Raw genomic sequence first — 115343 nt, 5'->3', positions numbered from 1 at the left:
ACAAAAGACGGTCCTTAATGGCTGGAAACGGAAGAGGAGGTGGCGGCAGGCTTGGCCGGTGCCGCAGGCAGGAAGAACATCACCAGGGCCACTACCAGGTAAATCAGGTAGGCGCCCAGTGTGCTGATAGTCGGTGCTTCCTGATAGCCGAACATCCCGGCCAGCACCGAGCCCAGCGGGCTGTCCATCGGCAGCACGGCGCTGAAATCGAACAAGACGGTCTGCCAGTGGTTCCACACGCCGGCTTCGTGCAGGGCCTGCACCGAGTTGGCCAGGATGCCGGCAGCCACCACCAGGATGAACAGGCCGGTCCAGCGGAAGAACGCGCCGAGGTTCAGGCGCATGCTGCCGGAGTAGATCAGGAAGCCGACGACAATCGCCAGGATCAGGCCGAGCAGGGCGCCAATCGGAGCGCCCGGGCCCTCGCTCTGCTGGAACACCGCCAGCAGGAAAAACACGGTTTCCAGGCCTTCACGGGCCACGGCAAAAAACACCATCAGGATCAGCGCCGTGACCTGGTGCTTGGAGCCGGCCAGCGCGTGATCGAGAGATTCATGCAGGGCGTGCTTGATCGAGCGCGCGACCTTGCGCATCCAGAACACCATGGAGCTGAGGATGCCCACGGCGACCAGGCCGACGATGCCTTCGAACAATTCCTGCTGTTTTTGCGGGAATTCGGCGCTGACCAGTTCCAGGCCACCACCCACCAGCAACGCGAGCGCGGCGGCGAGGAAGACGCCGATCCAGACGGCGGGCATCCACTGGCCGCGGCCGGTCTGCTGCAGGTAACTGGCGATGATGCCGACGATCAGCGCGGCTTCAATGCCTTCGCGCAGCATGATGAGAAAAGGAACAAGCATTCGGCACCGCATCATAACTAGATAGGATGCTAAGTTGTAACATAATGATACTCATTACTAAACAAGGAATATTGACGTTTGCTGAACAGCGGCTGAACGGTGGTGGCGAAGCGCAACCGCCCTTATGATGCAGGCCATCTTGTGCGCGATCGGATTGCCCAACCTCCCATGTCGGAAAAAGACACCATTTCCATCCACCTCGTGCGCGAAGCCTTGTTGCAGAGCTGCGCGCCGGGTGCGGCCAGCGTTGAAGTGCTGAACAAAGTCGGCATCGACCCGGCACTGCTCGACCAGCCCGCTGCACGGGTGTCGGCCACCACCTACGCACGTTTGTGGCGCCTGCTGGCGCGGCGCCTGGACGATGAGTTCTTCGGCATGGACCCACGCAAGCTCAAATCCGGCAGCCTGGCGTTCCTGTGTCGCGCAGCCATGGCGCAAACGAGCCTGGACGCCAGCCTGGAAACCGGACTGGGGTTTTTATCCTTGATGTTCGAGCAACTGCCCGCCCAGTTGGTGCGTCAGCAAAGCCTGGCCGAGATCGTGCTGTTGGAGCCTGAGGTCGAGCCCAAGCGGGCGTTTACCTACTTCACCTACTGGATGATAGTCCATGGCGTGGCCTGTTGGCTGGCAGGGCGACGCATCCCGATCCTGGCCATCGAACTGCGCTGCCCCCGGCCGGATTTCTGCGATGACTATCAGGTGATGTTTTCCGACAACCTACGGTTTGATCGGCCACGCACCCGCATGATCTTTTCGGCCGACTGCCTGGACCTGCCAATCAAGCGCAGCGCAGAGGAACTCAAACGCTTCCTGGCCCATGCGCCGGCCAACATCCTGGTCAAATACCGCGACCCCGACAGCCTGGCCAACCGCATCAAGCACGACCTGCGCCGAATGCCCCCCCACACCTGGCCGGAAACCGAGGGCCTCGCTACCAGCCTGTGTATCTCTGCATCAACCCTGCGCCGGCGCCTGGCGGAAGAGGGGCAGACCTACCAAGGCCTCAAGGACAGCGTGCGCAAAGAGCTGGCGATTGTCTGGCTGGCAGAACCGCAGATCAGCTTCGCGCAGATTGCCGAGCGGTTGGGGTTTGCCGATACCAGTTCGTTTTACAAGGCGTTTCGTAAATGGAGCGGATCGAATCCGGGGCATTATCGGAGTTTGATTTTGAATGAGGCTACGTAAGGCATCAGCTTTGCGCTGACGCTTGGAAGGGTGGAATTCGTGCGCCACGTTTCAACAGCCAGCCCAGGACGATTCAAGTGTGCAACATTCCAGGACCCTCCAAACAAAAAAAGCCCCGTGACCGAATGGACCACGGGGCTAAAAATTGGCTGGATGCGACCAACCAAAGGAGCGCTTAAATTACTTGGCGGTTGCTACCACCGTATCCGGCTGCCAGCCACCACCCAATGCTTTGTAGATCGCCACGATGCCGCGATACAGGTCTACTTCGGCCTGGGCCTGGGAGTCTTCGGCGGCCAGGCGTTCGCGTTGTGCGTCGAGCAGCACCAGGAAGTCCACGGTGCCTTCGCGGTAGCGGATTGCCGCGAGGTCGGCGGCGGCGCGGCTGGATTCGCTTTGACGGATCAGCGAGACCAGGCGTTGCTGGCGTTTGCCGTAGTCGCTGAAGGCGTTTTCGGACTCTTCCAGTGCGAGCAGGACTTGCTGCTCGTAGGTCGCCAGGGCGCCATCGGCCTGTGCATCGGCACCGCGCAAACGTGCGCGCACGCTGCCCAGGTCAAATGCGGCCCAGGTGATGCTCGGGCCAAGGGCCCAGGCGTTGGCGGCCGATGAGCCGATCTGCGAACCCCGCCCGGCGGTAAAGCCGAGGAAACCGCTGAGGCTGACCCGTGGGAACAGGTCGGCCTTGGCCACGCCGATACGCGCGGTGGCGGCGGCCAGTTTGCGTTCGGCGCTGAGGATGTCCGGGCGCCGTTGTAGCAGTTGCCCCGGGTCGCCGATCGGCAACGCCTTGGCAATCGCCGGCAGGTCTTTGGGGCTCAGGTCGACGGTGAGCTTGTCGGGGCGCTGGCCGAGGAGGGTGGCGATGCGGTTGCGCTCGCGCACTTGTTCGGCCTGCAATTGCGGCACGCTGGCTTCCACCGCCGCGAGGCGTGCGTCGGCACGCTCGACGTCGAGTTGGTCGCCGACCCCGGCATCGCGCAGGCTGACGGTGATGGTGCGCGAATCCTGCTGGTTCTTCAGGTTGTCCAGGGCAATGCGTTCACGCAATTGTGCGCCGCGCAGTTGACCGTAGGCGTCCACCAGTTCGGCAATCATGGTGACTTGCAGTTGGTACAGGTCGGCTTCGGCAGCCTGCTGGTCGGCGTCGGTGGCTTCCAGGTTGCGCTGGATGCGACCGAACAGGTCCAGTTCCCAGGCCATGTCCAGGCCCAGGTCGTAACGCTCGCTGTTGACGCGCTTGGTGGTCTGGCCAGGGATCTGCCCTTTGCCCAGGTCACTGCTGGCGCGGCTGGTAATTACCGGCATGGCGTCGTTGCTGGCGTCATCGCGAATCGCACGGGCAGCACGCAGGCGGGCAAAGGCGACGCGCAGGTCACGGTTACCTTGCAGCGACTGAGTCACCAACTGGTTGAGGGTCGGGTCTTCGAATTGCTGCCACCAGATGCCTTCGAACTTGGCGTGGTCGTAGTTCTTGGCGTCCACGGCGGCGGTGATATTGGCCGCCTCCGGGGTCTGGGTCTTGTAGTCCGGGCCCACGGCACAGGCGGCAAGCGCCAGTACCAGGAGGCTCGGCAGGAATATTTTCACGCTCATTGCTGTGTCTCCAGCTTCAAGGCCTTGGCCGCTTTGCGCGCGTCCTGGCGCTCCACATAACGTCGGATCAGTACGTAGAACACTGGCGTCAGCAACAGACCGAAGAAGGTCACCCCGATCATCCCGGAGAACACCGCCACACCCATGGCATGACGCATCTCGGCACCGGCGCCGCTGGACAACACCAGGGGCACTACACCCATGATGAAGGCGAACGAGGTCATCAGGATCGGCCGCAGACGCAGACGGCACGCTTCGAGTACCGCCGCCAGTGGGTCGAGACCCTCGGCCTGTTTATCCTTGGCAAACTCGACGATCAGAATCGCGTTCTTACACGCCAGGCCCACCAGTACGATCAGGCCGATCTGGGTGAAGATGTTGTTGTCGCCGCCCGAGATAATCACCCCGGTGATGGCCGACAGCAGCGTCATCGGTACGATCAGGATCACCGCCAACGGCAGGCTCCAGCTTTCGTATTGAGCGGCCAGTACCAGGAACGCCAGCAGTACGCAGAGCGGGAACACGAACAGCGCGGTGTTGCCCGAGAGGATTTGCTGATACGTCAGGTCGGTCCACTCGTAGGTCATGCCGTTGGGCAGTTCATCCTTCAACAGTTTTTCAATCGCTGCCTGGGCCTGGCCGGAGCTGTAGCCCGGTGCGGCGTTGCCGTTGATTTCTGCAGTGATGAAGCCGTTGTAGTGCATCACGCGGTCCGGGCCCGAGGTGTCGCTGACCTTGATAAAGGTCGCCAGCGGGATCATCTCGCCTTTGTTGTTACGCACTTTCAGCTGGCCGATCTGGTCTTCATCCTGGCGGAACTGCTGCTCAGCCTGCACGTTGACCTGGTAAGTACGGCCGAAGCGGTTGAAGTCGTTGGCATACAACGAACCCAGGTAGATCTGCAGGGTGTCGAAGATGTCGCTGATCGCCACGCCGTGGGTCTTGGCCTTTTCACGGTCGATGGCAGCATCGACCTGCGGCACGTTGACCGTATAGCTGGTGAACAGGCCGAACAACTCAGGTACGCCACGGCTCTTGGTGATGATGTTCTGCACTTCTTTGTACAGCTCGTCATAACCCAGGTTGCCACGGTCTTCGACCTGCAGGCGGAAGCCGCCAATCGTCCCAAGGCCCTGTACCGGCGGCGGCGGGAAGATCGCCATGTAGGCTTCTTCGATACTGCCGTATTTGCCGTTCAGTGCACCGGCAATCGCACCTGCGGACAGGCTCGGGTCTTTACGCTCCTCGAATGGCTTCAAGGTCACGAACACGATGCCGTTGTTCGGGCTGTTGGTGAAACCGTTGATCGACAGGCCGGGGAAGGCGATAGCGCTTTCCACGCCGGGCTGTTTCATGGCGATGTCAGACATGCGCTTGATCACGTCTTCGGTGCGGTCCAGGCTCGCGGCGTCCGGCAATTGCGCGAAGGCCACCAGGTATTGCTTATCCTGGGCCGGAACGAAACCGGTCGGCGTGTGGGCGAAGCCCAACCAGGTCAGCACCATCAGGCCGGCGTACAGGAACAGCGCAATGCCGCTGCCGCGAATCACCCGGCGCACGGTGCCGACGTAACCATGGCTGGCCTTGTCGAAGAAGCGGTTGAACGGTTTGAACAACCAGCCGCCGAGCAACTTGTCGAGGAACTTGGAGAAGCGGTCCTTCGGTGCGTCGTGACCTTTAAGCAATACCGCTGCCAGCGCGGGCGACAGGGTCAGCGAGTTGAACGCCGAAATCACCGTCGAGATAGCAATGGTCAAGGCGAACTGCTTATAGAACTGTCCGGTCAAGCCGCTGATGAAGGCCGCTGGAACGAACACCGCACACAGTACCAACGCGGTGGCGATGATCGGGCCGGTCACTTCGCTCATGGCCTTTTCAGTGGCCGGGAACGGTTCGAGTCCCAATTCGATGTTCCGCTCGACGTTCTCCACCACCACGATGGCGTCGTCCACCACGATACCGATGGCCAATACCAGGCCGAACAGTGACAGCGCGTTGAGTGAGAAGCCGAACAGGTGCATCACCGCAAACGTACCGATCAACGATACCGGCACCGCCACTAATGGAATGATCGAGGCGCGCCAGGTCTGCAGGAACAGGATCACCACCAGCACCACCAGGATCAGTGCTTCGAACAAGGTGTGGACCACTGCCTCGATGGAGCCGCGCACGAAGACGGTCGGGTCATAGGCGATGCGGTAATCCATGCCTTCCGGGAAGCTCTGCTTGAGCTCCGCCATCTTCGCCCGCACTTCATTGGAGATGTCGATGGCGTTGGAGCCAGGGCGCTGGAAGATCGGAATCGCCACGGCCGGCTGGTTATCGATCAACGAGCGAAGGGCGTATTGGCTGGAGCCTAACTCCACCCGCGCGATGTCTTTCAGACGGGTGATTTCGCCGTTGGCACCGGCACGGATGACGATATTCTCGAACTCTTCCTCAGTGACCAGGCGGCCCTGGGTGTTGACCGAGAGTTGGAAGCTGGTGTCATTCGGTGCAGGCTGCGCGCCCAATGCACCGGCGGCCACCTGGCGGTTCTGTTCACGAATGGCCGTCACCACATCGGTGGCGGTCAGGTTGCGCGAGGCGGTCTTGTTCGGGTCCAGCCACACACGCAGGGAGTAATCGCCCATGCCGAACAACTGCACATCACCCACGCCGCCCAGGCGTGCCAACTCATCCTTGATATTGAGGATGGCGTAGTTGGACAGGTAGAGCATGTTGTAGCGTTGGTCCGGGGAGGTGATGTGCACCACCATGGTCAGGTCGGGAGAGGCCTTGTCCACGGTAATACCGATGCGCGTCACTTCCTCAGGCAGTTTCGGCTGGGTCCGCGTCACCCGGTTCTGTACCTGCACCTGCGCGTTGTCCAGGTCGGTGCCCAGGGCGAAGGTGATGGTCAGGGTCAGCTTGCCGTCGGCGGTCGACTGCGAGGACATGTACAGCATGTTCTCGACGCCGGTGATGGCTTGCTCGAGCGGAGCGGCCACGGTTTCACCGATGACTTTGGGGTTGGCGCCCGGGAAGTTGGCGCGCACCACCACGGTCGGCGGCACGACTTCGGGGTATTCGCTGATCGGCAATTGGAACAGCGAGATCGCGCCGGCGATCAGGATCAACAGCGAGAGCACCGCTGCGAAGATCGGCCGCGAAATGAAGAACTTGGAAAAATTCATCTTGAGTCGTATCCCTTAACCGCGTGGAGTCGCAACGGCTGCGAGCTTGGGCGCGGTTTTTTCCGGCGCCACTTGCTCCAGGTTGCTGGCTTCAAGCGCTTGTCGTTGTTGTGCCAAGGCCGCGAGGGTTTCCTTGCTGGCCATCGGGATGGTTTCCGGAGCGACCGGCGACCCAGGGCGCACGCGCTGCAGGCCCTTGACAATAATGGTGTCGTCCTTGTTCAGGCCGCTGCGTACGATGCGCAAACCTTCAATCTTCGGCCCCAGTTCCACCGAGCGATACGCCGGCTTGTCGCCGTCCATCACCAGCACGAACTTCTTGCCCAGGTCAGTGCCCACGGCCTCGTCGTTGATCAGCACGGCGGAGTAGGTGCCGCTGCCGACCAGTTTCAGGCGCGCATACAGGCCAGGGGTGTATTCGCCCTTGCTGTTGTCGAACACGGCGCGACCCCGGATGGTGCCGGTGGCCGGGTTGACCTGGTTGTCGACGAAGTTCATCTGGCCCAGGTGCGGGTTGCCGGATTCGTTGGACAGGCCCAGGTAGACAGGGGTGGTAGCACCACGGCGGCCTTGGCGAGCCAGCTCGGTGTACTTGAGGAATACGCGCTCATCGGCGTCGAAGTAGGCATAGACCTTGTCGGTGGAGACCACGCTGGTGAGCGCGGTGACGTCGGCGGTCACCAGGTTGCCGGCGGTGATTTCGGCACGGCTGACGCGGCCGCTGATCGGCGAGGTCACGCGGGTGAAGCTCAGGTTCAGCTTGGCCAGGTCCAACTGCGCCTGGATCCCGGCGACGGCGGCGCGCGATTCCTGGGCGGCGGTGGTGCGCGAGTCGGCCAGTTCGGCGGAGATCGCATTGCTCTGGCGCAGGCGTTCGCCGCGCTGGGCTTCATTGTCGCTGCGCGAGGCGGCGGCTTTGGTTTGGGCCAGCTGGGCTTCGAGGCGGCGCACTTCAGCCTGGAACGGGCGCGGGTCGATCTGGAACAGCAGGTCGCCTTTCTTCACCAGGGCGCCTTCGATGAAGGCCACCTGATCGATCTGGCCCGAGACGCGTGGACGAATCTGCACGGTTTCCGGTGCTTCCAGGCGACCGGTGAATTCGTCCCACTCGTTGACCGGTTGCTCCAGCACCTTCGCCACGCTGACTTTTGCAGCTGGCATGGCGGCCGCTTGTTCCGGGGTCTTGCCGCATGCGCTCATCACCACCACGGCCAAAATCGCCAGGGGAAAGCGCAAATGTTTGAGTGACTGTTCCATGAGGTGCATCCGCCAATGTATTTGAGATGGGCGGATCATGCGCGGCGCTGTGCTATGTCACGAATCGAATGAAGCAAAGGTAACTATCATTCGGAATGATATAAGCGCGAGATTAGCCCTCTAGCATGGGGGTTTCGTTAGGGGGCTATCAATGGGCTTGATGACAAAACACTATTGCGTGCGGTGCAACTCAGGATTTCCAGGGGGGGTTTAGGTCTCGGTGTTCCGTGCAGCGTGCGCATGGAAGCGCTAAATAGGTGGCCCCACAGCGGCTGGGCGAATAGGCCTGTGATGCCCATTGGAAGTCGAGTGGCACCAGATTGATCGACGCCAAACCCGCCGAGTATGCCGGGAGCGGGCATAGCAGCGGGTGATGAATCGCCCGAGTGAGCGGCTGGCCCTATTGGAAATACACCGGCTTGTAGGAAATTGTCTTGGTCACGTAGCGTGGCTCTTCGCCTAAACCTGCCACATTTAACTCTTGCTTCACGCCATGCGTTTTGGTGACTTTTGGGGTGATCTTGTTAATCAGGTCATTTTTGAGCTTATCGTTCGCCCATCTTTCGGCACCTTCGGCAGAAAGGCCAGGTAACTTATCTTGACGGCCGATTGCCAGCTCGTTTCGCCTCTGGGTCATATAGGTGGAACCATAGTTCATGGTCACCGTGCCCTCGAAAGCCTTGACGGGGCGCTTGGTCTCTTGCTGCAGCAATCGAGCAAACGAATGACTTCCGCCCTCACCGGAGTGGCAAATCAACAACCTGATGTTGTCGTAACTCGAGGGGTCAACACCCTTGCTTTTTAATAACGCAACCAACTCTTTAGCGGAGTAGTGCGTTTGGTCGATAACCACATGGGTGCCTTGTCTCAGCAACTTGTCAACGAAATCGCGCCCATGCCCGTGGGCCACGATGTTAAGACGCTGCGGACCCTTGTAGTTGTCAACATAGGTATGCACTTCGTTGGCGATCATTTTGAGGTCTTGCATGTGATTCGGCTTAATGGCTTTGTCTTTGGCCAGGCTTTTCTGGAAGTTATTGCCCGGGGACGCAGACGCGGAAGCGGTGGCCGAGACCGGGTCATTTGCCTGAGCGGCGAAGTGCTCTATCTTTGCCCCGTAGGCACGGTTCCTGGCAGCGTCGTAGTGAAACCAATCACCGGTTTTCTCATCCTGTATGGCAGTCGTTTTGATCCGTTCAGTGCGCGTGCCGACTTTATAGGTACCTTCAGCAATATCCGCTCTTTTGACGAACTCATTGAACTGCGCATTGTTCATCCCGCTTTGTTGCAACTTGCGCAGAGTGGGGAATTTTCCGGTTGCGGCATTTGGCACTTGGCTGGCTGGCAGGCCGGGTGCCTTCCCCAGTACACCGCGACCAAATGGCCTGCTTGCCGCTCCGGCCCGTCCAACCCCTCGGGCAGCCCCGGCCGGCACACTTCGTCCTGCCCCACGCAGCGCCCCCGCGCCTTTGCCGAATGCCGCACCTGTCATGTACATGACACCATCGAATATCACATCGCTAAGCGCGGCCAGCCAATCACCGTTGACAAGGTTCATGGCGGCGGATCCACCGGGTGCCAGGCCAGTGATGAATTTGAGCCTGGCCTTGTCCTTGGCCGCCTCGTCCTCGAATGTGCTGGTTGTCTTGGTCAACTCGAACAGCTTATCGAAGCTGAAGGAGGGGAGGGAATGGCTGGAAACCCGCTCGGCAATATAGTTGCTGCGCGCGCTGGTGAAGGACGCCGGGATGGTGACGGGTAATGGGCTGGCTGCTTGCCTGGCGGCTTGATCCTTCGAAGGGGTCAGCTCTTGGATCGCCGAGCTTTCCCAGGCTTGGCCAACATCAGTGGGGGTTTCGACCCATTCGCCTTGAAGGCCTTCCTTGAAGTTTTCTTTCAGGTCGTCGCGCTTGGTTATTTGGCCTTTCTGCGATGACATTTCATAGAATTCCGGGTTGCCGTCACGCAGGGTATGGACAATCAGCCTGCGGTTGTCCATGGGTTGCGCCGGCGTGAGATCTTCATCTTCTTGTCTGCCTGCGCGAGTGAACACCGTTGTCTTACTGACTTGGCCTTCGACGAACACTCGAATTTTCCCGAACTCGAGATTTTTTCGATCTTCCAGGGGCAGCCTGGATATCTGGTTTTTTATAACGGTGGCGTGTGCGCCGATGAGGTTGTTTTTGTAGGCAGTAAACTTGTTTTTATGCTCGAGTATTGGGTCGGGTCGGTCTGCCAGTTGAGTGAGCATGCTGGTGGGGAACCGGCGGTCTTCGGAAATCCAGCGTGAAAAGACATTTGACTCAGGATTTGAAAGATAGAAATCCACCAATGAGTATCTGATTGGGGTGAGATAGGCGTGAGCACCGTGGGCTCGCCCTGCAGGCCCGTTATCCCGGAAACACTTGAGTTCGTAAGGCAATTCGACACCGAATTTTTTCTTCAGCGCCTCCAAGGCAAGCTCTCGTTGGGTCGGCACCTTGGCGGCAAGGTATCCGAGGGTTGTTTCCAGCGTCGACGTTTTGTCCTTGAATGCTTGTTTCGTCTGATCGATCTGCGCTTGCGGATAGTCGCCGTCCTCCCGGGGCGGGAGCGTACCGTGCAGTTTTCCCCATTCGATCAACGCCAGGCGGGATGTCCCCTCCTGTATGGCTTGGCCGAAATCGGTAATCGGGTCCTTGGCATCCTGCGCAAACACCTGGGCAAAAGTCATATCTGCGGTGGCGCCAGGGCTGTAGGTTTCAATGCGCGCCACCGCGGCCTTGAACGCGACCCAGGCAGTCGAGCCGTAACTCACGTCATTGGGAATGTTCTGGACCAGCAGCTCCGGCGCCGCCCGCGCCAGCAGCAGGTGCGCGGCCACGGGTGCCAACTCGGGCGATACCCGGTTGAGCTGGACGAGATGGTCGGCGAGGCCCTGTTTGATCGTCACCAGGGGCGTTCCACTGAAACGGTCGTCTGCCAGGTTGTATCCCGCCACATGGTTTGGCTTTGGATGAAACAGGCTTTCCTTGTCCAGGGTGGTCGCAATGGCGGTCAGGACCCAGTCATGGGGGGTGCTGGTTTTCCAGGTGTCGCCCATCTTGGCCTTCAGGGCGGATTCGAGTTCGCGGGCCTTGGGCGTATTGACTATTTTTTCTATGACTTGCAGAGGATTACGCAATTCGCTGGTGGAAAATTGCATGTTTTTCGCCAGGTAGCCCAGCGCACCGCGTCGATCCGGACGTGACGTCCCATCGTTGCTCAGGGTCGGCAGGTTAAGGTTGTAGTTGAAGTGGCTGTAGACGGTTTTTTGTTCGTAATTCTCCAGCGGCACGGGCCAGGACAAGGCTCCGCCGAGGCTGCCGAGTTTCGAGACCGGCAGCGGTGCGCTGCTGATGACGTTCCTGACGTTCTCGAGTTCTGCCACGGTTTTTGGCAGGATCCAATTGTTCGCAAGCATAAACTGCTCGAGGGTCGGCGCCGTGGTGTCACCCAATTGTCTCTGCTGGCTGAACGACGAGTCGGGATCCACCGCCATCGTGGTGTTCTTCAAGGCCTCTTCGACCTGGCGAGACCCACTGTTCACCAGGTGCGTCAATTTGGCGGACAACCCATGCATATCGGCGAGATCACCTCGCGCAGTTTTTTCGTCGTCAAGTATGCCCAGGTCGGCTGCAGGTGCCATTTGACTGTCTGGATCGTTAGCCGCGTTTTTCCGGAACACTTGGGTCTGCGCCAACTCATTGGCTCGCGCCGCATTGCCATTGGCGTCTTCTCCATAGAAATTCGCCACGACAAACAGAGGCGCGGATGAGTGACTGCCGGGGGTGACGATCAAGGGGTTGTTGCCTGCCGCCACAACGCCTGCCGCGCGCAGCACGGGGGCAACGAGCGTGTCCCATAACGGGTCTTTATCCGCGGCCCTGAACGTCTCGCGACGGCCACTGGCAGTCGCGGTGAGATGGCCGAAGGAACTGATCGACAGCGGCTTGGACAGATCAATATGTTTGGCGCTCGCCCATTCCACGAACTGGGGGTTTTCAAGCAGTTTGTGCAGGTGGCCCCACCACTGGCCGAATGTCGATTGCGGCGGTATGCCGTTGATAGTGTCCGTACCGTCAAATGAAGGCCCGTTCCGGGCGATGTTCTGCGCGGCCGTGGCAAATAACAGCGCGAGGTCTTTGTCGCCCTTGGCTTCGGGGCGGGCGTCCGGGGCTTGATCGGCGGTGTGTGCCGCGTTGCCGGTGCCGGCTGTCGGGAGAGGGGGGATGGCGGTTGTTGGCGGAAGAGGGCGTGCTGGCGTGACAGTCGGCTGGGTGACGGTCGCTGATAGGCTCATGCAGTGTTATCTCGCGGTCTGGTTCAGGCAGAGTCACCCAGCGCGGGTTTTATCGACTGGGCTCGTAGCGTGAGTGAGTCACCGTGAGGTTTGATTCCAAATTTCCGACAGCGGAATGTTATCAATTGCTACCTGCCGGACTGTGCGAGGCGGTCATCCCCAGGCGCGCCTGTTGCCGTAGTCCACTTGGGGGCGTCGTGCGTCATCGTGCGTCACCTGGGCCGTCAGTGCGAAATTGTGGACAGGGCCGTGCAGCCCGGAAAATCGACTCCAGTTGCCAGGTATCTGTCGAGCACGCCCGTGCTTCGAGGCTTGGCTGACGACGCGTACCTAAACTGGAGCAAGACATGATTCAATACCTCAAGACTGCCAAACCGGTGGCTGCACAGGCCGAGATCGCGAGCCAGGTTCGCGATGTGGTGGCTGACATCATTGCCAACGTCGGTCGCCAGGGGGACGCCGCGGTCCGTGAGTATTCCCGGCAGTTCGATCAGTGGGACCCGGTCAGCTTTCGTCTGACCGATGAGGAAATTGCCGCCTGCGTCGCCAGCCTCTCGGCGCAAGAGATCGGCGATATCACCTTTGCCCAGGAGCAGGTGCGCCGCTTTGCGCAGGTGCAAAAGGCTGCGCTGGTGGATGTCGAGGTCGAGACCCTGCCGGGCGTGATCCTGGGGCACAAGAACATTCCGGTGAACTCGGTGGGCTGCTATATCCCCGGCGGCAAATACCCGCTGTTGGCGTCGGCGCATATGAGTGTGTTGACCGCCAAGGTCGCGGGCGTCAAGCGCGTGGTGGCCGTGGCGCCGCCGTTCGATGGCCGCCCGCATCCGGCCATCGTCACGGCGATGCACCTGGCGGGCGCTGACGAGATCTACTGCCTCGGCGGGGTGCAGGCCATTGCCGCGCTTGCCTTGGGCACCGACACGTTTGCGCCGGTCGACATGGTCGTGGGCCCCGGTAACGCGTATGTGGCAGAAGCCAAGCGCCAGTTGTACGGCAAGATCGGTATCGACCTGATTGCCGGCCCCACCGAAACCCTGGTTATCGCTGACGAAACCTCGGATGCAGAACTGGTGGTCGCCGACCTGCTGGGGCAAGCAGAGCATGGCGTGAACTCTCCGGCGGTGTTCCTGACCAACTGCCGTGCACTCGCCGAGGCGATTCCAGCCGAGATCGAGCGCCAACTGGCGGTCCTGCCGACGGCCGGGGTGGCTGCCATCGCCTGGCGTGACTACGGTGAAATCATCCTCTGTGACAGTGTTGAGGAACTGGTGGAGGAGGCCGATCGCATCGCCTCCGAGCATGTCCAGGTCATGACCCGTGATCCGTTGTATTTCCTCGAGCACATGACCAATTACGGCGCGCTCTTCCTCGGGGAGCGCACCAACGTCTCGTATGGCGATAAAGTCATCGGCACCAACCACACCCTGCCGACCACCAAAGCCGCGCGGTACACCGGCGGGTTGTGGGTGGGCAAGTTCATCAAGACCTGTACGTACCAGCGCGTGCTGACGGATGAGGCCTCGGTGCTGGTGGGCGAATACTGCTCGCGACTCTGCGCGATGGAAGGGTTTGCCGGCCACAAGGAGCAGGCGGATATCCGCATCCGTCGCTACAAGACCACCGCTTGAGTCACGCCCTGCTGCCCGCAATGGGCAGCAGGGCGGCGTTGCTTCTAGTCCTGCCCACCCCAGACAATCGCCGCATTGTCTCCCGTCATGTACTCGCGCACCTCCACCGGCAGTGACAGGTCGGCGGGCAGCAGCACTGTCGCCGCGCGCAAGTGCCGTTTGCGAATCAGGCCTTTTTCCACATAGTTCAACGTCAGCCGGGTGGAGAAGGGCTGGCGGTAGGACGATGACGCCACCCCGGTGACCAGCCCATGCAGAAAGCGTATGGGCCGCCGGTGCTGCGGCGTGAGGATCGAGAAAGTGATTTCGTTGCGCTGCTTGCCCTCGAAATCCACCATGAACAATCGGTCGCCCAGCAACAGGCAGAAACCGTGATAGGTGAACGAGTAGCCGGTCTTGCCGCTGCCATCCTGCAATGGGAAGCGCTCGACGGTCACGTACTGCACCATCGTGTCCGCGCGGTAGAGGCACGTCACCGAGCGCAGGATCCGGCCTTTATAGATCGACGAGTTGTGGTAGCGGTAATACACGCCCAGGTAGTCGTCCAGCGCGTGCGCCGAAGCCTTGGCCAGTGGCAGGAAATGATTGAACTGCGCGGAGGCACGCAGCCCGATCGGCAGCTCGTTTTCAAACCCTTCGTAGAACTGCTTGAAGTCGGCCGGGGGACGAAACAGGTCCTCGGCTTCCATCATGAAATACCGCGCGATTTTCTGCAGGATCTTCTGCGACGGCACATGCTGGCCGGCCAGGTACTTGTTGAACTGCTGGCGGTTCACATCGATCTTGCGGCACATGTCAGCGACTGACCGGCACGACTCCACCAGCGTGGCGAGGTTTCTCTGCACGTTGCCTTGCAGGTCATTGCGCACTTGATGGCGCTCTCCATGGGAGGGGGCGATTACAACTGACATGGGGGCGTGGATCTCCTCGCAAGCGGCTTTTTTAGTTTTTTTTTCGGGCAGCGGATCAGGCGTGAGCTGCATGCCGAGCATGCTAGATAGTCTGCAACCGAGCGTCCAGCACGCACTTGCCGGACTGTCGCTGCTGCACATGTGCGTCGGTCTGCGTCACACCACAGCCATCTGCGAAATTGAGCCGCGCGCACGATCTCTCGATACTCGAAACGTCCACGTGGCCTGCTCGCCGGCAGTCCATGAGCGCGTGCATGTCAGCCATCAAGAGCGACCTTCCACGTGGGGCACCTTGCAACATCACTGTCTAAATACTGATGGCCAGCGGCCATTAATTCCAATAACGAAGGGGCCTCAGCCCCTCGACAGGTGATCCATGTTATCGAGCAAACGCGACAACTCCCTGGTTACGCCCAGAATCAAGAAAGCGCGAATGGCCACGTTCGCGGGCTTCATGATCATGGGGGCGCTGTTTTACACCTGGTCGGTCGGGGTGAGCGCGTTTCGAAACCATTTAGGCATGGAGGGAAGCCTCGGCGACCTGAACTTCGGCATGGTCGCCCTGGGGATTGCCATCGGCGGCACCTTCGGTGCATTCATCGTCGGGTATTTCGTCGACCGGTTCGGCCCACGGACCGTGATCCGCACCACCTTGCTGGCCTATCCACTCTCGCTCATCGCCCTGGGGTTCGCCTCGCAATACACCTTCGCGCTGATGTTCGGATGCCTGTTGGGCGCCTTGCGCGGGTCGGTCGATACCGCCCTGAATGCGCACGGTGTGCAGGTCGAACGGTTCTATCAACGCTCCATCATGTCGGCGTTTCATGCGTACTTTTCGTTGGGCGGCTTTCTGTTTGGAATCCTGGCCAGCTACCTCGCCGGCTTTTCTTCCGACAGCGCGATTATTCCCTTCACGGTGGCCGGGGTTTCGCTGGCGCTGCTGAGCCTGCTGACCAGCCAGTTCATGCTCGGCAAGGACGAGCTGCTGCCGGTCAACCACGAACCGACCCGCAGCGCCGCCGCGCCCACCGCGCGTAACTGGAAAGTGCTGATGCTGATGGTGGCTTTCGGCGCGCTGCTGATTGCCGGGATGATCAGTGAAAGCTCGGTCAGCGACTGGGGCCAGGAGTTCCTGGTGCGCGAGACCGGCATGACCATCTCGACCGCTGGCCTGGCCATCAGCTTCTTTACCGGCGCCGGGTTTATCGCGCGCATGACCGGTGACTGGCTGGCCGAGCGTATCGGTGCGGCGGCGATGGTGTTCTGCTGCGGCGCGATCTCGATTGTCGGCATCTTCCTGGCAACCCTGAGCCACGCCCCGGTGATGGGCATGGCCGGCTTTGCCCTGCTGGGGCTCGGGCTCGCCTGTATCGCGCCGCTCATGCTGTCGGCGGCGGGGCGCAAGGACCCGGCCAACTCGGGCCGCAATGTCGGCATTGTCAACGGCATCGGGTTTGGCGGCATGCTCGGTGGCCCGGCGGTCTATTCGTACCTGGTGAGCACCTACGGCATCGGCGCGCTGTTCTACATGCCGCTGGTGCTCATGAGCCTGATCGCGATCTTCGGCCCGCTGTTGATGCGGGTCAAACCCGGCGCCTCGGCGGCCCATCCAGCTGCATCCGCAGCTGCCAACAACAGCGAGGCGAAGATTTAAATGCAAGCCACTCCTGAAGTCATCGTGATCGGCAGCGGTGTCGGCGGCGCCATGACCGCCCGCCGCCTGGCCGAACACGGGGTGACCGTGCTGATGCTCGAGCGTGGCGACTGGGTGCCGAAGGAAGCGGACAACTGGCGTGTGGCCTCGGTGTTCTTCGACAAGAAATACACCGCCCACGACACCTGGCTGGATGCCCAAGGCAAGCCGTTTCGCCCGAGCATCTACTACAACGTCGGCGGCTGTACCAAGTTCTATGGCGGCTCGATGATCCGCTACCGCGAGCGGGATTTCGAGGTGCTGCAGCACGAGGAGGGTGTGTCGCCGGCGTGGCCGGTCAGTTACGCCGAGTTCGAACCGTATTACACCCAGGCCGAGCAGATTTTCAAAGTGCACGGTGACGACCGCGACGATCCGTCGGCGCCGTGGCGCAGCAAGCCGTATCCGTACCCTGCGGTGGCGTCGGCGCCTATCGTCGAGCACATGTGCAAGGGCATGCGGGCGGCGGGCGCGCGCACCTCGGCGATGCCGTTGGCGGTCGATTATTCGGCTGACGGCCACTGCACTCTGTGCAAGACCTGCGACGGCTTTCCTTGCCGGATTTCGGCAAAAATGGAGGCAGAGACCGCACTGGTGCAGCCTGCGCTGGCAACGGGCAATGTGACCCTGCGCACCAATACGTTGGTCAAGCGGTTGCTGCTCAGCCAGGACGGCAAGCAAGTGACCGGGGTCGTGGTGGAAAGTGACGGCCAGACTGAAGTACTGACCGCCCGGCTCATCGTGGTCTCCTGTGGCGCCGTCAACAGTGCGGCCTTGCTGCTGCGGTCGGCGTGCGAAGCCGCGCCGAATGGCGTCGCGAACAGCTCGGACGTGGTTGGCCGTTACTACATGGCACACAACCAGACCGCATTGATGGGGTTGTCGCCGCGCCCCAACGACACGGTGTTCCAGAAAACCGTGTCGATGAACGAGTTCTACTTCGGCGCGCCGGATTATCCCTTCCCACTGGGCCATGCGCAGATGCTCGGCAAACTCCAGGGCGGGATGCTTTCGGCCAATGTGCCGTTCATGCCCAAGGTGGTCGGCGCCACCATGGCCAAGCACAGCATGGACTGGATTGCCTTCTCGGAGGACCTGCCGGACCCCGACAGCCGCATCCTGATCAAGGACGGCCAGATCCAGATGGCGATCCGCCGCAACAACCTGCGCCCCCACCGTCGGTTCATCAAGAAGATGGTGGCGCTGCTGCGTGCCAGCGGGTACCCGATCGTATTGACCAAGCCGTTGCTCAAGCACTCCACCTCTCACCAGTGCGGCACCGTACGATTTGGTCGCGACCCGACGACCTCGGCCCTGGACATCTATTGCCGCAGCCATGACCACACGAACCTGTTCGTGATCGATGCGTCATTCATGCCGTCGTCCGCCGCGGTCAACCCGGCCTTGACCATCGCCGCCCAGGCGCTGCGGGCTGCGGAACATATTCTCGCGACGGAATTCGGCATCACCTCTATCCGGCGGCCTGATGAACAGCAGGCCGCGACACTCTCTCTTTACGCCATAGCAGGAGCGCAGCATGACTGATACGAAAACAAAAAAAATGACCGGTGGGCAAATCGTGGTCGAGTACCTTATCCGCGAGAAAGTGCCCTATGTCTTCGGGATCCCGGGGCATGGCAATACCGCGCTGCTGGACGCCTTTGTCGACCGCAAGGATGAGATCACCCTGGTGCCGGCCATGCACGAGCAAGGTGCGTCACACATGGCTGACGGCTTCTACCGCTCCAGCGGGCAAATCGCGGCCGTCTGCGCCTCCATCGGTCCGGGGGCGACCAATACCCTGACGGGGATCGCCACCGCGTTCGCCGACTCGCTGCCGCAACTGGTGATCAGCGGCGGCGTGCACACCTACATGCTGGGCAAAGGCGTGCTGCAGGAACTCGACCGTCCCCACGGCGATAACTTCCCGCGCATGGCGGAACCCGTGGTGAAGCGCTGGTGGCAACCGGGCACGGTGGCGCAGTTGCCCGGGGTGATGACCCAAGCGTTCAACGTGATGCTCGAAGGGCGCCGTGGTCCTACCTTGATCAACCTGCCGCAGGATCTGCAGGCCGAATGTGCGGAAATCGAGTTGCCAGCGCCGCAGACGCACCGTGGCCACGGCCGCCTGCACGGCGACCCGGCCGACATCGCGCGTGCCGTGCACCTGCTGATGTCGGCTGAACGCCCGGTGATCATGGCGGGCGGCGGCGTGATCGCCGCGAACGCCAGTGACGACCTGGTCGCCATCGCCGAACACCTGGGCGCCGCGGTGACCACCTCGTTCATGGGCAAAGGCTCGATTCCCGAGGACCATCCGCTGTATGCCTGGCCGTGCGGCGACCTCGGCTCGATCCCCGGCAATGCGATGACCCGCGAGGCCGATGTGATCCTCGCCGTCGGTTGCCGCTTCAGTGATCGAATCACGTCCTCCTACCGGCCCGGCGTGACCTTCGATATTCCGAACAAGACCCAACTGATCCAGATCGATATCGATGGCTTCGAGCTGGGCAAGAACTACCCGGTGGAAGTCGGCATCGTCGGCGATGCCGGGCCGATCCTGCAGGCGCTGCTGGCCGCATTGCGTGACAGCGGGGCGGCGCGTGACTACAGCACCTCGCCGATGTTCCAGCGCCTGCAGCACCTGAAGGCCAAGTGGGAGGAACACCTGGCGCCGCTGCGTACCTGCAATCAGTCGCCGATGACGGTGTCCCAGGTGTTGTTCGAAGCGCGCAAGATCCTGCCGCGCAACACCATTGTCGTGACCGACTCCAGCAACCCGCAGAACCAGGTGTTCAACGAGTTTCCGGTGTATGGCCCCAAGCAGCACATCACGCCGGGTGGTTTCTCCGGGATCGGGTTTGCGCTGCCAGCCGCCATTGGCGCGAAGATGGGCGCGCCGAATCAGCCGGTGGTTGCCATTTGCGGGGACGGCGCGTTCCTGCAAACCGGCCAGGAGCTGGCGACGGCGGTGATGATGGGCGTACCGGCGATTTTCCTGATCATCAACAACGGTGGCTGGGGTGCGATCCGCAACCTGCAACTGAACATGTTCGGCGAGGACCGCGAAATCATCACCGACTTCCGCACACCGGACGGCGCGTCCTGGTCGGCCAACATTGCCGATTTCGCCAAGTCGCTGGGTGCCGCCGCCGAGCGGGTGACCGACCCGCTGCAGATCGGCGCCGCGGTGGACCGCGCACTTGCGTCCAATCAGCCCTACGTGATCGAGGCGATCTGCTCGATCGAGCGCCCCTGGAGCAACATGCACCCCACCGGCTGGTGGGACATCACCGTGCCTGACTACCTGGGCGAGTACCGCGACGAGTATGTGAAGAACCGCGGTTTCTGATGCGCTGATGCCAACTCCCTGCGCTCATGGACGAGCGCGGGGCTTTATTCCAGAACCGATAGGGCCTGCGAAGTGACACCATTCAATCAACAGCGAGCGCTGCAATTCAGTGACCAGTTCGTCGAGTGTTACCTGGTCGAGAACGTAAAAGACTTTACCGTCGAGGCGGGCGTGGTGGTCAACCTCGATCACCGCCCCATGAGCATCGGCGGCCCGGTACCGAGTGTGGTGCCTGCGTGGAAATCCACCATGCTGTTCAACGCCGTGGTCGCCGAGGCCGCACGCATGGCGGTGTTCCGCGTGCGCAGCGAGGTCGACCTGGGCGGCATCGTGCTGGGGGAGTGGGACTGGTTTGGCAACCGCTTTGCCAAGTTTCCGCGCACCACGCCGTTGTACATCTCGCGCTACGACGAGATTGGTGCCGTGCGCCTGGACCCGTTTGCCTTCGCCAACCAGCGCGAGGCGGTGGTGGATGCACGCGAGTACACGATTCGCCTCAACCTGTGGTGGGCGCCGACCAACACCGACTGTTACTTGCACAATGAACACCCGTTTGTGGAAATTCATACCCAGATCCACGGGGCAGGGCGCATCCAGTTATTCCGCGAGCGCGACGCAAGCACGCTGTACCGGCAGATCAGCATGGCACCGGGCTACACGCACGACCCCTTCACCCTTGTGGATAGCGAGGGCAGTCCTACCTATCCGTGGCATCGCTACTGGTCGGATTCGGATGCGATCTGGCTGGCCATCGAGTTTCATCCAAAAGGCTGAGAGGATGTCTATGAAACTGGCTGTAGTGACCTGGACACTCGGGCTCAGCGAGCCGCAAGCGGTGCTGGCCAAGGCGCTCGCGCTGGGGCTGGACGGCATCCAGTACTCAGGTGATCACCGCGACGCCTGCCCGGTAGACCTGCGCGAGCAGGCACGTCGGGCAGGCATCACGATTCTCGCGGTCGACCCGATCAATGCCGGGCCGCAGCACCGCGCCGACGCCACGCAGGACCTGGCCGTGGATTACTACCGGAAGGTCATCGATTTCGCAGCCGAGCTGGGCAACGTGCCCGTGACCTTGCAAGGCCTGTCGCTATGGACACGTAATTGCCCGGATCCTGCCTCGGCGTACGCGCGACTGCTGGCGTGCTGCAAGGTCATCGACGCCTATGCCCAACGCCGCGGCGTGCCCACCTTGTACGAGCCGTGCAACCATTTTGAATTGCCGTTGATCAATACGGCGCAGCAATGCCGGGAGCTGATCCGCGCGGTCGGCAGTGACAACCTGCGCATGGTGCTGGACAGCTTCCACATGAACATCAATGAGCCCGACCCGGTGCAGACACTGCGTGACTGCGCGCACCTCACCGCGATCTATCACATCTCGGATTCCGGACGAGGCGCTATCGGCACCGGGCACATCGACTTCGCCGCCCAGTACCAGGCATTGGTGGCCAACGGTTTCAGCGGCGATGTGTCCATCGAGCTGGTATTGCCGCATCTGCTTCCAGGGCAGCCGCCGGGCAGCGAGTCCGACTGCCAGGCGCTGGATGTGCAGATACGTGCAAGTGCCCGCCAGTGGCGCGCTTACCGACCGGCAGCCGCTCAAGCCGTTGCGGCGGGCGGGAGAGGCTACCGGCAATATCGGCATGCGAGCTGCGTCAGCCTATCAACGGTTGATTGGGCCTTGAAGGCTTCGGCTGCCGACGGCCCACGGTAAGGACGCCAGGTCGAGACTGTTTGCGGTGCAGCGCTTTGTGGATTAAAACAGCCCCCCGGGATGGTTTACTTCAAGGAGATCTGATGTCCGCAGCGACCGCTTCAACGTTCCAGGTATTTTTTCGCAGAGGGTTCAAGCACCTGCTTGAGCACTGGACACCGTTTACGGTGACGGTGATTTTTCTGGGCACGGGCTTTGGCATGCTCAGCCTCTACATCTACACCAAGGCCATTGGCCGCGCGGATATTTTCATGTCCACGCTGGATGCCAAGTCGGCCCTGCTGGTGTGGGTGCTCGTCGTGATGTTCATGATGACCCTGCAGCTGGCGGTGCTGATGGTGTCGGCGTGGTTGTATGGCATGTCGGTTTCACTGCTTTATAGCCGCCGCGACAGCACCCGATGCATCGCGTTGTGCCTGTTGGTGCCGTTGGTGGTCGGGTTCTCCACCTTCATGGCGTTGGCGTTTTACTGGAACGAAGACGTCGGCGCCGGGCAGGCCCTGCTGATTGTTTCGGGCATGACCTTGCTGGCGCTGTTCGGCCTGAATCGGATCAGGCGGGTGCGGGTGCTGATCGCGCAAGGGGCGCCCCGTGGTCATCGGAAGTGGGTGTACGTGCCCCTTGCCATCATGCTGCTGTTTACCGTGGTCTCCGGGACATTGCCGACACTGTTGATCCTCGACAGCTATGTCGGCCAGGACGATGCCGCGGCGGTCAGGTTTGTCGCGCTGTTCTCGATTGGTTCCTTTGTGTTCAGCCTGATCCCGGCGCTGTTGTTTTTCGTCGTCAAGGGCAGCCTGTTGCGCCGGGTATCCACAGTGGCCGCATCGGTGGTGATGTTCTTCGTCCTGTTCCTGCTGTCCGCGCGCGGGCCGATGTCGAGCATTACTTACATCGTCGCGGGCACGTTGGAAATCCGCCAGAACCACGCCGCCCGATTCATCCTGGAAGACCAGGTCAAATTGGGCGATCTGGATTCACTGCAATGGCACACACACCTGCGCGACGACGCACGCGTGCAGGTGGACGCGTACCAGCTGTTTGCATTCGGCGACCTGTTGTTGATCTGCCCGGTGGCTGTGCACGCGGCCAAACTTCATGAACTGCCGCGCTACACCAGACTCTGCTGGTTCACCCGCGCCAGCCGGGTCCATCGCATGCCGCCGCAGATGAGCCTGCATGCGCCGCCGACGGCAAGGTCGATCTGGGCCGGCAAGGCGGCTCAATTCGTCGACTGGCAGCGGGTGCGGATCAACCTCACACCCAGGGTCAGTTTGCTGCGTGAGCGGTCAGACGGCTGATCACGCCGCCGTCGCCGTGACCTGCCGCCCTGGGATGGCGGCAATCAATTCACGCGTGTAGTCACTGGTCGGCGTGTTGAAAATCTGCTCCACCGAGCCTTGTTCAATCACCCGGCCGTTGCGCAACACCAGCACCTGATGGGCAAAGTTGGCCACTACCGACAGGTCATGGGACACCAGCACGTAGGCAATGCCCATCTCCCGCTGCAGCTCTTCGAGCAGGTCGAGGATATGCGCCTGCACCGACACATCCAGCGCGCTGACCGGCTCATCCAGCAGCAACAGGTCGGGTTTCAGCGCCAGCGACCGCGCAATGGCCACCCGCTGGCACTGGCCGCCGGATAGCTCGCGGGGCAGGCGATCCAGGTAACTGACCGGCAGGTGCACACGGCTGATCAACTCGCGCGCGGCTTGTTCCAGGGCCGGGCCCTTGAGCAGACCGAACGACACCAGCGGCTCGACGATGCTGTCGAACACGGTGAAGCGCGGGTCCAGCGCGGCGAACGGGTTTTGTTGCACCAGCTGCAGGCGCTGGCGCAGCGGGCGGAAGTCGCGCCAACTGAGGTCGGTCACGTCCTGTTGCTCGAACAAGACCCGGCCACGGCTGGGCTTCTCCAGCCCCAGGGCGATGCGCAGCGCGGTGCTCTTGCCCGAGCCCGACTCACCGACGATGGCCAGGGTTTGTCCGGGGTAGACCTGCAGGCTCAGGTCTTCCAGCGCTACAAACGCTGGGTCTTCACCCTTGACCTTGGGCAGCACGAACGTCTTGCCGACGTTTTGCAGGCGCAGGATCGGCTGCCGGGTGGGATCAATATGGATAGGCGGCTCACGGCGCCTGGCGAACGCCGGCGCTGCGGCGATCAGCGCGCGGGTGTAGTCGTGCTGGGGGGCGACGAGGATCTGCCGGGGTGGGCCTTGCTCGACCACTTCGCCTTGCTGCATCACCAGGACGCGGTCGGCGCGGTCAAGCGCCACGCCCAGGTCATGGGTGATGATCAGCAGCGAAATCCCGCGCTCACTGACCAGGCGCTGCAAGTGGTCGAGGATTTTGCGCTGCACGGTGACGTCGAGTGCGCTGGTCGGCTCGTCGGCGATGATCAGCCGCGGGTTGCCGGCCAGGGCGATGGCAATCAGCACGCGCTGGCGCATGCCGCCGGAAAGCTCATGGGGATACTGGCGTGCGCGCAGCACCGGCTTGTCGATACCGACCTGTTGCAGCAACTCGACGATGTCGGCGTCAACCCCAGGGTAGCGCTTGCCCTTGGCCAACACCAGCGCTTCGCCGATCTGCTGGCCGACGCGCAGGGTCGGGTTGAGGCTGACCATCGGGTCCTGGGGCACCAGGCCGATGGTACGCCCGCGCAGGTGGCGTTTTTGGCGCTCGTTGGCGTGGGTGAGATCGGTGCCGTCGATCCACAGTTCGCCGGCGCTGATCTGCGCGTTGTCCGGCAACAGGCCGAGGATTGCATTGGCCAGGGTGGTCTTGCCCGAGCCGGACTCGCCGACAATCGCCAGTGTCTCGCCCTGGGCGAGGCTCAGCGACAGGCGATTGACCGCCGTCTGGCCGTGTCGGTAGCTGACACTCAGTTGGCGCACATCGACTAACGGGGGAAGGGCGCTCATCGCTGGATCTCCTCGAAGGTGCGGGCGATATGGTTAAGGCTGAACACCACCGCGACCAGGAACAGGCCGGGCAGCAGCGAGACCCACGGTGCGGTGATCAGGAAGTGCCGGCCGTTGGCGATCAGCGTGCCCCATTCCGCCGCAGGTGGTGCGGCGCCGAAACCGAGAAAGCTCAAGCCGGCGGTGGCCAGGATGGCCGCGCCGAAATCCAGGGTGGCCAACACTGCCACCGGGCCCCAGGCGTTGGGCAGGATGTGCCGCAGCAAGGTCCGTCGCCAACTGGCGCCGCCCAGGCGTGCGGCTTCGACGTAGGGCAGGGTCTTGACCCGCAGCACCTCGGCGCGGGTCGTACGGGCGAAGCCGGGGATAATCCCCACGCCCACCGCGATGGCCACCGGCACCGTGCCGAAGCCGATCGCAGTAACGATCGCCAACGCCAGCAACAGCCCCGGCAGGGCCAGCAGTACGTCGACAAAGCGCATGATCACTGCGTCGATGCGGCCACCGGCAAAGCCGGAGACAATCCCCAGGCCCAGCCCGCCCAGCAACGCGATCCCCACCGCGAGGAAGGCCGCCAGCACCGACAGGCTGGAGCCGTAGACCACGCGGGTATACAGGTCACGCCCCAGCTCATCGGTGCCGAACCAGTGCGTCGGGTTCGGCGCGCTGAGCTTGACCGCCGGCGCGGTGGCGTAAGGGTCGAAGTGGGTCAGCCAATGCGGCGCGACGGCCGCGACCAGCGCGAACAGCACGATCAGCACCGCCAGGCTGAAACCCGGCCGGCGCAACAACGGCAACACGCTGGCTTGTGCACGCTGCAGGCGGCTGCGACGACGCCATACGGGGCTGGCCGCGAGGGTTTTGCGGCCAAGATTCTGCTCGAGGATGGTCATGGTCTACGACACCTTTGGCGTGTGGGAGATTCGCGGGTCAAGCCAGGGGTAGAGCAGGTCGACCAACAGGTTGACCAGTACAAACGCCGCCGCCGAGACGGCGACAATTGCCAGCACCACCGGAATGTCCTGGCGCAGTACAGCTTCCTGGGCCAGGCGGCCGATGCCTGAGCGCGCGAAGATGGTTTCCACCAGCACCGCACCGGACACCGTGTTGCCGACTTGCAGGCCGATCAGGGTGAGGATCGGCAGGGCGGCGTTCTTGAATCCGTGCCGTGCCTGCACCTGGCCACGGGTGAGGCCCTTGGCGTAGGCGGTGACGATGTACGACTGTTGCCACACCCCTTGGAAACTGCGCTGCAGCACCTGGGCGTACACCGCCGCACTCGGAATCGCCAGGGTGATCGCCGGCAGCACCAGGCTTTCAACGCCCCGGCTGCCGGTGGCGGGGAACCAGCCCAGGCCGAACGCGAACACCTGGATCAGCAGCAGGCCCATCCAGAACACCGGCACCGAGAAACCCAGGGACGGCAGGCGCGCCAGGGCTTTTTTCAACGGCGCCCACCGGATGTAGGCGGTCAGGTAGGCCAGGCCCACCCCGCCGATCAGCGACAGCACAATCGCCAGGCCGGCCAGGGACAGCGTCTGCGGCAGGCGCTCGGCAAGCAACTCGGCTACCGGGCGGTTAAGCGAAAGGGATTGGCCGAAATCGCCACGCAGCGCGCCCAGCAGCAGGTCGAAATATTGCTCGAACACGCCCTTGTCGAGCCCGTAGTAGGCGCGCGCCTTGGCCAGGTCCGCCACCGACAGCGAATCGGCTTCCATGCCCGAGGCGCTGAGCATGATCGACAGGGTGTCACCCGGCAGCAGGTACAAAATGAAATAGGTGATGCTGTAGGCTCCCCACAGCACCAGCAGGGCCTGGCCGACGCGGCCGATCAGGTAGCGGCTCATGGCGTGCCGACCTCGATATCACCCAGCAGCGCAAAGCCCTCGGCGGTCCAGCGGAAGTTCTTCACCTTGGCCGAGGTCGCCGCTTGCCACACGCGCTCATACATCGGGAACGCCGAGCTTTGATCAATCAGCAAGTCCTGCAGGTCACCGTAGGCCGTGGCGCGTTGTGGGCCTTGGGTCGCGGTGATGCCGGCATCGAACAGGTCCTTGGCCTTTTCCAGGACTGCCGGTTCATAGGTGTTGGTGGCCACGGTCGAGCTGTTGGCGCTGCGCGGGTCGAGGATGGTTTGCAGGATGATCGGGTCGGCGCGGGTCATGTAGTTGATCGTCAGGTCATAGTTGCCTGCGGAGTTGTTGGCGACCCATTCGGCGCGGGTGACCACGCTGAGTTTCAACTCGATGCCGACCTTGCGCAGTTGATCCTGGATCAGCACGTCACCGGCGGTTTCGGCCGGGCTGATGTTGTAGCTCAGGGTCAGGCGCTTGCCGTTTTTCTGCCGGTAGCCATCGGCGCCTTTGGCCCAGCCGGCCTGGTCCAGCAGTTGCTCGGCGCCCTGCGGGTCGTAGGCCAGCTTGTTGCCCTGGCTTTTGAAGTAGGGCGTGGTCACATCGAAAATGCCGTCGACCACCGGGAATTCAGCGTTGTAGACCGTGCTCGCGTAGCTCTTGCGGTCCAGGGACTTCTGCACGGCCAGGCGCACGTGCTGGTCCGCGAGGATGCGTTCGCCACGGGTGTTGGGGTACAGGTTCAGCGCCGGGCCCGGCAGGGAACGGCTCTGGATGGTCGCGCCCTTGGACTGGAACAGCTTCAGGTCGACTTCCGAGAACGGATTGCGCGGCCACAGGATATCGGCCTTGCCCTGCAGGAACAGGCCGTTGCGCACGCTCTCTTCGGGGATGTAGCTGATGTCCACGGTCTCCAGGTGCGCCTCGCCGGGGTTTTTCATATTGGCCGACGGCCACGCGTAGCCCTTGCGCTTGGTCAGGTGCGCGCCGACTTCCGGCGTGTAGCTGGCGAGCACGAACGGCCCGGTGCCGATGATTTTGCCCAGGGAGCGCTCCTTGGCCGTCAGCGCGTAGGAGGCGGGCGCGAGGATCGCCAGGTTAGTGGTGGACGTCGCTTGCAGGAACCCTGCGTTGGGCTTGGCGAGCACCAGCTTGACGGTGAAGTCATCGACCACTTCGGCGTGATCGAACCCGGCGAGGTAGGTGGCGCCGAAGGTGGCCGGCAGCTCGGTGGCCAGCGCCTTGTCGCTGTCGAATGCGGTTTTCACCGCCTTGGCATCGAAGCGCTCGCCGTTGCTGAAGGTCACGTCATTGCGCAGGTGGAAGGTGTAGGTCAGCGCGTCGTCACTGATCTCCCAGCTTTTGGCCAGCCAGGGGATGATCTTGCCGGTTTCCGGATCCTGGTCGGTGAGGGACTCGGCGACATTGCGCAGCAGCACGCGGTGTTCCAGCCAGTAGACCTGGAATGGATCGACGCTGACCAGGGTGGTGTTATCGCCGAAGAACGCAATGTTCAGGGTTTTGCCCGCCTGGGTGTCATTCCCTGGCGAGCAGGCGGCGAGGCTCAGCGCCAGGGCGCACGGGGCCAGCAGACGGCTCATCAAGTTGGAGGTATTCAATGGGTTGCCCTCATGTGGCGATGCGTGTGCATGCAAGGTGTGGATCAGAAGTCGTAGGCGAGCTTGGTGTACCAGTAGCCACCGCCGGGGTAGAACGGCGGGTTGCCGTAGGGCGCCAGGCCCAGGTTGCTGTAGACGGCATGCTTGTCCGGGCGCACGTCGAAGATATTGGTGCCGCCGATGCTGACGGTGATGCTGTCGACGAAGGTGTAGCTGACGTCGAGGTCGGTGATCCATTTGGCGCCGAAGCTGCGGTCGCCGGTGGGGTTGACTGCCAGGGTCTTGACCGCGCCATAGCGGGCGGTTTGCAGGTTGACCGCGAGGTCGTCGACCTTCCAGTTGGCGCCCAGGATCCACTTGGTCTTGGGCGTGGCATCGGTGAGGTCGCCCTGGCGATCACGGCCGACCAGGGTCACGCCGGAATTGGCCAGCGCCGCCGGCGTGTCCGGGGTGCCTTCGATGGTGGTCTTGTTCCAGTTGAAGCCCAGGCTCCAGCGCACGTCGCCCCAGGCATCCAGCGGCGTGGTGTGGTCCGCCACCACATCCAGGCCTTTGGTGCGGGTATCGAACGCGTTGGTGTAATAGTTGACCCAGGTGCCGGTGGGCACACCTTGTGCGGCGAGGATCGCGTTGATCGCGCCGTTGCCGCGGTCGTAGATGTTGCTGGTCAGTGCGATGCGGTCATCGATGTCGATCAGGTAGGCGTCGGCGGTAATGCTGGTGCGCGGCGCCGGTTGCCAGGTCAGGCCGAGGCCGAGGTTGCGCGATTTTTCCGGCTTGAGATCATCGCCCCCCAGCGCCTTGGCCAGGTTGCTGCCGGACGGCGTCAGGCGCGTCACGGCGGGCACCACGTTGCCGTTCACATCGGTCGCCACGCGGTTGTCGGCCACGGTATAGCCGATCTGCGTCAGCGACGGCGCGCGGAAACCGGTGCCAACCGTGCCTCGTACCGCCACGGTGTCGGTCAGTTCGTAGCGTGAGTTGAGCTTCAGGCCGAAGGTGTTGCCCGAGTCATCGTCGTAGTGCTCGACCCGACCGGCGAGGTCGAGGAACCAGCGCTCGGTCAGGTCAAAACCCAGGTCCAGGTAGCCGGCGTAGTTGTTGCGGATCAGGCTGACTTCATCTTCAGGACGGATCGTCACCGCCGCCTGCGCGCCAGAGGCCGCCGGGTAAGTCCCGGTGATGTAGGCTTCGCGGTCGCCGGCAAAGGTACTGAAATGCTCCCAGCGGTGTTCCAGGCCGGCCGAGACTTGCACCGGCGACGTCAGGTTGAACAGGCTGTCATAGCGGCGCGTGAAGTCGAGGTTGTTGACCCATTGCTCGAAGCGGAAGGTGGCAAGGTTGTCGAATTTGGTCGGCGAGGCGGTGCCCAGCGACGGGTTGATATTGAGGTCGCTGGAATGGTGGACGTTGTTGCGCCCGTAGGTGGTGCTCAGGTCCCAGTTCCAGTCGGCCACCTGGCCCTTGCCGCCGAACAGCAGCTGGTAGTCACGGTCCTTGATGTTGTTGAGTGGGAAATAACCGTCGGGGAACACCTCGGGCACGGCGGCCGTGCCGGTTGGCAGGCGGAAATAGTTGGCAGCCTCGGCATCGCGCTCGCCGTAGGTGGAGAACGAATACAGGGTCAGGTCTTCGAGTGGCAACTCGGCGTTGTAGGCGAGGTTGAAGGCCTTGAGATCGGGGTCGCCGTTCTTGATCGCCACGCGATCCCACGCCGCTTCTTTTGCCGGGTCGGCAAATGCGCGCACGCTGTTGTCGGCCTTGTCGTTCCATGAGGCTTCACCGCGTTTGCGCGCATCTGCCGAGAAGTGGAAAAACCCGCCATCACCGAGCTTGAAGCCCTGGTCGCCGGCGACCTTGATAGTTTCGCCCTGGCCCGAATACAGCTGCCCGTAACTGGTTTCCAGGTGCCCACCGTTGTTGGTGGACTTGAGGATGATATTGATCACGCCGGCTACCGCGTCCGAGCCGTACTGCGCGGCAGCGCTGTCTTTGAGTACTTCGATATGGTCCACCGCGCTGACCGGGATCAGGTCGATGTCCACCGCATTCGCGCCGCTGTTGTCGATCGAACCGCGCTGGCCGGTGGCACCGTTGTGCCGGCGTTTACCGTTGACCAGCACCAGCGTGTAGGCCGGGCCGAGGCTGCGGTTGCTCAGGGGGCGCGTCACCGAGTTGTAGCCGGCGATATTGGTGCCGAAGTTGAACGACGGCAGCAGCTTGGCGATGGCCTCGGACAACTCGGCGCGACCGGTCTTGAGCAACTGGTCGCTGTTGATCACATCAATCGGCGCCGGGCTGTCGGCCACGGTGCGCTCCTGGCCGCGCAGGCCGGTGGAGATCACCGTGACGGTACCGAGCTTGGCATCCTCCTTGGTGGTGTCGGCGAAGGAGGGCGCGGTGGCCAGCAGCAGGGAGCTGGTCACCAATGACCAATGGAGTTTTTTCAGCGGTTTAGGGAATTGAATATCTGGCATATCGAGAAGGATCCATTCAGCCTGCGAGAGGCTCCTGGTGGTCGGGGTACGTCCTCCGCCAGGCATGGGGTCGGTCTGTGATACGAAGATATTCCTATAAAAAACCTGAGTGAAAGTCTTTTTTGGAATAAGCTAATTATTAGACATTGTTATTTTATGAATTAATAAGATCATCTATTTTTATTATGTCGTGTGCATCAACCTTGTCCGCGGGCGGCGAAGACCTCCTTGAGCACCGGCACCGCCGACATCGCCTTCGGCCAGCCCACGTAGAACGCCAGGTGCGTCACCCCCTCGGCGGCCTGGGCCTGGCTCAGGCCGTTGTCCAGCGCGCGGTTGAGGTGGAAGGGCAGTTGCGCCGCCTGGCCCTGGGCGATCAACGCGGCGACGGTGACCAGGCTGCGGTCGCGGGCGCTGAGAGTGCTTTGGCGCCACAGGTCCGCGAACAACACTTCATTGGTGTAGCGCGCGAGCTGCGGGGCCACACCGCCGACACCGGCGTCGACAGCGGCGCGGCGCTTGGCTTCACTGTCGGGGTCCAGCGTCAGGGCGGCGCCTGCCGGCGGCGAGATCTGCTCGTCCGGGATGTTTCGTTCGATGAACACCTGCTTGGCGACTGCGGCAGCGGACATCGCGTTCGGCCAGCCTGAATAGAATGCGAGATGCGTGATCAGCGCGCTGATCTCGCTGGGGGTGAGGCCATTGTCGAGGCCCAGCTTGAGGTGGTCCGCGAGTGCCGACACCTGCCCGTTGGCGATCAGCGCCGACACGGTGATCAGGCTGCGATCACGCGGGGCCAGCTCGGTACGTTTCCACACCTCACCGAATAACAGGTCGGTGGTGTAGGCATACAGTTGCGGCGTGACTTCCAGCACCGCAGAGGAGGGCTTTGGGTCCGGACGCGGCTGGGCTTGATCGGCATCTACGACAGCCGCGTAGAGCAGGGTGGCGAAGGTGGTGGCGGTCAACAGTTTCATCGGGCGCTCCTTAAGCAGGGGAGCCCCATGGTAGGCAGCTGGCTTGCATTGATTAAGCCGCATAACCGGCATGCGCTTATGAGTCCGGCTCATCAATTCATCGCGGGGTCGGATTGATCTGCGATACGCTGCACCGTCATCACCCTATGAATGAGGTTCATCAATGGCACGCGAAGGCTACGGCGACCTGTTGGCTTTTGTGGCGGTCGCGCGTGAACGCAGCTTCACCCGTGCGGCCGCTCAGCTGGGCGTTTCGCAATCAGCCCTGAGCCATACCGTGCGGGCGCTCGAAGCCCGACTGGGGGTGCGACTGCTGACGCGAACGACCCGCAGCGTGTCGCCGACCGAGGCCGGCGAGCAGCTGTACAACAAGTTGGCGCCACGCTTTGACGAGATCGAGTCGGACCTGGCCGAAGTCCTCGAACTGCGCGATTCGCCGCGCGGCACGGTGCGTATCTCGGCCACCGACTACGCAGCGAATGCGCTGCTGTGGCCGCGCCTGTCAGCGTTCATGCCGCGCTATCCCGACATCAAGGTCGAAATCATCACCGACTATGGCCTGACCGATATCGTCGCCGAGCGCTATGACATTGGCGTGCGCCTGGGCAACCAGGTGGCCCAGGACATGATCGCCGTGCGTATCGGCCCCGACCTGCGCATGGCCATGGTCGCGTCGCCGGCCTACCTGCAAGCCCACCCGGCGCCGCAGACCCCGGACGAACTGGCCGCGCACAACTGCATCAACCTGCGCCTGCCGACCCACGGCGGCTGCTATGCATGGGAATTGGCCAGCGGCGACCGCGAAGTGCAGGTGCGGGTGCAGGGCCAACTGACGTTCAACGGCACCTACCCGATGCTGGCGGCGGCGCTGGACGGCTGCGGCGTGGCGTACCTGCCCGAAGACCTGGCCAAAGAGCACGTGGCGGCGGGTCGCCTGTGCTGGGTGCTTGAAGAATGGTTTCCGACTTTTCCCGGCCTGCACATCTACTACCCGAGTCGACGCCAATCTTCGCGGGCGTTGAACCTGGTGGTGGAGGCGCTGCGCTATAACACTTGATCACTCATGAGGCAGGCTCATGGGCGTATCCTTCTTTAGCGCCTTAATCATCAATGCGCATTGGCCTAGGATCCGTCTACGTTTCCAACGCCGTTGAGGGTGAGCCATGAATTACCGTTACCTGGGCCGCAGTGCCTTGAAAGTGTCGCCCCTGTGCCTGGGGGCCATGATGTTCGGCGGCGAGGCCGATGAAGCCAGCGCCAAACGCGTCATCGACAAAGCCGGCGCCGCTGGCGTCAACTTTATCGATACCGCCGATGCCTATCACGCCGGGCGCTCCGAAGCCGTGGTCGGCCGCGCCATTGCCGCCCAGCGTGACCAATGGGTGGTGGCAACCAAGTTCGGTTATCCGGCGTCGGCCGAGGCCGGCCCGAACCAGCAGGGCCAGTCGCGCAAGTGGATCATGCAGGCGGTCGACGCCAGCCTGCAACGCCTGGGCAGCGACTACATCGACATCGTGTATTTCCACCGGACCTTGAGCGATGCGCCACTGGAAGAGGGCCTGCGCGCCATCGACGACCTGATTCGCCAAGGCAAGATCCGCTATTACGGGGTGTCGAATTTTCACGGCTGGAAAATCGCCGAGATGGTGCGCATCGCCGACGCGCTGGGCATCCAGCGCCCGACCGTCAGCCAGCCGCTGTACAACATCGTCAACCGTGTCGCCGAGGTCGAGCAGTTGCCGGTGGCGGGCCACTACGGCATTGGCGTCGTGCCCTACAGCCCACTGGCCCGTGGCGTGCTCAGCGGTAAATACGCGGTGGACGCGCCGCCACCGGCGGACACCCGCGCCGGGCGCGGTGACAAACGGATCCAGCAGACCGAATGGCGCCCCGAGTCGTTGAAGATCGCCAAGGCCATTGCCTAGCATGCGGCGACGCGGGGTACCACTTCGGTGGCCTTCGCAATTGCCTGGGTCTTGAAGAATCGCTTGATCAGCGCAGCGATCGCCGGCCCGCGCACCGAAGCGCAGTGGGACAGCTACCTGGAGGCGCTGGGCCTGGAACTGGGGCCGGAGGACGAAGCGCTGGTCGACAGCCTGGTCGTGCCCGGCCATGCCTCGACCCATGGTTTTACTGATCCGGGTTACCCGGTGGAAGGGCGCAAGGTCAGCTAGACCACGCGGTATCACTGGTCATCGCCGTACCAATAGTGCGCGGTGACCCCGCCGTCCATCAGGAAGTCGCTGCCCGTGATGAAGGTGCCTTCCGGGCCCATCAACAAGGCCGCGACGGCCGCGACTTCATCGGGTGTTCCGCCGCGCTTGGCGGCGCTGGATTCGATCATGCGACGGTAACCGTCCCCGCGTGGGCCGCTCAGCTCATCGCGGGCCAACGGGGTGAAGATAATGCCCGGGCTGATCGTGTTCACACGCGCACCGCGCTTGCCCCAGCGCACGGCCTGCGCTGCGACGCGCAGCGCGTTGCCACGCTTGGACAGCTGGTAGGCGTGCAGCGAGTCGGTCACTTGCGCAGGCTGCAACATCGGCAGGGCCAGCAACGCTTCAGTCGCGGTCAGCGCCAACGCCTTGTTCTGCTCGGCACTCAGCGCGGGCAGACGGTGCCCGGACTGCGAGGCGATGACGATGGCCGAACCGCCCTTGGCAATCACTTCGCCAAACAGCTCCAGCACCAGCGCCGTGCCGTACAGGTCGACCCGCAGGATGGTCGCCGGCGATGCCTGGGACGGTGACACACCGGCGGCATGGATCACCTTGGTGATCTCGCCAAGGCCGGGAGCCAGTGCGACGAGCGCTACGACCGACTCTCGCGACGCGACATCCACCTGGGCGGTGGTCACCTCGAAACCGGCATCACTCAAGACCTTTGCTGCCGCTTCGGCGGTGTCCTGGCGCAGGTCGGCAAGCACGACGTGCTGGCCGGCACTGACGCGCCGCGCGATGGCCTGGCCGATCGAGCCGGCGCCTATGACTACGGTGACTTCCTTCATGGGATTTCCTCAAAGCGGGGGGTGCCCACTTTAGAGGCAGCAGCTCCTGATGATTAGTCGTGCAAAACCGCGAGGTCTCATGAGCTGATCTCATGAGTCGGCTAATAGGTATCAAGACGTTTCGCCGCCCGTGCGCCGGTGCGCGGGCTTATGCGTATTATCCTCGACCATACCTGCAGGGTATTCATTCAGACCTTATCCATATTGGACGGTCGCAACACCAGGCGTCAGCCTGAGGCCAATAACTATAAAGAGGCGCAACCATGACCGTGCTATTGAGTGAGCGCAGCCAGATTTTCCAGGGTGCCGACGCCTATGCGGTGTCGGACTACGTCAACCAGCATGTCGGCAGCCACTGCATTCGCCTGCCCCCCAAGGGCCGGCCGCAGGCGAGCATCAGCCACCGCACTTTTTCCAGCCTGGACCTGTGCCGCATCAGTTACGGCGCGCCGGTGCGGGTCACGTCGGTGGCGCTGGAAACCATCTACCACTTGCAGATCCTGCTGAGCGGGCATTGCCGCTCGCATTCGCGAGGCGTGGAGCATGTGTTCGGACCTGGCGAGATCCTGCTGATCAACCCGGATGATCCGGTGGACCTGACGTATTCCGCCGACTGCGAAAAATTCATCATCAAATTACCCGTACGCCTGCTCGAAAACGCTTGCCTGGAGCAGCAATGGGCGCTGCCGCAGCCGGGTATCCGCTTTGCGACCGCGCGCCATGCGCTCAGCGAAATGGGTGGGTTCCTGCCGCTGCTGGGGCTGATCTGCCACGAGGCGGAAAACGCTGCCGAACCGCATATGCAGAGCCTGTACGAGCGCATCGTGGCGACCAAGTTGCTGGCCCTGCTGGGCAGCAATGTACTGCGAGTGATCCCCCAGCCTGCACAGGGTGGCGGCTTCGAGGCGGTGCGTGAGTTTGTCGAGCAACACCTCACCGACGACATCAGCCTCGAACAACTGATGGCAGTGGCCAAGGTCAGCGAGCGCTCGCTGTACAGCCTGTTCGAGCGCCAGGTCGGCCTGTCCCCGCGTGACTACGTACGGCGGCGCAAGCTTGAACGGGTGCATGCCCGCCTGCAGCTGAGCAGCGCGCGCAGCGTGACCGAGGTGGCACTGGACCACGGTTTCACGCACCTGGGACGGTTCTCCGAGGCTTATCGCCAACGCTTTGGCGAGCTGCCCTCGCAGACCTGGAAGCGCCACCGCTGAGCGGCGTGCGCTCGGCGGATAGTGATCTGCAGAAAAGGGATATTGGACAACATGTCGGACACGTACGGTGAGGGCGCCTGATACAAGAACAACGGAGGGCTCGCCCCATGACCAGTACACTCGACCGACTCGCCCGACAACTGCGCGAGTCCGTGCAGGAAGATCCCGCCAACGGCGTGTTCCGCTGCCGCCGCGACATTTTTACCGACCCTGACCTGTTCGCTCTGGAGATGAAGCACATCTTCGAAGGCGGTTGGCTCTACCTGGCCCATGAGAGCCAGGTGCCCGAGATCAACGACTATTTCACCACCTGGATCGGGCGCCAGCCGGTGGTCATCACCCGCGACAAGCACGGCAGCCTGCATGGCCTGGTCAACGCTTGTGCGCATCGCGGCGCCATGTTGTGCCGGCGCAAGCAAGGCAACAAGGGCTCGTTCACGTGCCCGTTCCACGGCTGGACATTCAGCAATGCGGGCAAGCTGCTCAAGGTCAAGGACGCCAAGACCGGGGCCTACCCCGACAGCTTTGACTGTGACGGCTCGCATGACCTCAAGCGCCTGGCGCGGTTTGAAAACTATCGCGGCTTTCTGTTCGGCAGCCTCGGCGAGGACGTGCCTGAACTGAGCGACTACCTCGGCGAAACCCGCGTGATCATCGACCAGATGGTCGACCAGGCGCCCTTGGGCCTGGAGGTGCTGCGCGGCAGCTCGACGTATGTCTATGACGGCAACTGGAAGCTGCAGATCGAGAACGGCGCCGACGGTTACCACGTCAGCTCGGTGCACTGGAATTACTCGGCGACCATGGGCCGGCGCAACTATGAGGCCGAGGGCACGCGCACCGTCGACGCCAATGGCTGGTCGAAAAGCCTCGGCGGCGTCTACGCCTTCGATCACGGGCATATCCTGCTGTGGACACGCCTGCTCAACCCGGACGTGCGCCCGGTGCATGCCCATCGCGAGGCGCTGGCCGAACGCCTCGGCCAGGCGCGTGCCGACTTTATCGTCGACCAGACCCGCAACCTGTGCCTCTACCCGAATGTGTACCTGATGGACCAGTTCTCGACGCAGATCCGGGTGGTGCGGCCGCTCGCGGTGGACAAGACCGAAGTGACGATTTATTGCATGGCGCCCATCGGCGAAAGTGCCCAGGAGCGCGCCACGCGTATCCGCCAGTACGAAGATTTCTTCAACGTCAGCGGCATGGGCACACCGGACGACCTGGAGGAATTCCGCGCCTGCCAGACCGGCTACCAGGGCGCGAGCACCTTGTGGAACGACCTCAGCCGTGGCGCCAAGCAATGGGTCGAAGGCGCCGATGAAAACGCCAGGGCCATGGGCATGCACCCGCAACTCAGCGGGGTCAAAACCGAAGATGAAGGGCTGTTCGTGCGCCAGCACGCGCATTGGGCCGCGAGCCTGCAGCGCGCGATCGAACGTGAGCAGCAAGGCCTGATTGCCAGCGACCGGGAGGCGGTGTGATGAGCCTGTCCCGTGACCGCCTGCTCGACTTTCTCTACCGCGAAGCGCGCTTGCTCGATGACCGCCAGTGGGATGAATGGCTGGCGTGCTATTCACCCAAGGCGGAGTTCTGGATGCCGGCCTGGGACGACCACGACACCCTCGTCGAAGACCCGCAACGCGAGATCTCGTTGATCTACTACCCCAGCCGCGACGGCCTCGAAGACCGCATCTTCCGGATCAAGACCGAGCGCTCCAGCGCCAGTACGCCGGAACCGCGCACCGTGCACCTGCTCAGCAACCTCGAAGTGCTGGCCGACGACGGCGCGCAGGTCGAACTGCGCTTCAACTGGCACACCCTCAGCCATCGCTACAAGACCACCGACAGTTACTTCGGCACCTCGTTCTACCACCTCGATACCCGCGCCGAGCAGCCGTTGATCACACGCAAGAAGGTCGTGCTGAAAAACGATTACATCCACCAGGTCATCGACATCTACCACATCTGAGGACACCGCCATGACGTATGCCATTGCCCTGAACTTCGAAGATGGGGTCACGCGTTTCATCGACTGCAAGGCGGGTGAGAAGGTGCTCGATGCTGCCTTCCGCCAACGCATCAACCTGCCCATGGACTGCTCGGACGGCGTGTGCGGCACCTGTAAATGCCACTGCGAAACCGGCGCCTATGACTTGGGCGACGACTACATCGACGACGCCCTGAGCGAAGACGAGGCGCAGCAGCGCCAGGTGCTGACCTGCCAGATGGTGCCGCAGTCCGATTGCGTGATTGCCGTGCCGCTGCCGTCCAGCGCCTGCAAGACCGGCACCACCGCATTTGCCGCGACGCTGACCGGCATTACCCGCCACGCCGATGCGGCGCTGGAGGTGCGTTTCGAACTGGACCAGGCCCCGGTGTTCCTGCCCGGCCAGTACGTGAACATCGGCGTGCCCGACAGCGGCCAGACGCGTGCGTATTCGTTCAGCAGCCGCCCCGGTGAGACCGGCGCGAGTTTTCTGATCAAGCACGTGCCGGGCGGATTGATGAGCGGCTGGCTGCAGCGCGCGCAACCGGGCGACAGCGTGACCATGACCGGCCCGCTGGGCAGTTTCTACCTGCGCGAAGTGGCGCGGCCGTTGCTGTTGCTGGCCGGCGGCACCGGCCTGGCGCCGTTCCTGTCGATGCTCGAAGTGCTTGCGCAGCGCCAGGAAACCCGCCCGATCACACTGATCTACGGGGTCACACGCGACCAGGATCTCGTCATGGTCGAGGCACTGCAGGCGTTTGCCGCACGGCTGCCGAGCTTCAACTTCATCACCTGCGTGGCCGACCCGCAGACCGCGCATCCACGCCAGGGCTATGTCACCCAGCACATGGCCAGCGAAGTACTCAACGACGGTGATGTCGACGTGTACCTGTGCGGGCCGCCGCCGATGGTTGATGCCGTGCGCCAGCACTTCAAGACGCAGGGCGTGAACCCTGCGAGCTTCCACTACGAAAAATTCACCCCCAACGTCAGCGCCAGCTGCGATGCCGCCTGAGGACATACGCATGACTTCACGTTTCACTGACAAAGTCGCGCTGGTCACCGGCGCGGCCCAGGGCATTGGCCGCCGTGTTGCCGAGCGTTTGCTGGAGGAGGGCGCCTGGCTGGTGGCGGTGGATCGCTCGGAACTCGTGCATGAGTTGCAGCATGAGCGCGCGCTGCTGCTCACCGCCGACCTCGAACAGCACGCCGAATGCGCGCGGGTGATGGCCGCCGCCAAGGCGCGGTTCGGGCGCCTCGACATTCTGGTCAACAACGTCGGCGGGACCATCTGGGCCAAGCCGTTCGAGCACTACGCCGAGAGCGAAATCGAAGCCGAAGTGCGCCGTTCATTGTTCCCGACGCTGTGGTGCTGCCATTGCGTGCTGCCCTACATGTTGGAGCAGGGCAGCGGCGCCATCGTCAATGTGTCTTCGGTGGCCACCCGTGGGCTCAATCGCGTGCCGTACGGCGCGGCCAAGGGCGGGGTGAATGCACTGACTGCCTGCCTGGCCCTGGAAACCGCCGGCAGCGGCATCCGCGTCAATGCCACCGCGCCCGGCGGCACCGAGGCGCCGCCACGGCGTATCCCGCGCAACAGCCAGCCACAGAGCGAGCAGGAGCGCCTGTGGTATCAGCAGATCGTCGACCAGACCCTCGACAGCAGCCCGATGAAGCGCTACGGCAGCATCGACGAACAGGCCGGCGCGATTCTGTTCCTGGCCTCCGACGAGGCGTCCTACATCACCGGCGTAACCCTGCCGGTAGGGGGTGGCGACCTCGGCTGACCGCCCGCTTTCACCTGCGTGTTCCACCTGCAGACATTGACTCACAACAACAATAAAGAGAGCACTGCCATGCGTACCCATGATGTCCATTCGATAATTGATAATGCCCCGTTCAACCGCTTTCACTGGCTGATCGTGAGCCTGTGTGCGGTGCTGTTGATCTTTGACGGCTATGACCTGTTTATCTACGGTGTGGTCCTGCCGTCGATCATGCGTGAGTGGGGGCTCACCCCCTTGCAGGCCGGCGCCCTGGGCAGCTATGCGCTGTTCGGCATGATGTTCGGCGCGTTGATCTTCGGCACCCTGGCGGATCGCTTCGGCCGCAAGAAAGGCATCGTGTTCTGCTTTGCGTTGTTCAGCATCGCCACCGTGATCAACGGCTTCGCCAGCAGCCCGACCGAGTTCGGGATCTGCCGGTTTATCGCCGGGCTCGGTTGTGGCGGGCTGATGCCCAATGCCGCCGCGCTGATCAACGAATATGCACCGAAAAAAGTCCGCAGTACCTTGATGGCCTTCATGTTCAGCGGCTACTCCCTGGGCGGCATGCTCGCGGCGAGCGTGGGGATTTTCATGCTGCCGGCCTATGGCTGGTCGTCGATGTTTTTTGTCGCGGTCATCCCGCTGCTGTTGCTGCCATTGGTGGTGTACTGGCTGCCGGAATCGATTGGTTTCCTGATCCGCCAGGGCCGCACGGACCAGGCACGGGCACTGCTCGCGCGGCTGTCGCCGGGCACGCCGATCAATGCCGACGACGAGTTGGTCATCGCGGACATCAAGGGCAAGGGCGCCTCGGTGGTGGAGTTGTTCCGCCACGGCCTGGCGGTGCGCACGGCAATGATCTGGACCGCGTTTTTCTGCTGCCTGCTGATGGTCTATGCATTGAGTTCATGGCTGCCCAAACTGATGGCCGGCGCCGGCTACAGCCTCGGGTCGAGCCTGTCGTTCCTGGTGGCGCTGAACCTGGGTGGCATGGCGGGCGCGTTGATCGGCGGGCGCCTGGGTGATCGCCTCAACCTGGTGACCGTGACCATCGGTTTCTTTATCGCCGGGGTCTTCTCGATCAGCCTGCTGGGCATCAACAGCCCGATGCCGGTGCTCTACTTGCTGATCTTCATCGCGGGCGCGACCACCATCGGCACGCAAATCCTGCTGTATGCCGGGGCGGCGCAATTGTATGGCTTGTCTATCCGCGCGACTGGCCTGGGCTGGGCGTCCGGCATCGGCCGCAATGGTGCCATCGTCGGCCCGCTGCTGGGCGGTGCGCTGATGGCGATTGAACTGCCGCTGCAGCTGAACTTCATGGCCTTTGCGATTCCCGGTGCCATCGCCGCATTGGCGATGACCGTCTTTGCCCTGAATGAGCGGCGCACCCGTGTCGTCTTGCCGACCGCCCAGGCGCTGTGACCTGCCGAACCGTCGATAACAACAATAACGAAGAGCAACGACATGCACACACAACGTATCTGGCTCGCCCTGTTGGGCGTGCCCCTTGCGGCGACGGCTGACGAGGGTGGTTTTCTCAAGGACTCGACGGCCACCCTGCAGGCCCGCAACTATTACTTCAGCCGCGACTTCTCTGACATCGTCGGGGCCAATCGGCAATCGCGGGCCGAGGAGTGGGGCCAGGGCTTCATCCTCACTTACAAGTCCGGCTACACCCCAGGCCCCGTGGGCTTCGGCCTGGATGCGCTGGGCACCCTGGGCCTCAAGCTCGACAGCAGCCCGGACCGGGTCAATACCGGCTTGCTGCCGGTCAAGGACGATGGCCGCGCCGCCGACGAGTACAGCCGCCTGGGGCTGACCTTCAAGGCGCGGCTGTCCAACACCGAATTGAAGGTCGGCGAGCTGCAGCCCAACCTGCCAGTGCTGGCCTTCAGCGACATCCGCCTGCTGCCTCCGAGTTACCAGGGCGTGGGCATCAGCTCCAGCGAGATCAACGGCCTGGCGTTGCAGGCCGGGCACTTGAGCACCACAAGCCTGCGCAACGAGGCGGGTGACGAAAAGATGATCGCCATGCTCGGCCATGTACCGCAGCGCGGGGCCGAGAGTGATGCCTTCAACTACGTGGGCGGCGACTATGCATTCAACAGCAAGCGCACCAGCGTCAGTTATTGGCACGGGCAGTTGAAGGACATCTACGCCCAGGATTTCATCGGCCTCAAGCACAGCCAGCCGCTTGGCACCTGGGTACTGGGCGCCAATCTTGGCTATTACACTGCGCGCGAAGACGGCGACCGGTTGCTCGGCAAGATCGACAACCAGGCGTTTTTCTCGCTGTTGTCGGCCAAGCGCGGCGCGCACACGGTCTATGTGGGTTACCAAGCGATGTACGGCGACAGCGCTTTTCCGCGCGTCTTCGCCAACATCAGCCCGCTGGGCAACGAGGTGCCGACCTATGAGTTCGCCTACACCGACGAGCGCTCGTGGCAAGTGCGCTACGACTACGATTTTGCCGCGCTGGGCCTGCCGGGACTGACCACCACCGTGCGCTACATCACCGGCGACAACGTAAAGACCGGTGCCGGCTACGAGGGCAAGGACCGCGAGCGCGACCTCGACATCGGGTACGCCGTGCAAAGTGGCGTGCTGAGCGGCCTGGGCATCCGCATCCGCAATGTGATGGCGCGCTCCAACTACCGCAGCGACATCGATGAGAACCGGCTGATCCTCAGTTACACCTGGAAGCTGCTCTAGACGCCGCCCTGGCAGGTGCCCATCACGCTGTAGTTGAGCGTGTGGCTGACGCCCTGGCTGTCGAGATACACCAGGGTCGCGGGCTCGACCTGGCAACTGCCGGGCACCGCCGTGACGGAAACAATCTGCTGGATATCCAGCCCCTGGCTGTCATTGCCGCCGGCGGCGAAAGCGCCGGTGGCGGTGAGCAGCAAAGCAACGCCGAGCAATCGAATTTTCATGGTGTCGTCCTCTATCAACAGGCTCCAGTGTAGTGGCAGCAGCGCCGTATTAAAGACAGGAACCGGTAAATGACCCGTACGTATTGCGTAGCAATCAAGGCCCGACGCTGATGGACGTGTTCAATGGCATGCGGGTGTTTGTGCAGGTGGTCGACAGCGGTAGCTTCGCGGCGGCGGCAGAGGTGTTGAGCCTCTCCGGCGCGCACGTCTCACGGTTGATCGCCGACCTGGAGCAGCACCTGCAGACGCGCCTGCTGCAGCGCACCACCCGACGCCTGAGCCTGACCGAGTCGGGCGAGCGTTTCCTGCTGCGCTGTCGCGGCATCCTCGACGACATCCGGGACGCCAGCGCCGAAGCCAGCGGTGCCCACCTCAACCCGCGCGGACGCCTGCGCGTGCACTGCATGAGCGGGCTGGGCGTGCTGATCACCCCGCTGATTGCACGCTACAGCGAGCTTCACCCGCAGGTGTCGATGGAGCTGAGCTTGTCCCAGCACACCCCTGATCCGCTTGAGGAGGGGCATGATGTGGTGATCTCCATCGCCCATGCGCTGCCGGATTCGGCCCTCGTCAGCCAGACCATCGGCCAGTTGTTCAGCGTGCCGTGCGCAGCGCCCCGTTACCTGGCAAACCATGGCGTGCCCGACCATCCCGGGCAACTGCTGCAACACCGGCGCCTGCACCTGCAGGATTTTCAGGAAGATGAGTGGCGCTTCCAGGGCGAGGCGGGAGACCTCAGCGTGCCCCCCGGCACGGCCTTCCGGACCAACGTGGCCGACGCAATGGTCAAGGCGACGCAAGAGGGCATGGGCATCAGCCTGTTGCCGTTCTTCAGCGCTGCCCCGGCCTTGCAGGACGGCTCGCTGCTACGCCTGCTGCCGGAATATCGGCTGCGTGAGCGCACTATCTTCGCGGTGTACCCCTCGCGGCGCTTTCTGGACGCCAAGGTGCGCACGTGGGTGACGTTTTTGCAGGCCAGCCTGCCGGCGTTGTTGGCCGAGTACGTCGGGGTGGTGGAACAACCGGGGCATTGGGCGCCGCGTTGATCTCGCGGGCTGAGCAAACCCTGCGATCATCGCTGGGTGTCCCGATCACCATGGAACCTGGGAATGCGACCATTGAGGGAGGGCAGATACCGCCAGCGAAAAGCACCCACGGACGCGGCTGGCTGTCGGCGCAGCCATGCCGAGACCGCCTCGGCGGCGATCGCCAAGGCAAGCGGCTGGCCTGGACATTGATGTCTTCCCGCGCCAAAGCTGAAGGTTCGTCGCTGGGTTCGTTCGAGCAAGCAGCGATCGGGGTCCGGGTTCGCACCGGGATCCCGGTTGGCTGAGGCGAGCAATAGGAGAACGGTATCGCCTGGCGCCAGTCCGTTGCCCTCGATATTGCATTGCTGGGTGACGAATCGCCGGGTGTTTTGCACCGGTGAGTCGTAGCGCGCCACTTCTGCCACCAGGTCTGCAACCTGCTGCCCGCCTTCAAGCAGTCCAGGCTCACGATGCAGCGCCACGAGGCTGTTGCCGATCAAGCCTGCGCTGGCTTCGCAGGTCTGCGACAACAGGCCGATCAGGTTGGCGATCAATGCCTCGCGGTCTCTCCAGGCGGTGGCTGCGCAAGCGCTTTGGACGTGGCTCAAGAAGCGGCTACTGTCATTGGCGTCGCTCAGCAGCGCGCTGAATAATTGCCTGAGTCGAGTCGCCGCGCCATGGGCGCTGTCGAGTTGAATGTCGTCGCTCAGGGGCGACAGGCAGGCAACAAAATCCCGCGTCAGCCTTGCGACGTCCTGTAGCTGGCAGGGTGGGAAGCCTATGAGCGCTGCAATGACGCACACCGGTACGGTGAACATCAATTCATCCAGGTGCTCGACGGGGAGGGTCTCGACCAGGCGTGCCACGAGGCCTGCGATGCGTTCTGTCTCGACAGCGGCCAACGCCGGTTCGATGGCCATCCTCGGGCACATGTGCTGCGGGCCCTCGTTCATGCGCATCAAGCGAGCGAAAATCATCCCCGCGGCGCCTTGCGCAATGGCCGCGGGAACCGGCTCGTCCGGCGGACGCACCCGACAGTCGGGGTGCCCCAGGAGGGCGTCGACCGCGCTGGCACTACTTGCAATCCATAACCGAAGGTCGGTATCGAAGTACAGCCCACCTTGTCGCCTGAGGTAGGCGTAATAAGGGTAGGGATCGGCATGGGTTGCGGCTTCAAAAGGCGTCATTCCTGGAGTCCTGTTCACAAAGAACGGCTACTATCGAACACCTTTCATGCCGACGATTCGCTCAGGAACGAAATATGGATGCCCAAGGCAATGACAGCGCGATTTCTCGGGTAGCCGGTGCCATTGCCGAGCCTGCGAGGACTAAAATGCTGTGTGCGCTGATGGATGGCCACGCACGTACCAGTACCGAAATGGCGGTTATCGCCGACGTGAGTGCATCCACGGCGAGTGCGCATCTGGTACGGCTCAAAGACGCCGGCTTGGTAAGGCTGCATACGCAGGGTCGGCATCGCTACTACAGCCTGGCGGACGTGCAGGTGGCCCAGGCGATCGAGGCCCTCATGGTGATCAGCCAAAACGTGGACACGCGCTACGTTTCCACGACGCCGAGCCGATTGCAGTTTGCGCGTACCTGTTATGACCACATGGCAGGATCATTGGCCGTGCAGCTGCACGACCACTTCATCGCGTCAGGCTGGCTGACCGTGGCGGATGCCGGAGATGTCCTGTATCAGCTCACGCCGAGCGGCGAAACAGCCATGACGGGGTTGGGTATCGAGGTGGAAAAGGCCAGGGCCCAGCGACGTCGTTTCGCGTGTTCATGCCTGGACTGGAGCATGCGCCGCCCTCATCTGGCGGGGGCGCTCGGCGCGGCCTTCCTGCAGATGCTCCTGAGCCGCCAGTGGGTTATTCAAGACCTCGACAGTCGCGCACTTGGGTTGACAGTCAAGGGGCGGGAAGCGCTGTCTGGCCGGTTCGGGATCACGCTTGAAAGCCCACAGGTGCAGGGATCAGTGCAGCGAAAGATCAACCGATCCGCCGAACTGGCCTGTGACGGCTGACGGATCCGTGTCTGGCAAAGCAGCCTCTGCGTGTTCGCGGAGCATTGGCACGTTGCCGGTGACTTCGGCGCGTGGCTGGTTGTTCGTGCCGTGTCCATGGTCGCCACCTCAAAGATGCTCGATCACCATCACCGCAGTCGTGTCGGCCTCAAGCGCTTCGAACACGTGAGGCGCATTCGCCAGGTAGCTTATGTAGTCGCCCGCGTTCAGCAACACCGGTCCGTCCGCCGGGCCGATGCGGGCACTGCCACTGCACAGCACCACGTGCTCTACGGTGCCTGCCGGGTGAGGCTGGGACAGGCGAACTTCGCCAGGCTGTACCTTCAACCGGTAGAGGTCGCGCCGCACTCCGGCCGGGCAGTCGGCAAGCAGTGTCGCGGCATAATTGGCCGTCTCGGCATACGTCGTCATGCCCTCGTTGGCGCGGATCACCCGCAGGGTTTGCTGGGGTTGCTCGAAGAAGCGAGTGACTTGCAGGCCCATCGCCATCGCCAACGACCACAAGGTTTCGATGCTGGGGTTACCGATTCCCGACTCCAATTGAGACAAGGTCGATTTCGCCACCCCGGCGCGCTTCGCCAATTCGGTCAAGGACAGCCCGGCGGCCAGGCGTTCGCGCTTGATTGAAAGCGCCAGCAGATCGATTCGGCTGGGATTATGGCTCGTGAGGCTGTTCGTTATGTTGGTCATTTGTTCTTCAAATCATCCGATTGAGAATTGACGCTCTGGGTTAGCGTGTTCATTATAGTGGTCGTTAGTTCATTATAAAGTTCTATTTGTCGGACCAATCCGCGAACGGCGGCCTGGGTCACGGCAATGTCGACAGCAAGGAAGCCGAGAGTGATGAAGGCGCAAACCCGTGGAACGTTAGAAATGATTTCGGCCATGCTGATCTCCGGCACGGTGGGCTGGTTCGTCATCATGTCGGGGCAGAGCCCGCAGGCCGTGGTCTTCTGGCGTTGCGTGTTCGGCGCGTTGGCGATGTTGGCCGCGTGCCTGATGCTGGGGGGGCTGCGTCGCCCGCTGATCACTGCCCGGCAGTTCATTTGGGTGTGCCTGGGCGGGGTGGCGCTGATGCTCAATTGGGTGCTGCTGTTCAGTGCCTACCAACACGCCTCAATCGCCATTGCCACGGTGGTTTACCATGTCCAGCCGTTCATGCTGGTCGGTCTGGGTGCGCTGTTTTACGCCGAACGCCTCAGTGTTGCCAAGCTCGGCTGGCTGCTGGTGGCCTTCGCCGGCCTGATGCTGATCGTGTTCGCCAAGGGCGGCGGGCAGGCCAGCGGCGCCGACTACCTGCTGGGCGTCTGCTTGGCGCTGTCTTCCGCCTTCTTCTACGCGGTGGCAGCAGCGATCACTAAGCGCCTCAAGGAGGTGCCCGCGCACCTGATCGTGCTGATCCAGATGGTGGTCGGCGTGCTGGTGCTGGCCCCATTCGTGGACTTTGGCAGGGGCGACACGGTCGGGGATGCCTGGATTTACTTGATCATTATCGGCGTGGTTCATACCGGGCTGATGTCGACGCTGCTCTACAGCGCCATCCAGAAAATCCCCACGGCCCTGGTCGGGGCTCTGTCATTCATCTACCCGATCGCCGCCATCCTGGTCGACTGGGTGGCCTTCGCGCATCCGCTCACCAGCCTGCAAGTGATTGGCGCGAGCGCCATTCTGCTGGCGGCGGCGGGCATGAACTTCGGTTGGTCACTGCGCCGTCCCGGGCCGCAGATAATCGCGCTGACTGACCGCCGTGGTCGCCAGGATTGACCTGGGCGGTGTTTCAACTCGGTCACCTGTGGCTGGTGTGGCAGGCGCTGTCATATGACGTTGAGGGTTGGCATACGCTGCTGGTCGCCACTCCGGGCAGATCTGTACGATGGAACCGGACCCCGCCAAGATTTGAGCTGCCATGGTTCACGCTGCAGCGCAGGAGGAAGGTAGTCATAGCGGAGCGGGTGACGCCCGGCAGCCTTGCCCAGAGCCCAACTGCCAGTGCAGATAGCAGCACCTAACCTGCGCTCGAGCGGGCCTGTGGAGGGTGCTGCGATACGCTGACTGCACAATGGTCGCGTCAGCCTCGGTGGAACGGTTCACCCCTCGATCTTTGCACTGGCCTGCTGTAACTCCCGAGCGTCCCCCCCCAGCGCACCGGTGGCTTGGGCTGCCAGTTTCAACAGCATCTTGCGCGCACTCGTAATGGCGTCTTCGTTGAAACGCTCGGAGGGCCCCGAGAGGGTCAGGGCGCCTTTGAGTTCGTTATTCATGCCGAACACAGGTACCGACACCGCTGCGGTATCGGGATCGCGTTCGCCAAAAGAACTCGCCCAGAGTTGCTCGCGAACATTGGCAAGCGCATCAGCAACAGACGGGCCGAAAGTCCGCAGAATCTTTCCCGAAGCCCCGGCGTTAAGTGGAAAACGATCACCCTCGTGAATGGAAACCCGCACGGAACGCTTGGGTTCGACGCGGAAAAGCACCACCCGACTGTCGTTTTCGATGACGTAGAACGAAGAAGTTTCCCCGCTCTCTTGCGAGAGCGTTTCGAGTATTGGGTAGATGATGTCGCGCAGGCTAAATGAACTTTGGTAAAGCGGTGCCAGCCGAAGGGGTTCGTGGCCGATAGCGAATTGTCCGTCCGGCAATCGACGAATGTAACCGGCTCTTTCCAGGGAGATCATTAAGCGCAGGATGGTACTTTTGTAGAGACCGGTGCGGCGCGCCAATTCCGCCAGCGGCAACACGCTGCACTGCGTGTCGAAGGCGCCGAGTATGGCAAAGGCGCGGTCCACCGCGGCAACGCCGCCGTCAGCGGGATCTTTCTCAGGTTTTTCGTTACTGTTCATGGTCATTTCGGCCAGTGATTGGGCTGCAAATCCATCATCGTGAGTAAGCCCACCCTTGCGACGGGTGAGCAATTTGACGATACCTTACCCGCAGCGCCTACTCGCCGACTAGTCTGTCTGGCAGCACATCATTCTGGCCCTGAGCATTCGCTGCTCAAGCGTCACGCATGAAGAAACGCAGCGACACGGCCATCAGCGCGGCAAACAACAGTACGCAACCCATGACCATCAGGCCCGCGGTGAACGACTGCGTGGCGTCTTTCAGATAGCCCATCAGGTAGGGGCCGACGAAGCCTCCGAACGCGCCAAAGGTATTGATCAGCGCAATCCCTCCCGCGGCGGCCCGGCCCGAAAGGAACTTGGCCGGCAAGGTATAGAAGATGGTTTTCGCAGAAATCGTCCCGACCAGGGCCAGGGTGATGCCTATCAGCGCCGGGGCCAGTGCGTTCATGTTCAGTGCGAACATCAACGCCAGGCCCGCCAGCACCAGCGCAATCACCAGGTTAAGGATGCCTCTGCCCGTGCGGTCGACATACTTGGCCCAGAACAGCAGGCCTAGGGTGGAGAAAAAGTACGGAATGGCGGCGACCCAGCCGATCATGCTGATTTCCACGCCATGCGCCTTGAGCATCTGTGGAAGCCAGATGCCAATGCCGTACGTGCCGATGGTGAAGCTGAAGGTGATCGAGCTGAGGATCCACACGCGTGGATCCTTGAGTACAACACCGAAGTCATGGCGTTTCTGATCCTTGCCGGCTTCCTTTTCCACCATGTCGTTCAGGGCATCACGTTCTTCCTGCGTCAGCCATTTGGCTTCGCTGGGGCGGTTTGCCAGGACCTTCAATGTGATCAACCCCAGCACACACGCCGGAATGCCCTCGATCAGGAACATCCATTGCCAGCCGGCCAGGCCCCAGATGCCGTGCATCTGTAGCAACCAGATTGACAGCGGGCCGCCGACCAGAAAGGAAATAGGGGTAGCCACGGTGAACCACGCCAATACCCGTGTACGGTATTGCGCGGGGAACCACAGGGTCAGGAAGAAAATCACGCCAGGAAAAAAGCCCGCTTCCGCCACACCCAGGATGAAGCGCACGGCATAGAAACTATAAGGGCCGATAACCCAGGCTGTGGCCGCTGCGGCCAGGCCCCAGCTAATCATGATGCGGGCCATCCACACCCGGGCCCCGAAACGGTACATCGCCAGGTTGCTGGGCACTTCGCAGAGGCAGTAGCCGACGAACATAATGCCGGCGCCCAGTCCGAACTGGGCCGCAGTAAGACCGAGCTGATCGGTCATCTGCAGCGCGGCATAACCCACACTGGTGCGGTCCAGATAGTTGAAGAAATAGGCCAGTGCAAGCAGTGGAATCAAGCGCCAGGCGGCTTTTTTCATCGCTCGGCGTTGAAGTCCCGAATGCACTTCAGGCTGGGACTGGGGCAAGTGGGAAGTCGTGGTCGTGACGTTAGCCATGACTGTATCCTCGGTATTGTTGTTATGGATACCGTGGCGGGATACGCCGACGGTTCTGGCAGGATTTCGTGCGGTTCCGGCACTCCGTTCTGCGGTTCACGCCGAGCCTCCCTCGGCGCGTCAGATTTATCGGCAGCCGCAACGGGCCCAGGTTGGCCCGCCGTAGCGCCGGTCAGGCGCTCTTGATCGTGCCTGTGGCCTCAAGGGCGTCGATCGCCTCGGCGGTATAACCGAGTTGTTCCAACAGTTCCCGAGAGTGGCTACCCATTTGCGGAACATTCAGGCGTGCGCCAAAACGCTGGCCGTCCATCTCGAAAGGGAGCATCGGCACTTTCACGGACTCGCCGTTGGGCAGCGCCAGTTCTGTCATGCCGCCGGATTCGTTGAGGTGGTGATCGTCGAACAGGTCATCCGGGCGTTGAATCGGGGAGAAGGGCAGGCCGGCCTGTTCACACAGCTTCATCACCGCCTGCTTGCTCATGCCGGCAACGCGTTCACGTACCAATGGCATAATCTGCTCGCGAGCAATCACACGCTGGTTATTGCGCGCAAGAGCCGGGTCGTTGCCCAGTTCCTGGAAGTCGAAGGCGGTGCAGAACGCTTGCCATTGGCTATCGCTCACCACGCCGATAAAGACCTGTTCGTTTTCTTGATCCGTATCAAACACGTCATAGATCGCCCAGGCAGAAATGCGGCTGGGCATGGGGGCGGCGGAGGCGCCCGTGACCACTTTCTGCATCATGTGCTGGGCTACCAGGAACGCCGAGTTCTCGAAGAGCCCGGTCTGGACGAATTGACCGCGTCCGGTTTCCTTGCGCTGGAGCAGGGCCGCCAGGATGGAGACGGCGCTGAACATGCCGCCCATCACATCGTTGACCGACGCACCGGCACGCAGTGGGCGCCCGACAGGGCCTGTCATGTAGGCTAACCCGGTCATCATCTGCACGACTTCGTCGAGGGCGGTACGGTTTTCGTAGGGACCCGGCAAGAAGCCTTTCATCGAGCTGTAGATGATGTCCGGCTTGATGGCTTTAACCTGTTCATAGCCCAGTTCCAGTTTTTCCATGGCTCCGAGGCGGAAGTTCTCGATGACCACATCGGCGGTGGCGATGAGTTTTCGCACCGCTTCCTTGCCTTCGTCGGATTTGATATCCACCGCAAAACTCTTCTTGTTGCGGTTGTAGGTCATCCAGTAGCCCGCGCCGGAGCCCATCAGGCGGCGGGTGTTGTCGCCCTCTGGCACGGGCTCAACCTTGATCACCTCGGCACCAAGATCGGCGAGCAGCAGGCCGCAGGTTGGGCCCATCACCATGTGGACGAACTCGATCACGCGGATCCCGGCCAGTGGCAGCTGTTTTTCTTCTGGCTGGTTCATACGCGCTCCTTGGCATAGGTGAAGTTCTTGCCCACGCCGGCATCGGGGATGAAGCCATACAGCGGTTCACCTGGCAGCCCTTTAACCAGCCAATCCCGTGCATGAACCAGGCGGTCAAGGTCAACGCCAGTGCGCAGGCCCATCGATTCGAGCAGGTAAACGAGGTCTTCGGTAACGATATTTCCCGAGGCGCCAGGCGCGTAGGGGCAGCCGCCAATACCGCCTTGGGAACCATCGAACGTAGTGACGCCAGCTTCCAGTGCCGCCACGACATTGGCCAGGCCCTGCCCGCGGGTATTGTGAAAATGCGCACTGCCGCTGAGTGCGCCTATTTCGTTGCGTAGCCGGATGAATAGGCGGCGCACTTGAGTGGGGTTGGCATAGCCGACGGTGTCGGACAGGCCGACCTCATCGACACCGAGTTCGGCCATTTTCACGGCAATGGCGAGGGTCTCGTCATCCGTGACCACGCCTTGAAGCGTGCAGCCAAAAGCCGTGGAGACGCCTGCTTCTATCTGGATGCCGGGGAAGTGTTCGTTGCGCAACGCAACCACGGCTTTCACCTCTTCGAACACCTGCGCGTGAGTCTTGCGGATGTTGGAGATCGAGTGCTGCTCACTGACAGAGATGGGCAGGGTGATCTTGTGTACACCGGCGTGAAAGGCCGCTTCAGCCCCACGAAGATTAGGCACCAGGGCGGTCACGTGCAGGTTCGGCAGTGTCAGCGCATGGGCCACGACGAGCGCACAGTCCGCCATTTGCGGCAGCAGCTTGGGAGGCACAAACGACCCCACTTCGATCTCGCGTAGGCCTGCTGTTGCCAGTGCCGTTATCCATTCCAGTTTGAGCTCGGTAGACATGATGGCGTTGACGCTTTGCAGGCCATCGCGCGGCCCCACTTCACTTACCAGGATGTCGATTTCAGTGGCGTCTTTCACAGTAGGTTCTCCTCATCTGCGGGACAGCCTGTTGAACATTCACGCAATGCGGCGGTTAGGAAAAGCACGTATTGTTATGTCTGTTCTGTCAGGCAGAATATTGTTCTATTCCTAGTATTGGCCTTGAAAATACCTGCTGTCAACGGCTGTCTTGATGCACTCACACCCCCATGCCTCTGGCGCTTTCAAAGGGTTTCTGGTTATCCCGCGGAATAATTTTTGCTCTGCGCGCGCAACGCCCCAGCGAAATCCCGCGCTTGACAGGCAATCAAAATGCTTGGAAAGTTATTCCGCTAGAAGGAATGTTGTTCTATCAGATAGAACAAATAAAAACAAAAACCTCTGTGCATCTGGACGGCAAGGCGTTACCTGAAGCAATTAGGTTCGCCTTCCTTGTCACGATGCCAGTTGATACGCGGAGTGCTGCCATGAGCCTGTATCCCCCACCTCAGGAGAGGACCACCGAGGTCTTCACCCGGCTGCCCGAGAAGTTCTGGCGCAACGGCGACTCGGATTGGGTTCGTGCCAACAAACCGGGCCAGAAGGTTGCCAGTTTTCTGGAAGGACCCTCCTTCGACCGGGCCGGCAATCTTTACGTGACCGATATCCCCTACGGCCGCATCTTTCGCATTTCACCGCAGGGGGAGTGGGAGTTGGTCGTGGAGTACGACGGCTGGCCCAATGGCCTGAAAATTCATGGTGATGGCAGAATTTTCATTGCCGACTACAAGCGCGGCATCCTGGTCCTGGACCCGCTAAGCAAGCGCATTGAGCCTTTCCTTACCCACCGCCGCAGCGAGGGCTTCAAGGGCGTCAATGACCTGTTTTTCGATCATGAAGGGCGTCTCTACTTCACCGACCAGGGCCAGACCGGCATGCACGACCCCAGTGGCCGTGTGTTTCGCTATGACCTGCAAAGCCAACGTCTGGATTGTCTGTTGGATAACGGACCGAGCCCCAATGGCCTGGTCATGGACCTGCACGAGCAAGCATTGCTTGTGGCCATGACCCGGGGCAATTCGATCTGGCGCCTGCCCATTCAATCGGACGGCACGACGTCCAAGGTCGGAGTGTTCACGGCCATGGCAGGCGGGGTGAGCGGCGCGGACGGCATTGCACTGGATGACCAGGGCAACCTGTTCGTTTGCGATGCGGGTAATGGCTGCGTATGGGTCTTCGATCGCCATGCGGTGCCTCTCTATCGCCTGCGGTCCTGCACCGAAGGACGGACCTTGACCAACCTGGCGTTTGGCGGTGAAGGCAACCGGCACCTGTTCGTCACCGACTCTTCAACCGGCCACATCCTCAAGATAGCCATGGAGCATCCTGGCAAGCCGATGTTCTCGCACGCCACTACGTAACTACAGATACGCAAGCCCAAGGCGCGTGGATTCGATTCGCCTCGAACCGCGCTAATGGCTGCGCTTTGCCCAAACAAAACCAATAAGAAGAGGGACACATGCTTACGATCCTCAGCTACACAATGATCGCCTGCTTCATGTACCTGATCATGAGCAAGCGACTGTCACCACTGGTTGCACTCGTGCTGGTGCCTATCGTGTTCGGCTGCCTCGCCGGGTTTTCCACCGCCCTGGGCCCGATGATGCTCGACGGCATGAAAATGCTCGCCCCGACGGGGATCATGCTCACCTTCGCCATCCTGTATTTCTGCATGATGACGGACGCAGGTCTGTTCAACCCGCTGATCAAGTTGATCCTGCAGCTGGTCAAGGGCGACCCGCTGAAAATCGTGGTGGGCACCGCGATCCTGGGCATTTGCGTGGGCCTCGACGGGGATGGTGCAACGATGTACATCATCACCACAGCAGCGATGCTCCCGCTCTACCGCCGTACGGGTATAAGTCTGCAAGTCATGGCGACAGTGCTGATCCTGACCATTGGTGTGATGAACATCCTGCCGTGGGCCGGCCCGTTCTCCCGCGCGGCCAGTGCTATGCACGTCGACATTACCGACCTGTTTATCGAGATGATCCCAATCATGATCGCGGGGCTTGGCTGGGTGATCTTCAGTGCATTCTGGCTTGGCTTGAAAGAACGACGCCGCCTCGGGATCTTGACGCTCGACAACGATGAGCTCATGGATCAGTTCACAGAGTTTCGCCTGGGTGACTGGCGCTTTCTGTTCAACGCCGCGCTGACCATCACCCTGATCGCGCTGATGATGCTTAACCTGATGCCACTGCCGGTGCTGTTCACCATCGCCTTTGCCCTGGGCCTGATGGTCAACTTTCCCACGCTCAAGGCGCAGAAAGCGGTGATCGGCAAGCACGCCGACAACGTCATGGCCGTCACCTCGCTGATTTTTGCGGCAGGTATTTTTGTCGGCATCATGTCCGGTACCGGCATGGTCAAAGCTATCTCCGAAAGCCTGATCATGGTCATCCCGGATTCCGCCGGGCATTTCATGTCGGTGTTCACCGCCTTCATCAGCATGCCATTCACCTATGTCCTGACCAACGACGCCTTCTATTTCGGCATTCTGCCGATCCTGGCCGAGACCGCCAGCCATTACGGCATCGAAGCTCAGGAGATGGCGATTGCGAGCCTGATCGGTCAGCCGGTGCACCTTCTCAGCCCACTGGTAGCCTCTACTTATCTGCTGTGCGGCCTCCTGGATGTGGACTACGGCGACAACCAGCGCGCCTCCATTTTCTGGTGCATCGGTACCTGCCTGGTGATGTTTGTAGCCGCTGTCGTGCTGGGTTCTATCGATATTTATAACTGAGGGTCTACGCCGTTACGCGGGGCGGTTGGGGCGTCCACCATTATTTTGCCGCAATGGGTCTAATCAGCCCATTGTCGAGCCGCCTTCTGGCTCTGCACTAGGAGTTGCGCGCATAAACTGCCTCGATCGCACCTGGCATTTGGTGAAACAACGGATCTATGCAAATGCTCGTCGAGGTAGAGGTCCGGTAGGTGGCGCGAAAGGCGTGGGCAGTGATGTCGTACTCTGGCCAGATACGCTGAAAGGACGTGAGCATGGAGGTCGGGTTTATGGGAGGTCCCGGATAGACCGGCGAGACGAACACCCAGCCTTTGCCTTCTACCAATGGCAGGCAATATGTGGTTGTTCAGCGCTCCGCTAAACCCTCCATTACAAGCTATCGGGATCGCCAAAAAACATTTTGACTAGGCTCTAGGACGATATTTTCAGGCAGAAAAATATCAAATATGCCCCCAATTTTGCCCCCAGTTGCATGCGATGCACTCGCAATTGCGAGTGCACGCCCTGGCGGTGATGCTACGTGGGGCTTGATGGCTTTCGGTGGCGCAGCCCTTTTGAAATTGGCTGGTTCGCCCGCCTTACACATGCTCACTGGCTGCGAGTCTGCCGGTATCTACTGATGCATCTCCGTCACGGACATGGTGAACACCAACTTGGATCTGCCAGCGTTGGAATAGGAATGAGGTACATCGGTTTTCGCCACTGCCGAACTCCCCGCAGGGATGACCAACTCTGTTTCCCCTACCACGCATTTCAGCGTGCCTTTCTCCACATGAAACAGTTCAAGCGTGCCCTGAGGATGCCCCTGTGAAGCGAAAGATTCGCCTGGATGCATTTCCCAACGCCACAGCTCGATCATATTAGGGCCGGACGTTCCCGCCAGGAGGCGCGCCGTTCCTCCCAGGTCACCGGTCCAGAGCGTGGGGATGTCTTGGCTGTCGATGATATGGGCGGATGGGGCTTCGGTCACATTGACGATGTCTGCAACAGACAGTCCAAGCGCGGCGGCGATTTTGCAAAGGATGCCGATACTGGGGTTCGCCGTACATTTCTCTATTTCGACAACCATTCCTTTGCTCACGCCAGCACGGCGGGAAAGTTCATCCAGCGTGATCTTCTGTGTTTTGCGTGCCTGTTTAAGTGTGCGCGCAACGGCCAGGCTGACGGCATGAGCATCAGCGCCAGGGGTAGTCGACAGGCTGGTATTGGTGGTCATTGATGAAGGTCATGAGAAAAATGTGCTGGGATTCTCGGCCTTTATAAGTAGCTCCGTCAATCGGCTCAGCCGTTATAGTAGATGATAATGGTCATTATATTGACTTTATTGGTCGTCGCTGACTAGCATGAAATGACATTTAGGTTCCTGGAGGTTTTTGATGCTGTCCGTACTGCCGTTAATCGATCAAGCCGTTGCCGAGCTGGCGCCGGAGTTCAGGGCCCTGAGTATCGTGGTGGAAGCTGCACCACTGGCTCATCCTGAGGTGGCCCAGGCTGCGCTGGACCGTGCTTGCAAGGCTGTGCAGGAAGGTGGGCCAAGCTGGGGAGAAGGCCATCTGGCTGCATGGGCTGAGACCTTTCGAAAGTTTGGGGCCAAGCCGCAGCGCACACCTTGTTCAGCTGAAGCGCTGCGTAAACGAGTTTTACGTGACGGCAGCTTGCCTAGCCTGGATCCCATCGTCGATCTCTACAACGCAATCAGCATTGAGTACGCCATCCCGGTTGGCGGGGAAAACATTGAAGCCTATGTGGGCTCCCCACGGCTCGTAGTCGCTGATGGCACTGAGGCTTTTGACACGATGAAAGAGGGGGCTGCTGCCTTCGAGTATCCGGATGCCGGCGAGGTTGTCTGGCGCGATGACAAAGGCGTGACCTGCCGTCGCTGGAATTGGCGGCAAGGTGTCAGGACCCGTCTCGGTGCTGACGCGAGGAGCATGTGGTTCATTCTGGAGAGTCTGCCGGCGATGCCGCTTGAAGCCCTGACGGAAGCGGGGGACAAACTCATCGAAGGGTTGCAGCAAATGATGCCAGGCGTCCAGATCGAAAGCTCACTGATTGGTCCTGGGGCCAAATAGTCCATAGACCACTGCAAGGAGTGATGACGATGTTTACCGGTCTTAGTGCATTTCCTCTGACCCCTATGGATGAGCAGGGTGTGGACGAAAATGCTTTTACTTGTCTTGTGCAGCAATTGGTAGCAGCTAAAGTAGATTCCATCGGGGCTCTAGGATCCACCGGAAGCTACGCGTATCTTTCTCGAGCCGAACGTTCTCGAGTTGCTCAGTTGGCAGTAGAGGCCGCGGAGGACGTGCCTGTGATGGTGAGCATCGGCGCGCTGCGTACACGCGACGTTTTGCTGCTGGCTGAGGATGCGCAAGCCGTGGGGGTCAAAGCCTTGCTGCTGCCACCCGTGTCATATCAAAAACTGACTCAGGACGATGTGTTCTCGATGTACGAAATGGTTTCGGCCAACGTCTCAATCCCGCTATGTGTCTATGACAATCCTGGTACCACTCATTTCGAATTTACCGATGAGTTACACGGGCGTATTGCAGAGCTACCCAATGTCAGCTCAATCAAAATCCCTGGCGTCCCCGAGGCGCCACATCTGGCCAGGGAGCGTGTGGAGCGCCTGCGGAAATTGATTCCGAGTCACGTGACTATTGGAATAAGCGGCGATGCGTTTGCCGCTGTTGGAATGAATGCCGGCTGCGATGCCTGGTATTCGGTCATGGGCGGTTTGTTCCCCAATACGGCGCTCGCCATCACACGAGCAGCATTGTCAGGTGACGCCTTTGAGGCTATGCGCCTCTCCGAATCCTTGAAGCCGCTTTGGGCATTGTTCAGCCAATTTGGCGGTAGCTTTCGCGTGATAGCCACGGCAGCGGAGCTACGCGGCATTACTCACTCTCCGAGCGTGCCTTTGCCGCTTAGAACCATCGAAGGGGAAGGACGCAAGCAAATTGCAGCGGTGATAGACGCGCTCGAATTGAGCTGAGCACTGCGGTGAACACTCTGCCTCATCATGGTTGAGGAGGCAGAAATCCAACTGCCTACAGTTTCAAAAACGTTGTGAAATGATCTTGGTGTCCCTCCAGGATTTCCCTGGGTAGGATCGTGCTAACACTTCCTCGATGCTGCAGGCCATGAGAAAGCACATGAGCAAGGATTTGTTCTTTGGTCATGTTGCCGGGTTTGCCATCCTTGAAAATAAATTCCACCGGTTCAGACAGCTCCTTTGCAGTGACTGATTTCGTGTAATCGACAAACCATTGATTTGCCGCTGTGAAAGCCTCTTCCAACTGACGAATGTCTTGCCGCTGCTCAGTGACGACGTCGTCAAATTCCTCCGGTTTTCCCTGCAGTCTGGCGATGAATAGTTGGTCCACAATATTGATGTGCCTGAGCCAATAACAGGCCTTCTCCATTTCCACAGGAAACGACTGCGAAATGGGCGCTTTCAAGCACCTGAATAACACATCCTCAGACCATGCCTTGTACTGATAAAGCGAGTGCAGCAGATTCTTGGCACACATGGTGTTCTCCCATTTCTAAGCATTGTCGGCCCTCGCACATCCCATGGGCTTGGACAAAAGGGGGGTTCGTGTAACGGGAACGGAATACCGTTAGCGAGATATAATAGTCGATATATTGACTTTTATGGTCATTGGTATGAAGCTGGATCAAAGGCGATTAACGCTACCGCATTGAATTCCGCAGAAGCCCCAGCTTGCAGGCGGCCGGCTCGGAAATGGCTTGAGGGTGTCTTGGATCATGAAATACGTCAGCACACGGACCCCTGGTAGAACGTACGAATTCAGCGAGGTGCTGATGGGGGCGTACGCGCCTGACGGTGGTTTGTACGTGCCGCACAAGGTTCCCCGCTTCAAAAAGGAGGAGCTCTCAAAGCTCGAATGGTTGCCCTTCCATGAATTGGCTCGCTACGTAATCGAGCCCTTTCTGGGGGGATGGATCGAGCAGGATCTGTTGTCTCGGATGCTTGAGGAGATTTTTGATTGTTTTAAAAGCAACGCAGTGACACCGCTGTACCAGACCGCAAGTAACGAGTGGATACTCGAATTGTTTCATGGGCCGTCAGGCGTCTACCAAGACGTTGGCCTTCAGTTGATGTCTCGCTTTATCGATCATGATTTACTCAGGTCTGGTAAGAAGGCGCTGATTATAGGTTGTACAGGTGGAGATACTGGCGCCGCAGCAATAAAAGCATTTTCGGGAATGAAGGGCGTTACGTTGTTGGTATTGCATCCTTCCATGGGGTTAACGGCGGAGGATCGCATACGCTTACTGAGTACGCACGAAGATGATGTTGTGAATGTTGCGGTCGACGGAGACTATTCTGATTGTCATCGTTTGTGTGAGCAGTTCCTGAAACAAAGTAATAATGCACGGCATCATCTTATTTCGTTCAACTCAGTGCATTGGGTTCGCGTACTTGCGCACCTCTCCTTCTATTTCTATTCTGCTCTTCAGCTCGGTGCGCCTAAAAGAGAGATTGCTTTCAGTGTCCCGACTGGAAATTTTGGCGCCCTGTACGCTGGTTATATTGCCAAGCAAATGGGACTGCCGATTCGACAGCTTATCGTTGCCACGAATACTAACGCCGGACTGCATAACTTTCTCCAATCAAATCTGTACAGTCGAAATGAAATTCGTGCTACCAAAATTCCCACGATGAATGTTTCATTAGCCTCTAATTTTGAGCGCCTACAGTGGAGCATTTTAAATCGATGCGGAGAAAAAGTAGCTCGTAATATGCAGTTGCTAGAAGGCGAGGGAACTATTCAGTTAGCGCAGGATGAATGGTTGGAGGCACGCAAACTGTTTGACTCACTGGCTGTGGACGATGCAGACGCATTCAGTTGTATTCATGAGGTCTTTGCAGAGAGTGGATATCTGGTCAGTCCCAATACCGCCATCGGCTTGCGCGCTGCACGTGTAAGCAGACGCAGCTTGATGATCCCCATGATTTGCCTGGCAACCACACATCCGTCGAAAGTTGGCACTGTAACCCAAAAGTCAGAGATTGTTGGCCACCTAAATACAATTGGTGTTCCTGTAGTTGCTGAACAAGACTGTACTTCAATTCCCAACGACGTCAGGTCGCTGATCTCACTGGTCAGGGCATTATCAAAAGACACGGAGTCTCACTCGTTATAAGTCCGGAGCCAGAGATGAAACGTGTTTTAGATAAAGTTGATGAAAAGATTTTGGAGGAGCTAACTCGCAATGCACGGTTGGCCCACAACGATATTGCCCTAAAAGTCAATTTGTCCAGGAACGCAGTCAGGCTGCGGATTGAGCGATTGGAGCGCGATGGGTATGTCCGAGGCTACACAATTATTAAAGGTATGCCTTCAGCTGATGCAGGACCCATTAATGCATTAATCTTCGTTTATCGTAAGGATCGTATGCGAGATTCAGAAGTTGTTCGTTCCGTTGGTGCAATGCCTGAAGTTATTTCCTGCAATGTGATGAGTGGCGACCTCGATATTGTACTGACGGTTCAGGCGATGAATGCAGATCGTATCCACAGGGTATGGAGTGAGATCTCGACGCTGCCGGGAGTCCTGAATACCGTAACGTCTTTTGTTCTGTCGAGCACAAAATAGCAAGTTGCGCTGTTGTACGAGCATTTTGCTCGCAACAACGTTCTGTTTGCCATATTCGTAAAGTTAAGTTGGCGGCTTACTATCTCAGCACCACAACATAACAATGAGAACCCTGTCGTGACTGAATACAAAATTGCGTTGCTTGGATTTGGTGGCGTTAACCGCGCGCTGACCCAGCTTATTGCCGATAAGAATTCGCGTTGGGCCGATGAATTAGGTTTTACCTTGAAGATTGTCGGTGTCAGTGACCTTTACCTCGGTTCGATCATTAACAAAGACGGCCTGGACGCTCGTGAATTGGCAGCAGTGCCTGCTGCTAAAGGCAGTTTCAGGACCCTGGCCGGCGGGACTGCTGAGCCGGCAAACGAAACCGTTATCCGCTTCTCTGGCGCCGATATTGTCGCTGAGGCAACGTTCACCAATCCTGTGGATGGTGAACCGGCTACGACCTTCTGCCGCTGGGCTCTGGAAAAGGGCGTCAGTGTCGTGACCACGAACAAAGGGCCCGTGGCGCTGCATGCACAAAGCTTGAAGACGCTGGCCGATAGCACCGGCGCCCGCTTTGAATTTGAAGGTTCTGTCATGAGCGGGACCCCGGTTATCCGTTTGGCCAAGGAGTCACTGGCAGGCTCGGAAATCACCGGCTTCAAGGGGATCCTCAACGGTACTTCAAACTTTGTCCTCTCCAGCATGGAGACGGGGTTGGACTTCTCCAGTGCCGTCGCAAAAGCGCAGGAATTGGGGTATGCCGAAGCTGACCCAACAGCGGATGTAGAAGGGCACGATGTGCGCTTGAAGGTTGTCATCCTCGCCAATGAACTGCTAGGCGCAAAACTCAAACCAAGCGACGTCCTGTGCAAAGGGATTTCTCAAATCACGGCCAAGGATATTGCCGAGGCGACGAAAGCAAATGCCCGCTGGAAGCTGATTGGCAGCGCAGAGAAACGGAGCGATGGTTCGATTTCAGCATCAGTGAGTCCGAAGCTCTTGCCGGCGAGCGACGCGCTCTCAGCCGTGAGCGGAGCCACCAACGCAATTACCTTCAGCACGGCCATTCTCGGTCCCGTCACTGTAGTGGGTGCGGGGGCAGGTCGTTTTGAAACCGCATTTGCCTTGCTCGCCGACATCGTAAGCATCCACAACCACAAAACCACGTCAGGTAAGTAATCATGAATAGCTTGAGTCTCTCGCTCGCTGCTGATTATAAGGCCATTACGGTGCTCAGCCCGTTTGACGGCAGCAAAGTGGGTGAAGTGGCAGACATACCCGCATCATCCGCTACCACGATAGTTGACACCGCCATTTTAGGTGCCTTGATTGCCAAGGATCTGCCGCGCCATGAGCGTGCGCGTATCTTGGAAAAGGCCGCAAGCTCAGTCGAGCGTGACAAGGACTCCTTTGCCAAACTGATCGTCGCGGAGTCAGGAAAAACGCTGAAGCAGGCGCGAAAGGAGGTGTTGCGATGCGTCAATACCTTGAAGTTGTCCGCCGAAGAAGCCAAGCGCAATGCCGGTGAAGTCATTCCTTTTGACGCCTATGTCGGGTCTGAATCTCGTCAGGGCTGGTTCACCCGTGAACCGTTGGGCGTCATCGTTGCCATCACCCCTTACAACGACCCGCTTAACCTGGTCGCGCATAAATTGGGGCCTGCCATTGCAGGAGGAAATGCAGTTGTTCTCAAGCCGTCTGAGCTCACACCGCTATCAGCGATCAAGCTGGTGGAGTGCTTGATCGACGCGGGTCTGCCTCCGGTTGTTGCCACCGTCGCAACAGGCGGCGCCGCCCTGGGCAAGGCTCTTGTGGCCCACCGTGCGGTGCGCATGGTGTCTTTCACCGGCGGCTTTGTCACGGGTGAGCAGATCGCTCGTACAGCTGGCCTCAAGAAGCTAGCGATGGACCTTGGCGGTAATGCGCCGGTCATCGTGATGGCTGATTGTGATTTGGATGAAACCGTTGATTCATGCGTGTCGGGGGCTTTCTGGGCGGCCGGACAAAACTGCATCGGTACCCAACGGATCCTCATCGAGGCCTCACTCTATGAAGCCTTCAAAACGCGCTTTGTTGAACAGACCTCTAAGTTGATCGTCGGCAACCCTGCTGATGAGCAGACGGACGTAGGGCCGATGATTACCGAGGCGTCAGCCAAGCGTACCGAGGAAGTGGTCAATGACGCCATTGCCAAAGGCGCCACGTTGTTGTTTGGCAACACACGCAACGGCTCGCTCTATTCACCGACCGTGCTGGAACGTGTCGACCGCCATTGCAAGTTGTGGTGCGAAGAAGTGTTCAGTCCGGTAGTCATCCTCCAGCGCGTCGGCTCCCTGGATGAAGCATTGGCGCTGGCTAACGAACCTGAATACAGCCTGCATGCCGGGATCTTCACCAGCAATCTGAAGGTTGCATTGACCGCCGCTAAACGACTGGAGGCGGGCGGGGTGATGATCAACGACTCTTCCGACTACCGCTTTGATGCAATGCCTTTCGGCGGTTTCAAGTACGGGAGCATGGGCCGTGAGGGCGTACGTTTCGCTTACGAAGACATGACCCAACCCAAGGTCGTTTGCATTAACGGTGTGAGTGGAAGCTAAGCAACTCGCTCAACTCAAGAATGAAACACACAACAATAAAGAGGAAACGACATGCGCCCCGACAAGCACAATCTTTCGACATTATCTGCAGCGACGCTGGCTGTTCATGGCGGCAATGTCGCGGATGTCACCAGTGGCGCCGTCCGTACGCCATTGGTTATGGCGAACTCCTATCTCTTGCCGGAAGACCCCGCGACCATGGACTGGTCGAGTCCGGATGGGCTCGTGTACACACGCAATCAAGGTCACAACCAGGTCTGCCTTGAGAAAAAACTCGCGGCCCTTGAAGGGTGTGAAGATGCGGTGGTATTCGCGACCGGTGTCGCGGCGTTGCACTCAGTGTTTTTTTCATTCCTGAAAAGTGGCGACCATGTCATTGTCAGTGACATCACCTACCAGGCGGTCTGGCGGCTTTTCGCCGAACTCCTGCCTGAGCGTTACGGCATTGAAGCCACCTTCGTGGATGTCGGTGACCTCGAATCGGTGCGTAATGCCATTCGGCCCAATACCAAACTGATCCACACTGAAACGATCGCCAACCCCACCACGAAAGTTGCAGACATTGCCGCATTGGCTGAAATTGCACACGCCCATGGCGCGCTGATCTCTGTAGATGCCACGTTCACGCCCCCTCCATTTTTCCGTGCAAGTCAACACGGCGTCGACTTTGTCATTCACTCATTGACCAAGTACATCAATGGTCATGGTGATGCCATGGGTGGGGTGGTGATCGGCTCCAACCAGTTGATCAACAAGATCAAGAACGATGCCTTGGTTGACCTCGGTGCGACCATTTCTCCGTTCAATGCATGGATGATAATGCGCGGATCGGTCACGTTGCCTCTGCGTTTAAAGCAATTGCTGAACTCGGCCGAGAAGTTGGCTCACTTTCTGGACAACGACGATCGGATTGCCTACGTCTACTACCCCGGTTTGTCCTCCCATCCACAGCACGAGTTGGCGCGCCGGCAATTTGCGGGCAAGGGCTATGGTGCAGTGATGGCGTTTGCCGTAGAGGGTGATCCTGATGCCCAGAACCGCTTTGTATCGAACCTGCGCATCATCACGTCGGCCGTTTCATTAGGGCACGACGAATCACTGATCGTGCACGTAGGTGCAGAGGGTCGAGGTGGCTTTGACAAGTACCCCGAAGAGTTCCGCCAGTACGGTCATTTGCGCTTTTCAGTCGGATTGGAAGATCCAGATGACTTGATCAAGGATATTGCGTTCGCGCTGGACGCAACATTCAAGTGATTGAGTTGAAAACATCACGAAACTAGGGTTTGGTCAACCCGTCTTTACCCCCGTCCTCGCGGGGGTCTTTTTAATAACGTTGACGTTTTAATTGCGTCTGGCGCGAACAGTCTATGCGTTTTTTATCGTTTAGGAGTTGCTCATGGCTTGGGTGAGTTTGATCATTGCAGGAGTATTTGAAGTGGTGTGGGCTTTTTCGATGAAGCAATCTGAAGGGTTTACGCGATTAGTGCCCACGGTCATTACATTTGTAACCGTGATTGCCAGTTTTGCGCTGTTGTCCTTCTCGATGAAGAGCTTGCCGCTGGGTACGGCATACACCATCTGGACGGGGATCGGCGCTGTGGGAGCTTTTGCTGCAGGTATTTTCTTCATGGGTGAACCCGCCACGCTGTTGCGTATCGTGGCCGCCGTATTGATTGTCAGTGGACTGTTAATGATGAAATTGGTGTCTGCTTGAAAGGCGAGCATTTTGCTCGTGATAACGTTCAATTTGCCATATTCGTAAAGTCGCCGTACTCAGGTAACGTTCAAGTCCAGACGCAGGTCTCGCTAAATAATAACGAGCGTCATGGTTAATGCTGTCGGATGTTTACTGCCCTTAATCCAACTACAATATCTAGGGATGTAATTATGATTTCGCTAAAGAAGCTATGTTTAGTAATGGGCTTGGCGTTGTGCACAAGTGCAGTGTCTGCCAAAGAATACTCCACCTTGCGTTTCGGCGTAGATGCCAATTACGCGCCGTTTGAGTCCAAGGCCGCCGATGGCAGCCTCAAGGGATTTGATATTGACTTGGGCAACGCGATTTGCGCCAAGCTTTCAGTCAAATGCATCTGGGTGGAAAGCGATTTTGATGGCCTGATTCCAGGCCTCAGGGCCGGCAAGTTCGACGGTATCCTGTCATCCATGACCGTGACGGCCACTCGTGAAAAAGCCATTGATTTTTCAAGCGAGCTTTTCTCCGGATTCACGTCCTATGTGTTCAAGAAGGGGTCGGACCTGAGCACGGATGTGGCATCACTCAAAGGCAAAACGGTTGGCTATTTTCAAGGCAGTATCCAGGAAGCTTACGCCAAGGCCGTGCTGGACAAAGCCGGGATAAAAATCCAGTCCTATCAGAACCAGGATCAGGTGTATTACGACCTGGTAGCGGGGCGGCTGGATGCATCCCTTCAGGATGCGCTTCAAGCCCAACTGGGTTTTATCAACTCCCCCCAGGGCGCTGACTACGAAATGAGCCCGTCGGTCGAGAGCCCTTATCTTCCCTCCAAAACAGCCATCGGCATCGCCAAGGGCAATACAGAGCTCAAGGCCTTGCTGGATAAAGCGATCCAGGCTCTTCACGACGATGGCACCTATGATTCGATCCAGAAGCAGCATTTTGGCGATCTGAATCTTTACCGCGGCAAATAACCACCCGGCGCTCGTCCGCTGGATGGGCGTTTTCGCTATAGGTTGTTGATCATGTTTGAACCATTATTAGGCGCATTGGGGCTCTCTGCATTCAGCTTGCAAGGCTTCGGCCCGCTGCTGCTCGAAGGCACCTGGATGACCGTCAAGCTGTCCCTGTGCTCTCTTTTGCTTAGCGTATTGCTCGGGTTGATGGGCGCCAGCGCTAAACTGTCCAGTCTCAAGCTGCTGCGTATGCCCGCGCAGCTCTACACCACACTGATTCGTGGGGTGCCGGATCTGGTGCTGATGCTGTTGATTTTCTACAGTCTGCAAACCTGGCTGACGGTCATCACAGTGGCATTGGGCTGGCAGTACATCGAAATCAATCCCTTCGTCGCAGGAATCATCACCCTTGGTTTTATCTACGGCGCCTATTTCACCGAAACTTTCCGCGGCGCCATGCTGGCCGTACCCCGTGGACAGGTCGAAGCCGCTACTGCCTATGGGTTAAGTCGCGCCCAGCGTTTTCGCTTTGTGGTATTCCCGCAAATGATGCGGTTTGCCCTCCCGGGGCTGGGTAATAACTGGATGGTAATTCTTAAAGCCACCGCATTGGTGTCGATCATCGGCCTGGCTGATTTGGTAAAGGCTGCCCAGGACGCAGGAAAAAGTACCTATCAATTGTTCTTTTTCCTGGTACTGGCTGCACTGACCTATCTGATCATCACCAGCATCTCCAACTTCGTCCTGCGCTGTCTGGAAAAACACTACGCCGCGGGTTTACGGGAGGCAGTGCGATGATCGAACTACTGCAGGAGTACTGGAGGTCATTCGTCTACAGCGATGGCCAGCAAATCACTGGTCTGGCCATGACACTATGGTTGCTCAGCGCATCGCTTTTCATCGGCTTTATCGTATCTATTCCATTGTCCATCGCACGCGTGTCCCCCAGGTTTTACGTGCGCTGGCCAGTGCAGTTTTATACCTACCTGTTCAGGGGGACACCGCTCTACATCCAACTGCTGATCTGCTACACCGGAATCTACAGCCTCGCCGCAATACGCGCTCAGCCTGTGTTGGACGCATTCTTTCGCGATGCAATGAACTGCACCATTCTTGCCTTCGCTCTGAACACGTGCGCTTACACCACCGAGATATTTGCCGGGGCCATTCGCAACATCGCTCATGGCGAAGTCGAGGCGGCAAAAGCGTATGGCCTCTCGGGATGGAAACTCTATGCGTTTGTGATCATGCCGTCAGCCTTGCGTCGCTCGCTGCCGTATTACAGCAACGAAGTGATCTTGATGCTGCACTCAACCACGGTGGCATTCACCGCCACGGTGCCGGACATTCTCAAAGTTGCCCGTGACGCGAACTCAGCGACCTTTTTAACCTTTCAATCGTTTGGGATTGCGGCACTGATTTACCTGGCGGTCACCTTTGCGTTGGTCGGAGTGTTCCGAATTGCCGAACGTCATTGGCTGGCCTTTTTAGGGCCGACTCACTGAGCCCTGTATCTGACAGGGCCGCTCCCAACCCGCTTAGAGGATGATTGCGAACATGTACAAATTGACGGTTGACGGACTACATAAGAGTTACGGTACCCATGAAGTACTCAAGGGTGTTTCCCTGCAGGCCAAAACGGGCGATGTCATTAGCCTGATCGGCGCGAGCGGTTCGGGAAAGAGTACGTTCCTGCGCTGTATCAATTTTCTCGAAACACCCAACGACGGTGCCATGAGTTTGGATGGCAAACCAATTTGCATGGTTAAAAATCATGCAGGATTACGTGTGGCGGATGACCGTGAGCTGCAACGGCTGCGTACCCGCTTGGCCATGGTCTTCCAGCATTTCAACCTGTGGGGACACATGACCGTGTTGGAAAACATCACCATTGCCCCGCGGCGGGTGCTAGGCGTCAGCAAAAAAGACGCAGAAGATCGTGCCCGGCGGTACTTGGATAAAGTCGGCTTGCCTGCCCGTGTTGCCGATCAGTTCCCTGCGTTTCTTTCCGGAGGTCAACAGCAGCGGGTAGCGATCGCCCGCGCCCTCGCCATGGAGCCCGAAGTCATGCTGTTCGACGAACCCACCTCGGCGCTTGACCCTGAGGTGGTGGGCGAGGTGCTCAAAGTCATCCAGGGGCTTGCTGAAGAGGGGCGCACCATGATCATGGTGACTCATGAAATGGGGTTTGCACGCAGAGTGTCGAACCAACTGCTGTTTCTTCATCAGGGACTGGTCGAAGAGCAGGGCGGACCTGAGATCCTGGATAATCCCAGAAGTGAACGCCTGCAGCAGTTTCTCTCCAACGGGCTGAAGTGAAATACCTTGGCTATGACCAGCGGAAGGAAGATCCACGGGCCCCCGGAGTGTTTGGGACGCATCGACGAGGCCATCGTCGATGTACTGCGCCGTAACGGGCGTATTACCTATAAAAAACTTGCCTCGCTGGTGCACTTGAGCGAGAGCCCTTGTCAGCAACGCGTTCGCAGGCTGGAAAGGCTGGGCGTCATCCGCGGCTACGGGGCATTCATTGACGAGCATAAGCTATCGCCCGGTTTGTCACTGGTGGTTCTAGTGACACTGGCAGACGGCAGAGCATGCAGCACGCAAAAGATGTTTGAGGCGCTTGTCAGTGCTTGCCCGCAAGTCATTGAGTGTCACCTGGTGAGTGGTGCGCTTGATTACTGCCTGCGGATACGCTGCCGGGATATGGAGCATTTCCGATCAGTCACTGAGTCCTGGCTGGAGAGCACTGAACTGCACATCGAGAAACTGGTGGCCTATCCACAGTTGGCCGTCATCAAGCCGTCATCGACGCACCTTGGTATCGCATAACAATTACAACACTCCACGCCTAGAGATAAACCATGATGATTGCGAACCTGAAGTTCAGTCATAAGGTATTGCTTGCGGCATCATTCGTTGTTGTCGCAGCGTTTTCGCTTTTTACGCTTTACAACGACTCGATTCAGCGCAAAACCATCCGCTCGAACCTTGAAAACCACCTAGAAGAAATGAGCAAGATCACGGCTGCAAGCGTTCAGTTCTGGCTCTCTGGGCGGGTACTTCTAATAGATCATGTTGCCCAGGAGGTTGCCAATGATCCCGCGTCGCAAAACATCACGCGGCTGCTGGAGCAGAGGTCGTTGCTATCGACGTTTACCTTCACTTATCTAGGCAGTCGTAACGGTAGTTTCGTCATCCGGCCAAAGGACGATCTACCTGCTGATTACGATCCTCGCACCCGGCCTTGGTATACCGACGCAATGGCTGCAGGAGGGACAACGCTGACTGAGCCTTACCTCGATGTGACGACATGGCAACTGATGATGACCATTGCAACGCCGGTCAGTCAGGACGGCCAGCCGCTTGGAGTGGTAGGCGGGGATCTTACACTGGAGACGCTGGCGACCATTGTCAGCTCGCTCGACCTAGGTGGAATTGGCTATGCCTTTCTGGTCAACGCAGATGGCAGGGTGTTGGTTCATCCAGAAAAAGAACGGGTGATGAAGCAATTGAGCGATATTTACCCCCTGAACACGCCATCACTTAGCTCCCATATCAGCGAGACGGAGCAGGACGGAAAACCTCAAATTTTGATGTTCTCGCCGATCAAGGGACTGCCTTCGGTGAACTGGTATATCGGTTTGTCCATCGACAAAAGCAAAGCTTATGCGGCACTTGATGACTTTCGCACTTCCGCCATTTTGTCGATGGTTATTGCCGTTGCGACCACGCTGCTTTTGCTGGGCTTGCTTATTCGCGTACTGATGCGGCCCCTGAGGTTGATAGGTACAACCATGCGGGATATCGCCCAGGGAGAGGGCGACCTTACCCGCCGCTTGAGTGCGCATTCGAAAGATGAGTTCGGAGAACTGGCCGCAGACTTCAACCTTTTCGTGGAACGCATTCAGCACTCAATACGTGAAGTGTCATCTGCTACCGAGCATGTCAATGAAGTGGCCAGGCGTGTAACGCAGACCTCTAGTGCGTCAATGTCAAACTCGGACGACCAGGCCAATCGCACCAACAGTATTGCGGCCGCGATTAACGAACTCGGCGCGGCGGCCCAGGAAATCGCGCGTAACGCGGGTGACGCTTCCCTTCAGGCGTCGGATGCCCGGTGCCAGGCTGAAGATGGCCGCGAGGTGGTGACCCAAACGATAAATGCCATGGGCGCGCTCTCTGGGAAAATCCGCACGTCATGCAGCAACATAGAGGCGCTGAATGGTAAGACCGAAAATATCGGTCGAATTCTTGAAGTCATCAAGGGCATTTCCGAACAGACCAACCTGCTGGCACTCAATGCCGCGATCGAGGCCGCGCGGGCGGGTGAAGCCGGGCGTGGGTTTGCTGTTGTAGCTGACGAAGTTCGCAGCCTGGCTTACCGCACGCAGACGTCAGCCCAAGAGATCCATACAATGATTGCAGAGCTTCAGATGGGCGCACGTGAGGCGGTACTCACCATGAACGAAAGCGAGCGCTACAGTAAGGACGGCGTGATTATCGCCAACCAGGCCGGTGAGCGGCTGGGCAGCGTCAGTCAGCGCATCGGCGAGATTGACGGAATCAACCAGTCGGTGGCGACAGCAACTGAAGAGCAAACTTCGGTCATCGGTTCACTGAACATCGACATCACCGAGATCAAAAACCTCAACCAGGAAGGGGTGGAAAACCTGCAGGCCACACTGCTTGCTTGTGACGATCTTGAACGACAAGCCACACGACTCAAGCAGCTGGTGGATGGCTTTCGAACTTAGGCCATCCCTACAAGAGCAGGCATTGAATCACGCGCGCGAGAACAGCAGCTTAAAACCTGCTGCGCCAAAGACCAACGCAAGGGTGCCTTCAATCCATCGGCGCGCCCTGCGATAACCCCGAATCATCGGTGCCGTGGAGAAAACGATCGCATAACCGCAGAAAATAGAAATGCTCAACACGGCACAGCCAGCCAGGATGATCATAACTGTTACAGGTGTCGCTTGTGGTCCCAGGCCGAGCGTCATCGTGGCGATCCAACCCAGTAATGCCTTTGGGTTGGTCAGGTGCATAAGCAAGCCCCGCCGGTAGAGGCCAAAACCCGAGATAGGCGGTGCTGCGCCCAGCGCTTTCTCAATTTTCTCGTCAGGTGTCAGGGCAGAACGTCCCGCTTTCAGGGCTAGGAACAGCAAGTATGCTCCGCCGACGATCTTGAGCACGAAGAGTGCCTCTGCGAACTGAAGCAGAATGGCCGAGACGCCTGTGGCGGCCATCGATCCCCAAAAAAAAGAACCACTGATCACTCCGGCTGCAAGCATCAGCGCAGGTTTTCTGCCTTGGTGCATGGCAACGCCCATGATCCGCATATTGCTGGGCCCCGGGCTTGCCGCTCCAACAATGTAGGCGGTAAAAACGAGTAGAAGGTGGTGGAAATCAAATGACATCAGTCGACCCTCGAGCTGCTTGTAATAGCTCGCAGCTTAAGTGTTCATAAGCTATTCGTCATTGGGTTCTTTAGCTGAATTTTCTGGCTTATTTGATTCTCATCTCGTGGGACTGGATCGCGCTCAATGGGATGTTTTCCATCGCCAACTTCCTGTAGTCCTACGCCGAGTTTGCCCCTGCCAATCCCGTCATCAGCGTGTGATTTTTCGAGATTTGGGCTGCTGGACCTTAGACTGGGGGCATCCTTTTCGAACCATCCAAAGCATGCCCTCAGATATGCCCCCAATGTAGCAATGCACTGGAGGTGGATGGATCTCCATGGTCCTTGAAAAGGCAGAAGTGATCGGATAAACAGCCCGCGATCCGGCCCCTAGAGACTCTCAGGGTCGCCAAAGAACATCTGAATCCGCGACCGCAACCACCGCTCCCCCGGATCATTATCCTGCGACCCTCGCCACGCCATGTGCAGTTCAAACGAGCGCACCGGCAACGGCGGCTCTTCGGCGCGCAGGCCGCCGGCGGCGGTCAGGGCTTCGGCGGCGTAGTCGGGGACGATGGCGACGATGTCGGTGCCTGAGAGCAAGGTGCCCAGGCCGTTGAACTGCGGCACGGCGAGCACTACGTGGCGCTTGCGGTCGAGCTTTTCCAGTTCTTCGTCGATGAACCCGCTCAAGTCGCCGGCAAACGACACCAGCGCGTGGGGGCGGGCGCAGAAGTCGTCCAGGCTCAGGGAGCCCGGCACGCTGTCGGCGCGCAGCAGTTTCGGCAGGCTGCGGCGCAGGACTTTGCGCTTGGCGTTGGCCGGCAGGTCGGCGGTGTAGCTGACGCCAATCGAGATTTCGCCGGAAGCGAGCAGGCCGGGCATCAGGATGTAGTTGACGCGGCGAACCACCAGCACGATGCCGGGGGCTTCGGCGCGCAGGCGCTTGAGCAGTTGGGGCAGCAGGGCGAATTCGACGTCATCGGACAGGCCGATACGGAAAACGGCGGTGCTGGTCGCCGGGTCGAACTCGGCGGCGCGGCTGACGGCGGTGGAAATCGAGTCCAGGGCCGGGGAGAGCAGGGCGAAGATTTCGACCGCGCGGGCCGACGGTTCCATGCTGCGGCCGGTGCGTACGAACAACGGGTCATCGAACAGCCCACGCAGGCGCGACAATGCCGCGCTGATCGCCGGCTGGCCCAGGAACAATTTCTCGGCAGCGCGGGTCACACTGCGCTCATGCATCAAGGTTTCGAATACGATCAAGAGGTTAAGGTCGACACGACGCAGGTCGTTACGGTTCATCTTGTGTCCTGGAAGAGTCAGCAAACTTGACGAGAGCGGCCACATAGGAACAATGACCGGCATGAATCTTACGGGGAAAGGCTGGTACTCTGCACAGGATAATTGAGTTTTCCTACGATACTTGAGGTCAATTCCTCAGTTGCGGAATCAATAACAGACATGTCGACTATTAACGGCGACCGGTGGTCTTACCTGGAAAGCCCAGATAGAGTTCATGGCATTAGAGGTTACTTTGACGAGGTTTGCGATGTCCCGCACGATCCGTTTTCACAAGTTTGGTCCGGCCGAGGTGCTCAAATGCGAAGAGCATGCAGCCGCGCAGCCCGCACCGGGCGAAGTGCAGGTGCGTGTCGAAGCGATTGGCATCAGCTGGTATGACATTCTGTGGCGCCAGAACCTGGCGTCCTCCCATGCACGCCTGCCGTCCGGCCTTGGTCATGAGATGGCCGGTGTCGTGGTTGCCGTAGGCGATGGCGTGGATGACTTGGCCGTCGGCGATAAAGTCGCCAGTTTTCCGGCCGAGAGCCCCAATGATTACCCGGTGTATGGCGAACAGATCGTCCTGCCCCGTTCGGCCCTGACCCGCTACCCGGATGTCTTGAGCCCTATTGAAGCGAGCGTGCACTACACGCCGCTGCTGATCGCCTACTTTGCGTATGTGGACCTGGCACGCGTCAAGCCCGGCCAATTTGCCCTGGTGACGGACGCCAGCCACTGCGCTGGCCCTTCCTTTGTGCAACTGGGCAAAGCCCTGGGTGTGCGGGTGATTGCCGCGACCAAGGACAGCGAAGAGCGCGAATACCTGCTGTCCCTCGGTGCGGAGAAAGTCATCGTCACCGAAGAACAGGACCTGCTGATGCAGATCAACAAGTTCACCGACAACCGCGGCGTGGACGTGGTGTTCGATGGCTTGGGCGGGCCGCAGATGTCGCTGCTCGGTGATGTGCTGGCGCCACGTGGCAGCCTGGTGCTCTATGGCCTGCAAGGTGGCAACCAGACGCCATTCCCGGCCTGCGCGGCGTTCCAGAAGAACATTCAGTTCTTTGTGCATTGCATCGGTAACTTCACCGGCAAGCCTGAGCTGGGCATCATCCAGGACCAGGTCGCCTTGCAGCGGGCCCTGCGGGATATCAACCAGCTGACTGCTGACCGCGTGCTGGTACCGCTGAAAACCACGGTGTTTCCATTCAATCAGTTCGTGGAAGCACACCGCTACATGGACGAATGCCCGTGCCGCGAGCGTGTGGCACTGCAGGTTGAAGCTGTTTAAGGCGTAGGAATATTCGCAAACGAGTGTTCCTGACCGCTGGCGCATGGGGCAAATGCGCCATTTGACAGGGCTGAAGCCGCGCAGGCTTCAAGTTGACCTCCCTGCATTTGAGCCCCTGATTCCTGGCTTTTCCCCTGACGCCGCGTTGAATTCCAGCGCGGCGTTGTTGTGTGCGCGTCATTAACGCCTGCGGCGTTGTCTATCTGCACTGGTATTCGGCCAGCTTCTGTATCTATTAATCATTATTCCAGCGCTGATAATTGCCCTTCACTTTCATCTCAAGGACTGAGCAATGATTGACTATTTGATGCGTCATCCGCGAGGGCTTCGAACTCATCGCGCAGCCGAGACGTGGTGCAGGGCGAGCACTTACTTGCAGGGGAAGTTCACAGTGTGGACAGCCAGAAGTTGCTCGAATCAATTTGTCGGATGTTTCTTCAAGTTGTTGGATAAAGGTGCGTAGGAGGGCGTCGGAATAGTCCTAGGATGGCCGCCTCGGCGCGCTTCGGCCCAGTAATAAAGGCTGTCTGTGCGTTTTCCAGGCGTGAGCCATGCCCGAGGAGATCCGTGTCGTTTTGTTGCGCGGTGCTAGTGTCTATTCATCGGTGCACCTGGCGGCGGGCGAACTTCTTATCTGCGCAATAGCTCAAGCAAACACTGTCAGCAGTTGCTTGAAACTGATATTTCAACTCAGGTAGTAGAATGATGAGCACTATTCACGAACAAGCCATGACGTATGTTTACCAGCAAGTTCTGCAACGCTTGATCGGGCACTTTAATCGCGCTGAACGTACTGCACTTCAATTGTTGATCCAGCGCATCGTGGTCGCGGCGGGTGGCATGGAACAGGTGGGGGATTACAAGGTGCTGATCGCCCACGGCGGCGGCGAGGTCAGCAGCTACACCCTGGCGCTGCTGCGCGCTGCGCAACTGAGTATTGCCGGCCGGGCCCCGCGTACCTTTCACTTGCGGGTCGCGACCCTGCGCTACCCCGGCATGACCGAGAGCAGGCTCGACACCCTCAATCGAGGCTACAGCCGCCTGTTTCTCCACGACGACCCGCGCGTGGAGTTGTTGATGGTGGAAAACCACGACGTTCACCCCTTCAACCACCTTCGTCCGGCCAATGCCGCCGGGCGTGAAATCAGCCAGCGCAATCGGGTGATGGTGGGGCACATGACCGCCGGAGACTGTCGCGCGGCGCTGAGCAATGACACCTACCTGGCCTTGGGGGATTTCTACCAGCGGGCCAGCACCTGGCGCGGCGGTGTGCATGCGCTGGTCAGTGGCGATTCGCCACGCAAACAGAGCCACTTGCTTGCCTGGCTGAAGAAGACCGCGCTGGGCACCGGTGTCGCCGCCCCCAAAGCCTGGCCGCAGTCGCTCAACGGCTTGTTCGCGCGCATGGAAGAATGGAGCACCGCTTACTACGACGACCTGTACGGCGAAGAACATGCGCCGCGCGTCACGCCCAGTCTCGCCGGCCACCGCCACTTGGCGTACATCGGCATTGCCGACCTGCTCGATGGCGTCGACCCCCGGTCGTCGTCCTTGCTCACCGAGTTCATGGCCCACACCCCTGACGCCCTGGGCTTTCATTTCAGCCATCCGGCCTTTTCCCATCCCTTGCTGATGGCCCACCTGCGTGGGTTGCAGGCCGAGTGCCTGCGCACGCTGGACTACGAAATGGGCGTCGAAGGCTTTATTCAGCAGGTGGCTCCGTTCATGCGCCGCCTGCACCTGAGCGAGGCGATGTTCGCCGAGGCTTGCACCGGTGATGGCCGCACCTTGTCGGCCACCCAGGCCAACCAGTTTTTCGGCCTGGATGAAACCCAGCTGACTTGCCTGCTGTTCTCGCCGTTTATCCATCATGGCGAACGGCTCGAAAGCTATTTGCGCCAGTGCCATCCCGGCATGTTGGTGGCCCTGCCTGAGCTGCACAAACTGCTGCAGGGCAAGCCCTGCGCCGACATGCTGCAGCAGTGGGTGGTGGACACCAGTGGCTTGCCGCTGCCGCTGTTGCTGCACCTGTACCAGAAACGGCCGATGGTCATTACGGGCAGTAAACCGAGCGGCGCCCGCGCAACGGCCCGCAACCCTGCGCAGGCCCTGCAATTGTCCGGTCAATGAGCCTGCGCGGCGAGCGGCAGGCTGACTTCGCGTATCAGGCGGTCTATCGCTACATGATCAGCCTGATCAACCAGGTCAGTACCGATGCCCGGGTAAAACTGCCGTCCTTGCGCCAACTGGCCGGGCGCCTGAACGTATCGATCTCGACGATCCAATACGCGTATTCGCTGTTGGAGAAGGAGGGCAGGGTCTATTCGGTGGCGAAATCGGGCTATTACGCCTGGCCGCTGTCGGTGAGCCCGTCGGCCTGGGCGGGCGGCGATTTGCTCGATCGCCTCTACGCGGCGGCCCGTCGCCCCGGCATGCTGGTGCTCAGCGGCGATGAGCCGGCGTTGCTGGCATCCCTGGATAGCAGCTTGTTGCGATTGGAGCGCGAGTTGGTGCGTCACTATCCGCATCCCTTGCAGCCGTGGTCGCAGCCGTGCGGCGTGTGGGAATTGCGCGCGGCGTTGGCGGCGCGCTACACCACATCGCCCACGCGCTGCTGGCACGCCGACGAGGTGTATATCGGTGCCGATTTGCGCGGGGTGTTGGACATTCTGATCGAGGTGCTGGGCCTGCGGGGCACCACGGTGATTGTGGAGTCACCGTGTGATTGGCTGATCCTGCGTCTGTTCCAGGATGCCGGGGTGCACCTCATCGAGCTGCCCTGGACGCCCGACGGACACCTGGACATGGCGACCCTCGATCAACTGTTACGTGATGAGCCTGTGCACCTGGTGTTGCTGTCCTCGGCGGTCAGCATGCCCTCGGGGGTGGCGATGTCGATCAGCGAACGCCTGGGCGTCGCGCAGTTGCTCGAGCAATACGGCTGCTGGCTGCTGGAGAACGACACCTTCGGCGAGCTGGGTTTCAAGGGGTCGCAAGCGCCCCTGCGGGAGTTGGTGAACCCCGAACGGTTGATCGTGTTTTCTTCGTTCGAGAAGGTCCTGGGCGCGGAAGCCCCCTTTGGCTATCTGCTGTCCCGGCGCATGAGCAGTGAATTGCAGCGTCAGTTTCTGCTGCGTTCATTTCGTCTGTCATCGATCCGCCAGCGTGCCATTGCGCGCCTGTACCAGAGCGGCCGGATCGACCAGCACTTGCGCGCACTGCGCCAGCAATTGCGCGAGCAGGCGGCCGAAATGGGCCAGCGCCTGGATCAGCACTTGGGGGACCAGGTGACTTACCGCGCGCCCGCCGCCGGGGCGACGTTCTGGCTGGGCTGCACCCGACCGGTCGATATGCGCCAGGTGTTCCAGCGCCTGCTGACTGAACACGTGGTGATGGCCCCGGGCGAACTGTTCAGTGTCAGCGGCCTGCATCGCCAGCACCTGCGCATCAGCCATACCTTTGAAGGGCAAACCAACCTGGATATTGCCCTGGCTGCATTGAGCGACGCGCTGCGGCAGGCACAGATGGGGTGAATACGTGAATTTTCTCTTGATGCTGTAGGATCGATACCGTCGCGCAGCAGTCGAACACTCAGTAAACTGCGACTTTTCCGATTCCTTCTTTCCGAGGTTCATGCATGACAATCAGTCCTTTTGCGGGCAAGCCGGCGCCAGCCCAGTTGCTGGTGGATATCCCGCGACTGGTCACGGCCTACTACACCGGCCAGCCTGATGCAGCAATCTCCACCCAGCGCGTGGCCTTTGGTACCTCCGGGCACCGGGGCTGCTCGTTCGACCTGAGCTTCAACGAATGGCACGTGCTCGCCATCAGCCAGGCCATCTGCCTGTATCGCGAAGCCCAGGGCATCAACGGCCCGCTGTTTGTCGGCCTGGATACTCATGCACTGTCGACGCCAGCCGGCGCCAGTGCCCTGGAAGTGCTGGCCGCCAATGGCGTGCACGTGATGCTGGCCGAAGGTGATGAGTACACACCAACGCCGGCGATTTCCCACGCCATCATCTGCTACAACCGCGGTCGTACCAGCGGCCTGGCCGACGGCATCGTGATCACGCCGTCACACAACCCGCCGCAAAGCGGCGGCTACAAGTACAACCCGCCCAATGGTGGCCCGGCTGATACCCACGTCACCAAGTGGATCGAAGCCAAGGCCAACGAACTGCTGGCGAACAAGCTGGCTGGCGTCAAGCGCATCACCCACGCGCAGGCCCTCAAGGCGGACACCACCCATCGCCATGATTACCTCAATAGCTACGTGGCTGACCTGGTCAATGTGATCGACATGGACGCCATCCGCAGCGCCGGCCTACGCCTGGGCGTGGACCCGCTGGGCGGAGCAGGGGTGCGCTACTGGTCGGCGATTGCCGAGCATTACCGCCTGAACCTGGACGTGGTGAACACCGAAGTCGATTCGACGTTCCGCTTCATGAGCGTCGACTGGGATGGCCAGATCCGCATGGACCCGTCCTCCAGCTACGCCATGCAAGGCCTGATCGGCCTCAAGGAGCGCTTCGACGTTGCCTTCGCCTGCGACCCGGACCACGACCGCCACGGCATCGTGACCCCGTCCGGCGGCCTGTTGGCGCCCAACAACTACCTCGCGGTGTCGATCGACTACCTGTTCCAGAACCGTCCCGACTGGCGTGCCGACGCGGCCGTGGGCAAGACCGTGGTCAGCAGCGGCCTGATTGACCGCGTGGCGGCCCGCATCGGTCGGCGCCTGTACGAAGTGCCGGTGGGCTTCAAGTGGTTCGCCGATGGGCTGTTCGAGGGTTCGCTGGGCTTTGGTGGTGAAGAAAGCGCTGGTGCCTCGTTCCTGCGCAAGGACGGCACGGTGTGGAGCACTGACAAGGACGGTTTGATCCCGGCGCTGCTGGCGGCAGAAATGACCTCGCGCAAAGGCCAGGACCCGAGCCAGATCTACCGTGGCTTGACGGATGCGCTGGGCGAACCCTTTGCCATTCGCGTCGACGCCAAGGCGACGCCGGCGCAAAAGGCCCTGTTGGGCAAGCTGTCGCCGCAGCAGGTGACCTCCACCGAACTGGCCGGCGAAAGCATCCAGCAGATCCTCAGCCATGCGCCGGGCAACAACCAGGCGATTGGCGGCTTGAAAGTGATGACCGAAAACGGCTGGTTCGCCGCGCGTCCGTCCGGCACCGAGGACATCTACAAGATCTACGCCGAGAGCTTTATCGGCGAAGATCACCTCAAGCAGCTGGTAGAAGAGGCACAAGTGCTGGTTGACGGCGCTATCAGCGAATAACCCGCTGCAGGCGCCGGCTTGCCGGCGATAGCGCTCGCAAGACCGCCATCGCCGGCCGGTCACGGCTCAAGCGAGGTCGACCAACACGATCTCGCTGTCTTCAATTGCCGTCACCTGCAACACCTGCTCATCTTCCACGGCAACCCCGTCTCGCGCTTGCGCACGCAAGCCATTGACTTCAATCACGCCCGTCGCCGGCACAAGATACGCCCGACGCCCTTGGTCCAGGCGGTATTGCGCAGTTTCCCCAGCCTTCAGATTGGCCGCTACCAGGCGTGCATCGGCGCGAATGCGCAGGCTTTCGCTGTCTCCGGCCTTGCCGCTGGCCAGCGTGACAAAGCCTTCTCGATCACCTTTGGGGAACGGCTTGGCGCCCCACGACGGCGGCAAACCGGCCTCGTTCGGGATAATCCAGATCTGGAAGATCTTGGTGGGTGTCGCTTCCAGGTTGTATTCACTGTGGGCGATGCCGGTGCCGGCACTCATCACCTGCACGTCACCGGCCTCGGTGCGGCCTTTGTTGCCCAGGTTGTCGGCGTGGCTGATGGCACCTTCGCGCACATAAGTGATGATTTCCATGTCACGGTGCGGGTGCTGCGGGAAGCCGGTGCCCGGGGCGATGATGTCGTCGTTCCACACCCGCAGGTTGCCCCAGTGCATGCGTTTTGGATCATGGTATTCAGCAAATGAAAAATGATGATGGGCATCGAGCCAGCCGTGGTGGGCGCCGCCCAAGGTGGTAAAAGGTCGAAGTTCAAGCATGATCGTCTCCTGTTGATGGCGCCTATGATCCAGCAGGGCATAATCGATAAAAAGCGTAAAAAATGCCTGATTCCTATCAGTCGATTAGATTGGTAGCCGGCGCTTGTACTTTCAGTTCATCGCCTAACTGCATGACGGCAAAGCAATTGGTGGAACTGAACGGCAATTCCGGCGACCATGGCGACCTTGTTGAAACTCAGCTCATCGCAGGAGTCCGCGTGCCGCAACACAAGCCTGATCTGCCCCCTGAACTGCGCCCCCTGGCAGAAATGCCCCTGTTGAAACGCCTCGCCGCTCGCCTGTTTGGCCATGGCCTGACCCGATTGCGTGCCCAGCACCGGTTTTCCTGGTTGCACGGCCAGGCCGACGGTTTTCGCAGCGGCCATGAAGCAGGGGTGGAGTACGGCTATCGCGAGGGCAAGGCGGACGGCCTTGAGGAAGGCCGCCAAGTCCTGCTGATCCGCGACTTCCGCCCGGACGAGCACCGCGCGCCGGGCGTGGATGACAGCCTGTTCGACGATTGGCGCCTGCCGCTCACGGCCGATATCAAGAAGCGTATCAAGGCCGACGTTGCCCGACTCCTGCCGGCCCATGCCCAGCCGAGCGTGGCGCAATGGAAGATGATCTTCAGCGATACGCCGTCAACCTCGGTGATTGCCGGCGCCGGCGCGGGCAAATCGACCTCGCTGGTGCTGCGGATTCTGCTGCTCACCCATTACCTGGGCTTTGAACTCAGCTCGATGACCGTCGTGACGTTCACCCGCGAGTCGCGCAAAGACTTCATCAACAAGCTCATGGAAATCCTCAATCTCTGGGGCCAACCCCTTGGTTTTAAAGAAGCCCAGGCCGTGGTGCGCACCTTTCATTCGCGCATCCTGCCGATGGTGCGCAGCCTGCCGGGTTTTGAACGCCTGCAGGCGTTCGAGAACCTCAGCGCGGGTTTCGAAGAGGCTGACAGCAACCCGTTCGACCTGCGTATCGGTGATGCCCAGCGCCAGCAGATGAATGCCTGCTATCACCAGTTGTATGGCCGCCACGCGCGATTTCGCGAGCTGATAACGCCGCTGGCCCGACAAGGCCTGCAACTCAAGGAATTGGAGCGTGACCATCCGGATGTGCAGAAGCGCATGGCGGTGACCGAACTGGCCGCCAAGCGTGATGAAGAGCTCTGTGATGTGATCGAGGACCTGTGGTTCCGTGCCGGCGCGTGGCCGATCAAGGGCATTGAGCCCAGCCGCCAGACCTTCGAAATCAATGGTGCGCAGTTTCACTGCCATGGCTATATCCCGGAGCTGGATGCCTGGGTAGTGCTGGGCTTCGACGCTCGGGAGAACGCGCAGATCAGCCGGCCGAATGCAAAGCTGTCGGTGCGTGCAGAGTGGGCGGTAAAGCGCACCCTATTTCAAGCTTTCTGTCATAAGCCATTGATATGGTTGGATAGTTACGACTCATCCAAGCGTCTTTTGAGCAGCCTCGCCGGTGACGCCAGTGCCGGGCCCGGCTTTGATTACAAGGTCAAGGGTGAGCTGGCCTCGGCGCCGTTGCTGGACAGCTTTGTCATGGCCGCGGGGTTTATCGAGAACCTGGGACTCGACGTGCCGACCGCCGTCGGCAACATGACGTTTGCCAAGGACGATCCCGATCGCTTCTTCTTCGAGGCCCTGAGCATTTTCTGGAAAGCCCTGGAAGACCATCTGCTCGATCAATCCCCGCCGATCATGACCTACAACCGGATGTTTTCGCTGTTCGGCGAAAATACCCCGGAAAACCTCAAGCTGCTCAGTGATCCGCTGTTGCGCCCGATGTCGCACCTGATGATCGACGAGTTCCAGGATGTGTCGCCGCAGATCGTCTCGTGGATCCGCGCCAGCCTGCGCGAGATCCGCAGTCGCGGCCCGGCAATGCATGTCGGGCGGGGGGCGCAACGCTCGTCGTTGTTGTGCGTGGGCGATGACTGGCAGTCGATCTACGGCTGGCGCGGCAGTTCGCCGAAGTACTTCATGGCATTCAACCAGGAGTTCCCGTCGCCGAGTACCACGCGGGTGATGCTGGGTGAGAACTACCGCAGCCATCAGCACATCATTGATGCTGCCGAACACATTGTGCGGGCCGCACCGGCGATCCCTGGCAAGAAAGCCAAGGCGGCTGGCACACCGAAGGCGTTGGTGCCGGTCACCGTACTCGAACGCGACGACGCCGCCTTGGGTCGCAAGCTGCTGGAGCACTATCAGCAGGGCGATTCAGTATTGATGTTGTATCGAAAAAGTAGCGATAAGCTATTGATTCAAGAGCATATTCATTCAGTAGTTAATGTGGATTCTAGCTTGCCGGTCCAGGCGCGCCGGTTGAAACAGCTGACCTATCACAGCGCCAAGGGCCTGCAGGCGGATGCGGTATTCCTGCTTGGGGATTGCCAGCACGTGACCAGCTCGCCCTACAAGAACCAGGTCTATCGGATGGCGGGCCTGGGCAAGGACGGTGACAGCGAGCCCTATGACACCGCGCAAAAGGACGAAGTGCTGCGCCTGGCTTATGTCGGTATTACCCGAGCGGTGAGCCACTGCTATTGGTATGTGGAGAAACCGGAAGGTCCGACAGTGAATGTGCCGAAGGCCTCGGAGCGGGTGGATGGCAGGAAAGTGTTCTTCGACGACCAACGAACCCTTGTGTAGGGGCCGGCTTGCCGGCGATGCCTAACCAGATCGTTGATCCATCGCTTGATGGATGGGCTGTCAGGCTCGCAACGACAGCGGCGGCACGAATGACTCGAGTTCATCCTCCACCGCCTCGATGATGCGCTCCACGTCCGCGGCGTTCATCACCGTGGCACACGGGATGCCCGCAATGGCGATCAAGGTTTCGCCGCTGACACGGTCGAACAGGCGGGCGATCATACTGCCGGGCGCGTCCATGCTCGCCTCGAAGCCCATCGGGTGAAAATGCCAGCGCATCAACTGGCAGGCGTTGGGGAACGTCACTTTGTTCATATTGCCCACCTTGTACATTGAGCGCTTCCTTTAGCTCGCGGCAGGGAGCCATGACCTTCACTGGTCGTGGCGTCGGAGAGCTTCAAAATAGCATTCGTTCGCAAGCCCAAGGAGACTTTTTTAGCCCCGTTCGGCGGTTGTTTTCGATTCGTTTGATATGGATCATGGCTTACAAGAAATTAGGCAAAAGGCCATTAGTCAGAAGTTGCCACCGTCCATTGAACGCGCCGCCAAAATTCGGCAATCTCCAGGGTTTACCCGCCGCAGAGCTCTTCATGCCTGATCTCAGCCCCGACGATGACAGCCAGTGTTCCCACGCCACGCGTGAACTGGTGTTGCGTCACCACCTGTGCTGGCGGCATCGGGACCTGGACGGGGTGATGTCCTATTACCACGCGGATATCCAGTACCACGACTTCTTCCAGAACCGGGTGGTCGGCTATGCCGAGTTGCGTGAGTACCTCCAGGCCAGCATGCCCCGCGAAGCGGACGAGGCGATTGAACACTCCGATCGCATTCGCGCCGATGGCGACACCGCGTTTATCCAGTACCGCATCACGCTGCGGGGCAGCCAGGGCCTGGTGTCGTTTCGTACCAGCGAGGCCATCACGGTGCGGGACGGGTTGATCTGGCGGGTCAATGAATACGCGTCGCTGGTGCATGAACAGCCGACGCAGGCGACGCGACCCACGGTCAGCCGCCTGGGCCTGTCGCCCCAGCAATTGGGGCACATGGCCAATGACCTGCAGCAATACTTCGAGCGCAAGCAACCCTACCTGGACCCGGAGCTGGACCTGCAGCGGGTTGCCAAGGAGTGTGGCTACAGCCGCAATCAGATTTCCTACCTGCTGAACCAGGTGCTGGGGCAAAGCTTCTACCGCTACGTCAACCAGGCGCGGCTCCAGCATTTGCTCGCAGCCCTGGACAGCGCGGTGCCGCCGATCAAGGTCGATGACCTGGCGTTTGCGGCCGGTTTCAATTCGCTGTCGGCGTTCTACAGCGCGTTTCGCCAGCACACCGGCCAATCGCCCAAGGCCTACGTCAAACAAATTTCCCTGCGTGCACGCGCGCAAGACAGCCAATAACGCCGCGCTCTAGGATCCAGCCTATCGAAACGAGGTAGGGGAGCTTGGCATGCCGGCATGGCGCAATATCAGTTTATGGATGGACCAGCTGGACGACCCGCTGACCGCGCGGCCCTCCCTTGAGCATGACCTGGACGTCAATGTCGCCATTATCGGCGCCGGTTACACCGGCCTGTGGACCGCCTATTACCTGAAACGCCAGGCGCCTGAATTGAAAATCGCGATCATCGAGGCGCAAACCGCCGGCTTCGGTGCCTCCGGCCGCAATGGCGGCTGGCTGATGGGCAACCTGCTGGGTGAAGACCGCCTGCTGGCAGGCCTGGCGCCCGAACAACGGCGCGCCTCGTTTGACCTGTTGCACGCCATTCCCGACGAAGTGGCGCAGGTGCTGGCCCATGAAGGCATCGACTGCGACTACCGCAAGGGCGGCGCGTTGTACTGTGCCGCGCGCTACCCCGAGCAGGAAGGCAGCCTGCGCCGCTACCTGGATAAATTGCATGCCCAGGGCCTGACGGAGGCCGACTATCGCTGGCTCGGCCCGCAGCAATTGGCCGAGCAGATTCGCATCGCCAAGCCCTATGGCGGTATTTATGCACCGCATGTCGCCACGATCAACCCGGCCAAGCTGGTGCGCGGCCTTGCGCGGGTAGTGGAGCGCATGGGCGTCGCGATCTACGAAAACAGCCCGGTCACCCACTGGCAGTCCGGCAGCCTGCGCACCGCCAAGGCCAGTGTGCGCGCCGCCTGGGTGGTGCCGGCTGTCGAGGGGTATGCCACGACGTTGCCGCCTCTGGGCCATTACCAATTGCCGGTACAGAGCCTGATCGTTGCCACCGAGCCGCTGCCTGCCAGCACCTGGGATCAAATCGGCCTGAACCATGGCCAGGCATTCGGTGAAAGCAGCCGCCAGGTCACTTATGGCCAGCGTTCGGCGGACAACCGCCTGGTGTTCGGCGCCCGTGGCGGTTATCAGTTCGCCGGCAAGTTGCGGCACAACTTCGATTTGACCGACAGCGAGGTCGAGCTGCGTCGCTACCTGTTCGGCGAACTCTTCCCCCAGCTCAAGAACGTGCGGATTACGCACTCCTGGGGCGGCAACCTCGGCATGTCGCGCCGGTTCCGCCCGCACATGCTCTGTGATCACAAGACCGGCATCGCGCTGTCCGGCGGCTATGGCGGGGAGGGCGTCGGTGCGACGAACCTGGGCGGCCGCACCTTGGCCGACTTGATCCTGGGCCGCGACACGCCGCTGGTCCAGCAACCCTGGGTGATCCGCGAGCGCGGCCTGGACGCGCTCAAGGCCTGGGAACCGGAACCCTGCCGCTGGCTGGGGTACAACGCGATCATTCGCAGTTTTGTCCATGAAGACCAGGTGTTGGCCAATCCCAACACCGCGCCCTGGCGCCGCAAGCTGGCGACCGGCATGGCCGAGTTCATGGAAGGTTTCATGCACTAAGTCGTTTCACTCACACGGGAAAACCCATGAGCATCACTCAATTCAAAGACACGCTGAATGCCCACTTGCCCGACGCCTCACCGGTGGCCGTGCCGTTGGGCGAGCCCATCGCCGTGGCCTCGACCCTGAGCGTGGAGCGCAATGACGGCGTCGAAACCGGCATCTGGGCGTGTACGCCGGGCCGCTGGCGTCGGCAGATTAAATCCCAGGAGTTTTGCCACTTTATCCAGGGCCGCTGCACCTTCACCCCGGACGACGGAGAAACCATTCACATAGAAGCCGGCGACGCACTGATGTTGCCAGCCAACAGCACCGGTATCTGGGATATCCAGGAAACCGTGCGCAAGACCTACGTATTGATTCTGTAACGCTTTGATCCTTGATCGCCTGCCATAAAAACAGCCCTAAAACCGCCAGGAAATCGAACCATGAAAGCCATTGCCCTGTTGCCCTTGATGTTGGTGGCCTCTATCAGCCAGGCCGCCGAGACGGTGAAAATCTACAACTGGTCGGACTACATCGCGCCGGACACCACCAAGAACTTCCAGAAAGAAACCGGCATCGGTTTTACCTACGACGTCTACGACAGCAACGAAACCCTGGATGGCAAGTTGATGACCGGTAAATCCGGCTACGACGTGGTGTTTCCGTCCAACCACTTCATGGCCCGCCAGATCCAGGGCGGCGCGCTGAAAAAGCTCGACAAGAGCCAGTTGCCGAACTGGAAGAACCTCAACCCGGTGCTGCTCAAGGCCCTGGAAAACAACGACCCGGGCAATGCCCACGGCTTCCCGTACCTGTGGGGCAGTACCGGCATCGGCTACAACATCGACAAGGTCAAGGCGGTGCTGGGCGATAACGCGCCAGTGGATTCCTGGGACTTGATCTTCAAGCCCGAGAACATGGCCAAGTTGCAGAAGTGCGGGGTCGCGATCCTCGATAACGGCCCGGAATTGTTGCCCGCCGCGCTGAATTACCTGGGCTTGCCGCACCACAGCAAGAAGGCCGAAGACTACAAGAAAGCCGAAGACCTGCTGATGAAAGTGCGGCCTTACGTGGCGTACTTCCACTCCTCGAAATACACCGCTGACCTGGCCAATGGCGATATCTGCGTGGCCGTCGGTTTCTCCGGCGACATCCTGCAAGCCGAAAGCCGCGCCAAGGAAGCCAAGAACGGCGTGAACATCGGCTACAACATTCCCAAGGAAGGCGCCGCCATCTGGTTCGACATGGTCGCCATGCCCGCCGATGCACCCGACGAAAAAGCCGGCTATGCGTTCATGAACTACCTGTTGCGCCCGGAAGTGATGGCCAGCATCACCAACTACGTGCACTACGCCAACGGCAACCAGGCGGCCGACAGCCTGGTGGACCCGGCGATCAAGGCCGACACCAAGGTCTACCCGAGCCCCGAGATGATGGGCAAGCTGTTCGCGCTGGAAGCCATGCCGCTGAACATCGACCGGATTCGGACGCGGGTGTGGAACACCATTCGTACCGGGCGCTGAAAAATTGGCGGTGGAGTGGCTACTGCGGCAAGCCTGTTTAGTGTGGTGAACCCATTTGCTGTGGTGAACCGGGTTGTTGTGGCGAGCGGGTTTTTTACTGTGGCGAGCGGGCTTGCCCCGCGTTGGGCTGCGCAGCAGCCCCATTCAGTGAGCATGCGGTGTATCAGGTACTCCTCTGAGGCTGGTTTTGGGGCTGCTTCGCAGCCCAACGCGGGCGGTGCGACGATTCGACAAGCCCGCTCACCACAAAAGAAAGGAAAGGCCACCTTCTGCAATAGGGCCACTCTCGACAACGACCCCACCTTAAACAACACCCCGCCCATTCATCCCTGAGCCCTCCGGCTCAGGGATTTTCCAGATCATGCCCCAACGACTGGATAAACAACGAAAACAGCTCCGGCTGTGACGAAATATCCAGCTTCGCGTACAGATGCCGACGGTGCACCTTCACCGTGTCCGGCGAGATGTTCAACCTTTCCGCCATAGCCTTGGAAGAGAACCCGCGCAGCACCAGGCGGGCGATTTCCAGTTCGCGGTCCGACAGCACGCCGCAACCGAACTGGCCCAGTGCATCGCGAATCTGGCTGTCCATGGCCGGCGCGCGCTGGGTGCTCTGCTGCCAGTGCTGCTGCATCAATGGCAACACCCAAGCCGCCAAGGTGGTCATCAGCCCGGTCTCATCGGCGCTGAAGCGCCTTTGCATCCCCAGCGACAACGACAACGTGCCCGCCCCAGGCAGTTGCAGGATGAATTGCACCTCGTCTTCCAGCACGTTGTCGTGGAAGTAATTGAGGAAGTATTCACTCTGGCGAAAATGGTCCGGCGCCACTTCTTCCAGGCGGTACACGCCGCTGGCGTAGCCTTCGCGGCAGGCCTGGAAGAACGGGTCGAGCAGGTACAAGCCATTGAGGTACACCAGCATCGACGCCGGCTTGCTGCTGGGCTGGGCGTCGTATTCTTCCAGGGCCTGGGGGGCACCCTCCACGGGATAGTAAATCGCCAGGGCGTTATCGAACGGCAAACACTGGTGCAGCAACAGCACCAGCTGTTTCCAGAAGCGCTCGGTGCCGATGTACGCGACGGTGCGGCCCAGCCCTGCGTGCATGCCGACTTCCCGGAACAGGCTCATGTAACAGGCTCCCGCCAGCAAAAGATCGGCCAAGGGTTCGGCTTTTGTCGGGTGCCGTCAAGGGGAGTACGCCAATAGGGGAATTGGCTGACATAAACCCAGCGTTTACCTTCGCCATTATCCAGTGGGAAACATATCCCGCGATATTCAGACTTTTCGTTTCTGCCTCACACCAAGAACAACGACAGAGGATAACGATATGAGCACTTCACCCACGCCCGACGGCGTGCTGAAACCGACCCTGAGTGTCTTCGATGTGGTGGCTATCACCGTGTCAGCGGTGACGCCCGCCAGTTCCGTCTTCGTGATTGCGCCCTTTGCCATCCAACAGGCCGGCAGCGGGGTGTTCCTGGCGTTTGTGATGGCCGGGCTGCTGGCGTTGATGTTCGCCTTTTGCTACGCCGAACTGGGCCGCGCCCACAACAGTGCGGGCGGTGAATATGTGTATGCCAAGCGGGTGTTTGGGGGGATGGCCGGCTATGCGACGTTTCTGACGGTGCTGGTGATGTTGCTGTTTATCCCGCCGGTATTGGCCACGGGCGCCGCGACCTACCTGAACAACGCGCTGGGCACGCATTTCGACGCACAGACCGTCGCGCTGGTGATCGTGGTGTGCAGTTACGCGCTGGGCATCCTTAATATCAAGCTCAATGCCTGGATCACCGGCACGTGCCTGCTGTTGGAAGTCGCGGCGTTGCTGGTGATCGTGGTGATCGGCTTTGGCAATCCGGTGCAGCCCGCCAGTGTGCTGTTCCAGCCGCAGATTGTCGAAAACGGCGTGTTGCACCTGGCGCCCTGGGCCTTGGTGATCGGCGCGGTGGGCATTGGTCTGTTTTCCTACAACGGCTATGGCCCGGCGGTGTTGCTCGCCGAGGACATGAAGTGCGGCGGCAAGGGCGTGCACAAGGCGGTGTTGTGGTCCCTGGGGCTGGTGGTCGTGATCGAGCTGGTGCCGATTACCGCGCTGTTGATCGGCGCGCCGTCGCTGAGCGCGATGATCAGCAGCCCGGACCCGATCGGCTATCTGCTGACCAGCCATGGCAACGAAACCCTGTCGCGACTGGTCAGCGCGGGGATCTTCCTGTCGGTGTTCAACGCCATCGTCGCCATCGTGATCCAGATCGGTCGCGTGGTGTTCAGCAGCGGGCGGGATGCGCTATGGACGCCTACCATCAATAAGCTGTTCACCCGCATCCATCCGCGCTGGGATTCGCCTTGGCTGGCCACGCTGTTCCTGGCGATCCCGTCGGCGCTGCTGAGCTTCAGTTCCAACCTGGCGGATCTCACCTCGTTCAGCGTGCTGCTGATCATTCTGGTGTACCTGGTGGTGGCGTTGAGCGCGTTGATGAGCCGCGTGCTGCTGCGCGACCGCGAGCACCCTTATCGCATGCCGCTGTGGCCGCTGCCGGCGCTGGTGGCCGTGCTGGGCGCCGGGTACCTGTTGGTGACCTTGCTGGTGGCAGCCTCGGTGCGCGACATCATGATCATCATCGGCTTGCTGGCCTTGTCGGTGATTCTGTATTGCATCAGTGGCCGGTTGAGTCCGGCGTTCCAGAAATTGTAAGGAGTGGTTATGCGTGTACGCCAACTAGGCATCACTTTGGGGCTGGGTGTCCCCGGCGAATTGAATGCCATCACCGATGTACCCGGGGTGCGGGTCGGCCACAGTACGCTCAACACGCGCATTGATGGCAAGCAGGTGCGCACCGGGGTGACCGTGGTGCAGCCACGGGCCGGGGAGGCGCGCCAGCAACCGTGCTTCGCCGGTTACCACGTGCTCAACGGCAATGGCGATGCCACCGGCCTGGAATGGATCAGCGAGGCGGGCCTGTTGACCACGCCGCTGGCCATCACCAACACCCACAGCATCGGCATAGTGCGTGACACCCTGATCGCCCTGGAGCGCGAGCGCCTGGCGGACCCGGCGGTGTATTGGTGCATGCCGGTGGTGATGGAAACCTACGATGGCCTGCTCAATGACATCTGGGGCCAGCACGTAAAGCCTGCGCATGTGCGCGAGGCGCTGGATAACGCCGCCGGTGGCCCGGTGCAGGAGGGTGCCGTCGGCGGTGGTACGGGGATGATCTGCCATGAATTCAAGGGCGGCATCGGCAGCGCCTCGCGCTGCTTGCCGGCGGAGCAGGGTGGCTGGACCGTCGGCGTGCTGGTGCAGGCCAACCATGGTAAACGCCAGGAATTGCGCGTCGACGGCTACCCGGTGGGGCGTCAGTTGCTGGATATCCCCTCGCCGTTTGCCGAGCGCGGCACGCCGGGGATGGGCTCGATTGTGGTGATCATCGCCACGGACGCACCCTTGCTGCCGCATCAGTGCCAGCGCCTGGCGCAACGCGCATCCATCGGCATCGCGCGCACCGGCGGCGGTACCGAGGATTCCAGCGGCGACCTGTTCCTGGCGTTCGCCACCGGCAACCACGACTTGCCACCCGCCGATTACGCGCGCAAGGACCTGCCGCTGAGCAGCGCACTGCAGATGGTCAACAACGATCATATTTCGCCGCTGTTCAGCGCGGCCGCCGAGGCGGTGGAGGAAGCCATCATCAACGCGATCCTGGCCGGGGAGGACATGCTGACCGACGCCGGCGTGAAAGTGCCTGGACTGGGCGACGATACATTGTTGGAAGCACTCAGCAAGACCGGCTGGCGTCTGCCCCGGTAATAAGGGACACACAGGATTAATACGTTAAGGTAATGGCGATTTAGTGTTGTGAATGACACCCTGCCAATATATTGGATCCATTAATTAAGCGGGCCGCCCAAGTTGGGCGGCTTTACTGCTATTTAATATTTAAATAACCGGCGCTGTCTTTTGTCCGACAAAAACTCGCCGGCCCAATAAATACGGCCTTGAACTTCTGAAAGTTGCTGGCGTGCCACTGTTTTGCCAAAGAAATACAAGTGGACGAAAGATTTCAAGTTGTGTCAGTTTTCTTACGCCTTCAAAAGAGGCGAGTGATAGGACGATCTCGCCCGCGGGGTTCCTATCGATCAAAACTGATGCATTTGCAAACAAGGAAGTACGTTTATGTCAAAAGTAAAAGAGCAGGCTATTGTGTCGGCGGCGCAAGTCAGCACGGCGTATTCGCAAATCGATAGCTTCAGCCATTTGTATGACCGTGGCGGTAACCTCACGGTCAATGGCAAACCGTCCTATTCCGTCGATCAGGCAGCCACCCAGCTGCTGCGCGACGGCGCTGCATACCGGGACGTGAACGGTAACGGCAAGATCGACCTGACCTACACCTTCCTCACCTCGGCTTCCTCGAGCACCCTGAACAAACACGGGATCTCGGGTTTCAGCCAGTTCAACGCCCAGCAGAAAGCCCAGGCCGTGCTGGCGATGCAATCCTGGTCGGACGTGGCCAACGTGACCTTCACTGAGAAGGCCACCGGCGGCGATACCCACATGACCTTCGGCAACTACAGCGGCGGCCAGGACGGCGCGGCGGCCTTCGCCTACCTGCCCGGCACCGGCGCGGGCTACGACGGCACCTCGTGGTACCTGACCAACAGCAGCTACACGCCCAACAAGACGCCGGACCTCAACAACTACGGCCGGCAGACCCTGACCCACGAAATCGGCCACACCCTGGGCCTGGCTCACCCTGGCGACTACAACGCCGGGAATGGCAACCCGACCTACAACGACGCGACCTATGGACAGGACACGCGCGGCTACAGCGTCATGAGTTACTGGAGCGAGAGCAACACCAACCAGAACTTCAGCAAAGGCGGGGTCGAGGCCTATGCGTCGGGCCCGTTGCTGGACGACATTGCGGCGATCCAGAAGCTCTACGGTGCCAATTACAACACCCGCGCCGGCGACACCACCTACGGCTTTAACTCCAACACCGGGCGTGATTTCTACAGCGCCACCTCGAATGCCGACAAGCTGGTGTTCTCGGTGTGGGACGGGGGCGGCAACGATACCCTGGACTTCTCCGGTTTTACCCAGAACCAGAAGATCAACCTCAATGAGGCGTCGTTCTCCGATGTCGGCGGCCTGGTGGGCAACGTGTCCATCGCCAAGGGCGTGACCATTGAGAACGCGTTCGGCGGTGCCGGCAACGACCTGATCATCGGCAATAACGCGGCCAACGTGATCAAGGGTGGCGCCGGCAACGACATCATCTACGGCGGTGGCGGTGCCGACCAACTGTGGGGCGGCGCGGGCAATGACACCTTTGTGTTCGGCGCCAGCTCCGACTCCAAGCCGGGTGCGGCAGACAAGATCTTTGACTTTACCTCGGGTTCGGACAAGATCGACCTCAGCGGCATCACCAAAGGCGCAGGCCTGACCTTCGTCAATGCCTTCACCGGGCATGCCGGCGATGCTGTACTGACCTACGCAGCAGGCACCAACCTGGGGACCCTGGCGGTCGACTTCTCCGGTCACGGCGTGGCGGATTTCCTCGTCACCACCGTAGGCCAGGCGGCCGTCAGCGACATCGTGGCGTGATGCACGAGCGCGGCGCCTCGGCGCCGCGCTTTGAGGATGGAGCCGCTTGATGAAAGGTTTTTTTCAATCGATCGCCTGCGCTGTGCAGGTGATAGTCGTGTCGGCAGGAGCCCACGCAATGGCGAGCAGTCTTGTATTACCCAGCAGCGCCGAACTGGCCGGGCACTGGCAGTTGCACCAGGCGGATCAGGTCTGCGCCCTCGACCTGCTGGAGCAGGCCAACGCCCTGGGCGGCGACGTGGCGTGCGTGGCGCAATGGCTGGGGGACACGCCCCGGACCTGGTCGCCGACCCCCGACGGCATCTGGCTGATGAACGCCGAAGGCAGCGGGATAACCCATTTGAATCGCCAGAAAGAAGGCGAATACCAGGGGCGCACGGCGTCCGGTGCCGTGGTGGTATTACATCGCGCGCCTTAGTTGCCGTTATAACGCTATAACCCAAGTTTATTAGTTGGCCGCTCCTGATCGGGGGTGCGGGCAACTATTGCGTGTCGTTTGGTTCAAGGAAGATAAACCACTATGGCCAAGCCCATTGCCGTGGCGCCTTTATTCAAGGCGCTGGGTGAATACAAGAGCATCCTGATCAGTGTCGGCTGTTTTACCGCGCTGATTAACCTGTTGATGCTGGTGCCGTCGATTTACATGCTGCAAGTGTATGACCGCGTGCTGTCCTCGCAGAATGAAACCACCCTGGTCATGTTGACGCTGATGGTCGTGGGGTTCTTTGCGTTTATTGGCACACTGGAAGTTATCCGCAGTTTTATCGTGATCCGTATTGGCAGCCAGTTGGAACGCCGTTTCAACTTGCGCGTGTACAAGGCCGCCTTTGAACGCAACCTGCAACGCGGTCAGGGGCATGCCGGCCAGGCGCTGGGCGACTTGACCCTGTTGCGCCAGTTCATCACCGGCCCGGCGCTGTTCGCGTTTTTCGATGCGCCGTGGTTTCCCCTCTACCTGCTGGTGATTTTCCTCTTCAACGTGTGGCTCGGGGTCCTGGCCACGGCGGGTGCGGTGCTGCTGATCGGCCTGGCGTGCCTCAACGAATACCTGACTAAAAAGCCCTTGGGCGAGGCGGGCGCCTATTCCCAGCAATCGAGCCAACTGGCCACCAGCCATTTGCACAACGCCGAGACCATCCAGGCCATGGGCATGCTCGGTTCGCTGCGCAAACGCTGGTTTGCCGTGCATTCGCAATTTCTGGGGTTGCAGAACACCGCCAGCGACACCGGTTCGGTGATCACGTCCTTGAGCAAATCCCTGCGCCTGTGCCTGCAGTCACTGGTGCTGGGCCTGGGCGCATTGCTGGTGATCAAGGGCGATATGACTGCCGGGATGATGATCGCAGGCTCGATCCTGATGGGCCGCGTACTGAGCCCCATCGACCAGTTGATCGCGGTGTGGAAACAGTGGAGTTCGGCCAAGTTGGCCTACCAGCGCCTGGACGATCTGCTGCGTGAATTCCCTCCCGACAGCGAGCCGATGAAACTCCCGGCGCCGCAGGGCCAGGTGAGCTTCGAGCAGGTCAGCGCGGGGCCGCCCGGACGGCGCACGCCGACCCTGCATCAGGTCAGCTTCACCCTGGGCGCCGGCGAAGTCCTCGGCGTGCTCGGCGCTTCCGGTTCCGGCAAATCCACCCTGGCCCGCGTGCTGGTGGGGGTGTGGCCAACCCTGGGCGGCACCGTGCGCCTGGATGGCGCCGACATCCATCGCTGGGACCGCGAAGACCTCGGCCCGCACATTGGCTATCTGCCCCAGGACATCGAATTGTTCAGCGGCAGCATCGCCGACAACATCGCGCGTTTTCGCCAGGCCGATCCGGCCTTGGTCGTGCAGGCTGCGCAACAGGCCGGCGTGCATGAGCTGATTCTGCGCCTGCCGCACGGCTACGACACGCTGCTCGGCGACAACGGCGGCGGCCTCTCTGGTGGGCAGAAGCAGCGGGTGGCCCTGGCCCGCGCCCTGTATGGCGGGCCGCGCCTGATCGTGCTGGATGAGCCCAACTCCAACCTCGACACCGTCGGCGAAGCGGCCCTGGCCAGCGCCATCGTGCAGATGAAAGCCCAAGGCAGCAGCGTGGTACTGGTCACCCATCGCTCTTCGGCATTGGCCCAGGCCGACAAATTGCTGGTGCTCAACGAAGGCCGCCTGCAGGCGTTTGGCCCGAGCCAGGAAGTGTTGCGCGCATTGTCTGGCCAGCCGGAAGCACCGAAGGAAAAGCCCGGTGTGAGTTTCAGTCGTCAGTATCAAGCGGGAAGGAATCCAGGCGCATGAGCAGTCTCACTTTTGAACAACGTGACGCCCGGTTCTTCGTGCGCATGGGCTGGTTGCTGACCGTGGTCGGCGCCGGTGGATTTTTCCTCTGGGCCAGCCTGGCGCCGCTGGACCAGGGCATTCCGGTGCAAGGCACCGTCGTGGTCTCGGGCAAGCGCAAAGCGGTGCAAACCTTCAGCCCGGGCGTGGTCAGCCGGATTCTGGTGCGCGAGGGCGAAACGGTTAAACAAGGCCAGCCGCTGTTTCGCCTCGACCAGACCCAGAACCAGGCTGATGTGCAGTCGCTGCAAGCCCAGTACCGCCTGGCCTGGGCCAGCGTGGCGCGTTGGCAGAGCGAGCGCGACAACCGTTCCAGCATCCACTTTCCCGCGGAGCTGAGCAGCAACCCCGATCCGGCCCTGGCCCTGGTGCTGGAAGGCCAGCGCCAACTGTTCAGCAGCCGCCGCGAAGCCTTTGCCCGTGAACAGGCGGGGATCCGCGCGAACATCGACGGCGCCACTGCGCAACTCGGCGGCATGCGCCGGGCCCGCAGCGACCTGACCGCCCAGGCCCAATCCCTGCGTGATCAACTGAGTAACCTGCAGCCGCTGGCCGACAATGGCTACATCCCGCGCAACCGCCTGATGGAGTACCAGCGCCAACTGTCCCAGGTGCAGCAGGACCTCGCGCAGAACACCGGTGAAAGCGGCCGCGTCGAGCAGGGCATTCTCGAATCGCGCCTGAAACTGCAGCAGCACAGCGAGGAATATCAAAAGGAAGTGCGCAGCCAATTGGCCGACGCTCAACTGCGCAGCCTCACGCTGGAACAGCAACTCACCTCGGCCGGGTTCGACTTGCAACACAGTGAAATCAACGCGCCGGCCGATGGTATTGCCGTCAACCTCGGCGTGCACACCGAAGGCGCCGTGGTGCGCGCCGGTGAAACCCTGTTGGAAATCGTGCCCCAGGGCACGCGCCTGGAAGTCGAGGGGCATTTGCCGGTGCACCTGGTGGACAAGGTCGGCACGCACCTGCCGGTCGACATCCTGTTCACCGCCTTCAACCAGAGCCGCACACCACGCGTGCCGGGGGAGGTCAGTCTGATCTCCGCCGACCAGATGCTCGATGACAAAACCGGTGCGCCGTATTACGTGCTGCGCACCACGCTCAGCGACGCGGCCGAGCAAAAACTGCAGGGCCTGGTGATCAAGCCGGGCATGCCGGCCGAGATGTTCGTGCGCACCGGCGAGCGCTCGCTGCTCAATTACCTGTTCAAGCCGCTGCTGGACCGCGCCGGCTCCGCGCTGACCGAGGAATGAGCATGAGATCGCTGCTTATTGCCGTGTTATTCAGCTGCGCCAGCGCTCACGCCGCCATGGGCCCGTTCGACGTCTACGAGCAGGCGCTGCGCAACGATCCGGTGTTTCTCGGCGCGATCAAGGAGCGCGACGCCGGCCTGGAGAACCGCACCATCGGCCGCGCCGGGCTGCTGCCCAAGCTGTCCTACAACTACAACAAGGGCCGCAACAATTCCCAGGCCACCTTGCCTGACGGGCGCGGCGGCAATTATCACGACGACCGCAACTACAACAGTTACGGCTCGACCTTCAGCCTGCAGCAGCCGCTGTTCGACTACGAGGCCTACGCCAACTACCGCAAAGGCGTGGCCCAGGCGTTGTTCGCCGATGAAAGCTTTCGCGACAAGAGCCAGGCGCTGCTGGTGCGGGTGCTGACCTATTACACCCAGGCGCTGTTTGCCCAGGACCAGATCGACATCGCCCGCGCCAAGAAGAAGGCCTTCGAACAGCAGTTCCAGCAGAACCGGCACCTGTTCGAGCAGGGCGAGGGCACCCGCACCGATATTCTCGAAGCCGAGTCGCGTTATGAGCTGGCCACGGCCGAGGAGATCGAGGCGCTGGACGAGCAGGATGCCGCCCTGCGCGAGCTGGGGGCGTTGATCGGAGTACAGAGCGTCAACATCGACGACCTGGCGCCGCTGAGTCCTGGCTTCGCCGCCTTCAGCTTGAGCCCGGCCAACTACGACACCTGGCACGAGTTGGCGATCAGCAACAACCCCACGCTGGCGTCCCAGCGCCAGGCCCTGGAAGTGGCGCGCTATGAAGTGGAGCGCAACCGCGCCGGGCACCTGCCGAAAGTCACCGCCTATGCGAGTTCGCGCCAGCAGGAGTCGGACAGCGGCAACACCTACAACCAGCGCTATGACACCAACACCATCGGCGTCGAAGTCAGCCTGCCGTTGTATGCCGGTGGCGGCGTCTCGGCGTCCACTCGCCAGGCCAGTCGCGCCATGGAGCAGGCCGAGTACGAGCTGGAAGGCAAGACGCGCGAGACCTTGATCGAACTGCGTCGCCAGTTCAGCGCGTGCTTGTCCGGGGTGAGCAAGTTGCGCGCGTACCAGAAGGCGCTGACGTCGGCCGAAGCGTTGGTGGTGTCGACCCGGCAAAGCATCCTTGGCGGTGAGCGGGTCAATCTCGATGCGTTGAATGCCGAGCAGCAGCTGTACAGCACACGCCGAGACCTAGCCCAGGCGCGGTATGACTACTTGATGGCCTGGACCAAGCTGCATTACTACGCCGGCAATTTGCGCGACACCGACCTGGCCAAGGTAGACGAAGCCTTCGGGCCCAAGAGGATCGAGCCTCCCGCTGCAGACAAGCCCCCTGTTGCAAACAAACCTCCTGAGGCAAGCCGCCCCCCTGTGGCGAGCGGGCTTGCCCCGCGTTGGGCTGCGCAGCAGCCCCAATAAAACCACACGCACAATCTCCGGCCAATTCCAACAACAAGAGAGACAAGACCATGGGTGTATTTGACTACAAAAACCTCGGCACCGAAGCCAGCAAAACCTTGTTCGCCGATGCCACCGCAATCACGTTGTATACCTATCACAACCTGGATAACGGCTTCGCGGTCGGCTATCAGCAACATGGCTTGGGGCTCGGCCTGCCGGCCACACTGGTCGGGGCATTGCTCGGCAGCACAGACTCCCAGGGAGTAATCCCCGGCATTCCCTGGAACCCCGACTCGGAAAAGGCCGCCCTGGACGCGGTGCACGCAGCCGGTTGGACGCCAATCAGCGCCAGCGCATTGGGCTACGGCGGCAAGGTGGATGCGCGGGGCACTTTTTTTGGCGAGAAGGCCGGCTACACCACGGCCCAGGCCGAAGTGCTGGGCAAGTACGATGACACCGGCAAACTGCTCGAGATCGGCATCGGTTTTCGTGGCACCTCGGGCCCTCGGGAAAGCCTGATTACCGACTCCATCGGCGATCTGGTCAGCGACCTGCTCGCCGCACTGGGCCCCAAGGACTATGCGAAAAACTATGCCGGCGAAGCGTTTGGCGGCTTGCTCAAGACGGTGGCCGACTATGCCGGCGCCCATGGCCTGAGTGGCAAGGATGTGCTGGTCAGCGGCCACAGCCTGGGCGGCCTGGCGGTCAACAGCATGGCCGACCTGAGCACCAGCAAATGGGCGGGTTTCTACAAGGACGCCAACTACCTGGCCTACGCCTCGCCCACCCAGAGCGCTGGCGATAAGGTCCTGAATATCGGCTACGAAAACGACCCGGTATTCCGTGCGCTGGACGGTTCCGCCTTCAACTTGTCGTCCCTCGGCGTGCATGACAAGCCCCACGAGTCGACCACCGACAACATCGTCAGCTTCAACGACCACTACGCCTCGACGCTGTGGAATGTGCTGCCGTTTTCCATCGCCAACCTGTCGACCTGGGTGTCGCATTTGCCCAGCGCATACGGCGACGGCATGACGCGTGTGCTGGAATCGGGGTTCTACGAGCAGATGACCCGTGACTCGACGATTATCGTCGCCAACCTGTCCGACCCGGCGCGCGCCAACACCTGGGTCCAGGACCTCAACCGCAATGCCGAGCCGCACAAAGGCAATACCTTCATCATCGGCAGCGACGGCAATGACCTGATCCAGGGCGGCAAGGGCGCGGACTTCATCGAAGGCGGCAAAGGCAATGACACGATCCGCGACAACAGCGGGCACAACACCTTTTTGTTCAGCGGGCATTTTGGCCAGGATCGGATTATCGGCTACCAGCCGACCGACAAGCTGGTGTTCCAGGGCGCCGACGGCAGCACCGACCTGCGCGACCACGCGAAGGCCGTGGGGGCCGATACGGTACTCAGTTTTGGCGCCGACTCGGTGACCCTGGTCGGGGTCGGGCTGGGCGGCCTGTGGAGCGAGGGTGTGCTGATCAGTTGAGGAGGGCGCGACGGATTATCGGCGGTCCATGCGTTTAACGGTTACCTGCGAGGTGTATCGCCTGTTGCCGTACGAGGGTTTGAGCATGTCCCGACTTCGATTGTTGCTGTGTGCCGTGGTATTGGGGTTGAGTGGGTGTGCGGTGTACCCGGCCTATCCAGGCCCATGCTGCTACCGCCCGTACTACCACTCCTACTATTACCATCCTTACTATCGCCCGTATTACTACCATCCGTACTACCGGTATTGATCGGTCCCAACAAAAAGCCCCGCATTGCGGGGCTTTTTCATCTCAGTCTTCCTTGCGCACCGTGGCGACATCATCGGCCTTGACCCGGATGTGCTTGCCGGCAATGTCGGTGAATTCGTAGAAACCGTCGGCGGTCTTGGTCTTGGGGGTGTCCTTGGTCAAATACTGCGTGCCGTTTTGCAGCGTCACTACGGTTTGCGTCGCGCAACCGGCCACTAGCAGAAAAGTGAGTGCAACCAGTGGCAGACCCAAATTCTTCATGTTCATAACCCTTACCTTTAACCCTGAAAAAACCACGCCAGGGGCGTGGGCCACAAATGTTACGCCATCGACTCACCCATCTGATCACTTTTATACAAAAAGTTGCCTGCGCCATTTATCTATTAGCGATTGCCACCAGGCTTTTGCGCCGGCACTCTGTATGCATAAACAGTATTTGATCAAAGCGCGCCATGGCCAATCCCCTCGAAGACCCGCTCTATTACCTGCATAACTTCCGCCAGGTCCTGCAATGGCTGGAGCAACGCTATGCCGACCTGCTGGATACTGACGAACAGCATTTCATTCAGCAATTTGACAGGTTGCCGCAAGCCTCCCAGGCGTTGCTGGTGCGCATGGTGATGCGCAAAGGTGTGCATTTTCGAGCAGGCAAGCTCAATTACCTGGAGGTCGGTTGTCCGCATGCCGCCGCCGAGCCGTTGCTGGAACTGGGCTGGGTGGATGCGCAATGCCTGCTGGCCTTCGAAGAGCTGTTCGCCTTGCTGCAAAAAAGCGAACTGTTGGGCACGTTCAAACCCTGGATCGAGCAGCCCAGGGGCAAGAAAGCCGATTGGCTGGAGGGCCTGGCCGCCCAGTTCAGCGAGGCACGCAGTTTTGCCGACTGGTGCCCCGACCTTGCCGACCGCCTGTACAGCCTCACCGTCATGGAGTTGTGCGACCGCCTGCGCCTGATGTTCTTCGGCAACCTGCACCAGGACTGGTCCGAGTTCGTGCTGGCTGACTTGGGCATCTACACCTACGAAAAAGTCGAGTTCTGCGCCGAGTCCCGGGGCTTGCGCAGCCGCGAGGACGTGCACGGGTTCCTGTTCCTGCACCAATGCCAGCAAGCCTTTGAGGCCGGCGAAGCATTGGCACAGGTGCTGGCGCAAGTGGCGACGCTGCACACCGACAACCCGTGGCTGGAAAAACGCCGGGCCAAGCTGCTGTTCCAGATCGGCCAGTATTGCGAGCGCAGCGCCGAACTGGACCTGGCGCAGCAGATCTACCGGGGCTGTGCCTATCCGGGCGCCCGCGCGCGGCTGATTCGCGTATTGGAACGCCAGGAGGACTACGCCCAGGCCATGGCCCTGGCGAGTGCCGCGCAACAGGCGCCGGAAAGCGCCGCCGAGCAACAGCACCTGTTGCGCGTATTGCCACGCCTGCGGCGCAAGCTCGGCGCGCCGCCGTTGCCCAAGGCCAAGCCACGGCCGGTCACGCGCCTGGACCTGGCCCTCGCGCTGCCCGAGCCGTTGATGTCGGTGGAGTACTGCGTGCAGGCGCACCTGAGCGAGCCCGATGCGCCGGTGCACTACGTCGAGAACGGGCTGATCAATTCATTGTTCGGCCTGTTGTGCTGGGACGCGATCTTCGCGCCGCTGCCGGGTTCGTTTTTCCACCCCTTCCAGCGCGGCCCGGCGGACCTGCACAGCGAAGACTTCCACCCGCGCCGCGCGGCATTGTTCACTGCGTGTTTTGCGCAACTGCAGGATGAAGGCTACAAGACCACTATCCGCCAGCGCTTTAGTCAAAAATGGGGAATCCAGTCACCCTTCGTGTTCTGGAACCTGCTCAGTGAAGAGTTGCTGGAGCAGGCATTGGCCTGTTTACCGGCCGAGCACCTGCGCTACTGGTTTGAGCGGCTGTTGCTGGATATCCGCGCCAATCGCACCGGGATGCCGGACCTCATCCAGTTCTGGCCGGCGCAAAAGACCTACCGCATGATCGAGGTCAAGGGCCCCGGCGACCGCCTGCAGGACAACCAGCTGCGTTGGCTGGAGTTCTGCGGTGAATACCAGATGCCGGTCACCGTCTGCTATGTGCGCTGGGCGGAGCACGCCGCTTGAGCTATACCGTGGCCGTGCGCGCACTGTGTGAGTTCACCGCCAAGGTGGGCGACCTCGACCTGCGGTTTACCCCATCGCCCAGCGCCCAGGAAGGCATTGTCGGCCATCGCACCGTGGCCTCGCGGCGCAGCGCGCACTATCAGAACGAAGTGGCCCTGGAGGGCGAGTACCAGCAACTTAGGGTACGGGGCAGGGCGGACGGCTATGACCCGGACGCCAATCGCCTGGAAGAGGTCAAGACCTATCGCGGTGATCTCGACGCCCAGCCCGCCAACCATCGGCAACTGCATTGGGCCCAGGTCAAGGTGTATGGCTGGCTGATGTGCCAGAAGCTCGGCCTCACCGAGATCGACCTGGCGCTGGTGTATTTCGACATCGTCGGCGAGGGCGAAACCCTGCTCAACCAGCGCTTCCAGGCCGCCGAGCTGGAGCCGTTCTTCAACCGGCAATGCGCACTGTTCCTCGGCTGGGCCGAGCAGGAAATGCAGCACCGCGACGCGCGCAACCTGGCGGCGCAAAGCCTGGCCTTTCCGCATGCCGACTTCCGCGCCGGCCAGCGCACCCTTGCCGAATCGGTATACAAGGCGGTCAGCACCGGCCGCTGCCTGATGGCCCAGGCCCCCACGGGGATCGGCAAGACCATCGGCACGGTCTTCCCGCTGCTCAAGGCGCTGGCGCCGCAGCAGCTGGACAAGGTGTTTTTCCTGACTGCCAAGACTCCGGGGCGCAAACTCGCGCTCGACGCCTCCCAGGTGCTGTTCGACAGCAGCCCCGACCTGCAATTGCGCGTGTTGGAGCTGGTGGCGCGCGACAAGGCCTGCGAACACCTGGACAAAGCCTGTCATGGTGATTCTTGCCCGCTGGCCAAGGGTTTCTATGATCGACTGCCCGCCGCGCGTACTGCCGCGTCCAAGGTGCGCCTGTTGAACCAGCGCAACTTGCGCGAGGTGGCCCTGGCCCATGAGGTATGCCCGTACTACCTGAGCCAGGAGATGGCGCGCTGGGCCGACCTGGTCGTCGCCGACTACAACTACTATTTCGACTTTGGCGCCATGCTGTTCGGCCTCGCCCAACTCAACCAATGGCGAGCGGCGGTGCTGGTGGATGAAGCCCACAACCTGGTGGAGCGTGCCCGTTCGATGTACAGCGCGAGCCTTGACCAATACAGCCTCAAGATCCTGCGCGACATCGCCCCCGAGCCCCTGAAAAAGCCGCTGCAGCGCCTGAACCGTGAATGGAATGCGCTGCACAAGGACCAACTTGCGCCGTACCAGGCCTATACCGCCCGCCCGGAAAAACTCCTGCAGGCCCTGAGCCTGTGCGCCAGTGCCATGGGCGACTATTTCAATGATCATCCCGAGGCGCTGGCGGGTGACCTGCAAGCCTTCTACTTCGAAGCGCTGCAATTTGCCAAGGTGGCCGAGCTGTTCAACGAGCACTTCATTTTCGATATCAGCAAGCGCCAGTTCAGTGGCAAGCGCAGCAGTTCAACCCTGTGCCTGCGCAATGTGGTGCCCGCCGAATTCATCCGGCCCCGTTTGACGGCGGCGCGCAGCAGCGTGCTGTTTTCCGCGACATTGAGCCCGCGCCACTTCTACGCCGACTTGCTGGGCCTGCCGGCGGACACTGCCTGGATCGACGTCGAATCACCGTTCAAGGCCGAGCAGCTGCGTGTGCGCATCGTCGATGCCATCTCGACCCGGTTTGTGCACCGCGACGCCTCGCTGGAACCCATCGTCGAACTGATCGCCCAGCAATTTGCACAGCAACCGGGCAACTACCTGGCGTTTTTCTCCAGCTTCGATTACCTGCAGCAGGTTGCACAGCGGCTGGCCGAGCGACACCCGCACATTGCGCTCTGGCAGCAGTCACGGGGCATGGCCGAAGCCGAGCGCCAGGCGTTTCTCGACCAATTCACCGAGCACAGCCAGGGCATCGGCTTCGCCGTGCTCGGCGGCGCATTCGGCGAGGGCATCGATTTGCCCGGCACCCGCTTGATCGGCGCGTTTATCGCCACCCTGGGCTTGCCGCAATTGAACCCGGTCAATGAGCATATGAAAACGCGCATGGGCGCAATTTTCGGCGCCGGCTACGACTACACCTATCTGTACCCCGGCATTCAAAAAGTCGTGCAGGCCGCGGGCCGGGTGATCCGCAGCCAGCATGACCGCGGCGTGGTGATGCTGATCGATGACCGCTTCGGCGAAGCGCGTGTGCGCCAGTTGCTGCCGCGCTGGTGGACGCCGGCGACGGTAACCTGAGCGGCTGGCCACGCGTGAGCGCCGGGCCTGGGAATGTGCCTGCCCGCCGTTGGGGCGGCGTTGATGACCGCGCATTTGGCGCAAATGATGCTGGTGCAAATCCTGTGGCTCTATCACTCTGCCTGGGCGCCACTCCACGCGCCTGTGTCGCGCTGAAGCGCCGAGTGAAACCTACACAAGGAGGCCAGTGATGAACGCTATCGAGCAGGACAGGATCCAGGTCAAAGGGATTGAGTTGAGTGTGTACATCGCCGGTCCGGAGCAGGGCCGGCCGATCTGGCTGCTCCACGGTTTTCCCGAGTGCTGGCATTCCTGGCGCGAACAGATCCCCGCGCTGGCGGCGGCTGGGTTCCGGGTGTTTGTCCCGCAAATGCGCGGTTACGGCCAATCGAGTTCGCCGCCCGAGATTGCCGATTATGACGTGCTGACGCTGTGCGCCGATATCCAGCAGGCCATGGATCACTTCGGCCATGCACAGGTGGTGATGGTCGGCCATGACTGGGGCGCCGTGGTGGCCTGGCACCTGGCGCTGCTCGAACCCGAGCGCATTACGCACTTGATCACGTTGTCGGTGCCATTTGCCGGGCGTGCGCGGCGGCCGGTGATCGAAATCCTGCGTGAGCTGTACGCCGAGCGCTTCAATTACATCGTGTACTTCCAGCAACCCGGCGTCGCCGAGCAGGAACTGGACGCGGATATCGAACGTACGCTGCGTTTGTTCATGCAGGATGAAGATTTGTTTTTGCAGAAGCGGTCCGCCGACTCAAGCTTGTTCGACGGTGCGCAGCCCCCTGGTCCGCTACCGGCGTGGTGTTCACGGGAAGACCTGGACGTCTACGTGCAGACCTTCGCCGAGCATGGCTTTCGTGGCCCGCTGAACTGGTATCGCAACTTTGAGCGCAACTGGCAACGCAGCGAGTTCCTGGCCGGCCGGCAGGTGCTGCAACCGACGCTGTTCCTGATCGGCGACCGCGACCCCGTCGGCGTGTTTGAAGCCCACACCCTCAAGCGCATGCCGGAGTCGGTGCCGAACCTTGAGCAGCAGGTCCTGGCCAATTGCGGTCACTGGATCCAGAACGAGCAAGCTCAGCGGGTCAACGCGTTGATGCTCGGGTTTCTAGGGAAAACGTAAAGGTCGCGCCGTGCCCTGGGCGGTCGACCAGACGAATGCTGCGCCCGTGCAATTGCAGGATGCGGTGCACGATGCGCAGGCCCAGGCCACCGTCGCGCCGCGCGCCGCCGATGGTGAAGGCACGCAGGAACAAGCCTTCACGCAGTTCGGCGTCGATCCCCGGGCCACTGTCGCTGACGGTTACTGCCACGCCATCGGCGGCTGGCGACAGGATCACCTCGACTTCGCCATTCACCGGTGTATGGCGCAAGGCATTGTCCAGCAGGTTGGTGAGCACGCGTTCGATCAGGCCCAGGTCCGCCAGCACGGTGGGCACCTGCGGGGGCAGGGTAGCAGTCAAGGTGATGGCGCGCGCCTCGGCGGTGAGTTCGAATTTCTGGAAGATGTCCTGCACCAGGTCCGGCAGGGAGAAGCCTTCGATCACTGGCTGCACAAAGCCGTGTTCCAGGCGCACCAACTCCAGCAGCGACTGGGCCAGGCCACCGACCTTGCGACTCTGGTCAAGGGCAATGCCGAGGTAGCGCCGGCGCTCTTCGGGGCTCAGGCTGGCATCCTTGAGCGTCAAGGTTTCCAGGTAGCCATGCAGGGACGCCAGCGGCGTGCGCAGGTCATGGGAGATGTTGGCGACCATTTCCCGGCGTTCCTGGTCCTGATGGGTGATGGCCCGCCACTGTTCGCCCAGGCGGTTTTCCATCTGCACGAAAGCGTGGTCGAGCACGGCGATTTCGTCGCCACTGTCGAGTTCCGGGGTGGCCGACGCCTGGGTTTTCGGCGCGCCGTTGATATCGAACTGACCGACCTTGTCGGTGAGCTGGCGCAACGGCCGGGTGATCCACGCGAAGGCGATGAGCCCCGCCAGCAGGCACAACAGGGCCACCAGGCCGATGGACCACAGCGCAATCTTCAGCGCCATGCCCGTGGCGTCCTTGGCGTCGTACACATCATGGGCTTCGCCGAGCAGCACCACGTACAGGAAGCCGGTTTGCTGGCCGTTGGCCTTGAGCGGCGCGGCGCTGAACACCTTGCGCCCGTCGACGCTGCGCGGGTCATCGCCAAGGATCGGCAGCATGGCGCCGCTGAGGAAGCGCCGGATCGGTGCCAGGTCAACCTGGTCGCGCAGCAGGTGGCCGCTGGGTGCGGCATTGCCGACCACACGGCCGTCGATGTCGAGCAGGTACACCTCCACACTCGGGTTGACCAGCATCAACTGGCTGAAGAGGTTGCGCACGGCGTCGGGCTTGAGGCCATCGGCGTCCATCAACTGCGTGTCACGGGCGATATGTGCGGCCAGGTCACGGGACAGGCCTTGCACCACTTCCAGCTCGTGCATGCGGTTGGAGCGCACTTGCAGCCAGGCCGAGGTGCCACTGCAGATCACCAGCAGCACGGCGAACACCACCGACAGGCGCTGCGTCAGGGTCAACTTCATGGCGGGCTCTCGGCGAACTTGTAGCCTCGGCCCCACACCGTGAGGATGCGCGCGGGGTTGGCCGGGTCGGCCTCGACCTTGGCGCGCAGGCGGTTGATATGGGTATTCACCGTGTGTTCATAACCTTCGTGGCTGTAGCCCCACACGGCGTTGAGCAGGTCCATGCGCGAGAACACCTTGCCGGGCTGGCGCGCGAAGAAATACAGCAGGTCGAATTCCCGTGGGGTGAGGTCCAGGCGCTGGCCTTGCAGCGTCGCGTCACGGGTCAGCGGGTTGATGAACAACTGGCCGAGGTCGAGGCTGCCGGCGTCCATCTTCAGGTTGCGTGCCATTGCATCGACCCGGCGCAACAGTGCCTTGACCCGCGCGACCAGCTCCGGCATCGAAAACGGCTTGGCCAGGTAGTCATCCGCGCCCAGCTCCAGGCCGAGGATGCGGTGCAGTTCGCTGGAGCGCGCGCTGGTGATGATGATCGGCGTGTAGCGCGTCATGGCGCGGGCGCGCCGGCAGATTTCCAGACCGTCGACGCCGGGCAGCATCAGGTCGAGTATCAATGCATCCCAACCGCCTTGCTCAAGCAGGCGCAGGCCTTCGTCGCCGTCGGCGCTGTGCACCACGTCGAACTGCTCATCGCGCAGGTGCAGGCAGATCAGGTCGGCAATATGCGCATCGTCCTCGACCACCAGGACACGTTTGGGCTGATCCATGTAAGAGAAACCTTCGCTTGTCGTTCGCGCATTGTGCGGCTTTTGCAACAGTGTAGTTATCACGAATTGTTTAACTCTGCGTGAGGATTCCGCGACCGTAATTCCTCCAACATCCGCCTATCGAAAGAGCGCGGGTTGTGGTGGTTCTGGTTTTGGCTGTGGCAGGGGGGGCTGGCAGTGACAGTGGCAGGGATTGTGGTTGTGGCGAGCGGGCTTGCCCCGCGTTGGAGTGCGTAGCGCTCCCGCTTTTTTTGGGGCCGCTGCGCAGCCCAACGCGGGGCAAGCCCGCTCGCCACAGAAGCCTGCTCACCACAGAGTCCACTTACCACAGAGACCTGCCTACAAGAGCAGCCCGCCCACCACAGAAACCTGGCTACCACAGAAGCCCGCGCACCACAGTGTAATCGTCGCCCAATGGACGGTATGGATCGAGGAGAACAGCATGTATTCACGTCGACAAATTCTGCTGGCCGGTGGCGGCCTGGGTGTCGCCGTCCTGGCGGGTGGCCTGTTGAGACAGATCAACCTGGTCACCGCAGCCGAGGCCGCCGAGACGTTCGAGGTCAACCACACCGACGCCGAATGGCGCAGCCTGCTGACCGCCGAGCAATACAATGTCCTGCGCGAGGAGGGCACCGAGCGCCCCTACACCAGCGCCCTCAACGACGAGCACCGTGCGGGCACCTTCGCCTGTGCCGGGTGTGCGCTGCCACTCTTCTCCTCGGCAACCAAGTTCAACAGCCACACCGGCTGGCCGAGTTTCTGGCAACCGCTCGACAATGCCGTGGCCAGCCACACCGACACCTCCTACGGCGTGGTGCGCAAGGAAATTCACTGCCGCCGGTGTGGTGGCCATCAGGGGCACGTGTTCGATGACGGCCCGCCACCCACCGGTCTGCGCTATTGCATGAATGGTGCCGCCATGACGTTCACTGCGGCTTAAGCCGATGTTTACTTATCTGTCTAAGGGAAGATCCCATGTGGCTTCTGGTTCTCGCGTATCTGGGCGGCGTGCTGACAATCGTCAGCCCCTGCATCCTGCCTGTTCTGCCTTTTGTCTTCGCTCGCACCGGGCAGCCGTTTTTGCGCAGTGGCTTGCCGCTGTTAGCGGGGATGGCGGTGACGTTCGCCCTGGTCGCCTCGCTGGCGGCGGTGGGCGGCGGCTGGGTGGTGCAAGTCAATCAGTACGGGCGCTGGCTCGCGTTGCTGTGCGTGGCCCTGTTCGGACTCACGCTCCTGTTGCCGCAACTGTCCGAGCGCCTGACGCGTCCGTTGGTGGCGGCCGGCAGTCGCCTGTCGGAAGCCGCCGGGGCCGATGCCAGGCCGCGTCCGGGCGCCTCGTTCCTGATCGGCGTGGCCACCGGCCTGCTCTGGGCACCCTGCGCCGGGCCAATCCTCGGGTTGGTACTGACCGGCGCCGCGCTGCAGGGCGCCAGCATCGGTACTACCTTGCTCTTGCTGGCCTACGCCGCAGGTGCTGCCACCTCCCTGGCCTTGGCGCTGCTGGTCGGCGGGAAAGTCTTCGGTTTCATGAAGCGCTCGCTCGGTGCCGGTGAATGGCTGCGCCGTGGCCTTGGAGCCTTGATGCTGGCCGGCGTCGCGGCCATCGCACTGGGCCTCGACACCGGCGTGCTGGCGCGGCTGTCGACCGCGTCCACCGGTGGCCTGGAGCAAAGCCTGGTGAACACGCTGAGCGCCAAGCCTGAGCAAAAGGGCGGGGCGATGATGGCTGGGGGCGCAATGATGGCCGCCGCCAACCACAGTGACACATTGCCGATCGAAGGTGCGCTGCCTTCGCTGGATGGCGCCGTGCAGTGGCTCAACAGCCCACCGCTGACCGCCGAAGGGCTCAAGGGCAAGGTGGTGCTGGTGGATTTCTGGACCTACTCTTGCATCAACTGCCTGCGCAGCCTGCCGTATGTCAAAGCCTGGGCCGAGAAGTACCACGACCAGGGCCTGGTGGTGATTGGCGTGCATGCGCCGGAGTTTGCCTTTGAGCGCGACGTGAACAACGTCACCCAGGCGATGAAGGACCTGGGCATCACCTACCCGGTGGCCATCGACAACAACTACAAGGTCTGGCGCGCCTTCAACAACCAGTACTGGCCGGCGCATTACTTCGCCGATGCCAAGGGCCAGATTCGCTATCACCATTTCGGCGAAGGCGACTATGCCGAGTCGGAGCGGGTGATCCAGCAGTTGCTGCGTGAGGCCGGCGCACAGAACGTCGCCAGTGGCCTGATCGAGACCGACGCCAAGGGCGTGCAACAGGCGCCGGACATGAACGAGGTGCAGTCGCCGGAAACCTACCTGGGCTTCCAGCGCGCCGAAAACTTTGTCACCACCGGCACCCTGGCCACCAACCAGGTGGCGAACTACCCGGCGGCCGGCAACCTGGCCCTGAACAACTGGACCCTGGAAGGCCACTGGAATGTCGGCGGCCAGCAAGCCACCCTCGACCAGGCGGATGGGCGGATTGTCTACCGCTTCCATGCCCGCGACCTGCACCTGGTGCTCGGCCCGGGCGCCGATGGCAAGCCGGTGCGCTTCAAGGTCAGCATCGACGGCCAGGCACCTGGCGATGCCCACGGCACCGATGTCTCCCCGGATGGCAGCGGCACCGTCATCGAACAACGCCTGTACCAACTGGTGCGCCAACCCGGCGCCGTCAAGGACCGCACGTTCACCATCGAATTTCTCGACCCGCACGTGTCGGCCTACGCCTTCACCTTCGGCTAACTGATTTTTTGACTGGATAACCCCGTCAATGTGGGAGCGGGCTTGCTCGCGAATGCGCTGAAACCGTCGCCGAATGTGTTAGCTGACACAGCGTATTCGCGAGCAAGCCCGCTCCCACCGGTTGACCCCATTGATTCAGTTGCACTGGAGTGACTGTGATGAAACTGCTCAAGATCCTGCCCGCCCTGGCTTTCGCCGCGTTCGTGGGCCAAAGCTCGGCCTTTTCCTTTGGCGCCACCGAAGACGCCGTCGCCATCGCGCCACCAGCGCTGGACCTGCCCGCCGAGCCCGGCAACCTGCAAACCGCTGTGTTCGCCGGTGGTTGCTTCTGGGGCGTCCAAGGGGTGTTCCAGCATGTGCAAGGGGTGAAAAACGCCGTCTCCGGTTATGACGGCGGCGCGGCGAACACGGCCCAATACGAGTCGGTCAGCGGCGGCGACACCGGCCACGCCGAATCGGTATCAGTGACGTACGACCCTGGCAAAGTCAGCTACGGCAAGCTGCTGCAGATCTACTTCTCGGTGGCCCACAACCCCACCGAACTCAATCGCCAGGGCCCGGATTCCGGCACCCAGTACCGCTCGGCAATCTTTGCGCAGAATGCCGAGCAGCAAAAAGTTGCCCAGGCCTACATCGCCCAGTTGGACGCGGCCAAGTCGTTCGATAAACCCATCGTGACTAAAATCGAGATGGGCAAGGCGTTTTACCCCGCAGAGTCCTACCACCAGGACTTCCTCACCGAGAACCCGTCCTACCCCTATATCGTGATCAATGACCTGCCGAAAGTCGCACAACTCAAGACGCTGTTTCCCGACCAGTACCGCGCCGAGCCGGTGCTGGTCAAAAACCAGTAACCCCCTGTGGGAGTGGGCTTGCCCGCGAATGCGCTGGACCCGTCAGTACCACTGTGACGGGCATACCGCTTTCGCGGGCAAGCCCGCTCCCACCTGTTGATTTGCTGCGTGGCTACACCACTTCCAGATACGAGCTATGGATCGCCCGCGCCAGCTCGCGCACGGTGTCGATAAACTCGGTCAACCGGCTGTGCAGCCCATCTTCGAGAATCTCATCGATCCCGGTGTACCGCAGCCGCGCTTCGAACTCCGCCGCCAGGCGCTGCGCCGTGCGCCCGTAACTGCCGGGCAGGTCGGCGAGGATATGGCTCAATTCCTCGATACACGCATGCAGCGAGCGCGGCACGTCACTGCGCAACAGCAGCAACTCCGACACCGAGCGCGCGTTCAAGGCATTCGGGTACAGCTCGGTATACGCCTCGAACGATGACAGCGCGCGGAGCAGGGCGCTCCACTGGTAGTAACCACGGGCCGAGAGGTCGCTGACTTCCTCTGATTCCTCGCCGAACATTTCATAACGCGCATCCAGCAGGCGCAGGGTGTTGTCCGCGCGCTCGACGAAGGTGCCCAGGCGAATGAACCGGTAGGCGTCATTGCGCATGATGGTCCCGGACGTGGCGCCCCGGAACAGGTGCGAACGCTGCTTGACCCAATCACAGAAGTGGCTGATGCCATGTCGCGCCAGGCCGCCGGCGGCGATGCTGCGCATTTCCAGCCAGGTGGCGTTGAGGTTTTCCCACATGTCGGCGGTGATGCGCCCGCGTACCGCATGGGCATTGCCCCTGGCCGCGCGCAGGCAGTTGTAGATGCTGGCGGGGTTTTCTTCGTCGAGCGCGAAGAAGTGCAACATGCGCTCGGCGTCCAGCTGCGTGTGGCGCTCCAGGTAACTGTCGAGGGTGCCGCTGCTGAGCAACGACATTGCCAGTTCATCCAGGCCATCGCTGCGCCCGGCCTGGGGCATCAACGACAACGAGTAACTGACTTCGAGCATGCGCGCGAGGTTCTCGGCGCGCTCCAGGTAACGCGACATCCAGTACAGATCTGCGGCGGTTCTACTCAACATACTCAGCCCTCCACCACCCAGGTGTCCTTGGTTCCACCGCCTTGCGACGAGTTGACGATCAACGAGCCTTCACGCAGTGCCACCCGCGTGAGGCCGCCGGGCACCAGGCGGGTTTCCTTGCCCGACAGCACGAAGGGCCGCAGGTCAATGTGCCGCGGCGCGATGCCGTTTTCGACAAAGGTCGGGCAGGTGGACAGGCTCAGGGTCGGTTGGGCGATATAAGCATGTGGACGCGCCTTGATGCGCTGGCGGAAATCCTCGATTTCAGCCGCGCTGGACGCCGGGCCGACCAGCATGCCGTAGCCGCCGGAGCCTTGGGTTTCCTTGACCACCAGTTCCGGCAGGTGTGCGAGTACGTGGGACAACTCGTCGGGCTTGCGGCACTGGAAGGTTGGCACGTTTTGCAGCACCGGCTCTTCATCCAGGTAGAAACGGATCATTTCCGGCACGTAAGGGTAGATCGACTTGTCGTCCGCCACGCCGGTGCCGATGGCGTTGGCCAGCACCACGTTGCCGGCGCAATAGGCGGCTACGAGGCCGGGCACGCCGAGCATCGATTCGGGGTTGAACGCCTGCGGGTCGAGGAACGCGTCGTCGATACGGCGGTAGATCACGTCCACGGCCTTGGGGCCGTCGGTGGTGCGCATGAACACCTTGAGGTCATGCACGAACAGGTCGGCGCCTTCCACCAGCTCCACGCCCATTTCCCGGGCCAGGAACGCGTGTTCGAAAAACGCGCTGTTGAAGCGGCCCGGCGTCAGCACCACCACATTGGGGTTGTCCAGGCGGCTGGAGCTTTTCAGGGTCTTGAGCAAAAGGTTGGGGTAGTGGTCCACCGGCGCGATGCGCTGCTTGGCGAACACCTCGGGAAACAGCCGCATCATCATCTTGCGGTCTTCGAGCATGTAGCTCACGCCACTGGGCGTGCGCAAGTTGTCTTCGAGCACGTAGTACGTGCCGTCGCCGTCGCGCACCAGGTCGACGCCGGAGATGTGCGAATAGATATCACGGTGCAGGTCGAGGCCGACCATGGCCTTCTGATACCCCTCGTTGCCCAGCACCTGGTCTGCCGGAATGATCCCGGCCTTGATGATGCGCTGGTCGTGGTAAATGTCGGCGAGGAACATGTTCAGCGCATTGACGCGCTGGATACAGCCGCGCTCGATCACGCTCCACTCACTGGCGGGGATGCTGCGCGGGATGATGTCGAAGGGGATCAGGCGCTCGGTGTCTTGTTCGTCGCCGTAGAGGGTGAAGGTGATCCCCGCGCGGTGGAACAGCAAATCGGCTTCGCGACGGCGCTGGGCCAGCAGTTCCGGCGGCGTGTTGGCCAGCCAGCGGGAGAAATCCTGATAATGCGCACGGCACACGCCGTTTGCGTCATTCATTTCATCAAAGAAAGATCGAGCCATTCCAGTACCTTGTCAGTGCCGAGGGACGCATGGGGTGGCACTGCCGCTTTAAAAAACGCATTTTTTTATGAGCCCGTGGCTGACGGTGCCACTGGGCCTGGTCCTTACTTTCTTATGGGGTCGGCTCTGGGTCGGGGGGTAACGAATGCTCCTGTATCCGGGCAGATGAATGGATAAAGCAATGCCTGTGCCGGATTGGGTGTACGCGGAGTATTTACCGGGTGGCGGGTAGCCGCTGACGATGGGAAGGCTGCTCACAGCAGGAAGATTGCTTTTCCGGGCTCCGATGGCCGGCCACAAAGGGGCAGGGCACGCACCACGCTGGTGCGTGAACAAACTTGAACTTCGCCCCCTGCCGATTCTTCTAACAGGTCTCACCCCAGCACGGAGCACGGACGTGCCCAGAATCATCTCACCCGACACCCCGGAATCGAACCTGACCGATCACAGCGAACACAACGCCAAGATCTTCGGTTCGCCCAAGGACCGCCTGGACTTCTACCGGCGCGAAATCCAGTACGAAACCACGATTCTCGCCAACCGCACCGACGCCTACCTCACCGCGCAATCGTTCCTGGTGATCGCGTTCGTCTCCGGCATGGGCAACCTCAATCCGGAATGGGGCAAGTTGTTCACCGTGGTCGTGCCGGTATTCCTGGCCGCGCTGGGCATCCTCAGTTCCCTCAACGCCTGGCCAGGCATCCGCGCCGCTTACGAAATCATCGACCATTGGCACTACAAGCAGAGCGAATTGCTGCGCAGCGAACCGGTGATGGGCATGGCCTATGACGAGTCGCCGCTGTTTTCCGAGATGGAGTCGTCCCACAAGGGCTATCGCAAGTCGCTGCTGTTCTCGATGCGCGCCCCGTGGTTGTTCATGGTGTTCTGGGTGTTGCTGGGGGCGTACGCGTTTTACATCCAGGTGGACAATCCTGGCTCCTAAGCAAGTTGAACTTCGGCTACCCGCGCGGGACCTTATCTTTACGCAGTCTGCGTTTTTTTCAACGAGGTGACCCATGAGCACAGACAACGATCCGCAAACCAGCAACCGCAACGACCCGGCGATCGACGGCGGCGAGCCGGCGCCAGGTACGGCGGCCGACGCGCCCAAAGATCCGAAGCCTGCCAGTGATCCCAAGGCCAAGGAAAACGACTACAGTCCAGACTTCAAGCCTGAGCCCGAGGTCAAGCCTGAAACCGATGCCGATATCGACACCCAAGGTGGTTAGAGGAGACGGTCATGTCCAAAGAACTGGAAGAAGAACTCAACGACCCCGGCAATGAAGACCCGGGTTCGTTGATGGATGATGCAGAAGTGCCGCTCAATGACCTGGATGAAGCCGCCGATGTCGGCAACACCGAAAATCAGGACTGAGCCTTGCCCTTGGCACGTCGTTCATACCACGCCAGCATCGGCTGGGTACTGAGGCCATGAACGACGATGCTCAAGGCGATCACTGACAGCGTCAGGTTTACCGCCACGGCGCTGCTGGTCCCGATCAAGCCGTGGTTGAGCGCGTAGAACAGGTAGTAAATGCTGCCGATCCCACGGATTCCAAACCAGCCCATCAAGCCGCGTTGCTGGCGATCGATCAGGCTGCCCCACGGGATGGCGAAGACGCTCAGCGGGCGAATCACACAGAACAGCAACGCCGCCAACGGCAGTGCGCGCCAATCCCAATGGCTGATCAGCACAATCCCCAGCACCGTCACCAGGAACACCTCCATCGAACGCTCCACCAGGCTGCCGAACGAGAGCATGTCGCCCATCATCACGCCGGCGGCGATCTGGCTATCTTCCAGCCCGCTGGTGTCGCCTTGCAGTGCGCGTTCCGGTTCCACCTCCAGATGCCCCACCACCGGCAATGCCAGGTGTTCCGACGGCGTCTGTGAATGGCCGGTTGAGCGGAATTCGGCCTGGCGCAGCCCCAATCCGGCGGCGAACACCGACAGGAAGCCGTAACCGCCAACGGCCTCGGCCGCCACATAGGCCAGGGCGATGAGGGCAAGAGTGAGGTAGTCATTCGGCGACAGCGTACTGTCGCTGTTGGTGATGCGCAGCCACAGCGTTACACGGCCAATGCCGCGCCCCATCCAATAGCCGATCAACAGCCCGGCCGGCACCGCCCACAGCAGGTTTTTCAGCACCCAGCCGCCCAGCCAGTCACCGTCGAAGCCGCCATGCTGCATGAACACCAGGGCGAAAATCACGAACGGGAACGCCGTGCCGTCGTTGAGCCCGGCCTCGCCGGACAGGCCGAAACGCAGCGCGTCGTAGTCCTGGGCATTATTGACCTGCACCAGGCCCGCCAGCACCGGGTCGGTCGGCGCGAGGATGGCCCCCACCAGCAGCGACACCCCCCACGACAGTTCAAACAGGTAGTGCAACGCCAGGCAGATGCCGAGGATGCTCAACAGCATCACCGGGCCGGCCATGCCGAACGCAATCCGCCAGGTGCGATGGCGCAGCGGCAGGCGCAG

Annotated in this window: 96 protein-coding genes and 4 pseudogenes (2 of these 100 only partly in view); 64 read left to right on the top strand and 36 right to left on the bottom strand. The window is 60.9% G+C overall.

What is annotated here, in order from left to right; genetic code table 11:
- Both efeO and efeU read right to left on the bottom strand, forming a co-directional pair.
- A protein-coding gene (gene efeO, locus AC07SI_RS05355; protein WP_120448510.1) for an iron uptake system protein EfeO crosses the window boundary here: on the bottom strand, positions 1-4 show its start. The gene continues 1199 nt to the left of window position 1, outside the view; the window shows 4 of its 1203 coding nt (coding positions 1-4); the start codon lies at positions 2-4; the stop codon falls past the left edge of the window.
- Positions 5-14: 10 nt separating this feature from the next.
- On the bottom strand, positions 15-860 hold the full coding sequence (gene efeU, locus AC07SI_RS05350) for an iron uptake transporter permease EfeU (RefSeq protein ID WP_106804002.1): 846 nt from the start codon (positions 858-860) through the stop codon (positions 15-17).
- 168 nt (positions 861-1028) lie between these two features.
- On the opposite strand from efeU, the gene AC07SI_RS05345 reads away from it, so the two are divergent.
- Entirely contained in the window at positions 1029-2045 is a 1017-nt protein-coding gene (locus AC07SI_RS05345) for an AraC family transcriptional regulator (RefSeq protein ID WP_495005313.1), read from the top strand.
- Positions 2046-2225: 180 nt separating this feature from the next.
- On the opposite strand, the gene AC07SI_RS05340 is transcribed toward AC07SI_RS05345, so the two are convergent.
- The 4 genes from AC07SI_RS05340 to AC07SI_RS05325 all read right to left on the bottom strand — a co-directional run bounded on the left by AC07SI_RS05340 (position 2226) and on the right by AC07SI_RS05325 (position 12395).
- On the bottom strand, positions 2226-3641 hold the full coding sequence (locus tag AC07SI_RS05340) for an efflux transporter outer membrane subunit (protein ID WP_120448512.1): 1416 nt from the start codon (positions 3639-3641) through the stop codon (positions 2226-2228).
- The gene (locus tag AC07SI_RS05335; protein ID WP_495005312.1) at positions 3638-6817 is read right to left on the bottom strand and encodes an efflux RND transporter permease subunit; all 3180 of its coding nucleotides are present in this window, start codon (positions 6815-6817) and stop codon (positions 3638-3640) included. Before AC07SI_RS05335 ends, AC07SI_RS05340 begins: the two co-directional genes overlap by 4 nt.
- 15 nt (positions 6818-6832) lie before the next feature.
- Complete coding sequence (gene mexE / locus AC07SI_RS05330) at positions 6833-8074, bottom strand: multidrug efflux RND transporter periplasmic adaptor subunit MexE (RefSeq protein WP_495005311.1); 1242 nt, start codon at positions 8072-8074, stop codon at positions 6833-6835.
- 400 nt (positions 8075-8474) lie between these two features.
- Positions 8475-12395, bottom strand: coding sequence for a hypothetical protein (locus AC07SI_RS05325; RefSeq protein WP_495005310.1), 3921 nt, complete (start codon positions 12393-12395; stop codon positions 8475-8477).
- A 347-nt stretch (positions 12396-12742) separates the two neighbouring features.
- Between AC07SI_RS05325 and hisD the strand changes: the two genes are divergently transcribed.
- The gene (gene hisD / locus AC07SI_RS05320) at positions 12743-14026 is read left to right on the top strand and encodes a histidinol dehydrogenase (RefSeq protein WP_106803998.1); all 1284 of its coding nucleotides are present in this window, start codon (positions 12743-12745) and stop codon (positions 14024-14026) included.
- A 44-nt stretch (positions 14027-14070) separates the two neighbouring features.
- Here hisD and AC07SI_RS05315 read toward each other — a convergent pair whose 3' ends face one another.
- Positions 14071-14937 (bottom strand): helix-turn-helix transcriptional regulator, encoded by an 867-nt coding sequence (locus tag AC07SI_RS05315; protein ID WP_065905153.1) that lies wholly within the window; start codon positions 14935-14937, stop codon positions 14071-14073.
- Positions 14938-15370: 433 nt separating this feature from the next.
- Here AC07SI_RS05315 and AC07SI_RS05310 point away from each other — a divergent pair, with 433 nt between their 5' ends.
- The 6 genes from AC07SI_RS05310 (at position 15371) to AC07SI_RS05285 (ending at position 22997) form a co-directional block, all read left to right on the top strand.
- A complete protein-coding gene (locus AC07SI_RS05310) occupies positions 15371-16591 on the top strand; it encodes an MFS transporter (RefSeq protein ID WP_240435302.1) in 1221 nt (406 codons plus the stop codon).
- Positions 16592-18175 carry a GMC family oxidoreductase gene (locus tag AC07SI_RS05305; RefSeq protein WP_495005309.1) on the top strand — a complete coding sequence of 528 codons (1584 nt, stop codon included), beginning with the start codon at positions 16592-16594 and terminating at the stop codon, positions 18173-18175. It begins immediately after the preceding gene.
- Complete coding sequence (locus AC07SI_RS05300; protein ID WP_162946080.1) at positions 18168-19982, top strand: thiamine pyrophosphate-binding protein; 1815 nt, start codon at positions 18168-18170, stop codon at positions 19980-19982. Before AC07SI_RS05305 ends, AC07SI_RS05300 begins: the two co-directional genes overlap by 8 nt.
- 72 nt (positions 19983-20054) lie before the next feature.
- Positions 20055-20756 carry a hypothetical protein gene (locus tag AC07SI_RS05295; protein WP_120448518.1) on the top strand — a complete coding sequence of 234 codons (702 nt, stop codon included), beginning with the start codon at positions 20055-20057 and terminating at the stop codon, positions 20754-20756.
- Between the two features lie 10 nt (positions 20757-20766).
- A complete protein-coding gene (locus tag AC07SI_RS05290) occupies positions 20767-21696 on the top strand; it encodes a sugar phosphate isomerase/epimerase family protein (RefSeq protein ID WP_495005308.1) in 930 nt (309 codons plus the stop codon).
- An 83-nt stretch (positions 21697-21779) separates the two neighbouring features.
- On the top strand, positions 21780-22997 hold the full coding sequence (locus AC07SI_RS05285; protein ID WP_495005307.1) for a hypothetical protein: 1218 nt from the start codon (positions 21780-21782) through the stop codon (positions 22995-22997).
- On the opposite strand, the gene AC07SI_RS05280 is transcribed toward AC07SI_RS05285, so the two are convergent.
- From AC07SI_RS05280 to AC07SI_RS05255, 6 genes are all read right to left on the bottom strand, one after another.
- On the bottom strand, positions 22998-24620 hold the full coding sequence (locus AC07SI_RS05280; RefSeq protein WP_495005306.1) for a dipeptide ABC transporter ATP-binding protein: 1623 nt from the start codon (positions 24618-24620) through the stop codon (positions 22998-23000). It lies immediately after the preceding gene.
- Positions 24617-25513, bottom strand: coding sequence for an ABC transporter permease (locus tag AC07SI_RS05275; protein ID WP_065905050.1), 897 nt, complete (start codon positions 25511-25513; stop codon positions 24617-24619). The genes AC07SI_RS05280 and AC07SI_RS05275 overlap by 4 nt, the downstream gene beginning before the upstream one ends.
- 3 nt (positions 25514-25516) lie before the next feature.
- Positions 25517-26467: an ABC transporter permease gene (locus AC07SI_RS05270; protein ID WP_065905052.1), complete on the bottom strand. Its 951-nt coding sequence runs from the start codon at positions 26465-26467 to the stop codon at positions 25517-25519.
- Positions 26464-28074 (bottom strand): ABC transporter substrate-binding protein, encoded by a 1611-nt coding sequence (locus tag AC07SI_RS05265; protein ID WP_495005360.1) that lies wholly within the window; start codon positions 28072-28074, stop codon positions 26464-26466. Before AC07SI_RS05265 ends, AC07SI_RS05270 begins: the two co-directional genes overlap by 4 nt.
- A 62-nt stretch (positions 28075-28136) precedes the next feature.
- Positions 28137-30569 carry a TonB-dependent receptor plug domain-containing protein gene (locus tag AC07SI_RS05260; RefSeq protein WP_282395866.1) on the bottom strand — a complete coding sequence of 811 codons (2433 nt, stop codon included), beginning with the start codon at positions 30567-30569 and terminating at the stop codon, positions 28137-28139.
- A gap of 197 nt (positions 30570-30766) precedes the next feature.
- Complete coding sequence (locus tag AC07SI_RS05255; RefSeq protein WP_495005305.1) at positions 30767-31546, bottom strand: carboxymuconolactone decarboxylase family protein; 780 nt, start codon at positions 31544-31546, stop codon at positions 30767-30769.
- Positions 31547-31709: 163 nt separating this feature from the next.
- On the opposite strand from AC07SI_RS05255, the gene AC07SI_RS05250 reads away from it, so the two are divergent.
- The gene (locus tag AC07SI_RS05250) at positions 31710-32603 is read left to right on the top strand and encodes a LysR family transcriptional regulator (RefSeq protein WP_495005304.1); all 894 of its coding nucleotides are present in this window, start codon (positions 31710-31712) and stop codon (positions 32601-32603) included.
- Between the two features lie 106 nt (positions 32604-32709).
- Positions 32710-33720: pseudogene (locus tag AC07SI_RS05245) on the top strand (aldo/keto reductase).
- Positions 33721-33731: 11 nt separating this feature from the next.
- Here AC07SI_RS05245 and AC07SI_RS05240 read toward each other — a convergent pair.
- Positions 33732-34553: an SDR family oxidoreductase gene (locus AC07SI_RS05240; RefSeq protein WP_495005303.1), complete on the bottom strand. Its 822-nt coding sequence runs from the start codon at positions 34551-34553 to the stop codon at positions 33732-33734.
- A 263-nt stretch (positions 34554-34816) separates the two neighbouring features.
- Between AC07SI_RS05240 and AC07SI_RS05235 the strand changes: the two genes are divergently transcribed.
- The 7 genes from AC07SI_RS05235 to AC07SI_RS05205 all read left to right on the top strand — a co-directional run bounded on the left by AC07SI_RS05235 (position 34817) and on the right by AC07SI_RS05205 (position 42232).
- A complete protein-coding gene (locus tag AC07SI_RS05235; protein WP_065905064.1) occupies positions 34817-35764 on the top strand; it encodes an AraC family transcriptional regulator in 948 nt (315 codons plus the stop codon).
- Positions 35765-35871: 107 nt separating this feature from the next.
- Positions 35872-37245 carry a Rieske 2Fe-2S domain-containing protein gene (locus tag AC07SI_RS05230; protein ID WP_065905065.1) on the top strand — a complete coding sequence of 458 codons (1374 nt, stop codon included), beginning with the start codon at positions 35872-35874 and terminating at the stop codon, positions 37243-37245.
- Positions 37245-37733, top strand: coding sequence for a benzoate 1,2-dioxygenase small subunit (benB, locus tag AC07SI_RS05225; protein WP_065905066.1), 489 nt, complete (start codon positions 37245-37247; stop codon positions 37731-37733). The genes AC07SI_RS05230 and benB overlap by 1 nt, the downstream gene beginning before the upstream one ends.
- Before the next feature lie 10 nt (positions 37734-37743).
- Entirely contained in the window at positions 37744-38766 is a 1023-nt protein-coding gene (benC, locus tag AC07SI_RS05220) for a benzoate 1,2-dioxygenase electron transfer component BenC (protein WP_495005302.1), read from the top strand.
- Positions 38767-38776: 10 nt separating this feature from the next.
- Positions 38777-39538 (top strand): 1,6-dihydroxycyclohexa-2,4-diene-1-carboxylate dehydrogenase, encoded by a 762-nt coding sequence (locus AC07SI_RS05215; RefSeq protein WP_495005301.1) that lies wholly within the window; start codon positions 38777-38779, stop codon positions 39536-39538.
- A gap of 69 nt (positions 39539-39607) precedes the next feature.
- Positions 39608-40942 carry an MFS transporter gene (locus AC07SI_RS05210; protein WP_065905069.1) on the top strand — a complete coding sequence of 445 codons (1335 nt, stop codon included), beginning with the start codon at positions 39608-39610 and terminating at the stop codon, positions 40940-40942.
- 42 nt (positions 40943-40984) lie between these two features.
- Positions 40985-42232: an OprD family porin gene (locus AC07SI_RS05205; RefSeq protein ID WP_495005300.1), complete on the top strand. Its 1248-nt coding sequence runs from the start codon at positions 40985-40987 to the stop codon at positions 42230-42232.
- On the opposite strand, the gene AC07SI_RS05200 is transcribed toward AC07SI_RS05205, so the two are convergent.
- Complete coding sequence (locus AC07SI_RS05200; protein ID WP_120448529.1) at positions 42229-42453, bottom strand: DUF2790 domain-containing protein; 225 nt, start codon at positions 42451-42453, stop codon at positions 42229-42231. The two genes, AC07SI_RS05205 and AC07SI_RS05200, sit on opposite strands and share 4 nt — an antisense overlap.
- Positions 42454-42563: 110 nt before the next feature.
- Here AC07SI_RS05200 and AC07SI_RS05195 point away from each other — a divergent pair, with 110 nt between their 5' ends.
- A complete protein-coding gene (locus tag AC07SI_RS05195) occupies positions 42564-43499 on the top strand; it encodes a LysR family transcriptional regulator (RefSeq protein ID WP_495005359.1) in 936 nt (311 codons plus the stop codon).
- A gap of 26 nt (positions 43500-43525) precedes the next feature.
- Here the strand turns inward: AC07SI_RS05195 and AC07SI_RS05190 are convergent, their stop codons facing one another.
- Positions 43526-44668, bottom strand: a complete 1143-nt coding sequence (locus tag AC07SI_RS05190; RefSeq protein WP_495005299.1) for a cytochrome P450 — start codon at positions 44666-44668, stop codon at positions 43526-43528.
- A gap of 74 nt (positions 44669-44742) precedes the next feature.
- On the opposite strand from AC07SI_RS05190, the gene AC07SI_RS05185 reads away from it, so the two are divergent.
- The gene (locus tag AC07SI_RS05185; RefSeq protein ID WP_495005298.1) at positions 44743-45510 is read left to right on the top strand and encodes an ArsR/SmtB family transcription factor; all 768 of its coding nucleotides are present in this window, start codon (positions 44743-44745) and stop codon (positions 45508-45510) included.
- 108 nt (positions 45511-45618) lie between these two features.
- Here AC07SI_RS05185 and AC07SI_RS05180 read toward each other — a convergent pair whose 3' ends face one another.
- Both AC07SI_RS05180 and AC07SI_RS05175 read right to left on the bottom strand, forming a co-directional pair.
- Complete coding sequence (locus AC07SI_RS05180) at positions 45619-46200, bottom strand: helix-turn-helix domain-containing protein (RefSeq protein ID WP_120448533.1); 582 nt, start codon at positions 46198-46200, stop codon at positions 45619-45621.
- Positions 46197-46397: a hypothetical protein gene (locus tag AC07SI_RS05175; protein WP_495005362.1), complete on the bottom strand. Its 201-nt coding sequence runs from the start codon at positions 46395-46397 to the stop codon at positions 46197-46199. Before AC07SI_RS05175 ends, AC07SI_RS05180 begins: the two co-directional genes overlap by 4 nt.
- Here AC07SI_RS05175 and AC07SI_RS05170 point away from each other — a divergent pair.
- Positions 46354-47274, top strand: a complete 921-nt coding sequence (locus AC07SI_RS05170; RefSeq protein WP_495005297.1) for a DMT family transporter — start codon at positions 46354-46356, stop codon at positions 47272-47274. The two genes, AC07SI_RS05175 and AC07SI_RS05170, sit on opposite strands and share 44 nt — an antisense overlap.
- A gap of 323 nt (positions 47275-47597) precedes the next feature.
- Here AC07SI_RS05170 and AC07SI_RS05165 read toward each other — a convergent pair whose 3' ends face one another.
- The 4 genes from AC07SI_RS05165 to AC07SI_RS05150 form a co-directional block, all read right to left on the bottom strand.
- A complete protein-coding gene (locus AC07SI_RS05165) occupies positions 47598-48422 on the bottom strand; it encodes an IclR family transcriptional regulator (RefSeq protein ID WP_495005296.1) in 825 nt (274 codons plus the stop codon).
- An 82-nt stretch (positions 48423-48504) separates the two neighbouring features.
- Complete coding sequence (locus tag AC07SI_RS05160) at positions 48505-49824, bottom strand: MFS transporter (protein WP_495005295.1); 1320 nt, start codon at positions 49822-49824, stop codon at positions 48505-48507.
- Between the two features lie 172 nt (positions 49825-49996).
- Entirely contained in the window at positions 49997-51199 is a 1203-nt protein-coding gene (locus AC07SI_RS05155; protein WP_282395888.1) for a CaiB/BaiF CoA transferase family protein, read from the bottom strand.
- A complete protein-coding gene (locus AC07SI_RS05150) occupies positions 51196-52137 on the bottom strand; it encodes a hydroxymethylglutaryl-CoA lyase (RefSeq protein ID WP_495005294.1) in 942 nt (313 codons plus the stop codon). The genes AC07SI_RS05155 and AC07SI_RS05150 overlap by 4 nt, the downstream gene beginning before the upstream one ends.
- A 428-nt stretch (positions 52138-52565) precedes the next feature.
- Between AC07SI_RS05150 and AC07SI_RS05145 the strand changes: the two genes are divergently transcribed.
- Entirely contained in the window at positions 52566-53498 is a 933-nt protein-coding gene (locus tag AC07SI_RS05145; RefSeq protein WP_495005293.1) for an SMP-30/gluconolactonase/LRE family protein, read from the top strand.
- 98 nt (positions 53499-53596) lie between these two features.
- Complete coding sequence (locus AC07SI_RS05140; RefSeq protein WP_495005292.1) at positions 53597-54883, top strand: CitMHS family transporter; 1287 nt, start codon at positions 53597-53599, stop codon at positions 54881-54883.
- 59 nt (positions 54884-54942) lie between these two features.
- Here the strand turns inward: AC07SI_RS05140 and AC07SI_RS05135 are convergent.
- Positions 54943-55199, bottom strand: a pseudogene (locus tag AC07SI_RS05135) (tyrosine-type recombinase/integrase); the annotation flags it as partial.
- A gap of 297 nt (positions 55200-55496) precedes the next feature.
- Positions 55497-56099 (bottom strand): XRE family transcriptional regulator, encoded by a 603-nt coding sequence (locus tag AC07SI_RS05130; RefSeq protein WP_027616434.1) that lies wholly within the window; start codon positions 56097-56099, stop codon positions 55497-55499.
- 160 nt (positions 56100-56259) lie between these two features.
- On the opposite strand from AC07SI_RS05130, the gene AC07SI_RS05125 reads away from it, so the two are divergent.
- On the top strand, positions 56260-56955 hold the full coding sequence (locus tag AC07SI_RS05125) for a B3/B4 domain-containing protein (protein ID WP_027616435.1): 696 nt from the start codon (positions 56260-56262) through the stop codon (positions 56953-56955).
- Between the two features lie 29 nt (positions 56956-56984).
- Complete coding sequence (locus AC07SI_RS05120; RefSeq protein WP_027616436.1) at positions 56985-57878, top strand: dihydrodipicolinate synthase family protein; 894 nt, start codon at positions 56985-56987, stop codon at positions 57876-57878.
- Between the two features lie 55 nt (positions 57879-57933).
- Here the strand turns inward: AC07SI_RS05120 and AC07SI_RS05115 are convergent, their stop codons facing one another.
- Entirely contained in the window at positions 57934-58416 is a 483-nt protein-coding gene (locus tag AC07SI_RS05115; RefSeq protein WP_027616437.1) for a DinB family protein, read from the bottom strand.
- 238 nt (positions 58417-58654) lie between these two features.
- On the opposite strand from AC07SI_RS05115, the gene thrC reads away from it, so the two are divergent.
- From thrC to AC07SI_RS05050, 13 genes and pseudogenes are all read left to right on the top strand, one after another.
- Positions 58655-60058, top strand: coding sequence for a threonine synthase (gene thrC / locus AC07SI_RS05110; protein ID WP_495005291.1), 1404 nt, complete (start codon positions 58655-58657; stop codon positions 60056-60058).
- Positions 60059-60072: 14 nt separating this feature from the next.
- Positions 60073-60510 carry an Lrp/AsnC family transcriptional regulator gene (locus AC07SI_RS05105; RefSeq protein ID WP_027606629.1) on the top strand — a complete coding sequence of 146 codons (438 nt, stop codon included), beginning with the start codon at positions 60073-60075 and terminating at the stop codon, positions 60508-60510.
- A 117-nt stretch (positions 60511-60627) separates the two neighbouring features.
- A complete protein-coding gene (locus tag AC07SI_RS05100; protein ID WP_495005290.1) occupies positions 60628-61677 on the top strand; it encodes a homoserine dehydrogenase in 1050 nt (349 codons plus the stop codon).
- A gap of 2 nt (positions 61678-61679) precedes the next feature.
- Positions 61680-63098 carry an aldehyde dehydrogenase family protein gene (locus AC07SI_RS05095; RefSeq protein ID WP_495005289.1) on the top strand — a complete coding sequence of 473 codons (1419 nt, stop codon included), beginning with the start codon at positions 61680-61682 and terminating at the stop codon, positions 63096-63098.
- 51 nt (positions 63099-63149) lie between these two features.
- Complete coding sequence (locus AC07SI_RS05090; protein WP_027616441.1) at positions 63150-64352, top strand: trans-sulfuration enzyme family protein; 1203 nt, start codon at positions 63150-63152, stop codon at positions 64350-64352.
- A 142-nt stretch (positions 64353-64494) separates the two neighbouring features.
- Positions 64495-64812 (top strand): DMT family transporter, encoded by a 318-nt coding sequence (locus AC07SI_RS05085; RefSeq protein ID WP_027616442.1) that lies wholly within the window; start codon positions 64495-64497, stop codon positions 64810-64812.
- Positions 64813-64985: 173 nt separating this feature from the next.
- Positions 64986-65768 carry a transporter substrate-binding domain-containing protein gene (locus AC07SI_RS05080; RefSeq protein ID WP_495005288.1) on the top strand — a complete coding sequence of 261 codons (783 nt, stop codon included), beginning with the start codon at positions 64986-64988 and terminating at the stop codon, positions 65766-65768.
- A 51-nt stretch (positions 65769-65819) separates the two neighbouring features.
- A complete protein-coding gene (locus AC07SI_RS05075) occupies positions 65820-66548 on the top strand; it encodes an ABC transporter permease (RefSeq protein ID WP_027616444.1) in 729 nt (242 codons plus the stop codon).
- Positions 66545-67255 carry an ABC transporter permease gene (locus AC07SI_RS05070; protein ID WP_027616445.1) on the top strand — a complete coding sequence of 237 codons (711 nt, stop codon included), beginning with the start codon at positions 66545-66547 and terminating at the stop codon, positions 67253-67255. The genes AC07SI_RS05075 and AC07SI_RS05070 overlap by 4 nt, the downstream gene beginning before the upstream one ends.
- A 52-nt stretch (positions 67256-67307) precedes the next feature.
- Positions 67308-68069, top strand: coding sequence for an ABC transporter ATP-binding protein (locus AC07SI_RS05065; protein WP_495005287.1), 762 nt, complete (start codon positions 67308-67310; stop codon positions 68067-68069).
- A gap of 12 nt (positions 68070-68081) precedes the next feature.
- Positions 68082-68585, top strand: a complete 504-nt coding sequence (locus AC07SI_RS05060; RefSeq protein ID WP_495005358.1) for an Lrp/AsnC family transcriptional regulator — start codon at positions 68082-68084, stop codon at positions 68583-68585.
- A 32-nt stretch (positions 68586-68617) separates the two neighbouring features.
- A pseudogene (locus AC07SI_RS05055) lies at positions 68618-69652 on the top strand (cache domain-containing protein); the annotation flags it as partial.
- Between the two features lie 93 nt (positions 69653-69745).
- The gene (locus tag AC07SI_RS05050; RefSeq protein ID WP_373682479.1) at positions 69746-70510 is read left to right on the top strand and encodes a methyl-accepting chemotaxis protein; all 765 of its coding nucleotides are present in this window, start codon (positions 69746-69748) and stop codon (positions 70508-70510) included.
- Positions 70511-70537: 27 nt separating this feature from the next.
- Here AC07SI_RS05050 and AC07SI_RS05045 read toward each other — a convergent pair whose 3' ends face one another.
- Together AC07SI_RS05045 and AC07SI_RS05040 are read right to left on the bottom strand one after the other, a co-directional pair.
- Positions 70538-71173, bottom strand: coding sequence for a LysE family translocator (locus AC07SI_RS05045; RefSeq protein WP_027616449.1), 636 nt, complete (start codon positions 71171-71173; stop codon positions 70538-70540).
- A 371-nt stretch (positions 71174-71544) separates the two neighbouring features.
- Positions 71545-72459, bottom strand: a complete 915-nt coding sequence (locus tag AC07SI_RS05040; protein ID WP_120448544.1) for a LysR family transcriptional regulator — start codon at positions 72457-72459, stop codon at positions 71545-71547.
- Positions 72460-72706: 247 nt separating this feature from the next.
- Here AC07SI_RS05040 and AC07SI_RS05035 point away from each other — a divergent pair, with 247 nt between their 5' ends.
- The 4 genes from AC07SI_RS05035 (at position 72707) to pgm (ending at position 79010) form a co-directional block, all read left to right on the top strand.
- Positions 72707-73729 carry a zinc-dependent alcohol dehydrogenase family protein gene (locus AC07SI_RS05035; protein ID WP_016975808.1) on the top strand — a complete coding sequence of 341 codons (1023 nt, stop codon included), beginning with the start codon at positions 72707-72709 and terminating at the stop codon, positions 73727-73729.
- Between the two features lie 705 nt (positions 73730-74434).
- A complete protein-coding gene (locus tag AC07SI_RS05030; RefSeq protein ID WP_495005286.1) occupies positions 74435-75859 on the top strand; it encodes a hypothetical protein in 1425 nt (474 codons plus the stop codon).
- Positions 75856-77262, top strand: coding sequence for an aminotransferase-like domain-containing protein (locus tag AC07SI_RS05025; RefSeq protein ID WP_495005285.1), 1407 nt, complete (start codon positions 75856-75858; stop codon positions 77260-77262). The genes AC07SI_RS05030 and AC07SI_RS05025 overlap by 4 nt, the downstream gene beginning before the upstream one ends.
- A 104-nt stretch (positions 77263-77366) precedes the next feature.
- Positions 77367-79010 (top strand): phosphoglucomutase (alpha-D-glucose-1,6-bisphosphate-dependent), encoded by a 1644-nt coding sequence (pgm, locus tag AC07SI_RS05020; RefSeq protein WP_201144359.1) that lies wholly within the window; start codon positions 77367-77369, stop codon positions 79008-79010.
- A 66-nt stretch (positions 79011-79076) separates the two neighbouring features.
- Here the strand turns inward: pgm and AC07SI_RS05015 are convergent, their stop codons facing one another.
- The gene (locus AC07SI_RS05015) at positions 79077-79772 is read right to left on the bottom strand and encodes a pirin family protein (protein ID WP_495005284.1); all 696 of its coding nucleotides are present in this window, start codon (positions 79770-79772) and stop codon (positions 79077-79079) included.
- Between the two features lie 218 nt (positions 79773-79990).
- On the opposite strand from AC07SI_RS05015, the gene AC07SI_RS05010 reads away from it, so the two are divergent.
- Positions 79991-82444 (top strand): UvrD-helicase domain-containing protein, encoded by a 2454-nt coding sequence (locus AC07SI_RS05010; protein ID WP_495005283.1) that lies wholly within the window; start codon positions 79991-79993, stop codon positions 82442-82444.
- A 60-nt stretch (positions 82445-82504) separates the two neighbouring features.
- On the opposite strand, the gene AC07SI_RS05005 is transcribed toward AC07SI_RS05010, so the two are convergent.
- Positions 82505-82777, bottom strand: a complete 273-nt coding sequence (locus tag AC07SI_RS05005) for a DUF1652 domain-containing protein (protein ID WP_065905103.1) — start codon at positions 82775-82777, stop codon at positions 82505-82507.
- A gap of 257 nt (positions 82778-83034) precedes the next feature.
- Here AC07SI_RS05005 and AC07SI_RS05000 point away from each other — a divergent pair, with 257 nt between their 5' ends.
- The 4 genes from AC07SI_RS05000 to AC07SI_RS04985 are packed head-to-tail and all read left to right on the top strand — an operon-like array spanning position 83035 to position 86808.
- Entirely contained in the window at positions 83035-83844 is an 810-nt protein-coding gene (locus AC07SI_RS05000) for a helix-turn-helix transcriptional regulator (protein WP_065905104.1), read from the top strand.
- Positions 83845-83893: 49 nt separating this feature from the next.
- On the top strand, positions 83894-85300 hold the full coding sequence (locus tag AC07SI_RS04995; protein ID WP_495005282.1) for an NAD(P)/FAD-dependent oxidoreductase: 1407 nt from the start codon (positions 83894-83896) through the stop codon (positions 85298-85300).
- 26 nt (positions 85301-85326) lie between these two features.
- Complete coding sequence (locus AC07SI_RS04990) at positions 85327-85668, top strand: cupin domain-containing protein (protein WP_120448550.1); 342 nt, start codon at positions 85327-85329, stop codon at positions 85666-85668.
- A 60-nt stretch (positions 85669-85728) separates the two neighbouring features.
- The gene (locus AC07SI_RS04985) at positions 85729-86808 is read left to right on the top strand and encodes a polyamine ABC transporter substrate-binding protein (RefSeq protein ID WP_065905109.1); all 1080 of its coding nucleotides are present in this window, start codon (positions 85729-85731) and stop codon (positions 86806-86808) included.
- Between the two features lie 343 nt (positions 86809-87151).
- On the opposite strand, the gene AC07SI_RS04980 is transcribed toward AC07SI_RS04985, so the two are convergent.
- Positions 87152-87937 (bottom strand): helix-turn-helix transcriptional regulator, encoded by a 786-nt coding sequence (locus AC07SI_RS04980; RefSeq protein WP_495005281.1) that lies wholly within the window; start codon positions 87935-87937, stop codon positions 87152-87154.
- Between the two features lie 199 nt (positions 87938-88136).
- Here AC07SI_RS04980 and AC07SI_RS04975 point away from each other — a divergent pair, with 199 nt between their 5' ends.
- The 9 genes and pseudogenes from AC07SI_RS04975 (at position 88137) to AC07SI_RS04935 (ending at position 99163) form a co-directional block, all read left to right on the top strand.
- Positions 88137-89501 (top strand): APC family permease, encoded by a 1365-nt coding sequence (locus AC07SI_RS04975; RefSeq protein ID WP_495005280.1) that lies wholly within the window; start codon positions 88137-88139, stop codon positions 89499-89501.
- Positions 89502-89510: 9 nt separating this feature from the next.
- Positions 89511-90614 carry a DmpA family aminopeptidase gene (locus AC07SI_RS04970; RefSeq protein ID WP_495005279.1) on the top strand — a complete coding sequence of 368 codons (1104 nt, stop codon included), beginning with the start codon at positions 89511-89513 and terminating at the stop codon, positions 90612-90614.
- Between the two features lie 366 nt (positions 90615-90980).
- A complete protein-coding gene (locus AC07SI_RS04965; protein WP_495005278.1) occupies positions 90981-92414 on the top strand; it encodes a serralysin family metalloprotease in 1434 nt (477 codons plus the stop codon).
- A 49-nt stretch (positions 92415-92463) separates the two neighbouring features.
- Entirely contained in the window at positions 92464-92832 is a 369-nt protein-coding gene (locus tag AC07SI_RS04960; protein WP_495005277.1) for a protease inhibitor Inh/omp19 family protein, read from the top strand.
- A 102-nt stretch (positions 92833-92934) separates the two neighbouring features.
- Entirely contained in the window at positions 92935-94686 is a 1752-nt protein-coding gene (locus AC07SI_RS04955) for a type I secretion system permease/ATPase (protein ID WP_495005276.1), read from the top strand.
- The gene (locus tag AC07SI_RS04950) at positions 94683-95984 is read left to right on the top strand and encodes an HlyD family type I secretion periplasmic adaptor subunit (protein ID WP_495005275.1); all 1302 of its coding nucleotides are present in this window, start codon (positions 94683-94685) and stop codon (positions 95982-95984) included. Before AC07SI_RS04955 ends, AC07SI_RS04950 begins: the two co-directional genes overlap by 4 nt.
- Before the next feature lie 2 nt (positions 95985-95986).
- A pseudogene (locus AC07SI_RS04945) lies at positions 95987-97312 on the top strand (TolC family outer membrane protein); the annotation flags it as partial.
- A gap of 170 nt (positions 97313-97482) precedes the next feature.
- Entirely contained in the window at positions 97483-98913 is a 1431-nt protein-coding gene (locus AC07SI_RS04940) for a polyurethane esterase (RefSeq protein WP_495005274.1), read from the top strand.
- 85 nt (positions 98914-98998) lie between these two features.
- A complete protein-coding gene (locus AC07SI_RS04935; RefSeq protein WP_162946084.1) occupies positions 98999-99163 on the top strand; it encodes a hypothetical protein in 165 nt (54 codons plus the stop codon).
- Between the two features lie 42 nt (positions 99164-99205).
- On the opposite strand, the gene AC07SI_RS04930 is transcribed toward AC07SI_RS04935, so the two are convergent.
- Entirely contained in the window at positions 99206-99430 is a 225-nt protein-coding gene (locus tag AC07SI_RS04930; protein WP_065905126.1) for a YgdI/YgdR family lipoprotein, read from the bottom strand.
- A gap of 185 nt (positions 99431-99615) precedes the next feature.
- Here AC07SI_RS04930 and AC07SI_RS04925 point away from each other — a divergent pair, with 185 nt between their 5' ends.
- From AC07SI_RS04925 to AC07SI_RS04915, 3 genes are all read left to right on the top strand, one after another.
- Positions 99616-101265 carry a VRR-NUC domain-containing protein gene (locus AC07SI_RS04925; protein WP_495005273.1) on the top strand — a complete coding sequence of 550 codons (1650 nt, stop codon included), beginning with the start codon at positions 99616-99618 and terminating at the stop codon, positions 101263-101265.
- Positions 101262-103526, top strand: a complete 2265-nt coding sequence (locus AC07SI_RS04920; protein WP_495005272.1) for an ATP-dependent DNA helicase — start codon at positions 101262-101264, stop codon at positions 103524-103526. Before AC07SI_RS04925 ends, AC07SI_RS04920 begins: the two co-directional genes overlap by 4 nt.
- Before the next feature lie 190 nt (positions 103527-103716).
- Positions 103717-104658, top strand: a complete 942-nt coding sequence (locus tag AC07SI_RS04915) for an alpha/beta fold hydrolase (protein WP_495005271.1) — start codon at positions 103717-103719, stop codon at positions 104656-104658.
- Here AC07SI_RS04915 and AC07SI_RS04910 read toward each other — a convergent pair.
- Together AC07SI_RS04910 and AC07SI_RS04905 are read right to left on the bottom strand one after the other, a co-directional pair.
- A complete protein-coding gene (locus tag AC07SI_RS04910; RefSeq protein ID WP_106803900.1) occupies positions 104621-106087 on the bottom strand; it encodes a sensor histidine kinase in 1467 nt (488 codons plus the stop codon). The two genes, AC07SI_RS04915 and AC07SI_RS04910, sit on opposite strands and share 38 nt — an antisense overlap.
- Positions 106084-106794 (bottom strand): response regulator transcription factor, encoded by a 711-nt coding sequence (locus tag AC07SI_RS04905; protein ID WP_201144383.1) that lies wholly within the window; start codon positions 106792-106794, stop codon positions 106084-106086. Before AC07SI_RS04905 ends, AC07SI_RS04910 begins: the two co-directional genes overlap by 4 nt.
- 442 nt (positions 106795-107236) lie before the next feature.
- Between AC07SI_RS04905 and msrB the strand changes: the two genes are divergently transcribed.
- From msrB to msrA, 3 genes are all read left to right on the top strand, one after another.
- Positions 107237-107737 carry a peptide-methionine (R)-S-oxide reductase MsrB gene (gene msrB, locus AC07SI_RS04900; RefSeq protein ID WP_106803899.1) on the top strand — a complete coding sequence of 167 codons (501 nt, stop codon included), beginning with the start codon at positions 107237-107239 and terminating at the stop codon, positions 107735-107737.
- Positions 107738-107772: 35 nt separating this feature from the next.
- Positions 107773-109533, top strand: coding sequence for a cytochrome c biogenesis protein DipZ (locus AC07SI_RS04895; RefSeq protein WP_495005270.1), 1761 nt, complete (start codon positions 107773-107775; stop codon positions 109531-109533).
- A gap of 158 nt (positions 109534-109691) precedes the next feature.
- Positions 109692-110387 (top strand): peptide-methionine (S)-S-oxide reductase MsrA, encoded by a 696-nt coding sequence (gene msrA, locus AC07SI_RS04890; RefSeq protein WP_495005269.1) that lies wholly within the window; start codon positions 109692-109694, stop codon positions 110385-110387.
- Positions 110388-110499: 112 nt separating this feature from the next.
- Here the strand turns inward: msrA and AC07SI_RS04885 are convergent, their stop codons facing one another.
- Both AC07SI_RS04885 and AC07SI_RS04880 read right to left on the bottom strand, forming a co-directional pair.
- Positions 110500-111450 (bottom strand): alpha-E domain-containing protein, encoded by a 951-nt coding sequence (locus AC07SI_RS04885; RefSeq protein WP_120448562.1) that lies wholly within the window; start codon positions 111448-111450, stop codon positions 110500-110502.
- 2 nt (positions 111451-111452) lie between these two features.
- On the bottom strand, positions 111453-112862 hold the full coding sequence (locus tag AC07SI_RS04880) for a circularly permuted type 2 ATP-grasp protein (protein WP_120448563.1): 1410 nt from the start codon (positions 112860-112862) through the stop codon (positions 111453-111455).
- Between the two features lie 397 nt (positions 112863-113259).
- On the opposite strand from AC07SI_RS04880, the gene AC07SI_RS04875 reads away from it, so the two are divergent.
- The 3 genes from AC07SI_RS04875 to AC07SI_RS04865 all read left to right on the top strand — a co-directional run bounded on the left by AC07SI_RS04875 (position 113260) and on the right by AC07SI_RS04865 (position 114237).
- A complete protein-coding gene (locus AC07SI_RS04875; protein WP_065905174.1) occupies positions 113260-113805 on the top strand; it encodes a hypothetical protein in 546 nt (181 codons plus the stop codon).
- A gap of 73 nt (positions 113806-113878) precedes the next feature.
- Positions 113879-114091, top strand: a complete 213-nt coding sequence (locus tag AC07SI_RS04870; protein WP_065905176.1) for a hypothetical protein — start codon at positions 113879-113881, stop codon at positions 114089-114091.
- Positions 114092-114102: 11 nt separating this feature from the next.
- Complete coding sequence (locus tag AC07SI_RS04865; protein ID WP_256595100.1) at positions 114103-114237, top strand: hypothetical protein; 135 nt, start codon at positions 114103-114105, stop codon at positions 114235-114237.
- Here AC07SI_RS04865 and AC07SI_RS04860 read toward each other — a convergent pair.
- On the bottom strand, positions 114228-115343 hold the 3' portion of the coding sequence (locus AC07SI_RS04860) for a cation:proton antiporter (RefSeq protein WP_495005268.1). It continues 237 nt past the right edge of the window; the window shows 1116 of its 1353 coding nt (coding positions 238-1353); the start codon falls outside the window, past its right edge; its stop codon occupies positions 114228-114230. The two genes, AC07SI_RS04865 and AC07SI_RS04860, sit on opposite strands and share 10 nt — an antisense overlap.

This window comes from Pseudomonas sp. GW821-FHT05D12 (assembly GCF_059419825.1).
The sequence above is the reverse complement of the archived record's forward strand: the minus strand, read 5'-3'. Positions and strand labels throughout refer to the sequence as shown.

What these genes read in the sequence shown, in the direction of transcription:
- AC07SI_RS05030 (WP_495005286.1), top strand. Translation starts at nt 74,435, where the DNA reads ATGAGCACTATTCACGAACAAGCCATGACGTATGTTTACCAGCAAGTT.
- pgm (WP_201144359.1), top strand. Translation starts at nt 77,367, where the DNA reads ATGACAATCAGTCCTTTTGCGGGCAAGCCGGCGCCAGCCCAGTTGCTG.
- AC07SI_RS04990 (WP_120448550.1), top strand. Translation starts at nt 85,327, where the DNA reads ATGAGCATCACTCAATTCAAAGACACGCTGAATGCCCACTTGCCCGAC.
- AC07SI_RS04970 (WP_495005279.1), top strand. Translation starts at nt 89,511, where the DNA reads ATGCGTGTACGCCAACTAGGCATCACTTTGGGGCTGGGTGTCCCCGGC.
- thrC (WP_495005291.1), top strand. Translation starts at nt 58,655, where the DNA reads ATGAAATACGTCAGCACACGGACCCCTGGTAGAACGTACGAATTCAGC.
- AC07SI_RS05170 (WP_495005297.1), top strand. Translation starts at nt 46,354, where the DNA reads ATGAAGGCGCAAACCCGTGGAACGTTAGAAATGATTTCGGCCATGCTG.
- AC07SI_RS05280 (WP_495005306.1), bottom strand. Translation starts at nt 24,620, where the DNA reads ATGAGCGCCCTTCCCCCGTTAGTCGATGTGCGCCAACTGAGTGTCAGC.
- AC07SI_RS05260 (WP_282395866.1), bottom strand. Translation starts at nt 30,569, where the DNA reads ATGCCAGATATTCAATTCCCTAAACCGCTGAAAAAACTCCATTGGTCA.
- AC07SI_RS04955 (WP_495005276.1), top strand. Translation starts at nt 92,935, where the DNA reads ATGGCCAAGCCCATTGCCGTGGCGCCTTTATTCAAGGCGCTGGGTGAA.
- AC07SI_RS04915 (WP_495005271.1), top strand. Translation starts at nt 103,717, where the DNA reads ATGAACGCTATCGAGCAGGACAGGATCCAGGTCAAAGGGATTGAGTTG.
- AC07SI_RS05275 (WP_065905050.1), bottom strand. Translation starts at nt 25,513, where the DNA reads ATGACCATCCTCGAGCAGAATCTTGGCCGCAAAACCCTCGCGGCCAGC.
- AC07SI_RS05210 (WP_065905069.1), top strand. Translation starts at nt 39,608, where the DNA reads ATGCGTACCCATGATGTCCATTCGATAATTGATAATGCCCCGTTCAAC.
- AC07SI_RS05120 (WP_027616436.1), top strand. Translation starts at nt 56,985, where the DNA reads ATGTTTACCGGTCTTAGTGCATTTCCTCTGACCCCTATGGATGAGCAG.
- AC07SI_RS05040 (WP_120448544.1), bottom strand. Translation starts at nt 72,459, where the DNA reads ATGAACCGTAACGACCTGCGTCGTGTCGACCTTAACCTCTTGATCGTA.
- AC07SI_RS05270 (WP_065905052.1), bottom strand. Translation starts at nt 26,467, where the DNA reads ATGAGCCGCTACCTGATCGGCCGCGTCGGCCAGGCCCTGCTGGTGCTG.
- AC07SI_RS05075 (WP_027616444.1), top strand. Translation starts at nt 65,820, where the DNA reads ATGTTTGAACCATTATTAGGCGCATTGGGGCTCTCTGCATTCAGCTTG.
- msrB (WP_106803899.1), top strand. Translation starts at nt 107,237, where the DNA reads ATGTATTCACGTCGACAAATTCTGCTGGCCGGTGGCGGCCTGGGTGTC.
- AC07SI_RS05015 (WP_495005284.1), bottom strand. Translation starts at nt 79,772, where the DNA reads ATGCTTGAACTTCGACCTTTTACCACCTTGGGCGGCGCCCACCACGGC.
- AC07SI_RS05125 (WP_027616435.1), top strand. Translation starts at nt 56,260, where the DNA reads ATGCTGTCCGTACTGCCGTTAATCGATCAAGCCGTTGCCGAGCTGGCG.
- AC07SI_RS05285 (WP_495005307.1), top strand. Translation starts at nt 21,780, where the DNA reads ATGTCCGCAGCGACCGCTTCAACGTTCCAGGTATTTTTTCGCAGAGGG.
- AC07SI_RS05080 (WP_495005288.1), top strand. Translation starts at nt 64,986, where the DNA reads ATGATTTCGCTAAAGAAGCTATGTTTAGTAATGGGCTTGGCGTTGTGC.
- AC07SI_RS04980 (WP_495005281.1), bottom strand. Translation starts at nt 87,937, where the DNA reads ATGAGCCTGTTCCGGGAAGTCGGCATGCACGCAGGGCTGGGCCGCACC.
- AC07SI_RS05340 (WP_120448512.1), bottom strand. Translation starts at nt 3,641, where the DNA reads ATGAGCGTGAAAATATTCCTGCCGAGCCTCCTGGTACTGGCGCTTGCC.
- AC07SI_RS04975 (WP_495005280.1), top strand. Translation starts at nt 88,137, where the DNA reads ATGAGCACTTCACCCACGCCCGACGGCGTGCTGAAACCGACCCTGAGT.
- AC07SI_RS05215 (WP_495005301.1), top strand. Translation starts at nt 38,777, where the DNA reads ATGACTTCACGTTTCACTGACAAAGTCGCGCTGGTCACCGGCGCGGCC.
- AC07SI_RS05025 (WP_495005285.1), top strand. Translation starts at nt 75,856, where the DNA reads ATGAGCCTGCGCGGCGAGCGGCAGGCTGACTTCGCGTATCAGGCGGTC.
- AC07SI_RS05115 (WP_027616437.1), bottom strand. Translation starts at nt 58,416, where the DNA reads ATGTGTGCCAAGAATCTGCTGCACTCGCTTTATCAGTACAAGGCATGG.
- AC07SI_RS05290 (WP_495005308.1), top strand. Translation starts at nt 20,767, where the DNA reads ATGAAACTGGCTGTAGTGACCTGGACACTCGGGCTCAGCGAGCCGCAA.
- AC07SI_RS04880 (WP_120448563.1), bottom strand. Translation starts at nt 112,862, where the DNA reads ATGGCTCGATCTTTCTTTGATGAAATGAATGACGCAAACGGCGTGTGC.
- AC07SI_RS04985 (WP_065905109.1), top strand. Translation starts at nt 85,729, where the DNA reads ATGAAAGCCATTGCCCTGTTGCCCTTGATGTTGGTGGCCTCTATCAGC.
- AC07SI_RS04935 (WP_162946084.1), top strand. Translation starts at nt 98,999, where the DNA reads ATGTCCCGACTTCGATTGTTGCTGTGTGCCGTGGTATTGGGGTTGAGT.
- AC07SI_RS04940 (WP_495005274.1), top strand. Translation starts at nt 97,483, where the DNA reads ATGGGTGTATTTGACTACAAAAACCTCGGCACCGAAGCCAGCAAAACC.
- AC07SI_RS05085 (WP_027616442.1), top strand. Translation starts at nt 64,495, where the DNA reads ATGGCTTGGGTGAGTTTGATCATTGCAGGAGTATTTGAAGTGGTGTGG.
- AC07SI_RS05060 (WP_495005358.1), top strand. Translation starts at nt 68,082, where the DNA reads ATGACCAGCGGAAGGAAGATCCACGGGCCCCCGGAGTGTTTGGGACGC.
- AC07SI_RS05145 (WP_495005293.1), top strand. Translation starts at nt 52,566, where the DNA reads ATGAGCCTGTATCCCCCACCTCAGGAGAGGACCACCGAGGTCTTCACC.
- AC07SI_RS05250 (WP_495005304.1), top strand. Translation starts at nt 31,710, where the DNA reads ATGGCACGCGAAGGCTACGGCGACCTGTTGGCTTTTGTGGCGGTCGCG.
- benC (WP_495005302.1), top strand. Translation starts at nt 37,744, where the DNA reads ATGACGTATGCCATTGCCCTGAACTTCGAAGATGGGGTCACGCGTTTC.
- AC07SI_RS04995 (WP_495005282.1), top strand. Translation starts at nt 83,894, where the DNA reads ATGCCGGCATGGCGCAATATCAGTTTATGGATGGACCAGCTGGACGAC.
- msrA (WP_495005269.1), top strand. Translation starts at nt 109,692, where the DNA reads ATGAAACTGCTCAAGATCCTGCCCGCCCTGGCTTTCGCCGCGTTCGTG.
- AC07SI_RS04910 (WP_106803900.1), bottom strand. Translation starts at nt 106,087, where the DNA reads ATGAAGTTGACCCTGACGCAGCGCCTGTCGGTGGTGTTCGCCGTGCTG.
- AC07SI_RS05300 (WP_162946080.1), top strand. Translation starts at nt 18,168, where the DNA reads ATGACTGATACGAAAACAAAAAAAATGACCGGTGGGCAAATCGTGGTC.
- AC07SI_RS04925 (WP_495005273.1), top strand. Translation starts at nt 99,616, where the DNA reads ATGGCCAATCCCCTCGAAGACCCGCTCTATTACCTGCATAACTTCCGC.
- AC07SI_RS05070 (WP_027616445.1), top strand. Translation starts at nt 66,545, where the DNA reads ATGATCGAACTACTGCAGGAGTACTGGAGGTCATTCGTCTACAGCGAT.
- mexE (WP_495005311.1), bottom strand. Translation starts at nt 8,074, where the DNA reads ATGGAACAGTCACTCAAACATTTGCGCTTTCCCCTGGCGATTTTGGCC.
- AC07SI_RS05315 (WP_065905153.1), bottom strand. Translation starts at nt 14,937, where the DNA reads ATGTCAGTTGTAATCGCCCCCTCCCATGGAGAGCGCCATCAAGTGCGC.
- AC07SI_RS05325 (WP_495005310.1), bottom strand. Translation starts at nt 12,395, where the DNA reads ATGAGCCTATCAGCGACCGTCACCCAGCCGACTGTCACGCCAGCACGC.
- AC07SI_RS04895 (WP_495005270.1), top strand. Translation starts at nt 107,773, where the DNA reads ATGTGGCTTCTGGTTCTCGCGTATCTGGGCGGCGTGCTGACAATCGTC.
- AC07SI_RS05255 (WP_495005305.1), bottom strand. Translation starts at nt 31,546, where the DNA reads ATGAAACTGTTGACCGCCACCACCTTCGCCACCCTGCTCTACGCGGCT.
- AC07SI_RS05230 (WP_065905065.1), top strand. Translation starts at nt 35,872, where the DNA reads ATGACCAGTACACTCGACCGACTCGCCCGACAACTGCGCGAGTCCGTG.
- AC07SI_RS05090 (WP_027616441.1), top strand. Translation starts at nt 63,150, where the DNA reads ATGCGCCCCGACAAGCACAATCTTTCGACATTATCTGCAGCGACGCTG.
- AC07SI_RS05305 (WP_495005309.1), top strand. Translation starts at nt 16,592, where the DNA reads ATGCAAGCCACTCCTGAAGTCATCGTGATCGGCAGCGGTGTCGGCGGC.
- AC07SI_RS05095 (WP_495005289.1), top strand. Translation starts at nt 61,680, where the DNA reads ATGAATAGCTTGAGTCTCTCGCTCGCTGCTGATTATAAGGCCATTACG.
- AC07SI_RS05180 (WP_120448533.1), bottom strand. Translation starts at nt 46,200, where the DNA reads ATGACCAACATAACGAACAGCCTCACGAGCCATAATCCCAGCCGAATC.
- AC07SI_RS04870 (WP_065905176.1), top strand. Translation starts at nt 113,879, where the DNA reads ATGAGCACAGACAACGATCCGCAAACCAGCAACCGCAACGACCCGGCG.
- AC07SI_RS05190 (WP_495005299.1), bottom strand. Translation starts at nt 44,668, where the DNA reads ATGACGCCTTTTGAAGCCGCAACCCATGCCGATCCCTACCCTTATTAC.
- AC07SI_RS05035 (WP_016975808.1), top strand. Translation starts at nt 72,707, where the DNA reads ATGTCCCGCACGATCCGTTTTCACAAGTTTGGTCCGGCCGAGGTGCTC.
- AC07SI_RS05105 (WP_027606629.1), top strand. Translation starts at nt 60,073, where the DNA reads ATGAAACGTGTTTTAGATAAAGTTGATGAAAAGATTTTGGAGGAGCTA.
- AC07SI_RS05235 (WP_065905064.1), top strand. Translation starts at nt 34,817, where the DNA reads ATGACCGTGCTATTGAGTGAGCGCAGCCAGATTTTCCAGGGTGCCGAC.
- AC07SI_RS04965 (WP_495005278.1), top strand. Translation starts at nt 90,981, where the DNA reads ATGTCAAAAGTAAAAGAGCAGGCTATTGTGTCGGCGGCGCAAGTCAGC.
- AC07SI_RS05140 (WP_495005292.1), top strand. Translation starts at nt 53,597, where the DNA reads ATGCTTACGATCCTCAGCTACACAATGATCGCCTGCTTCATGTACCTG.
- AC07SI_RS04905 (WP_201144383.1), bottom strand. Translation starts at nt 106,794, where the DNA reads ATGGATCAGCCCAAACGTGTCCTGGTGGTCGAGGACGATGCGCATATT.
- AC07SI_RS05185 (WP_495005298.1), top strand. Translation starts at nt 44,743, where the DNA reads ATGGATGCCCAAGGCAATGACAGCGCGATTTCTCGGGTAGCCGGTGCC.
- AC07SI_RS05175 (WP_495005362.1), bottom strand. Translation starts at nt 46,397, where the DNA reads ATGGCCGAAATCATTTCTAACGTTCCACGGGTTTGCGCCTTCATCACT.
- AC07SI_RS05200 (WP_120448529.1), bottom strand. Translation starts at nt 42,453, where the DNA reads ATGAAAATTCGATTGCTCGGCGTTGCTTTGCTGCTCACCGCCACCGGC.
- AC07SI_RS05045 (WP_027616449.1), bottom strand. Translation starts at nt 71,173, where the DNA reads ATGTCATTTGATTTCCACCACCTTCTACTCGTTTTTACCGCCTACATT.
- efeU (WP_106804002.1), bottom strand. Translation starts at nt 860, where the DNA reads ATGCTTGTTCCTTTTCTCATCATGCTGCGCGAAGGCATTGAAGCCGCG.
- AC07SI_RS04960 (WP_495005277.1), top strand. Translation starts at nt 92,464, where the DNA reads ATGAAAGGTTTTTTTCAATCGATCGCCTGCGCTGTGCAGGTGATAGTC.
- AC07SI_RS05155 (WP_282395888.1), bottom strand. Translation starts at nt 51,199, where the DNA reads ATGAACCAGCCAGAAGAAAAACAGCTGCCACTGGCCGGGATCCGCGTG.
- AC07SI_RS05050 (WP_373682479.1), top strand. Translation starts at nt 69,746, where the DNA reads ATGTCAAACTCGGACGACCAGGCCAATCGCACCAACAGTATTGCGGCC.
- AC07SI_RS05000 (WP_065905104.1), top strand. Translation starts at nt 83,035, where the DNA reads ATGCCTGATCTCAGCCCCGACGATGACAGCCAGTGTTCCCACGCCACG.
- AC07SI_RS05335 (WP_495005312.1), bottom strand. Translation starts at nt 6,817, where the DNA reads ATGAATTTTTCCAAGTTCTTCATTTCGCGGCCGATCTTCGCAGCGGTG.
- AC07SI_RS04865 (WP_256595100.1), top strand. Translation starts at nt 114,103, where the DNA reads ATGTCCAAAGAACTGGAAGAAGAACTCAACGACCCCGGCAATGAAGAC.
- AC07SI_RS04950 (WP_495005275.1), top strand. Translation starts at nt 94,683, where the DNA reads ATGAGCAGTCTCACTTTTGAACAACGTGACGCCCGGTTCTTCGTGCGC.
- benB (WP_065905066.1), top strand. Translation starts at nt 37,245, where the DNA reads ATGAGCCTGTCCCGTGACCGCCTGCTCGACTTTCTCTACCGCGAAGCG.
- hisD (WP_106803998.1), top strand. Translation starts at nt 12,743, where the DNA reads ATGATTCAATACCTCAAGACTGCCAAACCGGTGGCTGCACAGGCCGAG.
- AC07SI_RS05265 (WP_495005360.1), bottom strand. Translation starts at nt 28,074, where the DNA reads ATGAGCCGTCTGCTGGCCCCGTGCGCCCTGGCGCTGAGCCTCGCCGCC.
- AC07SI_RS05310 (WP_240435302.1), top strand. Translation starts at nt 15,371, where the DNA reads ATGGCCACGTTCGCGGGCTTCATGATCATGGGGGCGCTGTTTTACACC.
- AC07SI_RS05205 (WP_495005300.1), top strand. Translation starts at nt 40,985, where the DNA reads ATGCACACACAACGTATCTGGCTCGCCCTGTTGGGCGTGCCCCTTGCG.
- AC07SI_RS05240 (WP_495005303.1), bottom strand. Translation starts at nt 34,553, where the DNA reads ATGAAGGAAGTCACCGTAGTCATAGGCGCCGGCTCGATCGGCCAGGCC.
- AC07SI_RS05130 (WP_027616434.1), bottom strand. Translation starts at nt 56,099, where the DNA reads ATGACCACCAATACCAGCCTGTCGACTACCCCTGGCGCTGATGCTCAT.
- AC07SI_RS05065 (WP_495005287.1), top strand. Translation starts at nt 67,308, where the DNA reads ATGTACAAATTGACGGTTGACGGACTACATAAGAGTTACGGTACCCAT.
- AC07SI_RS04930 (WP_065905126.1), bottom strand. Translation starts at nt 99,430, where the DNA reads ATGAACATGAAGAATTTGGGTCTGCCACTGGTTGCACTCACTTTTCTG.
- AC07SI_RS05005 (WP_065905103.1), bottom strand. Translation starts at nt 82,777, where the DNA reads ATGTACAAGGTGGGCAATATGAACAAAGTGACGTTCCCCAACGCCTGC.
- AC07SI_RS05345 (WP_495005313.1), top strand. Translation starts at nt 1,029, where the DNA reads ATGTCGGAAAAAGACACCATTTCCATCCACCTCGTGCGCGAAGCCTTG.
- AC07SI_RS05160 (WP_495005295.1), bottom strand. Translation starts at nt 49,824, where the DNA reads ATGGCTAACGTCACGACCACGACTTCCCACTTGCCCCAGTCCCAGCCT.
- AC07SI_RS04885 (WP_120448562.1), bottom strand. Translation starts at nt 111,450, where the DNA reads ATGTTGAGTAGAACCGCCGCAGATCTGTACTGGATGTCGCGTTACCTG.
- AC07SI_RS05195 (WP_495005359.1), top strand. Translation starts at nt 42,564, where the DNA reads ATGGACGTGTTCAATGGCATGCGGGTGTTTGTGCAGGTGGTCGACAGC.